Raw genomic sequence first — 113,543 nt, forward strand, 5'->3', positions numbered from 1 at the left:
GCCAGATCGGCTACGAGACCACCATCGGCGACGCCAGCCGCCCGTGGCTGCTGCTCGGTCTGCTGATGACGGCCGCGGGCGTGCTGACGGGTCTGGCGTATCGGCAGCGGATCCCCTGACGGGCCGGGCCGCCGAGCGGAGGGTTGGGGCGGCCCGAATTCGTCAGTCGCGCAGCCGTTTTCGCGAGATCTCCGCGTGGGCGACCCGGCGCAGGGTCGCCAGCAGCGCGTCGCCCAGCACGGTGCCGACGATCGCGCCCTCCACGACGGCCTCGGTGGGACGCAGCCGCGCGACCGCCGCGATATCGGCGGCCGCGACGCGGTCGGCGGCCTCGGCGTAGTGCGACAGCGCGTCGAGGACCCATTCGTGGCCGACCTCGCGGAAGGCGCACAGCACCACCACCAATGACTCGATGAGGTCGGAAGGCGGTGGGCGCCAACCCCGTTCGGCGCAGAGCGTCGCGATCGTCTCCTCGGCCCAGTCGCGATCGGCCGCGCTCACGGTCCCGCGCGGCATCGGCAGGCCGTGCTGGGCCAGGCCGAGGACGTCGTGGGTCGAGGTGCGCGGATCGTCGATCGCGGCGAGCACCTCCCGCGCGTCGGCCACCGACAGGCCGCCGATGTCCAGCAGCGCGCGCACGAGTTTGAGCCTGCGGACGTGGTCGGTGCCGTAGCGGGCCTGATTGGGGCTGGTCAGCTCGCCCGGCGGGAGCAGGCCCTCGCGCTGGTAGTACTTCACGGTCGCGACGGGAACCCCTGCCTCCCGGCTCAATTCGGCCATCCGCATCGATCGCTGCTCCTCACCTCTGGACCGTCGAATATGGATAGTGTAGCTTTCCATTATAGATAGTTCAGGTATCCATCCAGGAGTGATCATGTCGAAGGCCCTGCTCGTCACCGCCGCGGTGTATCTCGCGGCCATCGGTCTCGCCCTGCTGTTCGCGCCCGCGCGGTTCGGGGTCGGCGCCGTGCCCGAAGACGCCACGCCGCAACTGCTTTCGCTGTTGCGGCTGCTGGGCGGGCCCATGCTCGGCATCGCGGTGTTGAACTGGAGGTCCCGCGACGTCGCCGCGCCCGCGATTCGCGATACCGTGGTGCTGGCGAATTTCGTCGGATTCGGCTTGGTCGCGGGCAACGACGTCTGGGGTGTGCTCAGCGGCGAGGCCCGTGATCTGGCGAAGGTCTTCCTCGTCGTGCACCTGGCGTTCGCGATCTCGTTCGCGCTCACCTGGTTCCGCGCATTGCGCGGCGGGGCGCCCGCGCCCGCCCGGTCCTGACGACGCGCCTCGGCCCCTCGACACCGGCGACCGCCGCGAGTGCGACACTCGTGCCGGCCATGGCGTGGCGGGCGGGCCTCGGGTCGGTTACGGCCCGGTCGTAGCGGAACGAGCGAACGAAGGTAGGTTGTTGCCCATGTCGAACATCACATCCCGGTCGGTACTGGTCACCGGCGGTAATCGGGGCATCGGCCTCGCCGTCGCCCAGCGCCTGGCCGCCGACGGACACAAGGTCGCTGTCACGCATCGTGGCTCGGGCGTGCCCGATGGCCTGCTGGGTGTGAAATGCGATGTGACCGATACGGACTCGGTCGACGCGGCCTTCTCCGAGGTCGAGGAGAAGCAGGGTCCGGTGGAGGTGCTCGTGGCCAACGCGGGCATCACCGACAACACCCTGCTGATGCGCATGAGCGAGGACCAGTTCGGTCGCGTCATCGACGCCAACCTCACCGGCGCGTGGCGCTGCGCCAAGCGCGCCACCCGGAACATGCAGAAGGCCAAGTGGGGGCGGATGATCTTCCTCGGCTCGGTGGTGAGCCTGCTCGGCGTGCCCGGGCAGGTGAACTACGCGGCCTCCAAGGCCGGTCTGATCGGCGTCGCCCGCTCGATCACCCGCGAGATCGGTTCGCGCAACATCACCGCCAATGTCGTCGCGCCCGGCTTCATCGACACGGATATGACCCAGGAGATGGAGGACAAGTTCGTGGAGATGGCGATGCAGGCCATTCCGGCCAAGCGCATCGGCCGCCCCGACGAGGTCGCCGCCACCATCAGCTTCCTGGCCTCCGACGACGCCGGGTACATCTCCGGTGCGGTCATTCCCGTCGACGGTGGCATGGGCATGGGCCACTGAGCCCCCGATACCGCGCACACATCCGATTTCGCACCGACAGGAGAACTCACTTCTCATGAGCGGATTGCTCGCAGGCAAGACCGTCCTCATCACCGGCATCATCACCGATTCCTCGATCGCGTTCCACGCCGCCAAGGTCGCCCAGGAACAGGGCGGCAAGGTGATCATCACCGGAATTCCGGAGCGGCTGCGCCTGATCGACCGCATCGCCAAGCGACTGCCCGAGGAGATCCCCCCGGCCATCGGCCTCGATGTCACCAGCGAAGAGGACCTGGCCGCGCTGCCGGACAAGGTGCGCGAACACGCGCCGCAGGGCATCGATGGCGTGCTGCACTCGATCGCTTTCGCCCCCCGCACGCTGATGGGCCCCGACGCCAAGCCGTTCCTCGACGGCCCCGGCCCCGACGCGGCCAAGGCGTTCGAGATCTCGGCGTGGAGCTACGCCTCGCTCGCGCGCGCGGTGCTGCCCGTCATGAACGAGGGCGGGTCCATCGTCGGCATGGACTTCGATCCGCGCACGGCGATGCCCTACTACAACTGGATGGGCGTGGCCAAGGCCGCGCTCGAGTCGGTGAACCGGTACGTGGCCCGAGAGGTGGGCGAGGCCAAGCGGATTCGCTCCAACCTCATCGCCGCGGGTCCGATCAAGACCCTGGCCGCCAAGGCCATCGCGGGCACCGCCACCGACGACGCCAAGCAGCTGAACATGCTCAACACCTACTGGGACGGCGCGTCGCCGATCGGCTGGGACGTGGACGACCCGACCGTGGTGGCTCGTTCCATCGTGACGCTGCTCTCGGACTGGCTGCCCGGCACCACCGGATCGATCATCTACGTCGACGGCGGCGCGAGCCACAACACCTGGTTCCCCGCGGACGGTTTCGCCGCCAACTGAGACAGGAGGCCCCGGTGCCCGGGTCCGTCGATGCGCTTCTGCTGTTGTCGTTCGGTGGCCCGGAGCGCCCCGAGGACGTGATGCCGTTCCTGGAGAACGTCACTCGGGGCCGGGGTGTCCCGCCCGAACGGCTGGCCGCGGTCGCCGAGCACTACCTGCATTTCGGGGGAGTGTCGCCGATCAACGCCCTCAATCGCGCCATCATCGCGTCGGTGGAGGCCGAATTCGCCCGGCGCGGCATCGAATTGCCGGTGTACTTCGGCAACCGCAACTGGCATCCGATGGTCGAGGACACGGTTGGGGAGATGGTGGCGGCGGGAGTCGGTGCGGCCCTGGTGTTTCCGACGTCGGCGTGGGGCGGGTACTCCGGGTGCCGTCAGTACGACGAGGACATCTCCCGGGCGCGGGCCGCGGTGGGCGAGGGCGCGCCGACGCTGGTGAAGGTGCGGCAGTATTTCGATCATCCGCTGTTGATCTCGGCGTTCGCCGACGCGATTCGCGCTGCGCTGGAGGGGATTCCGGCTGATCGTCGCGACGGGGCGCGCCTGGTGTTCACCGCGCATTCGATTCCGGAGGCCGCTGACGAGGCCGCCGGTCCGCCTGCCGACGGTGGCCGCCTCTACAGCCGTCAGGTCGCGGACGCGGCCCGATTGTGCGCCGCTGCAACGGGTTTCGACGACTTCGATGTGGTGTGGCAGTCCCGCTCCGGGCCGCCCCAGGTTCCGTGGCTCGAACCGGACATCGTGGATCATCTGGAAACGTTGTCCGCCAAGGGCGTGGATGCGGTGGTGGTCTGCCCGGTCGGTTTCGTCTCCGACCATCTCGAGGTCATCTGGGATTTGGACAACGAGGCCGCCGAGAAGGCTCGGGAGCTGGGCATGTCCTTCGCCCGGGCGGCGACGCCGGGCTCCGATCCGCGCTTCGCGCAGTTGGTCGCCGAGTTGGTGGCCGAGCACCTCGACGGGGTCCCGCCCCGCCGCTTGGGCTCCGTCCCCGGCTACGGCTGCACCACCAACGGCGACCCGTGCGCGATCGGCTGCTGCGAGCCCGTCCGCCGCACCCGGTGACCGTTCTATCGGGTGCGAGCGGCCCAGCCTTGTAGGGTTCGCGGTGCTCCCTCCAACGTTCGCCAACATAGCAGTCCTCCAAACGTTCGGCACCACCCCCAAACGTTCGGCAACACAGCGGGACCCCCCAAACGTTCGGCAACACAGCGGAACCCCCCAAACGTTCGGCAACACAGCGGAACCCCCCAAACGTTCGGCAACACAGCGGAACCCCCCAAAGGTTCGGCAACACAGCCGCACCCTTTATTCGGATCCGCACCCTCTTCAGAGCCCTACAAGGGGTGCGGATCCGGACAAAGGGTGCGGCTGGGGTCGTGGGCCTGGGAAGTTGGTGCGCGAGGGGGTATGCCGGTTGCTGATGGGTCGGGTTGCACGGGAAGGCAGGGTTATGGGGCGGTTCTTCGTGGTCGGGTTTCTGGCGGTCGCGGTGGTGGCGGTCGGGGTGGTGGCCTCGATCGGGTCGTGGGCGTGGTGGATTCTCGTCGCGGTGGTGGCGGTGCTGCTGGGGGTCGGGGTGTACGACCTGGTGCAGACGCGGCATTCGGTGTTGCGGAACTATCCGATCCTCGGGCACATGCGATTTCTGCTGGAGAGCATCCGGCCGGAGTTGCAGCAGTACTTCATCGAGCGCAACTTCGACGGGCGGCCGTTCGATCGCGATGTGCGCACGATGGTCTACGAGCGGGCCAAGGGCATTCACGGCGAGCTGTCGTTCGGCACCGAGCGGGACATCGAATCGGTGGGCTACGAGTCGCTGGTGCACTCCACCGCGCCGGTCGACGAGCCCAGCGAGCCGCCGCGGGTGCTGATCGGCGGGCCGGACTGCAAGCGGCCGTATTCGATGTCGCTGCTGAACATCTCGTCGATGAGCTTCGGCGCGTTGTCGGGGAACGCGTTGCGGGCGTTGAATCGCGGCGCGGCGGCCGGGGGGTTCGCGCACGACACCGGCGAGGGCGGGCTCACGCCCTATCACCTCGACGGCGGGGCGGATGTGGTGTGGGAGATCGGGTCGGCGTATTTCGGGGCGCGGACGAAGGACGGGCGGTTCGATCCGGGCGAGTTCGCGGACAAGGTCGCGCACGATCACGTGAAGGCCGTCTCGATCAAGCTGAGTCAGGGCGCGAAACCCGGTCTGGGCGGGGTGCTTCCGGCGGCGAAGGTGAGTGAGGAGATCGCGCGGTATCGGGGCGTCCCCGCGCACGAGAAATGCGTGAGCCCCGCCGCGCACACCGAATTCCACACACCGCGTGAGCTGATCGGCTTCGTCGCCCGGCTGCGCGAGCTGTCCGACGGCAAACCCGTCGGCTTCAAACTGTGCGTCGGATCGCGCGTCGATGTCCTCGCCATCTGCAAGGCCATCCTCGCCGAGGGCACCGCCCCCGATTTCATCATCGTCGACGGCGCCGAGGGCGGAACCGCCGCCGCCCCATTGGAATACGAGGACCACGTCGGCCTCCCGCTCACCGACGGCCTCATGACCGTCCACAACGCCCTCGTCGGCACGGGCCTGCGCGACCGGATCCGCCTCGGCGCCAGCGGCAAGGTCGCCACCGGCACCGACATCGTCAAACGTCTCATCCAGGGCGCCGACTACACCAACGCCGCCCGCGCCATGATGATGGCCATCGGCTGCATCCAAGCCCAACGCTGCCACACCAACGAATGCCCCGTAGGCGTGGCCACCCAGGACCCCCGCCGCGCCCGAGCCCTCGACGTCGGCGACAAATCCCAACGCGTCCAGCGCTACCAGCAAGCCACCGTCCAACAAGCCATGCAACTCATGGCCTCCCTGGGCGCCCCCACCCCCGCCGACCTCACCCCCCACATGCTCCGCAAGAAAATCTCCCCCACCATCCAACGCTCCTACGCCGAACTCTACGAATGGCTGTCCCCGACCGAACTCCTCACCAACACACCCCCGTCCTGGCACACCGACTGGACAGCCGCCAACCCCGACAGCTTCCGCCCGAGATAACCCAAGGCCCCAATCCCCTTCCCCCATAATACGTCCCAGAGGCACCCAACCCCCAGGTACGCCAGCCCAGCCGCACCCAACCCCAGGTACGCCAGCCCAGCCGCACCCCTTATTCGGATTCGCACCCCTTCTAGAGCCCTGCAAAGGGTGCGAATCCGAATAAAGGGTGCGGCTGTGTTGCCGTACCTGGGGGACCGAAGCATTTCTGGGAGGGCCTATCCCCAAGTGCGGCAACCCGATTCGCACCCTTTATTCGAATCCGCACCCGTTCCAGAGCCCTGTAAGGGGTGCGGATCCGAATAAAGGGTGCGGCTGGGTCGCCATGCCTGGGGGACCGAAGCATTTCTGAGGTGGCCTACCCCCAAGTGCGGCAACCCGATTCGCACCCTTTATTCGAATCCGCACCCGTTCTAGAGCCCTGTAAGGGGTGCGGATCCGAATAAAGGGTGCGGCTGGGTTGCCGTGCCTGGGGTCAGGTGGCGGGGTGGAGGGATTCTTCCAAGGGGATGGCGCCCTCGACGGTGTGGGGGGTGCGGCGGCGGTTGGGGGAGCCTAGGGAGGTGGTGAGGTCGGTGTTGTCGTGTTCGGCGAGGAGGTCGGTGGCGTCCCAGACCAGGAGGGTTGCGCTTACCGTGTTTTCGGCGGCGGAGTGGGCCAGGTCGTAGTGGGCGCAGGCGGGGACGTGGTCGTAGGTGATCCAGAGGTCGTAGCCGGTCATGAAGAGGTCGAGGTCGAAATCGACCGAGAGGCCGAGGAGTTCGCTGCGGCCGTTGTCGTCGACGCCGGCGAAGGCTTCGTCGAGGGCGAGGAGGCGGGGGGCCTGGGGGTCGGCGGAGTCGAGCATGACGTGGGCGGCGGCGAAGAGGGGGAGGTGCAGGGAGACCGACTGTTCGCCGCCGGAGAGGGCGCTGTGGCGGGCGACGGTGAGGCGGTCCTCGGAGCCGTCGGCGGTGACGAGGGTGAACGAGAACACTCGCCAGGTGCGGTAATCCAGTGTGGTGGCGAGGATTTCGGGGTAGGAGCGTTCGGGGTGGGCGGCGCGGGCCGCGCGGATCTCGGCGGCGAAGTGGGCGCGGATGGTGGCGAGGTCGTCGGGGGTGAGGTCGGAGGCGTCGCGGTCGAGCAGTTTGCAGACCGCGCGCGCCGACTCGGAGAGGTTGTCGGCCAGCACCCAGTGCACGCCGATGGTGTTGCCCGAGGACATGCGGCGCTGCTTCATCTCCGCGCCCATGCGGGTGATGAGATCGCGGGCGTCGCCGGTGCGTTCGTGGATCTGCTGGGCGAGTCCGGTCAACAGCGCGTCCTCGAGGATGCGGCGTTCGGCGTCGGTGAGCAGCAACTCCTGATCGGAGCGGGCGCGCGCGATCCGGTCGGCGAAGTCGGCGAGCGCGGCCGTGCCCTGATCGTCGTGCACCTGCACCACCGTCAGGCCGTCCGCGGCGTCCCATTGCAGCCGGTAGTCCTGGCGGGCCGCGGCCAGGGCGGCGTCGAACTCCTGCAATGCCGCGGTCACCGCGCTGCGGGTCGACTTGCGGGCCGCCTCACCCGCCCGCACCGACGCCGTCGCCGCGGAAAGCCCCTCGAACAGCTCGTGCACCTCGTCGGGCAGCACCCGCGAATCCCCTTCGGGCCCACCGGTTTCGATGCGATACAGCAACTGCTCGGGCGTCGACCACGCCGCCTCGCTGCTCGGCCACCGGCAGTGCGCGGGCGCGCCCAGCAGACCGAGCAGATCCGGCCGCGCGTACGGCGCGAGACCGCGGACATCGGCCAGCAGTTCGGTGAGCGCGGTGCCGAGCGCGTCGTGCGCGGCGCGATAGGAACCCTCGGCGGTGCCCACGCCCTCGATGGCGTCGGCGGCGGCCTTGCGCGCCGACTTCTGTTCCGCCCGCGCGGCGTCGATGCGTTCGCGCGCCTGCTCGAGCTCGCGGTCGATATCGGCGGCGCTCGCGCCCAACGCCTCCCGCAGCGTCTCGAGCTTCCGCAGCTGCTCCTCGTATCCCGATCGGGCGGCCTCGGCCTCCTCGGCGAACGCCTCCGCCAGATCCCGCGCCTCGGCCAGCCGATCCTCGGCCTCCCGCGCCCGCTCCTGCTCGCGCACCTGGTCTCCGCGCAACCGCAGCAGCGCGGTCCCGGTGTTCTCGAAATGCCGGATCGCCGCCGCGAGCGCGTCGAGTTCACCCGGATCCCGCGGCGCCCGATGCGCCGCCGCCACCGCCCGCACCTTCTTGTCGGCGGCGGTGAACTCCGCCACCGCCTGATCGAGATCCCGCTCGGCCTGCGCCGCCGCCTCCGACCGCGACCGCAGCACACCCGCCGCCTCGGAGACCGCCCGCAGCGCCGTGGTGACCGCGCTCGTGCGCGGTAACCCCTTGGCGGCGGCGGAGATTTGCGCCAGCTCCGCGGTCGCCGCCCGCTCCTCGGCCCGCGCGACCACCTCCGCCGCCTCGGCCGCCTCGATGGCCGCCGCGATCTCGGCCAGCCGCGCCTCCCGCCGCCGAGCCCGAGCCGTCGCCCCGATGAATTCGGCGTGCGGCTTGCCGTGCCGTCCCAACCGCACGCCGTGGTGGAAGCGCCCGTCGAGGCAAATGCTCAGCTCCCCAACGGATTCCATGCCAGAAGCGCCGGTACGCGTCGCCGTAGTCCCGAAGGGGGCCTCGTCAGCCGCCAACTCGTCGGTCGCCGCCCCACCGACGTGCGCGCGGGAGCCAACGGCCTGAACCCTGTCCGCCGCAGGGACAGAAATGCTTTCGTTGCCCGCTCGGGAAGCGGTGGCGGTGGTTCCACTGTCCGTGGCGGTGGCAACCGTTGCAGCGGGCGTGCTGTCCGTGGCCGTAGCGGCGGTCGTGCCCGCGGGTTGGCCGGTCGTAGCCGTAGCGGCAAACGTGCCCGCGTCCTTGCTGGTGATAGCAGCGGTCGCGTCGGTAGTTTCGTTGGCAGTGGCTGCAACCGAGGTTCCGGTGGTGGCGTCGGCACTCGTGGTTTCGCGCGCCGCGGCGGCGACGGTGGTTCCAGTGGCTGTGGCGGCACCCTTGGCTTTCCTAGCGGTGGCCCTGGTGACCGCCGTGTTGTCGTCCTTCGGCTCCGCCGCCCCGGCGCCAACCCCGAGCGCACCCCGACCGTCGGCTACCGTGCCCGCCCCATTCAGCGAACCGCGCAGGGCGATCGATTCCAACACCCCCGCAACCGCTTCCACCCCGCACCCGTCCTCGACCACGAGCACATCGGCCAGCGTGCGCCCCGACGGCCGCTGATTCTCCGGCAACGGCACCAGGAACTGGTCCGACTCGTGCTCGGGGATCTCGTCGCACACCCACCCGTCGAGTAGGTCGGCGGCGTGCAGCGCGGCCTCGAGAGCGGCCGCCTCGTCGGGCGAGACGTGGTCGGCGAAGCGCACCAGCCGCCACAGCGGTGCGCCCGGACGGTCTACGCGGGAGTCGGTGCGGGCGGCGGAAGGTGGTGGGGCGTCGTCCTTTTCGGCGGCGATCTCGGCTTGTTCGGAGCGCAGCGACGCGATCCGGGTGACGGCCTGCTCGGCCGTGGTGCGGGCCTGTTGGCGTCGGGCGCGGATCTCCTCGGTGAGGGGTTCGGTGCGGTCGGCGAAGACCTCGGCGAGGGTGGGGGCGTCGTCGGAACCGGTGTCGGCGAGGGCCGAGTCGAGGGCCTCGAACAGGCCCTTGCGGACCGGACCGAGCACGTCGCGGTGCTCGTCCCACCAATTTCGCAGGGCGGCAGCGGAATTGGAGCGGGCCAGGGTGACGGCGGCCTCGGCCTCGGCGAGGGCCGCGGCGGCGGCGTCGCGTTGTTCGGTGGCGCGTTGCGCGGAGCGCTCGGCCCGGGTGCGATCCGCGGTGGCGGTCTCGACGAGCGTGAGGGCCTTGCGGACCGCGCGCACGTCGGCGTCGCGTTCCTCGGCGTGGCCGCGCACGGTCGTGGTGAGCTGTTCGGCGCGAGCCTGTTCCGGCAGTGCCGCCCAGGCGATTCCGGCCTCCTCGGCGGCGGCGCGCAGTTCGTCCTCGCCCCGCGCGAGCGCCCCGGTCGCGTTCTCGACCGTCGAGCGGGCCCGTTCGGCCTCGGCGGTGCGCTGCGCGACGGTCTGCTGCGCCTTGGTGGCCTTGTCGCGGTGCACTGCCGCCGAGGTCTCCAGGCGGCGCACGGCGTCGGCGAGGTCGTCGAGTTGCTGTTTGCCCTCGTAGGCACCGGAACGCTGTAAGGTCTCCCGATCGGCGAGCGCCTGCTCGTACGCGCGATCGGCCTCCTCGGCGCGCACCTCCGCGGCGGCGCGCTCGGTTTCGCGGCGCTCCCGCAATGCCGTCGCCGCGAACAGCGCGGTACTGGCATGGGTGACCGCGTCGAGCCGGGACCGCACCTGATCGACATCCGACTTCGCCTGCACCCCAAGATATTTGCGATACACCCCGACGAAAGCCCGCGTGGCGGAGTCGGCTTGGGCCAGCCCCTCCAGCGTGCGCCCGACCTCCTCCATATCGCTGAACGACCGCGCCGCGTCGAGGATCAGCTGTTCGTCGAGCGGCCGCAATCCGTCGGTCAGCGCCTGCGACAACCCGCGCGGGTCCAGATTCTTGGCCAGCTGCGGACGCCGCAGCGTCAGAATGAGATTGATCAACTGGTCGTAGCGCTGCAAGCCGAGCCCGAACATGCGCGCGTCGATCGCGGCGCGATAGTCCACCGGCCGATCGGTGATGGCGTCGGTGCCGATCTGCTCGGCCAGCTGTTTGCGCGTCAGTGGCCGGTCGTCGGGACCGATCAGCGAGAAGTCCACGCCGACCCGCCCGTCGGCGACGAAATACCAGCGCGTCACCTTGTCCGAGGACCGGGTGGCGCGCATCCCGATGCCGACCGTGACCACCTCCGGCTCGGCCCAGCTGCCGCGCGCGAACTCCATCCACACATACGAGTACGCCGATTCCTGCTTGCGGTACAGCAGATTCGACTTCATCGTCCGTTCCTCACCGGCGAACGGGTTGAGCCGTCGCGGTTCGATGCGGCCGTCGAACACGAACGGGAACAGCACCTCGAGGGCCTTGGTCTTCCCCGAGCCGTTGGGTCCGCGCAGCACCAGCCGCCCGTCGGCGAAGCAGAACTCCTGATCGCGGTAGTCCCACAGATTGATGATCCCGGCGCGGGTGGGGACGAAACGAACGCCACCGTGAATGAGGTCCATCGGTCATTCCCTTCCCAGATGCGTTGCCGAGGCGAACAATTCGGACTCCGCGCGGGTGCGGACGGTGACGATCGCGCCGCGATAGCGGGCCAGGGCGGGCAGGATCAGCAGACCGTCGGCCAGCACCTCGACCAGGCGCAGCCGCTCCAGCAGCGCCACCACCTCCTTGGTCAGCCCCGGCACGTCGGCCTGCCACTGCGCGGCGAAGGTGGAGCCGTAGCGGTGGGTCAGCGCCTGCACCGTCTCGTGGATCCACTCCCAGGCGAGGAACGGATGTTCGGGAATCTCGGTGTCGCCCAACGGTTCCGGGTCGTCCTCGGCGGGCTCCGCGGGTTCGGGCACCACCAGCGGCGCGAACACCGTCGCCCGCGGAATCGCCTGATCGAGCTGATCGATGAGCGTCGTCGCGGGCTCCGGCCGCGGTCGCCGCGCGACCGGCGCGTCGAGATCGAGCACCACATCGGCGATCTCGCCGACCAGCAGCAACGCCACCTGGGCGAGCGTGCCGGTACCGGGGAACCGCACATCGGACAACCGGCCCGACACATCGATGAGCGCGACGCCCTCGGCCCGGCGTTCGGCGCGCAGCCCGGTGAGCAGTTCGACCTCGCTCACCATCCGATCGGTGCCCAGCAGCGCGCGCTCGTCCGCGGTCAGCTCCTCGGCGTATACCACCGGCGACTCCACCAGCGCCCGCCGCACCCGCCGCGCCGCCGCCGCGCGTGGGGTGGAACCGCTTGCGCCGCCGTCGGTTTCGTCGGCGAACAGTCCCCGCACGCTGTCGAGATGCTGCACCGCCCGCGGCGGCCGGAACACCGCGAACACCACCGACCGGTCGATGTCGTAGAGCGCCTCCCCGGCCTCCGGATCCGCGGCCCACCCGCCCGCGTCGCCGTCGGCCAGCGTCAGCGCCCCGCGTGCGCCCAGCCAGGCGACCGCGTCGACGAACGCGTCCCGGTCGGCCGCCCGGTCGGTGGCGAGTTCGAGCCCGTCCACCCGCGTGGCGTAGGACGCGACCTGATCGGCCAACTCCGACAATGTGATCTGATCGCCCGCGCGGCCCAGCGCCGCCAGCGCGAGCGCCAGATACGCGTAGCGGCGGCGGTCGAAGACGCGCTCGGCGGGCGTGCGCGCCGGACGGCCGGCGTCGAGCCGGTCCACCACCGGGAACAGCCGTGCGGTGGTCTCGGTGACCTCCAGCCGGTAGCCGAACAACTCCGCCAGATCCTCGCGCAGCTCGGTGGCCCAGCGCCGGATCAGCGCCAGCGCGATGCGATCCGGAAACGTCCGGGTCACCAGGTGATTGGCGAGGATCACCCGGGCGGCCCGCTGATAGCTGTCGAGGGTGAGCGGGTCGATCGTGCGCGCGTGCATCACAACCGCCCGGCCGCCGCCCGGCCGCGCGGATTCTCGCGCACGGTCAGGCGCCGGTGGTCGAGATACAGCAGTCCGCGCGCGGTCCGCACCACGGTCGAGCGCGGATGCTCGGCGACGGTGAGGGTGACCCCGCTGTCGGAACCCGTTGTGCCCGAGACCCGTCCGCTGACCGGCACCCAGGCCGTGGAGGCGGCGTCGAGCAGCCGCAGCAGCACCTCGGTCTCGCGCTCGTCGAGCACCCGCTCGTACACGTCGGCCGAGGCCAGCGAGCGCGCCGCCTCGGCCCGGCGGCGCTGCGCGTCGAGCTGGGACGCGCGCAGCCGCCGCACCCCCGCGTCGTTGCGCTGGATGCGCGAGGGCGCGCCGGGGGAGGGCGGGCGACCGGTTTCGGCGAGGGTGCGGGCGATCTCCAACGGCGGTGCGTCCCACCAGGATCGGATCGGCGGGATGATATCGGCGTCGGGATGTTCCATCGCCAGATGCCGGGGGCGGCCCAGCCCGAACACCGCGTCGAACAGGGCGTGCGCGCTCTCGGTGGTCGGCGCGGCGGTGAACCATCCGGCCAGGTGCCGCAGCGCCGACTCCCGGCTCACCCCGCCCCGGCGGGTCTCGGTCACCCGGCGCAGCAGCGACAGCACCGCCGCGATCGCGCTCATCGTCGCCTCGCGCAGCCGCTCGGCCTCGGTCTGCGGACCGCCCTCGGCCGCACCGGCTTCCGCGGCGGTGGCCACGAACCAGCCGCGCAGCCCGTGCCAGCGCGCCCGCCAGTCGGCCTCCCGGTCCGCGCGCGAGAGCAGCACCCGTTCGTCGCACGCGCCCGCGCGGGCGATGAGGTCGTCGACGCCGGTGTCCTCCACCTCGGCGATGGCCGCGGCCAGCCGGGGCGCGAAACGCGCCAGATCCATGCTGAATTCGCGCATGTGCGCCAGCAGCGCGTCCTTGTGCGCGAGGAACGCCTCCGGCGTCGCCTCGGTGGTGCGCACCAGATCGCCCAGCGTCAGATAGAAATGGGCGGCGCGATCGGCCAATTCGGATAGGGCGGTATCGAGGCGGTTCAGCACGCGATAGACCCGTTCGGCGTCCCCGGCCCGGTTCGCCGCGGCGAGCGCGTGCAGATCCGAGAGCAGTTCGGGCAGCACCAGGCGCGACAGCGCCGCCTCGTCGAGCCGCGCGCCGAGCACCTCGGCGACCGACCGGTATGCCTGATAGCCCGCGCGGGAGAACTGATACACGAAGTGGCGGTTGCGGTATTCGGCCAGCGTCGCCGCGCGGGTGCCGTCGTAACTGCGTTCCAGCACACCCCACTGATGCAACTGCTCAAGCAGCGGACCGACCTCGGTGGCGGTCAACCGCGGCGCGTCGGGGAGCCGGGTGAGCGTGTCGGCGACGTCGCTGGCGTGCAGCAGCACCACGTAGGCCGCGCGCGCGTGATCGAATGCCCGCAGCACCCACAGGTATTCGCCGCGCTTCTCGGCGGTCGCGAAGGAGAACAGCCGCAGTCGCTCCTCGACCGCCGCCGCGAATGTCACGCGGCCGTAGTCGAGGGGCAGCAATCCTTCAGCTGACTCGGTCACCGGCACGAGGGTAGCCCATCAGGCGGCGTCGGCCGCGACGGCCGCGCGTTCGACGGTGAGCAGGCTCTCCTCGCTGTGCTCGGCGTGGTAGGCGCGCCCGCCGCCGTTGATCCCGAACAGCCGTTTCGACCAGAGCAGCCACAGCACGGCCGCGATGTTGATCAGCAGCGCGCCCAGGCGCACCACCGTGATCCGCTCGGTCAGCTCGTAGATCTCCAGCGGCAGGAACAAACCCGTCGCGACCACCGCGAAGTACTCGCCCCAGCGCCGCACCAGCCACAGGCCCACGGCCTCCACGAGTTCGATTGCGGCATAGGCGAGCAAACCGATGGCGATCCAGGTGAGTGTGGTCGGCGACAGCGTCCAACCCTCCTGGATGAAGTGCACGATCTTGGAATTGTCCGGGTTCCAGCCGATCTGGTCGGCCAGCGGCTGGATCAGCGGCAGCTCCTTCTCGAACGCGGACTTCAGCTCCGCCTGCGAGTTGCGCACCTTGAACACGCCCGCCGCGAGCGCGATGAACACCAGCCCGCGCAGCACCCGCTCGACGGCCAGCAGCCGCATGATGAACCGGTCGCGCAGCAGCCGCCCGCGCGGCACCTCGGGCGCCTCGTCGGCCGGGCCACGGTAGCGCGGCTCGCCGATCACGAAGTCGCCGCAGCGCAGGCACCGCCACGCCGGACCGGCGGGCGTCGAAACATGCAGGCGCGCGGCCAGTTCCGGCTCGTCGGGGGCGTAGGTCTCGTGTCCTCGCCACGAGCACGTCCGCAGGCTGAAGTCCATTGGCGGAGCCTAGCAACGGGGTGTGACAGATGGCGGGGACGCGCGGCTACCCGGTGGTCAGCGAGCGCAACTGCTCGAGGTAGTCGCGGGTGCGCGGGTCGCCCGGGAAGCGTTCGATCATCTCGCGCGCGGCCTCGCCCGCGATCCACAGCAGCGACGGCAGCGAGCGGCGCTTGCCCGCGAAGGCGCGCATCCCCTCGTCCACGGCCAGCTCCAGATCGCGGTCGCGCACCGCCACCACGGCCAGGGTCAGCTGCGCCTCCGACACCCGCATCGGGCGGCGGATGATGCCGTCCGGTCCGGTCGAGGTCCGGATGACCTGGCGCGCATAGCTTTCCGCGAGCCGATCGTCGCCCACGACCCGGCAGCAGTCCATGGCGTAGAAGTCGAATTTGCCCGGGTCGACGACGAAATGATTGTCCAGATTGGCCGGATGGTCCAGGCCGTCGAGGATCGCGCGGCCGCGCCGCAGCGCGTTCTCCATCTCGTCGCGGTCGCCGATGCGGGCCCACGCCTTGGCCTGCTGCGCGGCCAGTTGCACGCCGACGCCGTGGTCGCCGGTCAGGCTCAGACCCGACTCGGCGGCCCCGATCGCGCCGCGATAGTTGCCCTGGGTCAGGGCGAACCAGGCCGCCATTTCCGCTCCCCAGCCCTGGATTTCGGCGTGTTCGGCCTCGTGGCCCAGCGATACCGCCGCCCGGCGGGTGGCCTCCGCGGTGGTGCGCCAGCCGAGGTCGTAATCCACGCAACCGACCAGCAATGCGACCCAACCGGCCAGTACGAGAACCTCGCGATGCTGCGCGAGGGTGAGCCGGCCGTCCAGCAGCGAGGTGATCCGGCGCAGCCACGCGGTGCCCTCGGCGTGCAGTTCCATCGGGTCGGCACAAGGGTATTCGCAGCACATCCGCTCGGCGGTGATCCGGATGGCGTCCAGCGTCGCCGACGACACGTCCGACATCCGCAGGCGCCCGATGAATTCCAGGGTGTCCATGCCGGTGGAGGAAATCAGCTCGTCGTCGCGGTTGGGGCGGGCCTTGGGGAAGAACGCCGCGGTCACCGTGTCGAAGGCGGCGGCGATGATGGGCGCGTAGAAGTCGTCCGGGCGCGACTCGCCGGACTCCCAACGGCGCCAGTTCCGTAGCAGCGTGGAATCGGTGGGTAGGTTGTGAGAGGACTTGGCGCGCATGGCTCGGACGGCGTCTGCCTGCGACCACCCCCGAGCATCTCGCTCCGAACGCATCCGAACAGCCCAGACGGGTCGATCGTCACCAGCGGTCACCTCTGTAGTATCCCACCAGTTAACGCAAGATGGCCCGGATAGGGCACACAGTTGTCCCCGCATTGACATCTGCAATTGCATTTGTGCGTACCGCATGCTGAACAGAGCACGAGAACAGCGAATTCAATCCACGTCCCTACGGAGGTCCGGGTGGAAGCGTTGATCTATGGATACGTGCGTGACGACTTGGCCGATGGGCACACCGAGGAGCTCGAGGACGCCATGTGCAGCCTCGCCGCGTCCGCAGGACTCTGCTTCGCCGCGACCTTCCACGAATCGCCCGCCGGGGACGGTACGGCGTTCGCGGAACTGACCGCCGAGCTGCGCCGTGCCGACGCGCATCACGTCGTGGTGCCGTCGCTGGATCACCTTGCGGGCCAGACGATTCCACGCGACCTGCTGATCGCGAAGCTGGCGCACGACGCCGCGGCGCGGGTCTGGACGATCGAGGACTGCTCGGAAGTGCGGACCGCATCGTAGCTTTCGGGGTCCGTTCGGCGGAATTCGCTGGGCCGCAGGGCCTTCGCCCGCGATGAAACGGCCCGTATGTCGGAAATGCCGGAGTCGCAACGACTTCCGCCGCTCTCACCGACCGGTCGGTCTGCGGTCGGCCCGAGCGAGCCCGGGCCGACCGCCCTCGGTCAGAGCCCGAAGCCGCCCGGCCGGCCGCGGCGGCGCAGATACTTCTCGAACTCCGCCGCGATGGCGTCGCCGTCGATCTTGGCCATCGCCTCGTTGAGATCGACCGCCGCGTCCCCGCGCTCCTCGAGCGAGCGCACGTACTCGGTGACCTCCTCGTCGCCCGCGGTCATCTCGTCGACCGCCGCCTCCCAGTCCTCGGCCTGGGCGGGCAGCTCCCCGAGCGGGACCTCGATGTCGAGCACGTCCTCGACCCGGTGCAGCAGCGCGATGGTCGCCTTCGGATTCGGCGGCTGGGACACGTAGTGCGGGACGGCCGCCCAGAACGAGATGGCGGGCACGCCCGCGCGCACGCACGCGTCCTGGAGGACGCCGGTGATGCCGGTCGGGCCCTCGTAGCGGGTCTGTTCCAGATTGAAGGCCTCGGCCGCCTCCTTGCTGTAGGCGGTGCCGGTGACCGGAACAGGCCGGGTGTGCGGCGTGTCGGCGAGCAACGCGCCGAGGATGACGACCGTGGTGACGCCGAGCTGTTCGACGAGTTCGAGGATGTCGGTGCAGAAGCTGCGCCAGCGCATGTTCGGCTCGATGCCGTGCAAAAGGACCACATCGCGCTCGCTGCCCGGGGGCGAGCACACCGACAGGGTGGTCGACGGCCACTGGATCTCGCGGGTGACGCCGTCCACCTGGCGCACCGTCGGCCTGTTCACCTGGTAGTCGTAGTAGTCCTCGGAGTCGAGTTCGGCTAGGGGTTCGGCGTCCCAGATCAGTTCCAGATGTTCCACGGCGCCGCTGGCCGCGTCGGCCGCGTCGTTCCAGCCCTCGAAGGCGGCGACGAGGACCGGATCGCGCAGCGTCGGCAGTTCCGGATCGGGTGTTGCGCTGGGGTTCACTCGCACAGCCTACGGGTTCGGGGCCTTGCTGTTCACCGCATAACCTTCCGAACCTGCGTGTCGCCGGCGGCCGAGCGGTCGGCGGACTGTCGGCGACTCCCTTTACTCTTGAGTACATGTCTGTGACCCCTCGCGCCGAGTTCGATACCACGCTGCTCGACACGCTGGCCCGCTGTGTCGTGATCGGTGACGGCGCGATGGGCACCATGTTGCAGGCGGCGGAGCTGTCCCTCGACGACTTCCGCGGGCTCGAGGGCTGTAACGAGATCCTCAACGAGACCCGCCCCGACGTGCTGCGACACATCCATCGCGCCTACTTCGAGGCCGGGGCCGACGCGGTCGAGACCAACACCTTCGGCTGCAACCTGCCCAACCTCGCCGACTACGACATCGCCGACCGCATCCGCGACCTCTCCGAGCGCGGCACCCGCCTGGCCCGCGAGGTGGCCGACGAGATGGGCCCGACCGCGTACGGCACCCCGCGCTACGTGCTCGGCTCGATGGGCCCCGGCACCAAGCTGCCGACGCTGGGCCACGCGCCCTTCCACGCCCTGCGCGACGCCTACACCGAGTCCGCGCTCGGCATGCTCGACGGCGGCGCCGACGCCATCCTCATCGAGACCTGCCAGGACCTGTTGCAGGTCAAGGCCGCGGTCATCGGCTCGCGCCGGGCCATGGCACGGGCGGGTCGCCGCATCCCGATCATCACCCACGTCACCGTCGAGACCACCGGCACCATGCTGGTCGGCAGCGAGATCGGCGCGGCGCTCACCGCGATCGAACCGCTCGGCGTCGATATGATCGGACTCAACTGCGCCACCGGCCCGGATGAGATGAGCGAACATCTGCGGCATCTGTCCAAGCACGCGCGAATCCCGGTGTCGGTCATGCCCAACGCGGGCCTGCCCGTGCTGGGCGCCAACGGCGCGGAGTACCCGCTCACCCCGGAGGAGTTGGCCGGCGCGCTGCGCGGATTCGTCACCGAATTCGGCCTGGCCCTGGTCGGCGGCTGCTGCGGCACCACCCCCGAACACATCCGGCAGGTGGCCGAGGCCGTCGCCGAGGTGACCCCCGCGGTCCGCGCGCCCGAACACGAGCCGAGCGTGTCGAGCATGTACACCGCCGTGCCGTTCGAGCAGGACGCCTCGGTGCTGATGATCGGCGAGCGCACGAATGCCAACGGCTCCAAGGCCTTCCGCGAGGCCATGCTCGCGGGGGACTGGCAGAAGTGCCTCGACATCGCCAAGGACCAGACCCGCGACGGCGCGCACATGCTCGATCTGTGCGTCGACTACGTCGGCCGCGACGGCACCGCCGACATGAGCGAACTGGCCTCGCGGCTGGCGACGGCCTCGACGCTGCCGATCATGTTGGACTCCACCGAGACTCCCGTGCTGCGGGCGGGCCTGGAACATCTGGGCGGCCGCTGCGCGGTCAACTCGGTGAACTACGAGGACGGCGCGGGCCCGGACTCGCGCTTCCAGCAGACCATGAAGCTGGTCGCCGAGCACGGCGCGGCGGTGGTCGCGCTGACCATCGACGAGGAGGGCCAGGCCCGCACGGCCGCCAAGAAGGTCGAGATCGCCGAGCGGCTGATCGACGACATCACCGGCAACTGGGGCCTCGCCGAATCCGACATCATCATCGACACGCTGACCTTCACCCTCGGCACCGGCCAGGAGGAGTCGCGCCGCGACGGCATCGAGACCATCGAGGCCATCCGCGAACTCAAGCGACGGCATCCCGACGTGCAGACCACCCTCGGCCTGTCGAACATCTCCTTCGGCCTGAACCCGGCCGCCCGACAGGTGCTGAACTCGGTGTTCATGCACGAATGTGTCCAGGCCGGGCTGGATTCGGCGATCGTGCACGCGTCGAAGATCCTGCCGATCTCGCGGATTCCGGAGGAGCAGCGCGAGACCGCGCTCGATCTGGTCTACGACCGCCGCCGCGAGGGTTACGACCCGTTGCAGAAGCTGATGGCCCTGTTCGAGGGCGTGTCGACGTCGTCGTCCAAGGCGTCGCGCGCCGAGGAGCTCGCGGCGCTGCCGCTGTTCGAGCGCCTCGAGCGGCGCATCGTCGACGGGGAGAAGGCCGGGATGGAGGCCGACCTCGACGAGGCCATGGAAACGGTGCCGCCGCTGCGGATCATCAACGAGACGCTGCTGTCGGGCATGAAGACCGTGGGCGAGCTGTTCGGCTCGGGGCAGATGCAGCTGCCGTTCGTGTTGCAGTCGGCCGAGGTGATGAAGGCCGCGGTGGCGTACCTGGAACCGCATATGGAGGCCACCGACGATTCCGGCAAGGGCCGCATCGTGCTGGCCACGGTCAAGGGCGATGTGCACGACATCGGCAAGAACCTGGTCGACATCATCCTGTCCAACAACGGCTACGAGGTCGTGAATCTCGGTATCAAACAACCCATTTCGGCCATCCTCGACGCCGCCTCGGACAAGAAGGCCGATGTCATCGGCATGTCCGGCCTGCTGGTCAAGTCCACGGTGGTGATGAAGGAGAACCTCGAGGAGATGAACTCCCGCGGGGTGGCCGAGCAGTTCCCGGTGCTGCTGGGCGGCGCGGCGCTGACCCGCTCCTACGTCGAGAACGATCTCACCGACGTGTACGAGGGCGATGTGCACTACGCCCGCGACGCCTTCGAGGGCCTGCGGCTCATGGACGACATCATGACCCGCAAGCGCGGCGGCGGGCCCGATCCGGATTCGCCCGAGGCCGTGGCCGAGCGCGAGAAGGCCGCCGAGCGCAAGGCCCGGCACGAGCGGTCCCAGCGGATCGCGGCCGAACGGCGCGCCAACGAGGTGCCGGTGGAGGTGCCCGCGCGCTCGGACGTCGCCGCGGATCTACCGGTCGCGGTGCCGCCGTTCTGGGGCACGCGGGTGATCAAAGGTCTTGGCGTGCACGAGTATTCGGGCCTGCTCGACGAGCGGGCGCTGTTCCTCGGGCAGTGGGGGCTGCGCGGTCAGCGCGGCGGCGACGGCCCCACCTACGAGGAGCTGGTGGAGACCGAGGGACGCCCGCGGCTGCGGTACTGGCTGGATCGGCTCACCGCCGAGGGCGTGTTGCAGCACGCGGCGATCGTGTACGGGTACTTCCCGGCGGTGTCCGAGGGCGACGACGTGGTCGTGCTGACCGAGCCGAATCCCGATGCGCCGCAACGGTATCGGTTCACCTTCCCGCGACAGCAGCGGGACCGGTTCCTGTGCATCGCCGATTTCGTGCGGTCGCGCGAGCTGGCGGCCGAGCGCGGGCAGGTGGATGTGCTGCCGTTCCAACTGGTCACCATGGGCCAGCCGATCGCCGATTTCGCCAACGAGCTGTTCGCGGCGAACAACTATCGCGACTATCTGGAGGTGCACGGGATCGGCGTGCAGCTCACCGAGGCGCTGGCCGAGTACTGGCACCGGCGCATCCGCGAGGAGTTGGTGCTCGAGGGGCACGCGGTCGCCGAGGAGGATCCCGCCGACGTCCAGGAGTATTTCAAGCTCGGATACCGGGGCGCCCGTTACTCTTTCGGCTACGGCGCCTGCCCCGAGCTGGAGGATCGCGCCAAGCTCGTGTCGTTGTTGGAGTCCGAGCGCATCGGTGTGACACTGTCGGAGGAGTTGCAACTGCATCCGGAGCAGTCGACGGATGCGTTCGTCCTGCTGCATCCGGAAGCGAAATACTTCAACGCGTAGGATTTTCGAGTTTCCGGGCTTCGCGCGGAGTGGGTAGACGACTCGGCGTGTGAGCGCAGGAGGGGTACAACATCATGACGTCAGACCGGCTGATCGCGGGACGATATCGACTCGGCGACCCCATCGGCACCGGTGCGATGGGCGTCGTGTGGCGCGCCAGCGACGTCCGCCTGCGGCGGACCGTGGCGGTCAAGCAGCTCCTGCTCGCGCCGGGCCTGACCCGCTCGCAGGCGGTCGAGGCGAAGATGCGCGCGATGCGGGAGGGCCGGATCGCCGCGCGGCTGCATCACCCGAACGCGGTCACGGTCTTCGACGTCGCCGAGGAGGACGGCCAGCCCTGGCTGGTGATGGAGTTCGTCGACGCGCCGAGCCTGGCCACGCTCATGCGGGAGAAGGGTCCGCTCGATCCGCGCGAGGTCGCGCGGATCGGGGCGAAGGTCGCCGCCGCGCTGGCCGCCGCGCACGAGGCGGGGATCGTACATCGCGACGTCAAACCCGCCAATATCCTGGTCGCCGACAACGGGACGGCGAAGATCACCGACTTCGGCATCTCGCGCGCGGTCGGCGATGTGACGGTCACCTCCACCGGATTCCTCGCCGGGACTCCCGCCTACCTCTCGCCGGAGATCGCCCGGGGCGAGAATCCGGAACCCTCCTCGGACGTGTTCGCGCTCGGCTCGACGCTGTACGCGGCGGTCGAGGGGCAACCGCCGTTCGGGGAGGGGGACAACCCCTTGGCCGTGCTGCATTCGGTCGCCCGCGCCGAGGTGACCCAGCCCACGCGCGCCGGGGTGCTGGGTCCGGTGCTGATGGCGCTGCTGGCGGCCGAGCCCGGCGACCGCCCGAGCATGCGCGAGGCGCAGGAGGCGCTCGAGGCCGTCGCCGAGGGCCGCACCCCCGATCTCGCCCCCACCGCGACCAAGGTGCTTCCCGCGCCCGGCGCACCGGTCGATCCCGCGGCCGCCACCACGGTGCTCGCGACCGGCGCGGCCGCCACCGGCGACGCGAACGCCCAGACCATGCACCTGGCCACCGGACCGGCCAGTGGCGGTACCAGACCCGCTGTGCCGCAACCGAATTCGACCGATTCCACGCGTCGCCGCCTGCTCCTCGTCGGCGCCGCCGCGGCCGCGGTCGTCCTGGTCCTGGTGATCGGCATCGCCGCCCTCGCCCTGCGCGGCGGCAACAACGACACCCGGAACGCGGCCGTCCCCCCGGCCGCCGCCCCCACCAACACCGAGACACCCACCCCCGCGGCACCCACCACCGCTGCCCCCACGACGTCGGCGGCCCCCTCGCCCTCCCCGTCCCCGACCCCCAGCCCCACCCCGAGCCAGACCACCACCCCACCGCCCACGACCACCGTCGCCCCGCCGCCGCCCGCCGCCAACCCGGTGGCCTTCGTCTCCGGTTACTACGGCATGCTCCCCGGCAATATCAGCGGCGCCTGGTCCTCCCTGTCCCCGTCCTATCAGTCCCGTACCGGCGGCTACGACTCCTATGTCCGCTTCTGGAGTCAATTCCGCGCCGTCTCCGCCTCCAATGTCACCCAATCCGGCGACACCGTGACCGCCACCATCACCTACACCTACAAGAACGGCGGCTCCGAATCCGAACGCCGCTGGTTCCGGGTGGGCAACGACAACGGCCGCACCGTCATCCTCGACTCCCAGACCGGCTGACCCCGCCCGGGATGAGAGGGTGGGAGTCGTGGAGACGTACGAGGTGACGGGGTTGGCGGGCGTGCTGTGGGATATGGACGGCACGTTGCTGGACTCGGAGAAGCTCTGGGATGTGGCGATGCGGGAGCTCTCGGTGGAGCTGGGCGGGGAGATGACCGATGCGACCCGGCGGGCGTTGATCGGGGCGGCGGCGCCCGAGGCGTTGCGAATCACGTTCGCGGGGTTGGGGATCGAGCCCACCGCGGAGCAGGTGGTGGCGGCGGGGGAGTGGATGCAGGGGCGGATCGTGGAGCTCATGGCCGGGGAGATTCCGTGGCGGCCGGGGGCGCGGGAGGCGTTGGGCATGGTGCGGGCCGCGGGGCTCGCCACGGGGCTGGTGACCAATACGACGCGGGCGGTGACGGAGTTGTGTCTCGACACGCTCGGGCGGGAGCACTTCGATGTGACCGTGTGCGGGGACGAGGTGCCCCGCGGTAAGCCCGCACCCGATCCGTACGCGCGCGCGGCCGAGTTGCTGGGGGTGGCGACCGGCGCGTGCCTGGCGGTGGAGGATTCGCCGACCGGATCGCGGGCGGCGGCCGCGGCGGGCTGCGCGGTGCTGGTGGTGCCGTGTGAGGTCGCGGTGCCCGAGCGGCCGGGGATGATCTTCCGGGACTCGCTCATCGGGCTGACGATCGAGGAGTTGCGCGCGGCGCACGCGGCCGCACTGCGGTGATTCTCGGCCATCTTCGCCGGAATGCCGAGATTCGAGCCTGATTTGCGGCAGTATTGCTGACGACCGCTCGCCACGTCGTCGGAAGGGTCGGCACCCATGACCGCTTTCAAAACCTTCCCCGGAGTCAGCACGGAATGGGCGCTCGGGGACTATCAACGATTCGCCAAGGCGGCGCTGCGGGATTTGGGACCGCAGCTGGTCGCCGCGTGCGAAATCGGGCCGGGCGCCCAGGTATTGGATGTCGCGACCGGAACGGGTAACGCCGCGATCGCCGCGGCCACGCGCGGCGCGGAGGTGGTCGCCGCGGACGTGAGCAGCGACGCCTTCCTCGACGGCAAGGTCGAGGCCGCCGCGCGCGGCGTGGCCGTCGAATGGGTCGAGGCCGACACCCAGGACCTCCCCTTCCCCGACTCCTCCTTCGACGTCGTCACCTCCTCCTCGGGCGCCGTCTTCGCGCCCCGTCATCAGGACGTGGCCGACGAACTCATCCGCGTCGTCCGCCCCGGCGGCACCCTCGGCCTGATCACCTGGACCCGCCGCTCCTGGATCTGCGAGATCCTCGCCACCCTCGCCTCCTACGTCCCGCCGCCGCCCGACTCGCTCCCGGTTCGCCTGTGGGCCAACGAGGATCACGTGCTGTGGCTGTTCGGCGACCGCATCTCCACCTTCGAGACCACCACCCACCGCCTGCGGCTCACCGCGCCCACGCCCACCCACTTCATCGAATTCTTCGAAACCTCCTTCGCCCCCATCCAATCCACCTTCGCCGCCCTGCTCGACCATCCCCAGCGCGCCGCGGCCCTGCACATCGACCTGCTCGACCTCGCCGAACGCCTCAACCTCGCGCCCGCGGGCGAACCGGCGGAATACTTGTTCGAGTACGTCGTCATGAAGGCCACCACCGTGGCCTGAACCAGCCTGTGCGCGCGGCGAATTCGACGCGCCGGGAGGCAACGCCGAGACAACCGGCCGGTCGGGATCATTCGGCCGCGGCGGTGCGGCAGCCGTAGTAATCTCGCCGAGCAGGGCCGTCGGGCCCCGAGCTCGAGGGGATCATGCGGATGGAGTCGTCGTGCGCCACGGAGGCCGGACCCGTGGGTTCGGTCCGGGCCGTGGAACTGTTCCACCGGGCCGCCGCCGAGGTGCCCGCCTATCGACAGTTCCTCGCCGACAACGGGATTCGCGCCGAGGAGATCCGCACGGCGGCGGACTTCGCCGCGGTCCCCGCCGTCACCAAGGCCAATTACCTGCGCCGCTACCCGCTCCCGGAGCAACTGTGGCGCGGTGACATCACCCGGGCGGGCACCTGGTCGACGAGTTCGGGCTCCACCGGCGAGCCGACGTACTGGCCGCGCGATCGGGTATCGCTGGCCGACAGCGTGACCATGTACGACCGCATCTTCCGCGCCTGCTTCGAAACCGACCGTCGCAGTACGCTTCTGGTGATCGGCTTCGCGCTCGGCAACTGGATCGGCGGCACCTACACCTACCGCGCGGCGCTCGAGCTGCGCGACCGCGGGCATCGCGTCTCGGTCGTCGCGCCCGGCATCGACATCGACACGATCCTGCGTGACATCACCGATCTCGGGCCGCACTACGACCAGGTGGTTCTCGCCGGGTATCCGCCGTTCGTCAAGGACGTGCTCGATCAGGCCGGGCCGCGCGTCCGCGGCCGGGAACTGCGCCTGCTGCTCGCCGGGGAGAACATCACCGAACAATGGCGCGCCCACATCCTCGACCGCATCGGCCGGCCCGGCGAACCGTGGCGCGTCTGCCTCATGTACGGCACCGCCGACGCGGGCGTCATGGGCTACGAGACGCCGCTGACCATCGCGATCCGCCGTCTCGCACACCAGGATTCGCGCCTCGCCGAGGAGCTGTTCGGCGGCGGGGCCGCGCTGCCGACCTTCGTCGAATACGACCCGCGCCTGCGCTACACCGAGGTCGACGCCGCCGGCCGCTTCCTGTTCACCGTGGACAGCACCCTGCCCCTGATCCGCTACCGCATCAACGACGAGGGCACGATCCTGACCCCGTCGCGGCTGGCGGAGACGCTGCGCCGCCACGGTCATCGCCTGCCCGCCGACGAGGTTCGACCGGACACCGGATTCCTGGCCCTGCGCCGCCGCGCCGACGTCGCCGCCAGCTTCTACGCGGTCAAGCTCTACCCGGAGAGCGTCCGCGCCGCCCTGGAGGACCCCGTCATCCGCACTCTGGTGAGCGGAAAGTTCGTGCTGAGCACCGAGATCGGCGACACCTTCACCCAAACCCTGTGCCTGCGTGTCGAGATGCGTCCCGGGGTCGAACCGCCGCCGGGCTTCGCGGACCTGATCGCCCATCGCGTCACCGCGACCCTCGACCGGACCAACGGCGAATACCGCAAGTTACGCGCCACTCTCGGCCCCGCCGCCGAGGTCGCCGTCGCGGTGGACCCCTTCGGCGGCGACCGATTCCGATACGACATCAAACACACCTACGTGGAAAGCGGCGGCTGATGGAGATCCTCGACCCGGTCGTCGACGCGGACCGGATCGCGGCACTGCTCGACCCGGACTCCGGTTACCGGCTCGTCGACGTGTGCGACACCGCGCGCGAGGAACTCGCCGCCATCGACCCGGCGGCCGCGCCCGGCGCGATCCGGTACGCGGTATACGACTGGCGCGCAACGATTGTGCGGCTGCCGGACGCGGAGACCTTCTGGCGGCTGCGTACCGCGCGCAACCGCTACCTCATCGACGAACCGGAGCAACGCCGCTGGTCGTCGGCCCTGATCGGCATCGCGGGCCTGAGCGTCGGCGCGTCGGCGCTGTCGGTGTGCGCGCTGACCGGCGCCCGGCGCTTCCGGCTGGCCGAGCACGACACCCTCGGCCTCACCAACCTCAACCGGCTCTCGGCCTCGATCTGCGATATCGGCGTCGCCAAACTGACTCTGGCGCAACGTCGCCTGTTCGAACTCGACCCCTACAGCTCGGTCACCGCGTTCCCGAACGGCTACCGCGCCGAGACCGCCGCGTCGTTCCTCGGCGCCGACGGCGAACCGCTGGCGGTGCTGATCGAGGAGATGGACGATCTCGCCGCCAAGGTCGACATCCGCCGCCGTGCCCGGACCGCGGGCATCCCGGTGGTGATGGCGACCGACAACGGCGACAACGCGATCCTGGACATCGAACGCTTCGACCTCGACCCCGACTACCCGCCCTTCCACGGCCGGGCGGGCGACCTCACCGAGATCACTCCCGAGACACTGCGGGATCCCCGCGGCCGGGCCGCCCTCGCCGGGCGCATCGTCGGCACCGAGATCACCCCGCGCACCCGCTTCTCGCTCACCGAGGTCGGCCGGTCGCTGCCCTCGTGGCCCCAATTGGGCACGGCCGCAACGGTCGCCGGGGCGGCGGCGGCCTACGCCGCGCGGCTCGTCGCGACCGGGCACCCGCTGCCGTCGGGCCGGTACCGCGTCGACCTGGACCGTGCCCTGCTCGGCGCGGCCGCGAGCGAGGCCGACCGCTGGAACGAGTTGAGCGAGGCCGACTTCGTGGCCGCGATGTCCGATTGTGCGCGCGAATAGATCCGACCGGCCTGACTACCGGTGAGTTTGTGAGCTGCCCAACTATCCGCGCAAACACGCCGTGCGCGGGGTGGGGGGAGGTCACAATGATCGGCATGGTGTCTGGAAGCGGGGGTCGGGTAGACACGTGCGTCTCGGAAGGGGATGGGACAGAGGACAACTCGCGGGCGCTCCTTCGAATAGTCGATACCGGTCGGTATCCCCTGATCGACGAGCGGGGCGACGGCCGCCGGGCGGTGGTCGAGCGGGCGCGCGCGGAGCTGGCGGCGGACGGCTGCACGGTGCTGCCGGGCTTCATCCGCCCCGAACTGCTCGAGACCCTGCGGGCCGAGGGCGCGGAACTGGCGCCGCGGGCGTACTACACCGTGGAACGGGTCAACGCCTACAACATCCCCCTCGACACCGAACTGCCGCCGGACCACCCGGCGCGCATCGTGCTCGAACGCGGAAACGCCTTCGTGGCACGGGATCTCATTCCGCGTACGGCGCTGATCCAGGTGCTCTACACCAGTCCGGTGTTCCAGCGCTTCGTCGCCGACTGCTTCGGCCTGGCCGAATTGCACGAGTTCGCCGACCCGTTGGCGGGTCTGTGCCTCAATGTCGTCGCGCCCGGGAATTCGCATCCCTGGCATTTCGACACCAACGCCTTCACCGTCTCCATGCTGACCCAGGAGCCCGAGGGCGGGGGAATCTTCGAGTACTGCCCCAACATTCGCACCCCGGAGGCGGAGAACCTCGCCGACGTCCGGGCCGTGCTGGACGGATCGGGGGAGCGGTTCACGCGCCGGCTGCGGCTGCGGCCCGGCGACCTGCAACTGTTCCAGGGGCGGTTCTCCCTGCATCGGGTCTCGCCGGTCAGCGGCGAAACCCAGCGCCACACAGCCATCTTCGCCTACAGCGAGCGGCCCGGAATCATCGGGACCGTGGAACGTACCCGGCAACTGTTCGGACGGGTGCTTTCGGATCATGTTGCCGCCGCCGAGAATTCGGTGCGCGGTGATCAGCTACTCGACTGATTAAGGATGCGCCCGTGCCGGTTTCGTTGCACAGTACTGGAAAAGCCTCGTTCGACGACATCTACGACCGTCCCGACCCCGCCGCCTACTACCGCCGCATGGCCGAATTGGACTATGTCATCCCGGAATTGGCGAAGCCGCACTTCCAGCGACTCATCGACGAACGCGACGCCACCACGGTGCTCGATCTGGGCTGCTCCTACGGCGTGAACGCGGCCCTCCTGCGCTTCGACACCACCGTCGCCGACCTCGCCGAGCACTACCGGACCGGCGACACCGACGCCCGCATCGCCCGCGACCGCGACCGGCTCGCGGCCGGGGACCGGCGACCGGACGTGCGGTTCGTCGGCGTGGACGCCTCCGCCCCGGCGCTGGACTACGCCGTCGCCGCGGGCCTGCTGCACGACGCCGTGCACGCCGACCTCGAGACGGACGATCCGACCGAATCGCAACGGCGCGTGCTCGCCTCGGCCGATCTCATCGTGTCCACCGGCTGCATCGGCTACATCACCGACCGCACCCTGCTGCGGGTGGTACGGGCGCACGGCAGCCGGTTGCCGTGGATGGCACACTTCGTCTTGCGCATGTTCGACTTCGAGCCGATCGCGCGGCGGCTGGCCGAATTGGGCTATCGCGTCGAGCGGCGCCCGGGCACCTTCCGCCAGCGGCGCTTCGCCTCCGAGGGCGAGCAGGCGCGCGTGCTGAACACGTTGTCCGACAAGGGAATCGACCCCACGGGACTCGAGGCGGACGGCTGGCTGCACGCTGAGTTGTTCGTCTGTATGCCCACCGACACCCACCCCGAGGATCGCCCGTGACCGACCGTACCTTCGCCTTCGACGATCAGTTGCCCCGCGTGCCGCTGCCCACCCTGGAGGACAGCTGCGCCCGCTTCCTGCGGTGGTGCGCGCCGCTGCTGACCGAGGACGAGTACGCCGAAACCGAGGCCGCGCTCGCCGATCTGCGACGGCCCGACGGCCCGGGCCGCAAATTGCACGCGGACCTGGCCCGGTTCGACGCCGAGCCCGGCGTCGCCAGCTGGCTCGACGAGTTCTGGCCCGCGCGATATCTGGGCCGCCGCGACCGAATCGCGTTGAACGCCAACTTCTTCTTCCTGTTCGGCGACGACACGCCGCTGGCGCAATCGACCTCCGCCGACCAGGCCGAGCGCGCGGCCGCCCTCACCGCGGCGGCGGTGAACTACAAGCTGCTGCTCGACCAGGAGGCCGTGCCCCCGGTGGCGCAGCGCGGGCAGCATCTGTCGATGGCGCAGAACAAGTTCCTGTTCTCCGAGACGCGCATTCCGGGCGATCCGCAGGACACCGTCCGGGTGCCCTACAGCCCGGAGTGGCCGGGGCCCTCGCAGGCGCGCCACATCCTGGTTTTCTTCCAGGGCAACATGTTCCGGATGGACGTGATCGGGCCCACCGGCGTGCCGCACGCGCCGAGCGATATCGCCGACGGGCTGCGCGAGGTTCTCAAGGCGGGCGCGCGCCGCGCCCCGGTCGACACCTCGCCCGGTCATCTGACCACGCTGGCGCGGGCGCACTGGGCGGGGGTGCGGGCCGAACTGCTGGCCGATCCGACCAACGCGGCGGCGCTCGAGATCATCGAAACCGCCCTGTTCTGTGTGTGTCTGGAGGATCTCGCGCCGCGCGACGAACTGCACGCGTGCGATCAACTGCTGCACGGCGACAGCGGTAACCGGTGGTTCGACAAGGCGGTGTCGTTCGTCGTGTTCGCCGACGGGCAGGCCGGGATCAATGTCGAGCACTGCGGGCTCGACGGCACCACCATCCTGTCGTTCGTGGACACGCTGCTCGCGACGCCGGTGACCGAGCACGCCGAGCGCTCGGGCGCGCAGCCGCAGGGCCTGCCCGCGGTGGAACCGGTCGAGTTCGCGCTCGACGAGCGGCTGCGCGGTGAGATCGCCTCGGCGGCAGCCGATTTCGCGCGGTTCGCGGCCGACAACGCCACCACGATCGTGTCGTTCGAGGACTTCGGCACGAATCGGGCCAAGACACTGGGCATTTCGCCGGACGCCTTCGCGCAGCTGTCGTACCAGCTGGCGCATCGGCGCAGCAAGGGACTCACCGGCGCCACCTACGAGTCCATCGCCACCCGGCAGTACCGCAACGGCCGCACCGAGGCCATGCGCGTGGTGACCCCGCAGATCGTGGAGTTCGTCGAGGCCATGACCGACCCGGACGCCGACACCGCGACCCGGCTGGCCACGGCCCGCGCGGCCGCCGACGCGCACGTCGCCCGTGCCAAGGAGTGCCAGCGCGGCGAGGCGCCCGAACAGCATCTGTGGGAACTGCAACTGATCCAGCGTCGCCGCGGCGAGCAACTCGGAGCCACCGAGCCCATGCCGTTCTACGACAGCCCCGGCTGGCTCATCACCCGCGACGACTACCTGAGCACCAGCTCCGCGCCCTCGGTCAACGTGCGGTACTTCGGGTTCGGCTGCACGAGCCGCAAGTGCATCGGCGTGGCCTACGTGCTGCTGCCGGATCGCTGGAACATCTATCTGGCCACGCCGACCGAGGTCGCCGATCAGATGCACGAGTTCGCGAAGCAGCTGCGCATCGCCGTCGCCGAACTCGAACAGCTGCTGTCGAGCGCCGGATAAATCGGATGCCGCGCCGGGTGGACCGGCGGTAGCGTCGCGGATATGACCGCAGCGCGGACACCGCAGTTCACCTGGCGGCGGCTGGCCCCCGGCGACTTCGGGTTGCTCGCCGGGTGGCTCGCCCAGCCGCACGTTCGGCGCTGGTGGAATCACGAGTTCACCCCCGAGGCGATCGAGCGGGACTTCGGCCCGGTCACCCGGAACGAGGAACCCGCGGAGGATCTGGTGGTCTACGCCGACGGCACGCCCGTCGGCCTGGTCCAGCGCTGCCGGTGGTGGGACTACCCCGAATATCTGGACGACCTGGTCGAACTGGTCGACATCCCGGACGAGGCGCTCACCATCGACTATCTGATCGGCGAGGTCGGACTCATCGGGCACGGACTCGGCACGGCCATGATCCGGGCGATCCTCGGGGGCACCTGGATGGAGTATCCGCGCGCCGACTGCGTCATCGTGCCCGTCGCCGCCGCCAACGTGGCCTCCTGGCGGGTGCTGGAGAAGGTCGGTATGCGTCGCGTCGCGCGCGGGCACATGCGGCCGGACAATCCCGTCGACGACGGCGACCACGTCGTGTATCGGATCGATCGGCCCACGCGCGGGGAGTGAGCGGCCCGATACTCGGTTGCGGGAGATACGCCCACATCTGAAACAATGGGTCCCCGTGAAGACTTTCGAAACCCTGTTCGCCGAGCTGCAGGACCGCGCGGTCAATCGCCCGGCGGGATCCGGCACGGTGGCGGCGCTGGATGCCGGGGTGCACGCGCAGGGGAAGAAGGTGCTCGAGGAGGCCGGTGAGGTGTGGCTGGCCGCCGAACACGAGAGCGACGACAGCCTCGCCGAGGAGATCTCCCAGCTGCTGTATTGGGTGCAGGTGCTGATGGTGGGCCGCGGGCTGCGGCTCGAGGACGTGTACCGACATCTGTGAGGGGCACGGCCCCCAGTCGACACTCCCACCCTCTCCGGAAGGACATCCCCATGCTTCGCGTCGCCGTGCCCAACAAGGGCGCCCTGTCGGAATCGGCCGTCGAGATCCTCACCGAGGCCGGATACCGCAAGCGCACCGACTCCCGCGATCTGTCCGTGCTCGACAACGCCAATCAGGTCGAGTTCTTCTTCCTGCGCCCGAAAGACATTGCCATCTATGTGGGTTCGGGCGAGCTGGATCTGGGTATCACCGGACGTGACCTGGCGCTGGACTCGGGTGCGCCGGTGCAGGAGCGGCTGAGCCTCGGGTTCGGCCGCTCCACCTTTCGCTACGCCGCCCCCGCCGGGCGCGAGTGGAAGGTCGAGGACCTCTACGACAAGCGCATCGCGACCTCCTACCCGAATCTCGTTCTGCGCGACCTGAATTCGCGCGGGATCGAGGCCGAGGTGATCCGCCTCGACGGCGCGGTGGAGATCTCCATCCAGCTCGGCGTGGCCGACGCCATCGCCGATGTGGTCGGCTCGGGCCGAACCCTGCGGCAGCACAACCTGATCGCGTTCGGCGAGACGCTGTGCGATTCGGAGGCGGTGCTGATCGAGGCGGCCGGGGCCGATCGCCGCGACCGCGCCCGCAATCAGCTCGTCGCCCGGATCCAGGGGGTGGTGTTCGCGCAGCAGTACCTGATGCTCGACTACGACTGCCCCAAGGGTCTGCTCGACGCGGCCGTCGAGATCACCCCCGGCCTGGAGTCGCCGACCGTCTCGCCGCTGGCCGATCCCGGCTGGGTGGCCGTGCGCGCCCTGGTGCCGCGCAAGCAGGGCAACGACGTGATGGACCGACTCGCCGAACTCGGGGCCAAGGCCATCCTGGCCACCGACATCCGCTCCTGCCGCGCGTTCTGACCTCATCGGTCCGGTCCCGATTCGGGCCGGTCCGGGTACGGGGGCGGGGTGGGCGCTGATTCGGGTCGGCTCGGGTACGGGGGCGGGGTAGGTCCGGATTCGGGTCGGCTCGGGTGCGTGGGCGGGGTGGGTCCGGATTCGGGTCGGCTCGGGTGCGTGGGCGGGGTGGGTCCGGATTCGGGCCAGCCCGGGTGCGTGGGCGGGGTGGGTCCGGATTCGGGCCAGCCCGGGTAGGGCGGCGGGGTGCCGCCCTGCGCGGGGCACAGCGCGCGGTAGTCGCAGAACTCGCAGGCGCGGCTCGGGTTGGCCGGGAAGTCCCCGGTGCGCCCGGCCGTGCTGATCGCCGTCCACAGCGCCGAGAGGATGCGCTCGAAGCCCAGCAGGCCCGACTCGTCGGGTAGGTAGGTGAGGATCTGGCCGTCGGCGAGGTAGAGCAGCCGCAGCTGGGCGGGGACCACGCCCCGGGTGCGCAGCATGATCAGCGCGTAGAACTTGAGCTGGAACAGCGCCCGGCCCTCGAAGCCGATCGCGGGGGCGCGCCCGGTCTTGTAGTCGACGACCCGCAGCTGCCCGGTGGGCGCGACATCGATGCGGTCGACGTAGCCGCGCAGCGGGGAGCCGTCGGCGAGTTCGACCTCGATCAGCGATTCGCAGGACTGCGGCTCGAAGGCCGTCGGATCCTCGAGCCGGTAGTAGCCGCGCACCAGGCGGCGCACCTCGTCGAGGAAGCCCTCGGGACCGTCGGGGACCAGCGCGCCGACCTCCGGGCGTTCGGCCAGCAAACGTTCCCACGCAGGGGTGACCAGCGTGTCCGCGCGGTCGGGGACCCGTTCGCCGCTCGGTAGCCCGTAGAGCGATTCGAGCACCGAGTGCACCAGCGTGCCGCGCACCGCGTACCGGCCGGGCGGCTCCGGAATCCGATCTATCGCGCGCAGCCGGTATTTCAGCGGACATTGTTTGAAATCGATTGCGCGCGAGGGCGACAGCGCGAGCCCGCGCGGGGCCGCGCCGGATGCGGCGGTGGGGGTTGCCGGGGTCGGCGTCGCGGGCGCTGTCATGAGTGGCAGGCTATCCGGGGGCACCGACAAATTCGGCACACCCGCATCAGCCTGGAAAAAGACGCAGCAGAACGGAGATCCATGACGGCCAGACGGACCGGTCCATTCACCACCGGTGACCGGGTGCAGCTGACCGACGCCAAGGGCCGCCAGCACACGGTCGTGCTGGAGGCGGGCAAGGAGTTCCACACCCACAAGGGACCGATTCGCCACGACGACCTGATCGGCGCCGACGAGGGCTGCGTCGTCCAATCCGCCAACGGCACACCGTATCTCGCGCTGCGCCCGCTGCTGATCGACTACGTGCTGTCCATGCCGCGCGGGGCCGCGGTCATCTATCCGAAGGACGCCGCGCAGATCGTGCACGAGGGCGATGTGTTCCCCGGCGCGCGGGTGCTCGAGGCCGGGGCCGGATCGGGCGCGCTGACGTGTTCGCTGCTGCGCGCGGTCGGGCCGACGGGCACGGTGGTCTCCTACGAGATCCGCGACGACCACGCCGAGCACGCGATCCGCAATGTCGAGCGATTCTTCGGCGAACGCCCCGCCAACTGGTCGCTGACCGTCGGCGACGTCGCCGAATACGCCGGTGACCAGGTCGACCGCGCGGTGCTGGACATGCTCAAACCGTGGGACGCGCTGCCCGCGGTGGCCAAGGCGCTGATTCCCGGCGGTGTGCTGATCGTCTACGTCGCCACGGTCACCCAGCTGTCGGAGGTGGTCGAGGCGTTGCGCCAACAGCAGTGCTGGACCGAGCCCCGCGCCTGGGAGTCGCTGATCCGGCCCTGGCACGTCGTGGGTTTGGCGGTGCGCCCCGAACACCGGATGCAGGGACACACCGCGTTCCTGGTCAGCGCCCGCCGCCTCGCCGACGGCGTGGTCCCGCCGAAACCGCAACGGCGGCCCTCCAAAGGGTGAGGGTGTCGAAATCGCGACGGCGGCCGTCCAAAGGGTGAGGGTGTCGAAACCGCAACGGCGACCGTCCAAGGGGTGATACGGCGAACGCACCCCGATCCGAATCCGCCCGAAGCGGACGAGTTTGCGCGGAAGGGGTGCGTTCGCGTGTCGGCACTTGCGCGGCGGCGCGCGGTGCGATGTGCTGGAAAAGTGCAGCGACTCAGGGATTTACGCCTGGCAGGGCGCCTTGCCCATGGCCAGGATCTGACACGCGCTGGCATCGGAGAGCTGCCAGCCCGACCCGGCGCGCTGCCAGGTCATCGGCATCGCCGGGGCGGCGCCGTGCGGCGAGGCGATGACCACCTGCGCGGTGGCGGTGTCGCCGTCGACCTTCACGTCGGACACGGTGAACCCGATCGTGCCGTAGTTGGCCAGGCCCTGGGTCATGGTGTCGATGTTGGTCGCCCGCTTCTGCCCGTCGACGATCAACTTCTCCTTCTCGGCGGTCGGCTTGGCCGGATCGACGAAACCCGCCAGGGTCGCCTGCAACGACTCCGGTGTGGGGGCGGCCGCGGGCTGCGCGCCGGCGCCCGTCGCGGAGCTGGTGACGCTGGTCACAGCGCTGCTGGGCGTGCTGCTGGCTGGAGCGTCGTCGGACGAGTCCGACCCGCACGCCACCAGGCCCGTAACGGCGAGGGCCCCGAACGCGGTAGCCACGGAAACACGAACAGTCCGTGCGACGTTGCCACTACAACGGGTTCGGCCGGTGGGAAGGAGCATCGGCTACACACCTTTCGGTTCGGTCCGGCGAAATTCGCTCGTCGGAAACGGGTTAGGGCAGGCTAACATGGTTGTCCGGCCGCAGGCCGCCACCGAGATGTGATCACGACGAAACCATGTCGGAAAGCGAGAACGGTTCGCGCCCGGTAGCGTTGATAGACCGGGACTGGGAGGAGCAGCATCATGAGCCCCATCGAGAATTCGGATTCGGCGGCCTGGAGGGAACTCGAGGCAGTACGCGCCGAGGCGGCTGCACTCCGAAGGCAACTCGCCGACTCGCCGGATCGGTCAAGGGAATTGGAAGCGCGGATCGATTCGCTGACGATTCGCAACACCAAACTCATGGACACCCTGAAGGAAGCCCGCCAGCAACTGGTCGCCCTGCGTGAAGAGGTCGACCGGCTGGGTCAGCCGCCGAGCGGCTACGGCATCCTCATCGGCGTCTACGACGATCAGACGGTCGACGTGTTCACCTCCGGCCGCAAGATGCGCCTGACGTGCTCGCCGAACATCGACACCAGCACGCTGCACTACGGGCAGACGCTGCGCCTCAACGAGGCGCTCACGGTCGTCGAGGTGGGCACCTACGACCAGACCGGTGAGATCGGCACGCTGCGCGAGGTTCTCGACGACGGCCGCCGCGCCCTCGTGGTCGGGCACGCCGACGAGGAGCGCGTGGTGTGGCTGTCGGGCCCGCTGAGCCGCCTGGTCGACGTGGACGACGTCGACGATCCCGATCAGCCGATCCGCCGGTTGCGCCCCGGCGACTCGCTGCTGGTCGACACCAAGGCCGGCTTCGCCTTCGAGCGCATCCCCAAGGCCGAGGTCGAGGACCTGGTCCTCGAGGAGGTGCCCGACGTCGGCTACGAGGACATCGGCGGCCTGTCCCGGCAGATCGAGCAGATCCGCGACGCGGTCGAACTGCCCTTCCTGCACAAGGACCTGTTCCACGAGTACGCGCTGCGCCCGCCGAAGGGCGTGCTGCTCTACGGCCCGCCCGGCTGCGGTAAGACGCTCATCGCCAAGGCGGTCGCCAACTCGCTGGCCAAGAAGATCGCCGAGGCCCGCGGCGAGGACGCCAAGGAGGCCAAGTCCTTCTTCCTCAACATCAAGGGCCCCGAGCTGCTGAACAAGTTCGTCGGCGAGACCGAGCGGCACATCCGCATCATCTTCCAGCGGGCGCGCGAGAAGGCGTCCGAGGGCACGCCGGTGATCGTGTTCTTCGACGAGATGGACTCGATCTTCCGCACCCGCGGTTCGGGCGTCTCCTCCGATGTGGAGACCACGGTCGTGCCGCAGCTGCTCAGCGAGATCGACGGCGTCGAGGGCCTCGAGAACGTCATCGTGATCGGCGCGTCCAACCGCGAGGACATGATCGACCCGGCCATCCTGCGGCCCGGCCGCCTGGACGTGAAGATCAAGATCGAGCGGCCCGACGCCGAGGCGGCGCAGGACATCTTCTCGAAGTACCTCACCGAGACGCTGCCGCTGCACGCCGACGATCTGGCCGAGTTCGGCGGCGACCGCGCCAAGTGCACCAAGGCGATGATCGAGCGGGTCGTCGAGCGCATGTACGCCGAGAGCGAGGACAACCGCTTCCTGGAGGTCACCTACGCCAACGGGGACAAGGAGGTCCTGTACTTCAAGGACTTCAACTCCGGCGCCATGATCCAGAACATCGTGGACCGCGCCAAGAAGTACGCGATCAAGTCGGTGCTCGAGACCGGCAACCCCGGCCTGCGCATCCAGCATCTGTTCGATTCGATCGTGGACGAGTTCTCCGAGAACGAGGACCTGCCCAACACCACGAATCCCGATGACTGGGCCCGCATCTCGGGCAAGAAGGGCGAGCGGATCGTCTACATCCGCACCCTCGTCACCGGCAAGAACGCCTCCGCCAGCCGCGCGATCGACACCGAGTCGAACACCGGCCAGTACCTGTAGACACGCGAGTCCGCGAGGCCGCGCTCCCGTTGGGGGCGCGGCCTTTTCGTGTGCGAGCTGGCCAATCATGGCCGCGTGATCTAAAATTTGGCCATGCGGCCAGAAAATGAGCCGGGTGGTCGACGGCGCTCGTTCATCGAGGAGGCGCGGCGGCGGCAGATCATCGCGGCGGCGGTGGAGGTGATCTCCGAGGTCGGGTATGCGAGTGCGTCGTTGGCTCGGATCGCGAAGCGGGCGGGGATCTCCAAGGGGGTGATCTCGTATCACTTCGACGGCAAGGACGAGCTGATGGCCGAACTGGTTGTGCAGCTCTATGTTTCGGGGGCGGAGTTCATGGCGCCGTTGGTCGAGGCGGCCGAGGGGTGGCGGGCCAAGTTCCTGACCTATCTCGAGTCGAATCTCCAGTTCATCGATGCCAACCGGACGTATGTCGCGGCGCTGACCGAGGTCGTGCTGAATCTGCGCAAGCCCGACGGCACGCCGCGGTTCACCTCGGTCGACGGGGAGGAACCGGTCATCGCCCCGCTCATCGAGCTACTGCGCGAGGGCCAGGCCGACGGCACGTTCGGCGACTTCGATCCGGTGGTGATGGCCAAGATCGTGCGCGACACCATCGACGGCGCGGCCGGTCGCGCGATCCGGGAACCGGACTGGGATGTGGGCCGATACACCGACGAGGTGTGCCGGTTGTTCGATCTCGCTACGCGAAAGGGGAGTGCGCGATGAGTACGACGGTGGAGACGGTGACGGGGGAAGGGAGAGTCGCCGAACAGCGGCCGCCGTTCGCGACGGCCGGGGTGGCGGCGGTGGTGGTCGTCGCGGCGGCGGGCCTACTCGCCTCGATCGGCCGGTACGGATTCTTCGGCGACGAGCTGTATTTCGTCGCCGCGGGCCGCCGCCTGACCGTGAGCTACGCCGATCAGGGCCCGCTGCTGCCCACCCTCGCCCGGCTGATGGATCTGCTCGCCCCGAATTCGCTGGTGGCGCAACGGCTTCCGGCGGTGCTGGTGACGCTGGCCGCCATCGCGCTCAGCGCCGCCATCGCGCGGGAACTGGGCGGCTCGCGGACCGCGCAGGTGCTGACGGCCGTCGGCTACGCGGTCTCGCCGTTCCTGCTGCCGCAGGGAACCCAGTTGTCCACCAACGCCATCGACACCGCGCTGTGGGTGCTGATCGGCTGGCTGCTCGTGCGCTGGGTCCGCACCCGCCGCGACGATCTGCTGCTGTGGGCGGGCGTGGTCACGGCGGTGGACATGCAGGTGAAGTGGCTGGTCCCATTCCTGTGGCTCGCCATCGCCCTCGGCGTGCTGCTGTTCGGCCCCCGGGAGCTGCTCCGCCGGCCCGCGCTGTGGTGGGGCGCGGCGATCGTGGCGATCACCATGCTGCCCAGTCTGTTCTGGCAGGCCCGGCACGGCTGGCCGCAGCTGGGCATGGGCGCGCAGGTCGCCGCCGAACAGGAGATGATCGGGGGTCGGCTCACCTTCGTCCCGCTCGCGCTGCTCGTCGCGGGTGGCCTCGGCCTGGCGCTGGTGGTCTGCGGATTTCTCGGCGTGTTCCGGCTGGAGTCGTTGCGGCCCTACCGTTTTCTGGCCGTCGTGCCGGTGGTGCTGCTGGTGGTGTTCGCCGCGACCGACGCCCGCCCGTACTACCTGGTGGGCGCCTATCCGATGGTCATGGCCGCGGGCGCGGTGTGGTGGACGCGGCGTCCCGCGCGCTGGCGGACGATCGTCGCGGGCGTGGTCGCGCTCGCCTCGGCGGCGACCGTGGTGGTGAGCCTGCCGTTGAAGCCGGACAGCGCGATCGAACCGGCCGCCGACGAGGAACAGGCCGCCCTGGCGATGAGCGTCTACGCGAAATTCGGCTGGCCCGAGCTGGCCGCGGCCACCGCCACGGCCTACCGCTCGCTGCCCGAGCCCGAGCGCGCCCACGCCGTCGTGATCGCCGACTCCTATTGGCAGGCAAGCGCTCTGGACTTCTACCGCACCGGCAACGCGTTGCCCGAGGTGTTCAGCCCCAACCGCGGCTTCGGCTATTTCGGCACGCCGCCCGATTCCGCGACCACCGTGGTCTGGGTCGGCGGCGACGGCGCCGAACCCCGGCGGCAGTGCGCGGCGGTGAGCCCGCTCGGCCGCGCCGACGCCCGGCTCGGCTTCCCTGGGATCACCCGCGACGTCACCATCTGGCGCTGCGCCGATCCGGTCCAACCGTGGTCGCGCGCCTGGCCGAACATGTTGCGGCTGGGTTGAATTCGGGGCTCACTCGGTCGTGGTCACCGACTGCAACACGATGGCCGAGGCCGGAGCCCCGTCCGGGGAACCGTCCTGCGTGCCGCCCGCGGCGATGTTCTGCAACACGTCCATCCCGGTGGTGATGTGGCCGAACGGGGTGTACTTCGGCGGCAGCGGGGAGTTGGAGTACACCAGGAAGAACTGGCTGCCGTTGGTGTTCGCGCCGGAGTTGGCCATGGCGACGGTGCCCGCGGGATACGTTGCGCCGTCGAGGTTCTCGTCGGTGAAGTGGTAGCCGGGGTCGCCGGTGCCGGTCGCGGTGGGGTCGCCGCACTGGAGCACGAAGATGCTCGAGGTGGTGAGCCGGTGGCAGCGGGTGTTGTCGAAGTACCGCTGATCGGAGAGGAACTTGAACGAGTTGACCGTGCGCGGGGCGCGGGCCGCGTCCAGGGCGATCGCGATCGTGCCGCAATTGGTCTGGAGATTCGCGGTGTAGGCGGCGTTCGGATCGATGGCCATGCCGGGCTCGGCGGGCCACTTCTGGTTCGTGGGCTGGGCGTCGGCCGCGGTCATGCAGCCGGGGGCGGCGGTGTGCGCGGCGCTGGGCAGGGCGGCCGCGCGGCCCGTCACCAGGATCGTGATCGCGAGCCCGGCGGCCAGCAGGCCCAGGCGGCGAATGGTCTTGCCGCGACCGCGCTTTCGGCGGGCGGGCGGGTTCGGGTCGGTCTGCGGAACGCTCTGCACCGGGGGGAGCCTCCTTGATCCGGTCACACGGGATGTCGTGGCGCATCATTCCATGCCGAACGGTGTGTCCGGGAGCGGAGTCGGCGAATCGATACGGAAAAGCCGGGCGCGGGCGTTGTGAGGTCCTACAGTGTGGCCCAGCAGTTGCTCGTTGACGACAAATATCCGGCGAGAACGGAGCGGAAATGAAACGCATCGCTGTGGGTGTGACGGGAGTGGGAATCGCGTTGGCCGCCGCGGCGGCACCGGCGTCGGCGACCCTCCCCGAGGGTGTGTATTGCGCGGGCACGCTGTGCGTGAACAGCACGAGCACCCCGCAGACGGTCACCGGCGTCGCCGTGTGCCCGACCGCGCAGCTGCCGGTGAGCTGGCTGGTCGAGCCGATGAGCGCCGCGTCGCTGGGGATGGTGTGCCCCACCGGCGTTGCGCCGCAAGCGGTTCAGTTCTGACGGCGTTCCGGTGAAGGGCGCCGCGGCCTCGGTCGCGGTGCCCTTTTCGATATCGAGCGCTGTTACTGTCGCCCGCATGAAGGTGCAGTTGCGGCACAACCCCTCCTCGACGGTCGCGCGGTGCTTCCTGTCCGGGGGCGAGCCGATGCGAGTGGAAACCGGTGCCATGCTGGCGCATTCGGCGGGGGTGACGCTGACGGCCAAGGCCGAGGGCGGTCTGCTCGCCGGATTGAAACGGTCGGTGCTGGCGGGAGAGTCGTTCTTCGTCTCCACGTTCACCGCGCCCCCGCAGGGCGGCTGGGTCGATGTGGCGCCCGCGCTGCCCGGCGACATGCTGTCGCTGGAGATCGCGCCGGATCGGCCGTTCTTCATCAGCCGCGGCAGCTGGATCGCCAATTCCCATGGCGTGCAGATCGAGACGAAGTGGGGCGGGCTGGCGAACCTGTTCGGCGGCGAGGGCGGTTTCGGCCTGCGCGCGCACGGGCAGGGCGAGGTGGTGCTCGGGGTGTTCGGCGCGATCGATGTCATCGACCTCGGACCCGGCGAACCGGTGACCATCGACAGCGGCCATGTGGTGGCCTACGACCTGGGCGTCGCCTTCAGCATCCGCCGCGCGGTCTCGGGCCGATCGCTGCAATCGCTGAAGTCGGGGGAGGGCCTGGTGTTCGACTTCACCGGCCCCGGCCGCGTGCTGTTGCAGACCCGCAACCCCGGCGCCTTCGCGGCCTGGGCGGGCGCGGTGACTTCTTCCGGATAAAAGGAGTCCGGGTGGCGGGGTCCCCGCGCCGAGGAGGACCATGAGCGTATGCGCGTGCGCGCGCACACCGAACAGCCCACCGGCCCCGCAGACCCGGTGGGCTGTTCGTTTCGGGGCCCCGGGTACGAGGGCCCGGGGGAGGTGCGGGTCGGCGGGTGCGAGGGCCCGGCGGAGGAGCCGGTCAGCGGGTGCGGGCGGCCGGGATGAGCTGCGGGATCAGCACGCGGGTGTCGGGGACGAAGGGCCAGGTCGGGTCGGCGAGGTGGTCGAGGAGTTCGGTGCCGGACCACCACCAGCCGTCGGCGATCTCCTCGGGCTGGTGGCGGATCGGTCCGTCGTAGGGCAGCGCGTAGGCGAACAGGTGGCAGCGCATCGGGCGTCCCGCCCACTCGCCGTCCCACGACACCCGCGCCGCGGGGGTGAGCGCGTCCGCTCGCGTCGTGATGCCCAGTTCCTCGCCCACCTCGCGCGCGGCCGCGGACCGCGGCTCCTCGTCGGGGCCGAGCACCCCGCCCGCGAGGCAGTCGTGCATTCCGGCGAAGACCGCCTTGGTCTTGGTGCGGCGGTGCACGTAGATCCGGCCGGTGCGCGGGGAACGCACCAGCACGCCCGCGCTCGCGTGCCACAGTCCCTCGGCGTAGACGCGGGCGCGTTCGGCCCTCCCGGTCCGGTTCCCGGCGGCGTCGTAGACGGCGATCACCTCACCCATGCGCGGCCCTGTCGTGCGCCTCGGCGTAGACAGCGCGCAGCTGCGCCTCCGCGTCGCCGAGGTAGTCGGCCAGCAGCGCCGCCGCGGTCGCGCCCTCCCCGCGCGCCAGCGCGTCGAACACCTCGTGGTTGCGGTGCAGATACGGCCGATGGAAGACCTCCGGATCGGCGACCACATGGAAGATCAGCCGCAGCTCGTTCCACACCCCCGACATCAGCGAATCCAGCAGGCGGCTGCCGTTGAGCGCGGTCACCGCGCGATGGAAGTCGACGTCCGCGGTGCCCACGCCGGTCCAATCCGCCTGCGCCGCACAGCGTTCCGCGCGCTCGAGCGCCGTCCGCACCCGGGTGAGATCGGCGTCGGCGGGGTCGCGCAGCGCCGCGCACTCCACGATGCGACGGCAGCGATAGACCTCGGCGATGTCCTCCACGGTCGGAACCCGCACGAACACACCGCGATTCAACTCGTGGGCGACCAGCCGCTCCTCGATCAGCGTGCGAAACGCCTCGCGCAACGTATTGCGCGATACCGTCAGCGCCTCGCAGATATCCCGCTCCGACAGCCGCGTGCCCGGCCGGAAGGTACCGTCCAGGATGCCGTCGCGGACGATGTCGGCGACCTGCGCGCTGCGGCTCGCGCGGTCGAGCTTGCCGCGATGCGCGGCCAGCTGGGCGTAGGTGTCGACGGCGGGATTCGCCACGGTCCTCCTCGGGAGCCGATTCGCGTGCGGTGCGGACGAATTCGAGACTACTCGTCGAAGATCACCACCTGCGAACGATCCCATCGAAGTATTGCCGGATTGTTCAACAATTCTTACCATGAGACGTGGAACACACCGCGCTCGGCGCTCGCCCGGAGGGGGCATCGTGACCTATTCCTTCATCTCCGCACCCGGCGGTCCGCGTCCGGCGGACCGCACCACCCGCCCGTTCGACTGGTTCCGCACCCTGGGCGCCACCGGACGCCGGGCCTTCTTCGGCGCCTTCGGCGGATACGGCATGGACTCCTACGATTTCCAGGTGCTGCCGCTGGCCCTCGGGGCGATCGGCTCCTATTTCGCGATCGGCACCGGTCGTTCGGGGCTGCTCACCACCGTGACGTTGGTGGTGTCGGCGCTGGGCGGGGCGATCGCGGGCGCGCTGGCCGACCGCATCGGGCGGGTCCGCACCTTGCAGGTGACCATCGCGATGTACGCGGTGTTCACCGTATTGTGCGGGCTCGCATGGAATTTCGAGAGCCTGCTGGCGTTCCGGGCGTTACAGGGACTCGGCTTCGGCGGCGAGTGGGCGGCCGGGGCGATCCTGGTCGCGGAGTACGCGCGGCTGGAGTACCGCGGCCGGGCCGTGGCGTATGTGCAGAGCGCGTGGGCGGTCGGCTGGGCGCTGGCCGTCGGGGTGTACACGCTGGTGTTCCAGCTGTTCGACGAGCGGGTGGCCTGGCGGGTGCTGTTCTTCACCGGGGCGCTGCCCGCGCTGCTGATCGTGTGGGTGCGGCGCAGCGTCACCGACGCGCCCGCGGCCACCGAACGGCGGGCGAGCGCGGCCGAACGCGGGCGCTTCGACGCGATCTTCCGGCGAGATCTGTTGCGCACCACCGTCTTCGCGGCCCTGCTGGCGACCGGGGTGCAGGGCGGGTACTACACGCTGGCCACCTGGTTGCCGACCTACGTGCAGAAGACGCGGCACCTGACCGTGGTGGGCACCGGCGGCTATCTGATCTTCGTGGTCAGCGGCGCGTTCCTCGGTTACGTCTGCGGCGGTATCCTGACCGACAGGCTGGGCCGCAAGCGCAATATCCAACTGTTCGCCGTACTGTCGGTGGTGTTCATGGTCTCCTACACCCGGATTCCGCAGGGCGCCGACACACTGGTGCTGGTGCTCGGATTCCCGCTGGGCTTCGCCACCTCCGCGATCTTCTCCGGCTTCGGGTCGTACCTGTCGGAGCTGTTCCCGACCGCGGTGCGCGGCACCGGGCAGGGCTTCACCTACAACTTCGGCCGGGGCGTCGGGGCGGTGTTCCCCACGGCGGTGGGCTACCTGGCGGGCACCTCGCTCGGGCTCACGGGTGCGATGCTGTTCGGTGCGGTCGGCTACGCGCTGGCGGTGCTGGCGCTGCTCGGCCTGCCGGAGACGCGCGGGCGAGAACTGGTGTGAGCGTGGGCATGTCACGAATCGAGGGAGAGTGATGATCGATCTGAACAGCGATCTCGGTGAGGGTTTCGGCGCCTGGACGATGGGCGACGACGAGGCCCTGCTCGACATCGTCACCAGCGCCAACATCGCCTGCGGCTTCCACGCCGGGGACCCGTCGATCATGCGCCGCACCTGCGAGCTGGCGGTGGCGCGCGGGGTGCGGATCGGGGCGCACATCTCCTACCGCGACCTGGCCGGTTTCGGCCGCCGCGCGATGGCGGTGGCGCCGCACGAGCTGACCGACGAGACGCTGTATCAGATCGGCGCCCTCGACGCCTTCGCCCGGGCCGCGGGCGACCGGGTGCGATACGTGAAACCCCATGGGGCGCTGTATCATTCGGCATCGTCCGATCCGGCCGTGGCCGAGGCGGTCATCGCGGCCGTCGCGGGCTACGGGGAGCTGAGCGTGCTCGGGTTGCCCGGTTCGCGATTGCAGGCCGCCGCCGAGGCCGCGGGCGTGCCGTTCCACGCCGAGGGTTTCGCCGACCGCGCCTACACTCCCGCCGCGACCCTCGTCTCCCGATCCGAACCGGGCAGCGTGCTCGACCCGGAAGCCGCACTGGCCCAAGCGGTTTCGATCGCGGTCGACGGCGCGACCCGGGACGTCGACGGCGCGTCGGTGCGCGTGCCCGCCCGGAGCCTGTGCGTGCACGGCGATTCGCCCGGCGCGGTCGCCATGGCCCGCTCCATTCGAGAGGCGTTGACCGCCAAAGGAGTTCGATTGGCGGCCTTCGCGTGAGGACGGCATGACCGCCCCCCGCATCCTGCCCGCCGGGGACCGGGCGCTGCTGCTGGAACTCCCGGAGCGGCTGGCCCCCGCCGCGCTCACCGATCGGCTGCGCGCGGACGCCCTCCCCGGCATCGCCGACCTGCTCCCCGCCGCGCGGACCGTCCTGGTGACCCTCACCCCCGACGCCGTCTACGCCAAGGTGACCGACCGGCTCGAACACGTCCTCGCCGAATTCGCCGAGCGGGACGCGGCTTCCGCCGATCCCGGTGCCGCGCCCCTCGAGATTCCCGTGCGCTACGACGGTGACGACCTCGCCGAAACCGCCGCACTCCTGGGCATCTCGGTGGACGAACTGATCACCCGGCACACCGACCACCTCTGGCAGTGCGCCTTCATCGGTTTCGCACCCGGCTTCGGTTACCTCACATCTCCCGACGCCGATCTCACCGTCCCGCGCCGCGACCGCTCTCGCACCAAGGTGCCCGCCGGATCGGTCGCCCTGGCGGGCGGTTACAGCGCGGTCTACCCCCGCAGCTCCCCGGGTGGCTGGCGCATCATCGGCCGGACGGACACCGTGCTGTGGGACCTCGACCGTCCTGAACCGGCCACCTTGCGGCCCGGTGCGTCGGTGCGGTTCGTGCGGGTCGAGGGAGGATCCGCGTGAGTGAATGGCGTTGTGCGACAAGGTATTATCTTCCGGATCCGCGGCGCGGCGCGTTTCGTGCGTTTCGGGGAGGGTGCGCATTTGAGACCGAGTGGCCTCCTGCGGTAGGGACGTGTCGTGCGGGGCGTTGTCGACAAGGTCTGGGCCGCAGTGCGTTTCGAGCGGAGAGGGCGGTGGGCGCGGAGCGTCCTGATCCGTTCGTGCTGGTTCGGTGCGGTTCGGGCGGGCCGGGGACGGGAGGCGTTCATGGGTGAGGCGATGGTGCGGGTGCTCGCGCCCGGGATGTTCAGTACCGTGCAGGATCTCGGGCGGGCCGGGTGGTTTCACGCGGGTGTCGGGGTGTCCGGGGCGGTCGATCGGGGCGCGTTGGGGCTGGCGAATCGGCTGGTGGGCAATGCCGAATCGGCGGCGGGGATCGAATGCGTGCTCGGCCGGTTGCGGCTCGAGGCGACCCGGTCCGCGGTGGTGGCGGTGACGGGGGCGCCCGCGCCGATCACCGTGGACGGACGCGTGGAGGGGCTGGCGTCGGTGCTGTTCCTCGAGGCGGGGCAGCGGCTCGAATTGGGCGTCGCCGCAACGGGTTTGCGTTGTTATGTCGCCGTGCGCGGCGGGATCGACGTCCCGCCCGTCCTGGGCTCCCGCAGCCGCGACACCCTCGCCGGTCTCGGCCCCGAGCCGCTGCGCGCGGGCGACGAACTCCCCATCGGACCCGCCCCCCGCACCTGGCCCACCCTCGAACTCGCCCCCCTCGCCGCGCTGACCGACGACCCGCTCCCCGTCCGCGTCCGCCTCGGCCCCCGCGCCGACTGGTTCCACAATCCCACCGACCTGTTCACCGGCCACTGGCGCGTCGCCACCGACTCCGACCGCATCGGCCTCCGCCTCGACCGCCCCGACGACGCACCCCCCTTGCGCCGCAGCGTATCCGGCGAACTCCCCACCGAGGGCATGCCCCTCGGCGCCATCCAGATCCCCCCATCCGGCCAACCGGTCGTCTTCCTCGCCGACCATCCCATCACCGGCGGCTACCCGGTCGTCGGCACCGTCGTCGACGCCGACATCGACGCCCTCGGCCAGGCCCGACCCGGCCGCGTGATCCGTTTCCGGCCTTGGCTTCCGTAGCCGGGTCATGTGCTCGGTGACGGGACGTTCTCGATGCCGATGTTGACGCCCTCGGCCAAGGCTGGTCCGTTTTCGGCCTTGGCTTCCGTAGCCGGGTCATGTGCTCGGTGACAGGACGTTCTCGACGCCGATGCCGATGCCCTCGGCCGAGCCGGGCCGCGTGATCCGTTTTCGGCCTTCGCTTCCCTAGCTGGGGCATGTGCTCGGTGACGGGACGTTCTCGATGCCGATATCGACGCCCCCGGCCCGGCCGCGTGATCCGTTTCCGGCCTTCGCTTCCCTAGCCGGGCCATGTGCTCAGCGTCAAAACGTTCTCGATGCCGACACCGGTGCCCTCGGCTCGGGCGCGTGATTCGTTTCATGTGCTCGGTCACAGGGCGTTCTCGATGCCGCGTCGGTGGTTCGGTACGAGCGCCGCGGGGCGTTCGGGGCCGTGGGGGAGGGGTGGCGGCGTAGCCTGTGGGGCGCAAGGGACTTCCGAGAGAGGATGCTCATGCCGTTGCCGCGGGCGCTGGCCAGGTTCAACCGTCGGGTCACCAATCGAGTCGCGGGGCCGCTCGTGCGTCGGTCGTCCGCCTTCGGGATCGTCGTGCACAAGGGACGCAGATCCGGGCGGGTCTATCGCACCCCGGTGACGATCTTCGCCCACGACGACCGGTATCGCATCGCCCTCACCTACGGGCGCGATGCGGATTGGCTACGGAACATCCTCGCGGCGGGCGACTTCGAACTCGAGACCGCGGGGCGGGCGCTGCCGCTGACCGATCCCACGGTGCGGCACGATCCGGCCGCGAGTTGGGCGCCGCTGCCCGTACGTCCGGCGCTGCGCGCGATCGGCGCGGAATATTACGTCGAGGCGCGTCCGGCCTGACCGTCGCGGCCCGCGCTCGGCATCCGTTGTGAGATGGTACAAACGGACAGGCCCGAGGTCCTCGACGAATTGAGAGGTTGTGCTCGTGATTCGACGCGTGACAGGTTTTCGCTCCACCACCGCCCTGGCGCTCGCCGTGGCGGCCGTGCTGGCCATCGGCGGTTTCATCCCCGCACGGGCGCAGGCGGTGCCGCCGGTCGGCGGTGAATTCCTCTGGGGCGTGGCGTCGTCCGGGTTCCAGAGCGAGGGCAGCGCGCCCGACAGCAACTGGAGCCGATACGCGAACTCGGGCCGGGTACCGGATCGGTACGGGGATTCCGTCGATTTCTACCACCGCTACCGCGACGACATCCGGCTCGCCGCCGACCTGGGCTCCAAGGTGTACCGGGTCAGCGTCGAATGGGCGCGGGTGCAACCGAATCCGGGGACGTGGGACGAGGGCGCGTTCGCCTTCTACGACGACGTGATCGGCGCGATCCGCGCGGCCGGGATGCGCCCGATGATCACCCTGGACCACTGGGTGTTCCCCGGCTGGGAGGTCGATCGCGGCGGCTGGGCCAATCCGGGCATGGTCGACGACTGGCTGGCCAACGCCCGCCGCGTGGTCGACCGCTACGCCGGGGCCGATCCGCTGTGGGTCACCTTCAACGAACCGACCCTGGGCCCACCGGTTTTCGTGGCGCAGGGCAATCTCTCCCCGGTGCTGATCGGCGTCGCGCTCGATCGGCAGGTCGCCGCGCACCGGGCGATCTACGACTACATCCATTCCCGGCAGCCGGGCGCGATGGTCACCAGCAACGTGTCCTACACCCCCGGCTACGAATCGGTGACCGCGGTGCCGTTCGAGAATCGCATCGCCGACAAACTCGACTACGTCGGCATCGACTACTACTACGGCAGCCTGCCCTCCCCGGTCGACACATTGTTGTTCGGCACCCCGTGGGCGGCTCCCTTGCAGCCCGAGGGCATCTACTACGCGTTGCGCCACTACGCCCGCGAGTTCCCGGGGCGCCCGCTCTACATCGTCGAGAACGGTATGCCGACCCAGGACAACAAGCCCCGCGACGACGGCTGGACCCGCGCCGACAATCTCCGCGACACCGTCTACTGGCTCCAGCGCGCGAAGGCCGACGGCATGAACGTCATGGGCTACAACTACTGGAGCCTCACCGACAACTACGAATGGGGTTCGTACTCACCGCGTTTCGGCCTCTACTCCGTGGACGTCAAAACCGATCCGAACCTCGACCGCCGCCCCACCGACGCGGTGCCCGCCTACCACGACATCATCGCGAACGGCGGTGTCCCGGCGGACTATCGGCCCACCCGCCCGCCGGTGCCGTGCTCGATCGTCGATCCGCCGTTCAGCTGTGTGGATCCGGTGCGGTGAGGGTACGGTCGGCCGCCGGGGCTCGGTGCGGTGAGGATACGGTCAGGCCCGGGGCTCGGTGCGGTGAGGATACGGTCAGGCCCGGGGCTCGGTACGGTGAGGGTAGGGTCAGACCCCGGGCCTCGGTGCGCTCAGTGAACGGGCCGGGCCGAACCAGCGGGTGAGCGCCTCGGGCAGGCCCGCCGTGCTGGAATCGTCTGTGGCCCAAGCGATATAGCCGTCGGGGCGGATGAGCAGGGCCGCCGCGGGTGCCTCCGCGGCGGTGCGGGTGTCCACCCGATCGGACCACCCGATGATCTCGTCGGCGAGGTGCGGGTCGCGGGTCAGCAGGAGCGGGCGGCCCGAACGCAGCAGAGTGGCGATGCGGTCGGGCCCGTCGGGGGTGGTGACGGTGAAGTCGGGGACGAGCAGACCGGCGAGCGGATGATCGCAGCCGGTGTCGTAGCGGACGTCCGCGCCGCTCATCAGGTGCGCCAGGTGGTCGACGACGGCGGGGATGCGAAGGAGTTCGCCGAACAGCTGTCGTAGGCCGCCGACCTCGGGATTCGGTGCCATGAGGGCACTTTGGGCCGTCGAACTCAACATGACGCGTTCGGCGAGCGGGCGGCGTTCGCTGTCGTAGGTGTCGAGAATCTCGTCCGAGACGTCACCGCGCACGCGGGCGGCGAGTTTCCAGGCGAGGTTCATGACATCCTGCATGCCCAGGTTCAGCCCCGGGCCGCCCATGGCCGAATGGACGTGCGCGGCGTCGCCGACCAGGAATACCCGGCCGTCGCGATACCGTTCGGCGGTGCGGGTGTTCTGGCCGACCGAACGCCGTCGCTGATGCGGTCCGGGCCAGGACGGTTCGGCCAGCGGGACGTCGACGCCGACGACGCGGCGCAGGCTCTCGCTCATCTCGTCGAGGGTCAGCGGCGCGTCCTCGTCGAGCGGGCCCTGCCCGTCCTCCACGGTGCCGACCATGGTGCGGCCGGGCTGGAGTTCGGCGATGATGACCATGCCGCGCTCGGTCCAATTGTGGCCCCACGCCAACGGGCCGTATCCCGGTAGGAGATAACCGCTTTCGGTGCGCACCAGTCCGGGTACCTCCGCGTGTGCGACGCGGCTCACCCGGTCGGGAGCGGTGAAGCCGGGGAAGTCGATGCCGGATCGCTTGCGTACCAGGCTTTTTCCGCCGTCCGCGCCGACCAGGTAGCGGGCGGTGAACCGTTGCTGGCCGTACGGGCCACTCACCGTGGCGGTGACTTCCTCGGCGTCCTGGGCGAATTCGGTGAGGGTGTGCTGCCAGCGGATATCGGCCCCGAGCTTTCGGGCGTGCTCGGCGAGCAGGGCGGTGAGTTCGGGCTGCGGGATCGGCCAGGCGTACATGGGATTGTCGGCCAGGTTGCCGAAATCCATAGGGAGGCCGCTGAAGATGTAGAACGGAAGGGGTTGCGGCACACCGGGATACAGGCCACGCAGATCGAGCAGGCGGGGGACTTGGCCGACGATGCCGTTGGCCTTGGGCTGCGTGCCCGGACCCGGGCCGGTCTCGAGGACGATCGGCCGCACCCCGGCCAGCGCGAGTTCGGCGGCGAGCAGCAGGCCGTTGGGTCCGGCTCCGGAAATGAGGGCGTCGGTTCGTGTTTCGGACATGACGAGGTGAACCCCCTGTCGTTTCGGTGTTCTGTGGTGCTCGGTTATTCGTGGGGATCGGGGTCGGGTGATTCGATGGTGACCAGCGAAAAGGCTTGGCGCAGTAGGTCGGTGATCAGGACCGGCGGCTCGGCGTTCACATAGGTTTCGACGGTGGACTGGAACACCGCGACCACTACGCTCGCCACCAGATGTGGATACAGATCCCGCCCCCGCTCGGTGCCGCTGCGTTCGGCGACGGCGGCGATCAGTTCCTCCTCCAGGCCGAGGGTCATCGCCGCGCGCGCCTCGGGGATGTCGAAGAGCTTGCGGATCTCCGCCAATTGCGCGGGCGTCGGCGGCCCGTACCCGGTGGCCTCGATCTCGGCCTCCAAGGGCGCGAGGGCCGCCGCGGTCACCGCCTCCCACATCGGCTCATCGGCCGGCCGCTCCCGCAGCAGCGCCACGGCCCGCCGCATCCGATCAACCTGCCGATACGCCAACGCTTCCCACTTGTTGGAGAAGTAATTGTTGAACGTCCGCACGGAAACCCCGGCCCGCGCCGCGATGTCCTCCCGCACCAGGTTCTCCACCCCGCGCTCGAACGCCAACCCCAACGCCGCATCACTCAGCGCCCGCCGAGTATCCAGCTTCTTCCGCTCCCGCAACCCGAGCACTCCATCATCCCGCACCCCACCACTCTCCCAGTAAATTGCCCACCAGGCAACCTTTCCCGCCGGGCAAAAATCTATCCGCACCCCTTGTTCGAATCCGCACCCCTTGTAAAGCCCTGCAACAGGTGCGGATTCGAATAGAGGGTGCGGCTGGGTTGCCGCGGGTTAGGGGGTGAAGGTGGAGGTTTCCAGGCGGCGGGCTATGCGGGCGGCGGAGAGGGTCATGGCGTCGGTGGGGCGGTGGGGGTCGAGGCCGGTTAGTTCGTGGACTCGGGCCAGGCGGTAGGTGACGGTGTTGCGGTGGATGTTGAGGAGGCGGGCGGTGGCGAGTTGGTTGAAGCCGGTGTCGACGAAGACGGCCAGGGTTTCGGCGAGTAGGGGTTGATTGTCGAGGGGGGCCAGGACGGTGGCGAGGCCGGGGCGGGCGGGGCCGCTGACGGCGACGGTGTACTCGAACTGGAGATCGGTTCGGCGGCAGAGGGATTCGGGGCGTTCGAGGCAGCGGCCGAGTTCGGCGAGGACGCGGGCCTCGGCGAAGACGGTGGGGATCTCGGCGCGGGCGGGGGCCGCGCCGACGCCGACCCAGAAGGGGGCGGGGGAGTCGGGGGCGCGGGTGGGCAGGCGCGCGGACAGGGCCGCGGTGGTGGCGGAGCCGTCGTCGCCGGGTTGTAAGGGGACCAGGGCGGTCCAGCCGCCGCTGTCCAGGCGTAGGAACACGCCGGGAATGGCCTCGATGCAGTGCCGCAGTTCGCTGGCGTCCAGGCCGTGCCGTTCGCGGCTGCCCGCGGCGAGGCGGAACACCGCGACCAGGAACGCGTCCGGAACGCTGATCGCGGGTTCGTCGGCCCACTCCACCGGATCGCGCCCGGTGAGCAGGGCCTCGGCGATGCCGCGACGCCGCTCGAGCAGTTCCCAACGCGGGTCGTGGGCGCGCCGCACACACGCCGAGGCGATCCGCTCGACGATATGAGTCACGTAGCGCAGCAAGGGAAGTGCCGCGTCCGCGAGCACCTCGCGTTCCCCGGGATCGGCGGCCGCCCGTAACCGGCCGTAGACGAATTCCGCACCGGCCCGGTACCGGCCCAGTACCTCGTCGAGCGGTTCCCCGTCGCGCACCCGGTCGAGGGCGAGCTCCACCAGCTCCCGGGTCTCCTCGGGCGGTGGCATGCGCCCGTGCCGGGCGTATTCGAAGAACAACTCGACGTTCAGCTTGCTGCCGCGTTCGACCCCCGAGGCGACCAGGGAGCGCGGCAAGGTGCGGTAGGGCTGCATCGACTCGGAGAACTCACGGATGAGTACCCCCGCGCGGTGGTACAGGGATTCGATGACCGCCTCGCGGTTCAGCGTATCCACGGCGTCCTCCGTCCGGGCTGTGTGGCGTAAAGCGATTCGATCGTATCGGCATACGCCGCGGCGATGGGTTTGCGCCGGAGTTTGCCGGTCGCCGTGAGACACTCGCCGCCGGGCGCCCAGACCTCCGGCAGCACCGCGAACGCCCGCACCTGCTCCACCCTCGACAGCCGGGCGTTGGCGGCCGCCACGCCCTCCTCGATAGCGCTGCGCACCAAGGGATTCGAGGCCAGCGCGGCGATATCGCGGGCGGGCAGATCGTGGCGTTCGGCGAAGGCGGCCGCCAGATCGGGGTCCAGGCAGATGAGCGCCGTGTTGTAGGGGCGTCCCTCCCCGATGACCGCGACCGTCCCGGCAAGGGGGGTGTGCTCGAGGACGATGTTCTCGATATTGGTGGGGGACATGTTCTTCCCCGCCGCGTTGATGATGAGTTCCTTCTTGCGGTCGACGATCCGTAGGAAGCCCTCCTCGTCGAGTTCGCCGATATCGCCGGTGTGCAGCCAGCCCTCGGAATCGATTGCGGCCGCGGTCTTCTCGGGATCACCGCGATACCCCCGCATGACCATCGGCCCGCGCACCAGGACCTCGCCGTCGGCGGCGATCCGCACCTCGGCGCCGGGCAGCGGCGTGCCGACGGTTCCGATCTTGATTCGGTCCGGGCGGGTGACCGTCGCGCCCGCGGTGCATTCGGTCATCCCGTAGCCCTCGCACAGCGGTATCCCCAGGCCCAGGAGGAATTCGTGGGTGTCGCGCGGGATGGGCGCGGACCCGGTGACCGCCACCCGGACCTGGTCCAGGCCGAGACGCGCGCGGATGGTCGAGAGCACCAACCGGTCCGCCACCGCGTGCCGCGCCCGGTCGATCGGCCCCGGGCGGCGCCCGTCGGAGAGCGCCCGTGCCCGCGCCCGGCCGGTCGCCAGCGCCCAGCGAATCAGCCTGCGGCGCCGCGGGTTCGGCTCGGCCGCGAGCCGTTCCTCGAGCGCGGCGCGGACCTTCACCCAGATCCGAGGCACCCCCAGGAACACCGTCGGACGCACCTCCACCAGCGCCTCGGCCACCTGGGTGAACTCGGGGACCGTGGTAATCTGCCCGCCTTCCAGGAGTCCGAGGTAGTGGGCGAACCACCGGTTGGCGGCGTGCGCGTCGGGCAGATAGGACACCACCCGATCCTCGGGACCGCCGCCGCCGAATTCGTCGATGATGCGGGCGTTCTCGATGAAATTGGTGTGGGTCAGCTCCACACCCTTCGGCGGCCCGGTGGTGCCCGACGTGTAGACGATCGTCAGCACGTCGTCGGGATCGACCGCGCGCCAAGCGGATTCGAAATCGAAGCCGGGCGCGTCGGCGGCCTCGATCTCGGCCAGCGGCACGGTGCCCGCGGGCGCGTCGTCGACACACACCACGCGCTCGACCCGATGCCCCCGCGCGGCCGCCTCGTCCACCGCGGCGAGAACCTGTGCGGCGAAACGGTTCTCGCAGATCACCACGCGTGGTCGGGCATTGCCGAACTGGTAGGCCAGCAGCTCCACCGGATTGGTGTTGTAGACCGAGAACGGTGTCGCGCCGACGTGCAGGACGGCGGTGTCGCAGAGATGGAACTCGGGCCGGTTGGTGAGCATGAGCGCGACGGTGTCGCCGCGTCGCACGCCGTGCGCGGCGAGCCCGATCGCGATGGCGCGCACCCGATTTCCGTACTCGCGCCAGGTGATGCGCACGGAGTCGTCGCGGGTGCGCAGCGCGACGAGATCGGGACGACGGGCGACCGTGCGCTGGAATGCCTCGCACATGGTGCGCGGCCGGGCCGCCGCCGTCGAAGAACTCACAACCTACCCCTGCGTGGCCGGGCCGAGTGCCCGCGGCGACCTCGGCGTCCCCTCCAGCAGACCCTGTCACGACCGTGATCACCAGATGCAATCGTGCGAACCGCACCGCTGCGAATTGTGCACACTGCCCAAACGGCCGGCGCGACGGCCCGGCCCGAGCCGCGGTTGCCGCGGTCGCGCAGTGTAGCTTGCGGACATGACGTCGGAGCAGATGGAGATCTGGCACAACCCGCGCTGTTCCAAGAGCCGCGCGGCCAAGGCGGCCCTCGACGAGGCGGGCATCGCCTACACCGAGCGCCGCTACCTGGACAATCCGCCCAGTGTCGCGGAACTGCGCGCGATCCTCGAACGGCTCGGGCTCGAACCCTGGGACATCACCCGCACCGCGGAGGACGAGGCGAAGGAACTGGGCGTGGCCGACTGGCCGCGCACCCCCGCCGAGCGGGACCGGTGGATCGAGGCGCTCGCCGCGCATCCCAAGCTGATCCAGCGCCCGATCGTGGCCACCGCCGCGGGCCGCGCCGTGCTCGCGCGCGACGAGCAGACGTTGCGCTCGGTGTTACCTCCCGCGTAATCGACTCCGCCCGCCGCGGCGAACATGCTTGTGCCATGAGCGAATACGAGAACATTGCCCAGCGGTACATCGACTCCTGGAACGAGCACGACGCCGACAAGCGCACGGCGCTGATCGCGGAGGTCTTCACCCCGGAGGCCACCTACACCGACCCGCTGGCCCAGGTCGCGGGGACGGCGGCCATCGATCGAGTGATCGCGGGCGCGCAGGAACAGTTCGCGGGCCTGGAGTTCCGGCTCGGACCGGTCGACGGGCACAACGACATCGCCCGCTTCACCTGGTTCCTCGGCGCGCCCGACGCCGAACCCCTGGTGATCGGGTTCGACGTGGTCACCCTGGCGGACGGCCGGATCGAGCGGGTCCTCGGCTTCCTGGACAAGGTGCCCGCCTGACCCCCGGCCGCCATCGGGACGGCGGGGCGGGATTCGCCCACGGGATGCCGGAATCCGGTGTCCCGGAGGGCGTCCGTACCCGAGCCGTACGCCCTCCGCCGTCCCGGCAGCGGCCGGGAATCCGCCTCAGTGGCCGTGCGCCGCCATGGGGAAGGGCGGTTCGCCCACCCCGACGATCCGCAGCTGTCCCCATGGATCGCGTTCCTGCAACCGCCCTTCGGTCGGGGTGCCGCCCGGCACCGTCAGAAACACCTGGGCGCGACCGGGATCCGGCAGGTCGCCGTTCCCGTCCACCCGTCCGTACCAGTGATACCGGCCGTCGATGGGATCGGCGTGGCCGTTGAGGGTGACGGTCACCGGGATCTCTCCCCCCGGCACGTCGAGCAGTGCGGGGCCCGAATACTCGTGCGGCGCTTCACGATCCGCGGGGACCGTCAGATCGAAATGGTGTGGACGCGCCTGTCGCGGTGGACGATGCCTGCCCCCGCGCACCAGCCGCGCGTACTCGTGCTGGCAGGCCGCGCGGGCCTCGATGCGAGTACTCGCGGTGTGCCGCAGCATCTCCGCGCACGCGCGCACCGCCTCGGCCCGTTCCGTGATCGGCGGCCGGAAATCGCTTGCTCCCGGCGGTTCCGTGAAGAACAGATTCGGAAACCCGTGGAGGGCGATACCGAGGAAAGCCATTGCACCCGAATCCCTTTCGAGCATTCTTCCGCCGACCCCTATGACGCTGACCTCCGGCGACGGTGTAAGGATCAGCAGCCTCGTCCGAAGCACCCCGCCCTCGGCCATGTGCACCATCCAGCGATCGGCATCCGCGTCGAACTCCGCCGAGATCACCCGCTCGGCAGCGGTGTGGACGCTCTCACTGGCGAGCTGGGATCGAGCGCGGGGATCGCCTTCCGCTGGGGATGTCGGTCCCGCGACGGTGTGGACGTCCCCACTCGACATCCGAGATCGCCTGCGGGAGAGGCGTTCCGTTAGCGTCTCGATTACTCGGGACCGCCCGTGCGGGCCTGGTTCCGCGTCGGTGCCCAAAGTGGTGACGGTGAATCCTGCGCGCCTCAGCTCGGCGCGGATCCGAAGGGCGTCGGGATTCGTTGTGGTGACGAGGATTTCGCAGTCGGTCATGCCAGCAGCCCCCGGCGACGCCAGAGCCACTTTCCGGCCGGGCCGATGAGACCCTGCTTGTCCAGGAACGCGCCCAGGTTCTCCGCCCCCGTGGCGAGGGCGCGGCGGGCATGCGGATTGGCGCGTGCGGCGCGTTTGGCGGCGTGGCCATCCAGACCGGCGCGGTCGTACATGTGTCGGTTGGTCATCAAATGCACGAACAGCGGGGCGGCGACCGCGACACACAGGCGGGTGTAAGCCAATTCGGCCCTCGACATGGTGGGCACCCGGCGGGCGAGGGCGTCGCGGGCGAAGCCGATGTGGCGGGCCTCCTCGGTGACGTGGATGCGCATGGCGCGCGAGACCAGGGGCTGCAACTCGGGATCGTCGAGGGTCTTGCGTTGCAAGGCGTCGAAGATCTCCTCGCCCACCAGCGCGCCCACCCACACCATGGAGCCGCGCAGCAGCAGTTGCAGCGACGAGATGACCAGGCGCCCAACGGGTTCGGGCCAGTACGGCCGGGCCTCGATGCGGTCGATGAGCTTGCCGAACATCATCATGTGGCGGCACTCGTCGCCCATCTCGGTGAGCGTGTAGTGCGAACGGCGGCTGGTCGGATCGCCGTTCATCAACTCCCGCAACAACAATCGGTTCAGCAGGTTCTCGAACCAGATGCCCACCGACAGCACGTTCGCCAGCTCCTGGCGCGACAGCTCGCGTCGTTGCTCGGGTGTCATCGACTCCCACAGCTCGGTGCCGTAGAGCGAAACGATCTCGGCGGGCAGGAACAGTTTGCCGGGATCCAGCGGCGCGTCCCAGTCCATGTCCACGATCGGGTCGTAGGACTTCTTCACCGATCCGTTCAGTAGCCGCTGCGCGAAGGATTCCTCGGCGAGCAGTGCGGCGTCGTTGCCCATGACGGCTCTCCTGATGCTCAAGTATGCGATACAAGCTGTAACAGTCAGATTAGTGAGACATGGTGTAACGGTCAATACCGGGCCGGGTATCGTTGCGAGGTGACCAAATCCAGCGACGATCCCGGCTCGCGGCTCGACGGCCGGAGCACGCGCTGGCACGGGCACAAGCAGCAGCGCCGCGCCGAGGTGATCGACGCCGCCGTGGCGGTGATCGAGGAGAACGGCGTCGAGGTGTCGGTGCAGCAGATCGCCGACCGCCTGCGGCTGCCGCGCCCGGTGGTGTACCGGCATTTCGACGGCCGCCCGGATCTGGACGAGCAGATCCGCCGGCGGATCCTGGATTCGCTGCTGTCGGAGCTGATGCCGACCCTGCGCGCGGACGGCACGCTCAAGGACGCGGTCCGCGGCGCGGTCGGCACCTACGTCGGCTGGGTCGATCGGCATCCGAACCTGCACCGCTTCCTCGCCGGGGCCGCGCCGGGCGGGGACGCGCTCGCCGGGGCGCGCGACCGGATCGGCGGACGACTGGCCGACCTGTTCGCGAAGTCGTTGGCGCGCTTCGGCATCGATCCCAACCGGGCCCGTCCCATGGCCTTCGGCATCATCGGCTTCGTGGACGGGGTGGTGAACAGCTGGCGCTCCGACCCCGCGACCGCCCTGTCCTCCGACCAGGTCGAGGGCATCCTGTCCTCGTCCGTACTGGCCCTGTTCGAGGGCAACGCCCGCAGCCTCGGCGTGCCCTTGCAGCGCGACACACTGGTGGCGGACCTGCTGGCACACTCGGAAGCCGCTCGCCCGCAAGAGGTTTCGGGAACCGCCGGGACGTTGTGAGGCCGCTGGGATCGCCTCGCACGAGCGGCCTCGGCCGGATCAGCCCCTCCGCCGCGGAGTGTCATAGGGTCGGCTGCTGACTATCGTGCGCCCGTCATCGCTGAACTCGAGCAGTACTCGCCAGAGTTGGCGGACCCGGTGGTCGGTCCACAGGCCCTGGACCGGTTCGATGCGGTAGAAGACCTGCTGCCCCTGGTCGGGCGGGGCGACGTGGTCGTAGAGCGAGGTGTCGGCGAGCCACGGGAATTGCTCGAAGCTGAGCCCGACGGCCCGCTGGATCTCGTCGGCGTCGGTGACCAGGATCGCGCGGCCCTGGATCTGGAGGGCGCGGATCTCGTGGCGCCCGGCGTAACCGTCGGTGGGCAGGTGACTCACCACATAGCCGACATTCGAATTGTGCTGCATCTGAGCGTGTTTGCGATTGTGCCGGAAGGTGTGGATGTAGGCGATGAGGCCATCGGCGGCGAGGTGCATGGCGGAGGCGGACGGCCGACCGGAGGCGTCGACGGTGGCCAGCGCGGCGAGTTCCTCGGTGCGGAGCAATTCGGCGACCGCGTCCTGGATCTCGTCGAGACTGGGTTCGGGGTTGCGCATGTGCTGGCCTCCCTGCGTTATGAGAAGTTCAGGCCGAGATCCGCGAGTACCGCCAGGGCGGCGGCCCGGGCGCCCCCGGTGACGCCCTGGCCGGGATGGGTGGACGGCCCGATGAGATAGAACCCTTCGGCGGGCAGGCGGTAGCCCATGTTCGGCAGGGGCCGGAAACCCATGAACTGGAAGAGTTGGCAGCCGAAGTGGCCGGGATCGCCGTCCACCCACGCCTCGTTGTAGCGGGCCATGTCGACCGGACTGTGGACCACCCGTGACCGCACCTGCGCCGCACCGATATTCGTGGTGAGGCCGCAGAAGGTGGCGAAGACCCGGTCGAAGATCTCCTCCTTGCGGGTGTCCCAGTCGCCCTCGGCGAGTTCCATGGGCGCGTAGCCGAGAAGGTAGAGGGTGTGATGGGGCTCGGGCGCACGGGTCGGATCCCATCGGGTGGCGGTCGCCACCGAGGGGATGGTGTGCACGGGCTCGCCGTACTTCAGCTGATCGAAGGTGCGCAGCAGTTCGGGCAGCGGCAGCGTGACCTCCTGGAAGCCCGCCTCGGTGACCTCCGGTCCGGCGCGGAACTCCGGGGCGTCGCTGAGCACGAGATGCCCGGCCACCAACCGGAACCCGGCCGGTTTGATCCGATCGACCCGGCGTTCCCAGTCCGGGCCGAAACGGTGGTCGACCATCGCGGGCAACTGCTTGATGTTGAGGTCGGCCAATACCGCGCGGCGGGCGGTGAATTCGGTGCCGTCGGCGCAGCGCACCCCGGTGACCCGGTCGCCGTCGAAGCGGAATCGCTCGACCTTCGCGCCGGTTCGGATCGTACCCCCGCGTTCGGCGAGCGCCGCCGCCAACGCGTCGGTCAGCGCCTGCGACCCGCCGACGGCGAAGCCGAGGCCGTACCGGTGGATGAACGGCACCATCAGCAGCAGGAACGCGCCGGTGCCGCCCTCATCGGGTGCGATCAGCAGCTCCGAGACCCAACGCACCAGGGTGGCTTTGACTTTGGGGTGTTCGAACCACTCGTGACACACGTCCAGATAGCTCATCATCAGGATCCGCATGGTCTCCCGGCCGATCTCGCTCTGTTCCAGCTGCGCGAACATCGCGCCCAGCGGTGCGGCCGGGGTGAACAGCGTCGGGAGCAGCGAGTCCAACAGTGGGCTGGCGAACTCGTGGAAGCGCAGATAGTTCTCGGCATCGGCGGGCGAGATCCGGGCGATGGCCTCCGCGGTCTTGTGCACGTCGTGGTAGAAGGCGATGAAGTCCCCGTCCGGGAAGACCACCGACATGCTGGGGTCGGGATGGACGTAACGCAGCCCGTGGCGGGCGAGCAGGCCGAGTTCGTCGTCGCGGATCATCGGATTGCCGTGGATGAAGATGTGTGCGGTGGCGTGCAGGTCGTGGTGATGGCCGGGGAGGGTCACCGTCGCGCTGACCACGCCTCCACCGATCTCCCGCTTCGCCTCCAGGACAACCACATCCAGTCCCGCGGCGGCGAGGTACGCCGCGGCGGTGAGGCCGTTGTGCCCGGCTCCCACCACGATCACGTCGTGCTCAGGCATGGTGTCCTCCGAGTCCGTAGCCGCCGTCGATATCCCAGATCGAACCCGTGACGAAACCGCCGCCGCCGGAGTCCAGGAGGGTGAGCACCGGCGCGGCCACCTCGTCCGCGGTGGCGATGCGCTTGATCAGGTTGGTCGCCACGACACCGGCCTCGAGCCCCGGGATCGCGGCCGCCCCGGCGCGGAACCCGGGGGTCTCGGTGATGCCCGCGCAGACGCCGTTGACGCGAATGTTCATGTGCGCCAGCTCCGTTGCCCAGGTGGGTACCAGGTAGTGCAGCGCCGCCTTGGTGGCGCCGTAGATGCCGGTACCCGGACCCGGCTTGCGGCCGATCGATGAGGAGATCACCACGATCGCGGGGGCGGGCGCCTTCGCCAGCACCGGCGCCGACGCGGCGACTGTGGCGATCGTGCCCCGCAAATTGACGTCGATGATCCGGTCCACCTCGGCCATGGGCTGGGTGAGAATCGTTCCGGGAATGAGGATTCCGGCGTTGCAGACGACGAGGTCCAGGCCGTCGCGGGTGTGCAGCGCGTGGTCGACCGCGCGCCGCGCGGTGTCCGGATCGGAGATGTCGCCGCTGATCCAACCCGTCGCGGGGCCCAGCCGCTCGGCGGCCTCGGCCAGCGGTCGCTCCCGGCGCGCGGTCAGCACCACGCGCGCACCCTCGGACACCAGCGCGGCGGCGATCGCATAGCCGATGCCCTCGCTCGACCCGGTGACCAGGGCGGTCTTATCCTCGAATCGCATTGTGGTTCCTTTCGAGTCGGCGCCAGCGCACGACTCGGCCGTTGTCGGGGAAGGTTCGGATGGTCAGGAGATCGAGATCGGCGGACAGGTCGGCGCGGCGGATCTGATCCGCGCCCACCCAATCCGGACGGGAGCAGACCACGATCAGGTGATGCAGGACGCCGTCGTCGATTCGCCAGCGGCCCGCGTAGCCCAGATACACCGCGGCACCCATCATCGCGACCGCGAGATGTCCGTCGGCGGTGTAGAGCAGGAACCCGTCCGGGTCCTCGCCGAGCGGGCCGGGCACCGGTCGGCCGTCGGCGCCGGTGTCCCGGAACGAGTCCAGCCGCCAGCTGCCCACCAGGTCGTCGGGGCAGGGCATGGCTAGCGCCAGCCGCGGGGATCACGGAACATGTTGTGCGCGTGCGTGTTCGGAAGCCGACGCGGGGATCGCCGCGCCGCGCTGTCGCCGTCGGCGAGCAGCACCAGCGTGAGGACCGCGACCAGTTCCTCGGTCAGGTCGGCGCCGGGATCGAAAACCATTGCGGGACCGGGCATCGGAGACTCCTCTGCTATTGGGGTGGATTGCCGTGTTTGCGGGCGGGAAGGTCGGCGTGCTTGGCGCGCAGCATGGTCAGGGCCCGGATCAGCACCAGCCGGGTGTCGGCGGGATCGATGACGTCGTCGATCAGCCCGCGTTCGGCGGCGTAGTAGGGGTGCATCAGTTCGCGCGCGTAGTGGGCGACGAGTTCGGCGCGTTCGGCGGCCGGATCGGTCGCCGCGGCGATCTGTCTGCGGAACACCACGTTCGCGGCGCCCTCCGCGCCCATGACCGCGATCTCGTTGGTCGGCCAGGCCAAGGCCAGATCCGCGCCGACGCTGCGCGAGTCCAGCACGATGTACGCGCCGCCGTAGGCCTTGCGCAGCACGATAGAGACGCGCGGCACGGTGGCGTTGCAATAGGCGTACAGCAGTTTGGCGCCGTGCCGGATGATGCCGCCGTGCTCCTGTCCGACCCCGGGCAGGAAACCGGGCACGTCCAGCAGCGTGACCAGCGGGATGTTCATCGCGTCGCACATCTGGACGAAGCGTGCGGCCTTCTCGCTGGCGCTGATGTCGAGGGTTCCGGCGAGGCGGGTCGGCTGGTTGGCCACGAATCCGACGGTGTGCCCGGCCAGTCGGGCGAACGCGACGACCACATTGCCCGCCCAGTGTTCTTGGATCTCCAGGAGTTCTCCGTCGTCGACGATCTCGGCGATGACCTCCCGCATGTCGTACGGCACGGTCCCGACCTCGGGAACGAGATGGGTCAGCGCGGGGCAGCGGCGATCGGGGGGATCGGCCGTCGCGACCACCGGCGGCAGTTCCCGGTTGTGCTGCGGCAGAAACGACAGCAGATAGCGCACATCGGCCAGGCAGGCCGTCTCGTCGTCGTGCACGAAGTGCGCGACCCCGGACCGCTCGGCGTGAATATCGGCCCCGCCCAATTCCTCTCGGGTCACCGACTCGCCGGTGACCGCGGCGACCACGTCGGGCCCGGTGATGAACATCTGCGCCGTGCCGCGCACCATGAGCACGAAATCGGTCAGCGCGGGAGCGTAGGCCGCGCCACCCGCGCACGGTCCGAGCATGACGCTGATCTGCGGAATCACCCCGGACGCGGCGGTATTGCGCCGGAAGATGCCCCGTACCCGGCCAGTGCGGTCACCCCCTCCTGGATTCGGGCTCCCGCTCCGTCGTTGAGCGACACCAGGGGCGCACCGGCTGTCAGCGCCAGATCCATGACCTTGTGGATCTTTTCGGCGTGGGCCTCGCCGAGCGCGCCGCCGAAGATGCGGAAGTCGTGGGCGTAGACGAAGACCGTCCGCCCGTCGACGGTGCCCCATCCGGCCACGACACCATCGGTGTACGGCCTGCTGTGCTCCAGGCCGAATCCCGTCGCGCGGTGTCGGCGCAGCGGTTCGATCTCGGTGAACGACTCGGCGTCGAGCAGCAGCTCGATGCGCTCGCGCGCGGTGAGTTTCCCCTTGGCGTGCTGGCGTTCGGTGGCCGCGGGGTCCGGACCGGTGTGGGCCTGTTCCTTGCGCAACCGCAGTTCGGCGATTCGGTCGAGGTCGTCGGTCGGATCAAGGCGTGGGAGCGTCGATTCCTCGGTCACGGAGGTGTCCTTTCTCGCCTCGGGCGGCTGTGCGGTCGAGCAGGCAGGTTTCGAAGAACGCCAGCGCCCCGATGTGGTAGGCGCGCGCGGCCCAGCCGAGGCTGATGTTGTGCCCCGCGTGTGCCACCCGGGTCACGCACACCCGGGGCGCGGATCCGAACAGGGCGCGCAGTTCGTCGAGCGCGGCGGAATCGGTGCACCACCACCGTTCCTGCTCGGCGAAGCTGAGCCGCACCGGAATCCGGATCCGGGCCGCCGCATCCGCGAGCGTCTCGGGCCACAACGTTCCCTCGATCAGTTCGCGCAGCGGCGGCGCGTCCGCGCCCGACCGGCGGAACGTGCCCGGCGGGTAGAGTTGAAGATCACCCCAATTCCGTTTCCAGAGCGCGGTATTCGCGGCCGACCCCGCATACCGGTGCCCGCACCCGGACACCTCCACGCCACCCCATCCCGGCGAGTCGGCCGCCAGGACCAGCGCCAGCTTGCCGCCGAAGGAGTGGCCGAGCAGAAAGATCCCGGCGCCGATCTCGTTGTGCGCGGCGAAATCGGCGAGGGCGGCGCGGACGGTCTCCGCCTGGTCGATCAGCGACTGCCCCTGCGGCAGCGTGGCGGCGGACGCGCCGTAGCCGGGACGATCGAGCGCCAGCACCGCGTAACCCATCCGGGTGGCCGTGCTGAGCAGCGAGACATCCGGGTGTGCGCGCCCGTGGAAATACGCCGCGGACATGCCCGCCCCGTGCAGGGCGACGACGGTGGCGCGCGGCGGGTGCGACGCGGGCGAACCGAGCAGTGCGGACAGCCGGATACCGTTTCCCTCCAAGGCAATTCGGTGCACCACCCCGGACGGCGTGGCCGCGCGCTCGGGGGCGACGGTCATGATCGGGCCTCGGCGTGCTGTTTGGCGTGTTGCAGTGTCGCCGTGCTGTTGGTGCTCAGGGCCCGCCGCACGTACTCCTTCGCGCTCGCGATGTCCGCGTCCGGTCCGAGCGTGGCCGCGATATTGGCCGTGTTCAGCGCCACGCTGTGCTGGGAGGACACCAGCACCGTGTCGTCCGCCCCCGGTCGCACCGTCCAGCGCCCGGTGTGCAGGGTCATGAGCGCGGGCATGGTGATCTGCTTGTAGGCGATCTTGTGGTGCGGGAACGTGATGCGATACGACATGGTGCGGTGCCGGGAGCCGTCCACCGCCACGGTGTCCATCGCCAGTGACTGCGTGCCGGGCTCCGGCTCGCTCAGCTCCACGGCCGCGACGTGCGGCAGCCGCTGCGGCCACAGGTGGGCGTCGTTGAGGAAGTCGAAGATCTCCGGCGCGGTGCCGCGCACCTCGACGGTGTCCTCGAACGAGAATCGCGAATCCGCCTCGGCGACACCGCTTTCGATCGTGGTCTTCAACGCGGCGAGCTCGGTGCGGGAATTGCGGTCCACCACCTCGTCGATCCAGCTCAGGCGGTCGGCGTCGACCGCCCGGTAGTCGTGCAGCAGCCGGACGTGACAGCGGTCTCCGGGACGTTCCGCCACGATCCAGGCGCCCCCCATCGCGGCGATCGGCGGGCTGCTGACCTCCTGACGGAATTCGATGCGCAACCGGTCCGGATCCAGCACCCGCCGCGAGATCCAGTGTTTGACACCGTCACCGGCGGTGGCCCAGATCCGGATCCGCTGCTCGCGCCCGTCGGCGTCCAGCTCGTCGGCGTAGATGGTCGGGGGGAACAACTGCGGCCAGTTCTCCACCTCGGCGAGCATGTGGTAGACCGTGGCAGCGGGCGCGGCGATGTCGATGGTGTGCTCGACTGCTGTGGATTCGACCATGGCACATGTCCTTTCAGAAGTTTCCGAGTCCGCCGCAGACATTCATTGCCTGGGCGGTGACGGATGCGGCGATGTCGGAGGCCAGGTAGCCGACCAGGCCGGCCACCTCCTCGGGAGTGCAGTACCGTCCGAGCGGGATCTTGGCGGTGAACTTCGCCAGGACGGCCTCTTCGGTGGTCTGCTGGAGCGCGGCGTAATTGCGCCGAACCTGCTGTGCCATGGGCGTTTCCACATAGCCGGGACAGACGGCGTTCACCGTGATCCCGGTCGGTGCGAGCTCGTTGCCCAGGGCCTTCGTGAAGCCGACGACACCGTGTTTGGACGCCGAGTAGGGCGCCCCGAGCACCACGCCCTGCTTGCCCGCGGTCGAGGCGATATTGATGATCCGGCCCCGGCCACGGTCGCGCATGCCACCGGTGTTGAGTACCTCCCTGGTCATCCGGAAGACGCTGTTGAGGTTGGTGTCGATGACGTTGTCCCAAACCTCGTCACCGAGATCCGCTGTGACGCCGCCACCGCTGATGCCCGCGTTGTTGACGAGCACCTCGACCGGGCCGTACCGCTCGACGGCGGCGGCGACGAACTCGCGTACCGATTCGCCGACCCGGACGTCGACCGCGCTGCCGTCCACCTCCAACCCGGTCTCGCGCAGCTGTTTCACGGTGGCGGTCACGTTCTCGGCGGTCCGGGCCCCGAGGTACACCCGGTGCCCGTCGGCCGCCAGCGATTGGGCGACGGCCAGGCCGATGCCGCTCGTCGCACCCGTGACGAGCGCATGGGATTTCGACATGGTGACTCCTGTCACGAGGTGCGGGCGGGGAGCAGGGCGTTGACCGCGGCGAGGAAGGCGCGCGGGGTGGTGGCGTCGACGACGGTCGAATCGGCCAGCGTCACACCGAATTCCCGCTCGACGCGGCTCGCCGTCTCGAGCATGGCCAGCGAGTCGTAACCGAGGTCGTCGAAGGCGGTGTCGAGTATCCGCTCCGAGAGGTCGGCGTCGTCGGGGGCGCCGGAACCCTCGCGCAGGATCCGGGTCAGGTCGTCGAGGGTGAATGTCATGGTTGTTCCCTTCATTCGGCGGCGGTGAGGACCAGGGCGGAGTTGAATCCGCCGTAGCCGCGGGCCAGGACGAGCGCAGCGCGCACCGTCGCGCGCCGCGCCGTGCCGATCACCAGGTCCAGCGGTGAGTCGGCGGTGGGTTCGACATTGATGGTCGGCGGGATCACGCCGTCCGCCATGGTGAGCAGCGCGGTGGCCACATCGAGGGGGCCCGCACCCGAATACAGCCGTCCGGTCATGGTTTTCGGCGCGGTCACGGGAACCGCCCGGTGCCCGAACACCGCGTTGATCGCGGCGGCCTCGATCTCGTCCTGCTCCGGAACGCCCGCGGCGTCGGCGAACACCACATCGATATCGCTCGCCGTGAGTCCGGCGTCGGCCAGCGCGAATTCGATCGCCGCGCGCAGCGCGGGCTCCCGGCCCGCTCCCGGCGCGGGATCGAAAGTGGCGGCGTAGCCCGCGATTTCGCCGTAGCAGCGGGCGCCGCGATCGCGGGCGGTGGCCGCCGACTCCAAAATCAGGATCGCGCCGCCCTCGCCGGGCACATGGCCCGCGGCCCGCGGATCGAACGGGAGATAGGCGCGGTCGGGATCGGTGCCCGAGTGCACGCAACCGCTGGTCCACAACGCCGCCCAGCCCCACGGGCAGAGCGAGGCGTCCATCGCCCCCGACACCATCAGCGGCGTGCCCTGGCGAATCTGCCTGCGGGCGTGGGCGATCGCGTCCAGACCGCCGGCCTGATCGCTGACCACCACGCCGCTGGGGCCCTTCATGCCGTTGCGGATCGCGATCTGCCCGCTGTTGACCGCGTAGAACCAGGCGAAGGACTGGTAGGCACTGACATATCGGCTGCCGCGACTCCACAGGCTGCACAGCTCGCCCTGGGCGAATTCGAATCCGCCCGAGGTGGCGGCGGTGAGCACGCCCATCTCGAATTCGTCGAACGTCGCGGCATCGATGTTCGCGTCGGTGAGCGCCCAGTCCGCCGCCACCAGCGCGAACCGCGTGACCTGATCGGTCTGCGGCAGCAACCGATCGGGAAGGTGCGCGGCCGCGTCGAAATCGGGAATCTCGGCGGCGAGGGTGGCGGGATAACCGGACGGATCGAAGCGGGTGAGACGGCCGATGCCGCCGCGCCCGGCCCGCGTCGCCTCCCAATGGGCCCGGGTGCCGAGGCCCGTGGGGGCGGTGACGCCGATGCCGGTGACCACCGTGGCGGTATCGGCGCTCATGCCGCCGCTCCGTCCATCGCGGTGAGGACCATGGCGCTCTGGAAGCCGCCGAATCCGCTGCCGACCGTGAGCACGGTGTCGGTGCGATGCTCACGCGCGGTGAGCGGCACGTAGTCCAGATCGCACTCGGGGTCGGGGGTGTGCAGGTTCGCCGTGGGCGGAACGACATTGGATCCGATCGCCAGGACCGAGGCGGCGATCTCGATGGATCCGATCGCGCCCAGCGAATGGCCCACCATCGATTTGATCGAGCTCACGGGAGTCGCGTAGGCGTGCGCGCCCAGGCTGCGTTTGAACGCCGCGGTCTCGTGCCGGTCGTTCTGCTTGGTGCCCGAGCCGTGCGCGTTGATGTAGTCGACGGCCTCGCCGGGTAATCCGGCCGCTCGCAACGCGATTCGGATCGCCTCGGCCATTTCGATTCCATCCGAACGCAATCCGGTCATGTGGTAGGCGTTGCAGCGGGTGGCGTAACCGGCTATCTCGGCGTAGATGTGCGCGCCGCGCCGCCGCGCCGCGGCGAGCTCCTCGAGCACGAACATGGCCGCGCCCTCGCCCAGGACGAACCCGTTCCGGGTGGCGTCGAACGGACGCGAGGCGCACTCGGGCGCGTCGTGGCGTGGTGTGGTCGCCTTGATGGCGTCGAAGCAGGCCATGGTGATCGGTGAGATCGGCGCGTCCGACGCGCCGGTCACCATGACGTCCGCCGAGCCGTCGGCGATGAGCTGCGCGGCATAGCCGACCGAGTCCAGACCAGAGGTGCAGCCGGAGGACACCACCGTCACCGGCCCCTGCGCGCCCGTCGCCCGCGCCACCTCGGCGGCGAAGGAGCTGGGGATCAGGTGGTGATAGAGGTGCTGATCGGCGTACTTCTGATCGACCAGATGCAGCCGTCCGCCGTTGCTGATGACGCGGTAGTCCTGCTCCAGGCGCATGGTGGCGCCGACCGCGCTGCCCAGGGCGACCCCGATTCGGTAGGGGTTCAGGGAGTCGAACTCCAGGCCGCTGTCGGCGACCGCCTCGCGCGCACCCACCACCGCGAATTGCCCGGCGCGGTCCAATCTTTCGACCTCGTGTGGCGTGAGCCCGCGCTGGTCGGGATCGAAGTCGACCTCGGCCGCGACCCGGGAGCGGAACTGGTCCGGATCGAAGAAACTGATCCGTCGCGTGGCGGTGCGTCCGGCGGTGAGCAGCTCCCAGAACTGTTTGGTGCCGACGCCGCCGGGCGCGATCACCTCCATTCCGGTGATGACGACGCGCCTGCTGTTCATACTGTCTCCCAGTGGTAGAAGCGGTGCGCGACCGCGTCGGCGGGCTCGCGCCACGTGGTCGGGTCGTATTTCTCGATCAGCGGGTCGAGGTCGGCGCAGATCTGGAGGAAGCGCGGGTCGGCCTGTTTCCACGCCGTGGCGATCACCTCGCCGCCGTCCGGGGTGTCGAAATCCTGGAGGTGGAAGTAGACGTCCCCGGCGGCGAACAACTGCCTGCGCCGGGTGCCCATGTGGTGCGGCACCTCGGTGGTGTCGAAGTCGCCGAACAGCGCCGCGACCGCGTCGCGGCGGTCCGCGGCGAGCCGGTTCACGACGAGCGTGCTGTACATGGCGGGATGCACCGGTCCGGGCAGCCAGTGGTAGTAGCGGGTCGCGGGTGGCCGGAACGGCGCCGGGGCGTCGTCGAGGGCGGTCACCTCCGGGATCGGCCCCGGTCCGGTGTACCCGGGTGGCAGGGGTTCGTCGCTGTCGACGATGTGGACGAGCAGATCGGTGTGGTAGTGGAACAGTTGTCGCCGAACGACTTTCGAGTCCGCGGGATCTCCGGCGGCGTCGAATTCGGCGAACCCGGCGGCGACGCGATCCCGCGCCGCGGCGTTCATCCGGGCGACCGTGACAGTGGTGTGCATGCTGTCGTTTCCTTTGTTCGGTCCTGGATTTCGGAGCGGTCAGTCCCGAATTCGGCACAGGACGGCGCCGCTGCCGATGCTCCGGCCGATCTCGGTGATCAGGCCGACCACCGTGCCCGCCCGGTGCGCGGTGATCGGTTGTTCCATCTTCATGGCCTCGATGACGGCGATCAGCTGCCCGGAGGTGACCGTTTCGCCCTCGGCCGCAGCGACTTTCACGAGGGTTCCGGACATCGGCGCGGTGAGGGTGTCCGTGGTGGGCCGTTCGGCGGAGCGCGTCCGGACGCGGCGGGGCGCGGGTCCGGTCGCTCGGGCGGGCAGTGTCACCTCGACGCGTTTGCCCCGCACCTCGACCACGACCGTCTCGCGCGGGGCCCGGTCCGCCGGCGTCGCGTCGGCCTGCGCGCCGGGCGCGATGGTGTTGCGGAACTCGGTCTCGATCCAGCGGGTGTGCACCCGGAACGGTTCGTCGGTGAAGTCCGGATCGGTGACCACCGCCCGATGGAACGGCAGCACCGTCGTGATGCCCTCGATCTCGAACTCGCTCAACGCGCGTGCCGCCCGTTGCAGCGCCTGTGCGCGATCCGCCCCGGTGACAACGAGTTTGGCCAGCAACGAGTCCCACTGCGCACCGATGGTGGAGCCGGTCTCGATCCCGGAGTCGACGCGCACGCCCGGCCCGCTCGGGGGCCGATAGCGGTGGACGGTACCCGGTCCGGGCAGGAAATCGCGGTCCGCGTCCTCGGAGTTGATCCGGAACTCTAGGGCGTGCCCGCGCGGCGCCGGATCCGGGTACTCGAGCAGGCCGCCCGCGGCGATGCGCAGTTGCTCCCGCACCAGATCGATACCGGTGACCTCCTCGCTGACGGGATGCTCCACCTGAAGGCGGGTATTGACCTCGAGGAAGGAAAGCGTGCCGTCCGCCCCGATCAGGAATTCGCAGGTGCCCGCGCCGCGGTAGCCCGCCGCGCGGAGGATCGCCTTCGACGCGTCGACCAGCGACCGATGCTGTGTCCCGGTGAGAAACGGCGCGGGAGCCTCCTCGACCAGCTTCTGGTGCCGCCGTTGCAGGGAGCAGTCCCGGGTCGAGACCACCACCACGGTCCCGGCGGCATCGGCGAGGCATTGGGTCTCCACGTGCCGGGGTTTGTCGAGGTAGCGTTCGACGAAGCATTCGCCGCGCCCGAACGCCGCCCGCGCCTCGCGCACCGCGGAGTCGAGGCATTCCGGAATCTCCGCGAGCGTGCGAGCCACCCTGAGACCGCGACCGCCGCCGCCGAACGCGGCCTTCACGGCCACCGGCAGCCCGTGCCGCTCGGCGAACCGCACCGCCTCGTCGGCGTCGGCGACCGGGCCGGGGGTCCCGGCGACGATCGGCGCGCCCACCGCGGCGGCGATGCGCCGGGCCGTCACCTTGTCGCCGAGATCACGGATGACCTCGGGGGGCGGACCGATCCAGATCAGTCCCGCGTCGCGCACCGCCGCCGCGAAATCGGCGTTCTCGGAGAGGAATCCGTAACCGGGATGCACCGCGTCGGCGCGGGCGGCGCGCGCCGCGGCGATCAGGGCCTCGATATTCAGGTAGCTGGCGGCGGCGGTGTCGCCGCCCAGCGCGTAGGCCTCGTCGGCCGCGCGGACGTGCACGGCGTCGCGATCGGGGTCCGCGTACACCGCGACGGAGGCGATGCCGGCGTCCCGGCACGCCCGCGCGATCCGCACCGCGATCTCACCTCGGTTGGCGATCAACACTTTTCGCACCGCTCCTCCTGAAAGTCCTTGCCGCTGCGGCCCATCCTGCGGAACCGAGGCCACCGGGCGGTGAACGGGACCTCCGGGCATCTTCAGGAGTTGTCTTCCTCGTAGCCAACGGATTTCAAGATTCTTCCGGTTCGCTCGAGATTCCGTTCCGATCACCTGCTCGTCATCGCGGCGGGGCGGGAGTCCCGCCCACGATGTCGCCCAGGGCCGCGACGCCGGGCCCGAGTGGTATATACATGGCTTGCCATGTATTCTTGGGGTCGCCCCCATTTCAACGACGATGGAGGTGAACGTGGAGCAAGCCGAGACGCGGCTGGACCGGGAAGGTTCGCTCGGGTATCTGGTGAACCATCTCGCGCGCCTCATGGAACAGGCACTGCGCCAACGCATTTCCGGATACGGTGTGGTGCCGGGGCAGTTCGCGCAGCTACTGGCACTGTACGAGCAGGAGGGCGTCACGCAGAACGAACTCTGCGAGAAGGTTCGAATCGACCAGTCGACAATGGCCCACACGCTCAAGCGGATGGAGCGTGACGGGCTCATCCGGCGCACCGCCGACCCCCGGGACGGCAGACGGGCGCTGATCTACCTCACCGACGCTGCCCGGAGTTTGCGCGCCCCGCTCTCAGAGGCGGCCCGCGAGGTGAACGAGCTTGCGGCCGGGGGGTTCTCGAACGAGCAGGGAACCGACTTCATCCGCCTGATTCGACAGGCGATCGGCAATCTGGAGGCCGATCGGGACACGTGACAACCGAAGAGGGGTAAGCCATGCTCTCTCGTATTCATCCCATTGCGGGCACGGTCGGACTCATCACCATCCTTGCCTTCTGGACCTCGACCGTCGTCGCCGAGATCGGCGGATCGAGGCACGTCATCACCGTCGTGAAGCAGACGATTCCATGGTGTCTGCCCATCCTCGTGCTCGCGCTCGTGGCCACCGGGTCGAGTGGCCTGCGGCTGGCCGCGGGTTCGACCTTCCCGATCGTCCTCGCCAAAAAGCGCAGAATGCCGTTCATCGCCGGGAACGGCCTGCTGATCCTGATTCCGTCGGCGATCACCCTGTCCATTCTGGCCGGACACGACGACTTCGGGACCGCGTTCTATTGTGTACAGACGCTGGAGTTGGTCGCCGGTGCCGTCAATATCGCGCTGATGTCACTCAATATTCGTGACGGGCTGCGATTGTCGGGGCGTTTCGGTGTGGGCCGGGAACGCCCGACAGCGACGAATCCAAGCGTTGCCGTAAGCAGCGAAGAACCACGGAGACAAGTATGAGTGAGATTTCTGAGAATCGGTTGCGGGACGAGATCGAGGCTCTGCGCGCGGAGGTTCGTGAATTGCGGGACCATCGCGATATCGCCGCCCTTTTCGACAAGTTCTTCTTCTTCGAGGATCGCAAGACGATGGATGACGCCTGGGCGCACTCCATCTTCACCGACGATGTTCTGCTCGAACTGCCGCCCGAGAACTATCACGGCATCGAGGGACTTGCCGCACATATCACCGACGTGGTCGGATTGTTCGGTCCGACGCATCACACCACAACCGACTGTCATGCGGATATCGATGGCGATCTCGCCAGCGCGCGCGTGAATCTCACCGCGACGCACGAACATGTCGCCTCCGGCGAGCCGCCGCTGATCGTCTGGGGATATATCGAGGCCCGGGCCCGGCGCACGGCCGCCGGTTGGCGCCTGAATCGGATGAATCTCACCAAGGTGCTCCGGACCGGCGACGCGCCGCCCGGCTACACCTTCGACGAGAATTTGAACGTTCTCGCGGTGAACGATTGAACCATGTGCTGCCCACCCCTCACGGTGCGATCGTGGCGGGTGGGATCAGCTTGAACCCGATGCCTCGTACGGCGACGATCCAGTCGCTCGAGCCCAGCTTCATCCGCAGGCTGCTCACGTGGGTGTCCAGGGTGTGCCGCGACCACGATCCGTCCCACACCTCGCGCAGAATCTGATGGCGCGGCACCACGATTCCCGGTCGCCGCGCGAGCATCCCGAGCAGATCGAATTCCTTCCGCGTCAGCGCGATGCGTCTGCCCTGGACGACCACCTCGCGCGTCGCGTTGTCGATTTGGAGCGATCCGCACCGGACCGCGGGCGGTTTGTCGCACGGTTCCGGTCGGGCCCGCCGCATGACGGAGTCGATTCTCGCGATGAGTTCCCGGATGCCGAACGGCCGCGCGAGATAGTCGTCGGCACCCGAGCGAAGACCGAGCACGCAATCCAGTTCGGAGTCCCGGTCGGTGACCAGGATGATGGGCATCGTATCCCGCGCGCGGATCGAACGGCAGACTTCGAAACCGTCGAAATCGGGAAGATCCGGGTCGAGCAACAGGATATCGGCACGGTCGAACAGCTTCATGGCCATTATTCCGGTATCTACCGCCGCAATCTTGTGGCCATATCTCGGTAGCTCCGACGCGAGATTACCACTGTCCTCGGAGGCGGCCGCAATGAGAATACGCCAGGATCTGTCGACGACCGCGGGATGCGGTTCGGGAAAATTGATGTCGAGTTCCGTGTCCAGCTTCCGAATATCGCTGCGCTCCATGACCGGATATCCCTCACCCTCCCGAGAGACCGGACTACAGTGGGCGGCCTGATAGTCAACTTTCCCACAAGTGTAGGTGCTACATTGCATTGAATCAACAACCGGCGGCAGCTTTTCCTCATCCGTTCTGTATGGAATAGTATCGAAAGTAAATAAAAGGGAAGCACTGGGTTTCGAACTATGACCCCGCGCACCGACACTTCCCGACCCGACGCCTCGACTCGTCCGTACGCGAAGTTCTACTTCGTGTCGCAATGGGTGTTCGGAACATCTCACTTTTCAGCCGCGTCTCGACCACCTTGGCGAACGTTGTGTCTCGCTCCGGTCGCGGGATCGTGTTCGTTTCGTTGCTACCGGCCCCGCGGCGGCGGTGGGAGAATGAGCGGGCAGGTCGGTGGGGACCTGGATCGGGTGGATGGCATGAGCGAGCGGTGGCTTGCGGGGGTGTGCGTCGCGGTGGGCGTTCTGCTCGCCGCCGCGACGACGGCGGTGGGTTCGGCCGAGCCGCCGGGCACGAATCCCGGCGAACCACTGCGCGTGGAACCACTGCCCGCGAGCGGGCGCGGCTACGTGATCACCTATGCCACACCGGCATTGGACGGCCGGGCCACGACCGCGACGGGACTGCTGTACCTCCCGGAGGGCACCCCGCCCGCCGGGGGCTGGCCGATCATCGCCTGGGATCACGGGACGAGCGGGCTGTCGGCGCGCTGCGGGCCGCGCTCGCCGACCGGCGGCCCGGCCGATACGCCCGCGCTGCTGCGGCTCAACCGCGCGGGTTTCGCGGCGGTCGCGCCGGACTATCTCGGTCTGAGCCCGGAGTCGCCGGGCGTGCACCCGTATCTGAACGGCCGCACCGAGGCGACCGCGACGATCGATCTCGTGCGCGCGGCCCGGAACGCGTTCGGGGAGTTGTCGTCTCGCTGGGCGGTGCTCGGGGTGTCCCAGGGCGGCCACGCGGCCTTGAGCACCGGACATCTCGCCTCCGAGTACGCGCCCGAACTGGATTTCCGGGCCACCGCGGCGCTGTCCCCGCCGTCCAACGTCGACAAGCTGCTCCCGATCGCGCGACCCGGCCTGCCCTCGCCGGAGATCTCGAACGGGCTGACCGGGACCGTCACCGCCCTGTTCGCCGCGATCGGGGCGAATCAGCCGGGGTTCGACATCCAGCCCTACCTCAGCGCCGAGGGGCGGCGGCTGGTGAGCGACATCGTCTCGTACTGTGTGCTGGATTGGCCTGCGGCCGTGGGGAATCGGAGCGTGTCCGATCTGCTGGCGCGTCCCCTCGACGATCCGGCCGCCGTCGCCGTGTTCGCCTCCTACCTGGGCGTGGCGACGAGCGGATACCGGCAGCCGCTGTTCATCGGGCAGGGCACGGCCGACGCGACGGTGCCGCTGCCCATGACCCTCGCCCTGACGGCCGAATTGTCCGCCGCCGGAACGCCGTTCGAATTCGCCGTGTTCGACGCCGACCACCACACCATCGAGGGCGCGGGCTTCGACGCGGGACTGGCCTTCCTGACGCGATACCTGTGAGACTCAGCCGTAGACCCGGGCCGGGGCGGGAACGGTCCGCAGCTCGAGCACGTCGAGGGTCGGGGTCATATTCGTCTCCGGCCGCGCCGAATCGGGAACGGCCTTGCCGCGCACCGACACCCACGTATCGTCGGGTGGGCTGTCGAAATCGCCGCCCAGATGCACGGACATCGTCTGGGCGTCGGCCACGCAGCACGTGATGACGACACGGGCCAGATCCACGCCCGTCTCCGTGTGCACGATGAAACCGACCACGGTGATCTCCCGCCGGTCGAGTTCGCCGCTGGAGTCGTAGGCGGCGCGGTCGAGCAGATCCGCCATCCGCACGGTCGGCGCGGGACCGGACGGCAGCGGCGGGAAGGCGAATTTGTCCCCCGAGTCGACGGCGGCCTGGGCGGTGGTGCCCGACCGCACCGACGTCGCGCCCAGCGCGGGCGGGACGATGACCAGCAACGCCGCGATCGGGGCCAGCAGCAGCCACTGCGCGCGGCCGGGATGCTCGGAATCGGTTGCGGCCCAGCCCTTCCGGATGTCGCGGACGATGGCGACGGCGGCCAGCGCGAGCAACACCACCCCGCTGAGGATCAGATACGGTTGCAGTCCGGGTTTCACATACCGCAGGTAGGTGCCGTCCAGCGCGATATCGAGCACCGCGCCGCCCAACAGCAGCAGCACGAGATTCTGGGCCGCCCGGTTCATCGCACACCGCCGAGGAAGATCAGCCCCGCGACCGTCCCGCACACGATCGCCACCCCGAATGTCAACGGCGCGAACCGGATCGCGAACCGGCGGCCGAAGGCGCCGGTCTGCATGGCGAACAGCTTCACATCCACGGCCGGACCCACCACGAGGAACACCAGTCGCGGCAGCAACGGCAACCCCGACATGCTCGCCGCCACGAACGCGTCCGCCTCCGAGCACAGGGCCAGCACCACCGCCAACAGGGCCAGCACCACGATCGACACCAGCGGCTGCCCGGACAGCTCCCGGTACCAGGTCGGCGGGACCAGGACGTGCAGCGCGGCCGCCGCCGCGGCCCCGATCACGAGAAACGCCGCCGATTGCAGGAAGTCGTGCCGGGCGGCCTCGGTGAACACCGTCCAGCGCGAGCGGCCGGGTGCCCAGTGCTCGTGGCCGTGCGGGCGCGGGGTGAACCACTTTGGCCGCCCGAACCGCGCCCACAGCCAGCCCACGAGCAATGCCGTGGCCATCGATCCCGCGAACCGCCCGGCGACCATGCCCGGCTCGCCGGGAAACGCGACCGCGGTGGCCACCAGCACCACCGGATTCACCGCGGGCGCCGACAACAGGAAGGCGAACGCCGCCGCGCTCGGCGCGCCCTGATCCATCAGCCGCCGCGACACCGGCACCACGCCGCACTCGCATCCGGGCAGCGCCATCCCCGCCACCCCGGCGACCCCGATCGCGGCGGTCTCGTTGCGCGGCAACAGCTTTCGCAGCAGTTCCGGCGACGCCCACGCGGCGATGGTCCCGCTGACCAGCACGCCCAGCACCAGGAACGGCACCGCCTGCACGAACACTCCGGTGAACACCGTCGCGGCCGTCTGCAAACGCGCCGACGAACCGACCCAGCCCGCCAGCGGTCCGGACCAGATCAGTCCCGCCGCCAATAGCCCGACCAGAACGTAGGTGGAGAACAGTCGCGGAAGCCGGGGCGGCGCGGGCGGATTCGCGCTCGCGGGCGGCTCGGTGAGCGGCGGGCCGCTGACGTGCGGGATCGACATGGCACTACCCCCGGTGGACGAGTGTCGGACGGACCATGCGGGGCGCGACGGTGGGCCGCGAGTCCCGCCATATGATCGCACATCGGCGGGCGGGCCAGGAGTTCCGTCGGCGGGGCGGCGGGTCCGGCTCAGCGCGCGACCGACGAGGGCGCCGGAGCGTCGCGCCCCTCGCGGGCGAGCAGTCGATAACCCTTGTGCCACAACCATTCCACCGGTCCCCGCGCGAAACGGCGCAGCCATGCGTGCGCGAACACCATCATGAGCGCGCACACGAGCAGATGGATCCCGACCGTGAACGGGACCCGCTCGTTCGGCGACACGCGCGCGGCGAGCCCGAGACCCCAGCCGTAGCACAGCGCCGAGGTGACCAGGTTCTGGAGGATGTAGCAGCTCAACGCCACCCGGCCCACCTCGGCGAGGCGGCGGCCCGCCCATCCGGTCCGCGGCCGCCGCGCGTAGGTCTCGGCGATCAGCGCGAGCAGACCGAGCGCCACGATCGGCGCGGTGCCGTAGCGGGTGAGCAGCACCAGATCGCCGTCCCACAGGCCCAGCGCCAGATCCAGCGGGGCCGCCACGGCCAGGCCGAGGATCAGCAGTCGCCGCCGCAGGCGCGCGCCGCGCGGCTCGAACAATCCGGCCCGAAACAGCCGCGCCCCCACCAGGAACAGCGCGATCGACATCGGGAAGATGAAGACCGGTTCCAGCCGGAACAGACCCGCGTTCGCCAGCCGGAACACGGCGAGATCCCAGAACGAACCGTCCGCGTACGGGTTCGGATCCAACGGTCGGCGCGGGGCCGGATCGCCTTGCGGCGCAAGGGTGATCGCGAGGGTGACGAGGGTGAGCACGGCCACGTGCACGGCCGCCGCGCCGAGCAGCCAACGGCGCTGGGCGCGTTCGCTGGTCGCGAGCAGGACGGCGACCACCGCGCCGGTCACGGCGTACCCCATCAGCACGTCGAATTCGGCGACGAACACGAAATTCACCAGGCCGTCCAGGAACAGTAGCCCCGCCCGCCACGGATAACCTCCGGGCCAGGCGCGCCCCGCCCGCACCGCCGAGCCCCGCTGGATGGCCAGCCCGATGCCGAACATGATCGTCAGCAGGCCCAGGAACTTGCCCTGGGCGAGTTGTTGCAGCACGCGTTCGATCCACAACCATGCGCCCTCGGGCCGATCCGTGCCCTCGAGATAGCCGATGAACCCGGCCGGGTGGGTGAGGATCCACACGTTTGTGCCCAGCGTGCCGAGGATCGCGATGCCCCGCGCGACGTCGAGGGCGGGCAAGCGCGCGGCCGAACGCGGCGGGGCGGCAAGGGGATTCGGGTCGGTCGGGGTGGCGGAATCGTGCACCCACCCATTCTCATACACTCGTATAGGCGGGCGCATCCCCATTTCGAGTGACATCCCCTACGACCTGCGACCGACATCGCCGCCCGCGCACACGCCCACCCCGGGCGCGCCCGAGCGGGACGAACGTCGCATAGGCTCGAACACATGCAGCGCATCATCGGAATCGAGGTCGAGTACGGCATTTCCACGCCCTCCGAGCCCTCGGCCAACCCGATCCTCACCTCCACCCAGGCGGTGCTCGCCTACGCGGCGGCCGAGGGAGTGCCCCGTGCCAAGCGCACGCGATGGGACTACGAGGTGGAATCGCCGCTGCGCGACGCGCGAGGCTTCGATCTGGGCCGCCTCAACGGGCCCGCGCCCGTGATCGATGCCGACGAGGTCGGCGCGGCCAATATGATTCTCACCAACGGCGCCCGCCTCTACGTCGACCACGCCCACCCCGAGTACTCCGCACCTGAGGTCACCGACCCGCTGGACGCGGTCATCTGGGACAAGGCGGGGGAGCGCGTGATGGAGGCCGCGGCCCGCTACGCCTCCAGCGTGCCCGGCGCGCCGCGCATGCAGCTGTACAAGAACAACGTCGACGGCAAGGGCGCCTCCTACGGCACCCACGAGAACTATCTGATGAGCCGGGACACCCCGTTCAATCAGATCATCGTCGGGCTCACCCCGTTCTTCGTCTCCCGGCAGGTGGTGTGCGGTTCGGGGCGGGTCGGCATCGGCCAGTCCGGCGACCAGGCCGGCTTCCAGCTGTCGCAGCGCGCGGACTACATCGAGGTCGAGGTCGGGCTCGAGACCACGCTCAAGCGCGGCATCATCAACACCCGCGACGAACCGCACGCCGACGCCGACAAGTACCGCCGTCTGCACGTCATCGTCGGCGACGCGAATCTGTCGGAGTGGTCGACCTATCTGAAGGTCGGCTCGACCGCGCTGGTGCTCGACCTCATCGAGGCCGGGGAGGACCTGTCGGATCTGCAACTGGCCCGGCCGGTCACCGCCATCCACCAGATCAGCCACGATCCCACCCTGCGCGCCACGGTCGCGCTGGTCGACGGGCGCGAACTCACCGGCCTGGCGTTGCAGCGGCTGTACCTGGACCGGGTGGAGAAGTTCCACAGCCGCCAGGGCACCGACGACGCCCGGGTCACCGATGTCATGGAGAAGTGGGCGCACGTGCTCGACCTGCTCGAGCGCGATCCGATGGAATGCGCCCACCTGCTGGACTGGCCCGCCAAACTGCGCCTGCTCGAGGGCATGCGCAATCGCGAGGGGCTGGGCTGGGCCGCGCCGAAACTGCACCTGGTCGACCTCCAGTACTCCGACGTGCGCCTGGACAAGGGCCTGTACAACCGGCTCGTCGCGCGCGGGTCGATGCAGCGGCTGGTCAGCGAGCAGGAGGTGCTCGACGCGATGACCAACCCGCCCACCGACACCCGGGCCTACTTCCGCGGCGAGTGCCTGCGCCGGTTCGGCGCCGACATCGCCGCGGCCAGTTGGGATTCGGTGATCTTCGATCTCGGCGGCGATTCGCTGGTGCGCATCCCCACCCTCGAACCCCGCCGGGGCACGAAAACCCACGTCGGCAAGCTGCTCGACGGGGTGGACACGGCCGCGCAGCTGGTCGAGCAACTGACCACCTGAGCGGGCTGCCACGCGGTTGCGGCGGGGGTTCATTGCGGTGTAATCCGGCCCGTTGTCGTCGCCGCTGGGTAGTGTTGACGTACGAGCATCGGATCTTCTCCGATGCTCGCCGATATCAGTACAGAGGAGGTCGGCTGCTATGGCACAAGAGCAGACCAAGCGCGCCGGTGGTGGCGACGAGGACGACGACGCCGCCGGCGTCGATGCCGCGGGTCAGGAGCGTCGCGAGAAACTGGCGGAGGAAACCGACGACCTACTCGACGAGATCGATGATGTGCTCGAGGAGAACGCGGAGGACTTCGTGCGCGCGTACGTTCAGAAAGGCGGCCAGTGACATCAGGTGACCCCTTGCGGCTCCACGTGGGGTACGCCCTGTCCTCCTTCTCCGAATACCTGCGGGAACACGCCCCGGATCTGTTGTCCGGCAACGGATTCGGGCGTGTCGCCGATGTCCCGCGGGGTTCGTCGTCGCAGGACATCGCCCCGCACGGCACCACCATCGTCGCGGTGAGCTACCGCGGCGGCGTGCTGATCGCGGGCGACCGGCGTGCCACCCAGGGCAACCTGCTGGCCAGCCGCGACATGGAGAAGGTCTACATCACCGACACGTTCTCCGCGGCCGGCATCGCCGGTACCGCGGGCGTGGCGGTGGAGATGATCCGGCTGTTCGCCGTGGAGTTGGAGCATTACGAGAAGATCGAGGGCGTGTCGCTGACCTTCGACGGCAAGGCCAACAAGCTGTCGAAGATGGTGCGCGACAACCTGCCCGCCGCGTTGCAGGGCCTGGCCGTGGTGCCGATCCTGGTCGGTTACGACTTCGAGGCCACCGATCAGGACCGGGCCGGGCGCATCGTGTCCTACGACGTGGTCGGCGGGCGCAGCGAGGAGCGGTTCGGCTACACCGCGGTCGGCTCGGGTTCGATGTTCGCCAAGACGTCGTTGAAGAAGACCTACCAGCACGGTATCGATGAGGACCGCGCCCTGCGCATCGCCGTCGAGGCGCTGCTGGACGCCTCCGACGACGACACCGCGACCGGTGGGCCGGATCTGCTGCGCAACATCTTCCCGACCGCGGTCGTGATCAATGCCGAAGGGGCCGAAGAGGTTTCCGACGGCCGACTCGCCGAGATCGCGCGGACGATCGTCGACGAGCGCACGGCGGAGGAGAGGAGTGCCAAGGCATGACACTGCCGTACTACGCGTCGGCCGAGCAGATCATGCGCGACAAGACCGAACTTGCGCGCAAGGGCATCGCGAGGGGCCGCAGTGTCGTGGTGTTGGTGTACGACAAGGGTGTGCTGTTCGTGGCCGAGAACCCCTCGGCGACGCTGCACAAGGTGAGTGAACTGTACGACCGGGTGGGGTTCGCCGCGGTCGGCAAGTACAACGAGTTCGAGAACCTGCGCCGGGGCGGCATTCTCCAGGCCGACCTGCGCGGGTACCAGTACGACCGGCGCGATGTGACCGGCCGGGCGCTGGCGAACATGTACGCCTCGACGCTGGGCACGATCTTCACCGATCAGCTCAAGCCGTTCGAGGTCGAGATCTGCATCGCCGAGGTGGCCTATCCCGAGCAGAACCCGAATTCGGTGCTGTTCCGGATCAACTTCGACGGGTCGATCGTCGACGAGCGCGAGTACGTGGTGATGGGCGGCAACACCGAACCCATCGTCACCGCGCTCAAGGGGTCCTACCGTCCGGGACTGGACCTGCAGGCCGCGATCGATGTGGCCGTGGCGGCCCTGCAGAAGGGCGCCCCGGAGGGCGCGGACAAGGACAAGCGCACCCTCGGCGTGCAGTCGCTCGAGGTGGCGACCCTCGAGCAAGCCCGGCCGCGCCGGGCCTTCCGCCGGATCAACGGACCCGCTCTCGAGGCGCTGCTGCCGAGCGGCGACTCCGCGGACACGGAGACCCCGTCGGCGGGAGATCCGTCCAACCCGTAGCGGATCCCGTCTACTCCGATTCCCCGCGTCCCGGTCGTCCCGGGCGCGGGGAATCGGCGTATTTCCGCTGTCCCCGCCCGGTCAGCGGGATGCTTCGCGGCGGAATCGTTGCGAAGACGTATGCATCGGCTTGCTCGCACAGCCACTTTCGGGCATGACATGGCTGTAATGTCGATAGGGTGCAGCGACGAATCATGGGGATCGAGACCGAATTCGGGGTGACGTGCACGTTCCACGGTCACCGTCGGTTGAGCCCTGACGAGGTGGCCCGGTATCTGTTCCGCCGGGTGGTTTCCTGGGGCCGTAGCTCGAACGTATTCCTCCGCAACGGCGCCCGGCTCTACCTCGACGTCGGTTCCCACCCGGAGTACGCCACGGCCGAATGCGACAGCCTGGTCCAGCTGGTCACCCACGATCGCGCGGGTGAGCGGGTGCTCGAGGAGCTGTTGATCGACGCCGAGCAGCGCCTGGCCGAGGAGGGCATCGGCGGGGACATCTACCTGTTCAAGAACAACACCGACTCCGCGGGCAACTCCTACGGCTGCCACGAGAACTTCCTCGTCGTGCGCGCGGGCGAGTTCTCCCGGATCTCCGATGTGCTGCTGCCGTTCCTGGTGACGCGCCAGCTCATCTGCGGCGCGGGCAAGGTGCTGCAAACCCCCAAGGCCGCGACCTTCTGCCTGTCGCAGCGGGCCGAGCACATCTGGGAGGGCGTGTCGTCCGCGACCACCCGCTCCCGGCCGATCATCAACACCCGCGACGAGCCGCACGCCGACGCCGAGAAGTACCGCCGCCTGCATGTGATCGTCGGCGACTCGAACATGTCCGAGACCACCACCATGCTCAAGGTCGGCACGGCCGCGCTGGTGCTCGAGATGATCGAGGCCGGGGTGTCGTTCCGAGACTTCGCCCTGGACAACCCGATTCGGGCCATCCGCGAGGTGAGCCACGACCTCACCGGCCGTCGCCCGGTGCGGCTCGCCGGTGGCCGTCAGGCCAGCGCCCTGGACATCCAGCGCGAGTACTACGCCCGCGCGGTCGAGCATCTGCGCAACCGCGAGCGCGACCCGCAGGTCGACGCCGTCGTGGACCTGTGGGGCCGCACCCTCGACGCGGTCGAGGCCCAGGACTTCGCGAAGGTCGACACCGAGATCGACTGGGTCATCAAGCGCAAGCTGTTCCAGCGCTACCAGGACCGCTACGGCATGGACCTGTCCGATCCCAAGATCGCCCAGCTCGACCTGGCCTACCACGACATCAAGCGCGGCCGCGGCGTCTTCGACCTGCTGCAACGCAAGGGCCTGGCCAAGCGCGTCACCGAGGACGAATCGGTCGACGCGGCCGTCACCACCCCACCCCAGACCACCCGCGCCAAACTCCGCGGCGACTTCATCACCGCCGCCCAGGAGGCCGGGCGCGACTTCACCGTCGACTGGGTGCATCTGAAGCTCAACGACCAGGCCCAGCGCACGGTGTTGTGCAAGGATCCGTTCCGATCGGTGGACGAGCGGGTGGATCGGCTGATCGCCTCGATGTAGCCCGGGAGCGACGCTAGTAGCGCTAAAATGGCGCTGTGGCAACCATTCAGGTACGGAACATTCGGGACGAGGACGCTGAACTGCTGCGCGAAGCGGCCGCAGAGGAGGGTATGTCGCTGCAGGCTTACATGCAGCGGGAGGTGAGCAGGATCGCTCGACGACGTGCGAAAATCGCGGCAATGGAGGCATACCGCGAGCATTTGAAGCGCGATCCGGGGACGGGAGCGACTGCGGAGTCGATTCTGGAGGCCCTGCGGGAGATTCGGGGTGAGTGATGAATTGGTGGTCGACGCGTCGGCATTGGTCATAGCACTGATCGTCGAGAGCGAGGTCGGGATCCGAGCCGCCGAGAGAATCTCTCAATCAACTTGTCACGCACCGCATCTCATCGATGCCGAGGTGGGCAGTGTACTGCGGAAGAAGGAGCGACAAGGAGCGATCAAGACAGATCGTGGTGTAGCGGCGCTGCGCATGGCGACGCTGTTGGTGGATCAGCGGTATGTACACCACGGCCCGCTGGCCGCCGACGCATGGGAGCTCCGCCACACGATCAGTTTCTACGATGCTCTGTACGCCGCACTGGCCGCACGACTGGAGGTGCCCTTGCTGACTGCGGACGCGCGACTTGCGAAGGCACCCGGCCTGCCGTGCAGAGTGGAACTTCTCAACTGACGCGGCTTCCATCGAAACCCCGGACCACCGCGCATCGATCCCCGCCTGCGCATTACTCTCTATCGGGTGGCGATATCCAAGGTCGAACGGCTGATGAATCTGGTCATCGCGCTGTTGTCGACCCGGCAGTTCCTGACCGCGGAGCGGATTCGGGACAGCGTCGCCGGTTACGAGGATTCGGTGAGCGACGAGGCGTTCAGCCGGATGTTCGAGCGGGACAAGAACGAACTGCGCGATCTGGGGATCCCGCTCGAGACCGGACCGGTGGGGCGGTACTCGGGCCAGGAGGGCTATCGCATCAACCGCGATGCCTACGAACTACCCGACATCGATCTGACCAGCGAGGAGGCCGCCGCGGTCGCGGTGGCGGTGCAGCTGTGGGAGTCGCCGGAGTTGGCGACCGCGGCCGAGGGCGCGCTGCTGAAGCTGCGCGCCGCGGGCGTGCACGTCGAACCCGACGCGGCCCTGGCGTCGGTGCCCGCCGTGCCCGCCCGCACCCGGGGCTCGGAGGCGGCGCTGGGCAAACTCCTGGCGGCCATCGATGCGGGCCGGGCCGTCCGGTTCGAGCACCGGGTCTCGCACAGCGCGCCCTATCTCATGCGCGATGTCGAACCCTGGGGTGTGGTCACCCATCACGGCCGCTGGTACCTCGTCGGGCACGACCGCGACCGCGACGCCGTGCGGACCTTCCGGCTCTCGCGTATCGGTGAGGATGTCACCGCGTACGGCCCGGAGAACGCGGTCCGCAAACCCGACGGGGTGGACCTGCGCAAGATCGTCGGCGAGGTCACCGGCGCCGCGCCCGTCACCGGCTCGGCCACGGTCTGGGTCGCCGACGGCCGCGGGCAGGAGATCCGCCGCCTCGGCGCGATCGTCGAGGAGCGCGTGGTGGGCGGGCGATCCGGCGCGATCGTCGAGGTGCCGGTGCGCTCGCGGGACTGGTTGGCGCGCTTGATCACCGGACTCGGCCCCGACGCCCTCGTGCTCGCCCCGGCCGAACTGCGCGCCGACGTCATCGACCGGCTGCGGTCGGTGCTCGAGCGCACGGAGGTCGGCGCGTGAGCACCCGCCTGGCAACCCGGCTGTCCCGGCTGCTGAACATGGTTCCCTACCTGCTCGCCCACCCGGGCATCAGCGCGGCCGAGGCCGCCGCCGATCTGGGCGTGACCACCAAACAGCTGATGAACGACCTCAACCAGCTGTGGATGTGCGGCCTGCCCGGCTACGGCCCCGGCGATCTGATCGACCTGTCGTTCTCCGAGGAGAGCATCGAGGTCACCTTCTCCGCGGGCATGGACCGGCCGCTGCGGCTCACCTCCACCGAGGCCACCGCCCTGCTGGTGGCGTTGCGCTCGATCGCCGCCCTGCCCGGCATGGTCGATCCGACCGCCGCCCAGTCGGCCACCGCCAAGATCGAGGCCGCCATCGCGGGCGACAAGGGACCGGACGGAACCGGCGCGAGCACCCCGCTCGTCGAGGCGCCCGCCGTCACCACGGTCCGCTCGGCCCTGGCACACACCCGCGCGCTGCGGCTGGTGTACTACTCGTCCAGTCGCGACGTGGTCTCCGAACGAGTGGTCGATCCGATCCGAATCGTGTTGGTGGACAACAACTCCTACCTCCAGGCGTGGTGCCGCCAGGCCGAGGGCGTGCGGCTGTTCCGGTTCGACCGCATCGAGGAGGCCACCGAACTCGACGAGCCCGCCCGGCCGCCCAGCCACGCCACCGACGAGACCGCAGGCCTGGACCTGTTCTCCGACGATCCCGCGGTTCCCTTGGCGCGCTTGCGGATTCGCTCCGACTACGCGTGGGTACTGGACCAGTACCCGATGCACCGGGTGGCCGTGCACGCCGACGGCAGCGTCGAGGCCACCATGCGGTTCGCCACCCTGGACTGGATGGCTCGGCTGCTGCTCGGATTCGGTTCGGGCGTCACGGTTCTCGGCCCCGCCGAACTGGTGACCGCCGTGCGCGAACGGTCCGGCGCCGCCTTGGCCGCCTACGACGACGCCGGGTACGCCGAGACCGTGATCGAGGAGGTCGGTCCCGCTTGACCTTTCGCGTGACGGTGCTCGGCGCCGGGAGCGTCGGGCTGTTCGTGGGCGGCAAGCTGGCGGCCGCGGGCGCCGACGTCACCTTCGTGGGTCGGCCGCGCGTGCTCGACGCGCTCGCCGACACCGGCCTGCGTCTCACCGATCTCGACGGCGGCGACGATCGGGTGGCGCCCGGCGCCTTCCACACCGCTACCGAACCCAATAGCGCCGCCATCGCCGATCTGGTGCTCATCACCGTGAAGTCCGCGCAGACCGCCGAGGCCGCGCGGCAACTGGCCGAGGTGATCCGGCCCGACACCGCGGTGGTGAGCCTGCAGAACGGGATCGGCCACGACAGCACGATCCGCGAGATCCTCCCGTCCTGTGTGGTGCTCGCGGGCATGGTCATGTTCAACGTGATCCAGCACGAGGGCGGCCATGTCCACCGCGGCACCGAGGGCGGCCTCGCCGTCGCCGACGATCCCGCGCTGCGCCGCTTCGCCCCGTTGTTCGGCCGGGCCGGGCTCGCCCTGGACCGGCACGCCGACCTGCGGCCGGTGCAGTGGGCCAAACTGCTGCTGAATCTGAACAACGCCGTCAACGCCCTGTCCGGCCGTGCCCTGCGCGAGGAGCTGTCCCAGCGCGACTACCGCCGCTGCCTGGCCCTGACCCAAGCCGAGGCGCTGACCGTCATGCAGCGCGCCCGCATCCGTCCCGCGCGGCTCACCCCGCTGCCGCCGGAGCTGATGACCCGCCTGCTCACCGTGCCCGATCCGCTGTTCCGCCGGGTCTCGGGCCGGGTGCTGGCGATCGATCCGATGGCCCGCTCGTCCATGGCCGACGATCTGGCGCTGGGCCGTAAGACCGAAATCGCTTGGCTCTGTGGCGAAATCGTGAACCTGGGCCGGATGGTCGGCGTCCCCACCCCGGTCAACGCGCGCCTGGTCGCGTTGATCACCGCCGCCGAGAACGGCGACCCCCGCAGGTGGTCCGGTCCGGAACTGCTGGCAGAGTTGCGTTCGGCGAAGGGCTGACGAGGGCGTTCGCCGAGACCAGGTCCGGTAGCATCGGAAATACCACAGTCTTTGGAGGTAATCCATGGGTTCATTCGGCCCGACGCACTGGCTCATCATTGCGTTGCTGTTCCTGCTGCTGTTCGGCGCCAAGCGGCTGCCGGACGCGGCCCGGGGCCTCGGGCGGTCGCTGCGCATCTTCAAGAGCGAGATGAACGAGATGCACAACGACGGCTCCCAGAGCGGTACTCCGGCGGCACAGACTCCCGCGCCCGCGCAGCAGGAGCTGCCCCCGGCGCAGCCCAATGCCGCGGCCCCGCAGGCCAAGCCGGAAACGCACAAGGCGTAGCAGGTCCGCGTTACCCCCGGGATGAGAATTCTCGTCCCGGGTCGAATCATGTCCGGACGCTCAGGCGATCAGCGAGGCAGTCACTTCCATGCGCATTCCGTTCGACCCCCGGCGCAGCCGGCGCAGGACGAATCCCGACGGCACCATGTCGTTGGTCGAGCATCTGCAGGAACTGCGGTCCCGGCTGCTGAAGTCGCTGCTGGCGGTCGCGCTCACCACCGCGTTCGGCTTCTTCTGGTACGCGCACTCGTTCCTGGGCATCGAGAGCCTGGGTGAGATTCTGCGCGGACCGTACTGTTCGCTGCCGCCGGCGCATCGGGCTCAGCTCACCACCGACGGCGCCTGCCGCCTGCTGGCGACCGCGCCGTTCGAGCAGTTCATGCTGCGGTTCAAGGTCGGCCTGACCGCGGGCGTGGTGCTCGCCTGCCCGGTGTGGCTGTATCAGCTGTGGGCGTTCATCACCCCGGGGCTGTACGCGAAGGAGCGCAAGTACGCGATCAGCTTCGTGACCGCGGGCGCGGCGCTGTTCGTCACCGGCGCGGTGCTGGCCTACTGGGTGGTCGCGCACGCGTTGAGCTTCCTCATGGGCATCGGCAGCAATGTCCAGATCACCGCGCTAAGCGGTACGCAGTACTTCGGCTTCATCATCCAGCTGCTGATCATCTTCGGTGTGAGTTTCGAGACCCCGCTGCTCGTGGTGGGGCTCAACATGATCGGCGTGCTGAGCTACGCCAAGCTCAAGAAGTGGCGGCGCGGCATGGTCTTCGGCCTGTTCGTCTTCGCGGCCGTCGTCACCCCGCAGGATCCGTTCTCCATGCTCGCGTTGGCGGCCGCGCTGACCGTGCTGTTCGAGATCGCGGTGCAGATCGCGCGGCTCAACGACCGCCGACGCGCCCGGCGCGGCGACGACTGGGGTGCGCTGAGCGACGACGAGGCGTCCCCGCTCGACGATTCGGCCGCGGCCGCCCCCGTCGGCGCGCCCGAACCGGTGCGCCCGGCCGAGTCGATCACCACCACGCCGGACAAAACTCCGCGCCCGGTGTCGGACTACTCCGATACTCTCTGACGAGTGGCACATCGGTCGCTTTCCGGCGAACTCGCGGCATTCGCCGCGGAACTGAGTTTTTCCCTCGATCCGTTCCAGCGGCAGGCGTGTGAGTCGCTGCAGGGCGGGCACAGCGTGCTGGTCTGCGCGCCGACCGGAGCGGGCAAGACCGTCGTCGGCGAATTCGCGGTGCATCTGGCGCGCGCGGCCGGGGGCAAATGCTTCTACACCACGCCCATCAAGGCGCTGTCCAATCAGAAGTACGCCGACCTGGTCGAACGCTACGGCCGCGGCGCGGTGGGCCTGCTCACCGGCGATCAGTCGCTCAATCCCGACGCCTCCGTCGTGGTCATGACCACCGAGGTGTTGCGCAATATGCTCTACGCGAGTTCGGATGCGCTGCAAGGGCTTTCGTACGTCGTCATGGACGAGGTGCACTATCTGGCCGACCGGTTCCGGGGCGCGGTGTGGGAGGAGGTCATCCTGCACCTGCCGCCCGAGGTGCGGCTGGTGAGCCTGTCGGCGACGGTCAGCAACGCCGAGGAGTTCGGCGCGTGGATGGAGACCGTGCGCGGCGACACCGCGGTCATCGTGGACGAGACCCGCCCGGTCCCGCTGTGGCAGCACGTCCTGGTCGGGCGGCGGCTGTTCGACCTGTTCGACACCCGTTCCAGCGACCAGAAGGTCCTCGTCGACGAGGACCTGGTGCGCTACATCAAGCAGCGCGAGGCCGCCGACCGCATGCACGACTGGGGCGGCCCGCGCGGTCGCGGCGGCCCGCGGCGCGATCCGCGGTCGCTGCCGCGCCCGGAGATGCTGGCCCTGCTCGACAAGGAGGGTCTGCTCCCGGCCATCACGTTCATCTTCAGCCGGGCCGGGTGCGACGGCGCGCTCGCGCAGTGCGTGCGCTCGCGGCTGGATCTGAGCCGGCCCGAGGACTTCGACCTGGTCGAGGAGATCATCACCAAACACACCGGCGATCTGCCGCGCACCGACCTCGAGGTGCTCGGCTACTGGGAGTGGCGCGAGGGGCTGCACCGCGGCCTGGCCGCCCACCACGCCGGGATGCTGCCCGCCTTCCGGCACGCGGTGGAGGAGTTGTTCGTGCGCGGTCTGGTGCGGGCCGTATTCGCCACGGAGACACTGGCATTGGGCATCAACATGCCCGCCCGCACGGTGGTGCTGGAACGGCTGGTCAAGTTCAACGGCGAGTCGCACGCCGAACTCACCCCCGGTGAGTACACCCAGCTGACCGGGCGCGCGGGGCGGCGCGGCATCGATATCGAGGGACACGCGGTCGTGGTGTGGACCCCCGACGTCGACACCAGCGCGGTGGCCGGGCTTGCCTCCACCCGAACCTATCCGCTGCGCAGCTCGTTCCGGCCCGGCTACAACATGTCCATCAACCTCATCGATCGGATGGGCGCCGAGGAGTCGCGGGCCCTGCTCGAACGCTCCTTCGCCCAGTTCCAGGCCGACCGGTCGGTTGTGGGCCTGGTCCGGGGCATCGAACGCAACGAGGGCGCGCTGCGCAAACTCCGCTCGCAGATCGGCGACGACGGTTTCCTCGAGTACCTGTCGCTGCGCGAGCGCATCAAGACCCGCGAACGCGAACTGGAACGCCAGGGCCGGGCCGATCGGCGCGGCGCGGCGGTGGCCTCGCTGACCGCGCTGCGGCGCGGCGACGTGGTGGCCATCCCGAGCGGGCGAAGGCAGGGGCTCGCGGTCATCCTCGAACCCGACGCGACCCCCGGCGATCCGCGCCCGCTGGTGCTCACCGAGGACAAGTGGGCCGGACGCGTCTCGGTGGCCGACTTTCCCACGCCCGCACAGGCTTTGGGCCACATGCGCCTGCCCCGGCATGTCGACCACCGCACCGCGCGCACCCGCCGCGATCTGGCCTCGGCGCTGCGCAGCACCGGGATCAGCGCCCCCGGCCGCCAGCGTCGCGGTGCGCGCAGCCGGGCCGCCGACGACCGCGAACTACAGAACCTGCGCCGCGCCATGCGCTCGCATCCCGCCCACACCCGGCCCGATCGCGAACAGCTGGCCCGCATCGGCGAACGCTACAACCGGTTGCAGCGCGAGACCGAGTCCATGCGCCAGCAGGTCGCGGCCACCACGAACTCGCTCGCCCGCACCTTCGACCGCATCGTCGGCCTGCTCGCCGAGCGCGGGTACGTCGACGACGGCGAGGTGACCGCCGACGGCCGCCGCCTCGCCCGCATCTACACCGAGGCCGATCTCGTTGTGGCCGAATGCCTTCGGCAGGGCCTGTGGCGCGGGCTGGGCCCGGCCGAACTGGCCGCGGTGGTCTCGGTGCTGGTCTACGAGTCACGGCAGGAGACCGGCGGCTACCTCGGCCCCTCGGGCCCGACCGCCCCGATCCGCCGCGCGGTGGGCGCGACCGTCGACGTGTGGGGTCGGCTGCGCACCGACGAGGCCCGGCACAAGCTGCCGCCCACCCGCGAACCCGATCTCGGCTTCGTGACCGGCGTGCACAAGTGGGCGCGCGGCGACAGCCTCGCCGAATCCCTGCTCGCCAGCGGCGATCAGGGCAGTCCGCTGTCCGCGGGCGATTTCGTGCGCTGGTGCCGTCAGGTCGTCGACCTGCTCGATCAGATCCACGAAACCGCCGACGACACCGAGGTGGCCGCCACCGCGGCCAAGGCCGTGCGCGCGATCCGGCGCGGGGTGGTGGCCGTCGACGCCGCCTGATGTCTCGAACGCCGCCAATGCGAACACAGTGCAAGCGACTGTGATTGGATGATTCTCGTGTACCGACCGCGGTGAGGGACCGGTGACCCTACCCGGGGGGCGAGAGTGTGTACGACGAGCGCGAGTGGAGGCAGGCAATGAGCGGCCCGTACGGACCGAACGAGACCCCTGGTCCAGGGGAGGGACGCAACAACGATCCGACTCAGCAGTGGGGCGGTCAGCAGCCGTCCCCCGGATCGGCCGCCCCCACCCAGCACTGGGGACAGCAGCCGCCACAGCAACAGCAGTGGGGGCAGCCGCAGGGTTGGCAGCCCGTCCCGCCCCAGCAGCAACAGCAGTGGGGTCAGAGCCAGCCGTCGTGGCCGCAGCAGCCGCCGCCGCAGTCGGCATGGGAGCCCACCCAGCAGCAGTGGGGTCAGCAGCCGCAACAGCCGCAGCAGCAGCAATGGGGCCAGCCGCAACAGCAGTGGGGTCAACAGCAGCAGCCGTGGGATCAGCAGCAGCTGCAACCGGCCAAGAAGTCGCGCAAGGGGCTGTTCATCGGCCTGGGCGCGCTGGTGGTCGTGATCGTGGTGGCGATCGTGCTCGCCGTGGTCTTCCTCAGCAGCAGCAAGCTCGACAACAAGGCCGTGCAGGACGGGGTCCAGAAGGTCCTCAAGGACTCCTACGGCATCGACGACGTGCAGGACGTCAACTGCCCCTCGGGTCAGAAGGTCGAGGTCGGCAAGACCTTCGACTGCACCCTCAAGGTCGGCGGCGAGGCCAAGAAGGTCACCGTCAAGATCACCAAGGACGACGGCACCTACGAGGTCGGCCGCCCGAGCTGATCGCGCTCGCATCCGGGCGTCGTGCCGCCGCACCCACGGCACGACGCCGAAACGCTCAGCGCGCGTTGGTTTCCAGCGCGGTGATCAGCCGCTTGATCGGGCTCTCCGCGTTGTACGCGGTGGCCAGGGTCTGGAGCCGTTCGGGATCCGCCGGTGCGGTGGGCAGCCGGTCGGGCCCGGACAGGTCGACCTCCGCGTCGCACACCACGCGCACGACGGGCGCGGCCGCCGTCAGATAATCCTCGGCCGCAACGATTTTCGCGCGCACGCCGCGGGCGAGGTCGGATTCGGGATCGCGCACCGCGGCCAGCAGCGCGTCCAGGCTGCCGTATCGGGAGATGAGCGAGGCCGCCGACTTCTCGCCGATGCCCGCGACGCCGGGCAGCCCGTCGGAGGCGTCGCCGCGCAGGGTCGCCATATCCGCGTAGGCGGGGCCCGCGTTCCGTTGCGGCACACCGTATTTCGCGGCCACCTCCGCCGGGCCGTACAGTTCCGCCTTCGCCAGGCCGCGACCCGCGTAGAACACCCGCACCGGGGGCGCGGGCTCGTCGCGCACGAGCTGGAGCAGATCCCGGTCCCCGCTCACCACGATCACCGGGTCGGTGCGCTCCCGGGTGGCGAGGGTGCCGATCACGTCGTCGGCCTCGAGCCCCGCGGCGCCCGCGGTCGCGATCCCGGCCGCGGCGAGCACCTCGAGGATCATGTCCACCTGCGGGGTCAGGGTGTCGGGCACGACCTCCGCGCCGGGTTCGGCGTCGGCGGAGTCGTCGAGGCGGTGCGCCTTGTAGGACGGCACCAGCTCCACCCGGTACCGCGGCCGCCAATCCAGATCCAGGCACACCACCAGTCGGCCGGGCGCGTGCCGGGTGATGAGCGCCGCCACCATATCGGTGAAGCCGCGGACCGCGTTGACCGGCCGCCCGTCGGGGGCGGTGATCTTCTCCGGGATGGCGTGGAAGGCCCGGAACCACAGACTGGCCCCGTCGAGCAGCAGCAACGGGGCGGCGGCAGGGGTGTTCATGGGAGCAGACGCTACCCGGAATCGGGACGAGCGGTCCGGCGCGGGCTAGTAACGTCGGGGCCATGAGTGCGCACACGGAGTCACGGTTCGGGGCCGAGGTCTACGGCAAACGGTTGGAGCGCGCGGCGGAGCTCACCCGCGCCGCGCACCTGGACGCGCTCCTGATCACGCCCGGCCCCGACCTGCGCTACCTCATCGGCTCCCGCGCCCAGTCCTTCGAGCGGCTCACCTGCCTGGTGATCCCGGCGAGCGGCGAGACCCCCTCGGTGGTGATCCCGAAGATGGAACTGGCCTCGCTGGCGGGTTCGGCCGCGGGCGAACTCGGCCTGGGGATCCTGGACTGGACCGACGGCGTGGACCCGTACCGCGTGGTGAAGTCCGCCCTCAACGCCGGGGCGCGGGTCGCCGTCGACGACGCCATGCCCGCCCTGCACCTGCTGCCGATCGCCGACACGCTCACCGCGCTGCCGGTCTCGGCCACCGGCGTGCTGCGGCAGGTGCGAATGCGCAAGGACGACAGCGAGATCGACGCGTTGCGCCGCGCGGGCGCGGCCATCGACCGAGTGCACGCCCGCATGGGGGAGTGGCTGCGCCCGGGCCGCACCGAGGCCGAGGTGGCCGCCGACATCGCCGCCGCCATCGTCGAGGAGGGCCACACCGAGGCCGCCTTCGTCATCGTGGGCAGCGGCCCCAACGGCGCCGACCCGCACCACGAGGTGTCGCAGCGCCGCGTCGACACCGGTGACGTCGTGGTGGTCGACATCGGCGGCCCGGTCGATCCCGGCTACTACTCCGACTCCACCCGCACCTACGTCCTCGGCGACCCCGACCCCGAGATCGCCGACCGTGTCGCCCAACTCGAACGCGCCCAGGCCGCCGCCGTGGCCGCCGTACGTCCCGGCGTGACCGCCGAAGCGGTCGACGCCGCGGCTCGGAACCCGTTGTCCGAGGCCGGTTTCGGTGACCACTTCATCCATCGGACCGGCCACGGCATCGGCCTGTCGGTCCACGAGGAGCCCTACATCGTCGCGGGCAACGACATCGTCCTCGAACCCGGCATGGCCTTCAGCGTCGAACCGGGCATCTACTTCCGCGGCGAATGGGGCGCCCGCATCGAGGACATCGTCGTGGTCACCGAGGACGGCTGCGAGTCGATGAACCACCGCCCGCACGGCCTCACCGTGCTCTAGGCCCGGTCAGCGCAGCGTGCTGCCGATCAACGTTCGCGTCACCCGGATCGCGATCACGACCCGGCGCGGATTCTCCCGCGGCACCCGGTAGCGCAGCGCGTAGCGGTTCTCGCCCTCGGCCACGGATTCGCGATCGGTCAGCACCTCGGCCGGACCCTCGAGGGTGAGCCAGCGCGGCCCGTCGACCTGGCTCACCGCCGCATACCCGCGTTCGCGGGCATTGCGGGCCTTGACCGAATCGCCCATGGTGATGATCCGCGCGATGCCCGCCTCGACGTCCCAGGTGAAACCCACCGCGACCACGTGCGGCGTGCCGTCGGCCCGCAGCGTGGTGAGGGTGGCGAGATGCCGTTCGGTGACGAACTCGAGTGCGGGCGCGGGCAGTTCGATCCGGGAGCCGGTGTTCGTCATTCTCCAGACGGTAGCAATCGGCCGCGCGAGGCCCAATGGCAGACTGTCGCCCATGGGTGTGCGAGGACGCGAGATCGACGCGGGGACGATCGTGCTGTTCGGCGGCCGCAGCGAGATGGGTCTCGAGGTCGCGCGGCGGCTGGCGCCGGGCCGGGTCGTGATCCTGGCCGCGCGCCGCAGCCACGATCTCGACGCCGAACAGGCGAGCGTCGAACAGGCGGGCGCGACCGCCGTGCACCGCGTCGAATTCGACGCCGACGACCTGGCGAGCCATCAGCCGCTGCTGGACAAGCTCGTCGCCGAACACGGCCGCATCGGCGTCGCGGTGCTGGCCTTCGGCGTGCTCGGCGATCAGGTTCGCGCCGAACAGGATCCGGCCGCGGCCGTGGCGATCCTGCGGACCGACTTCGTCGCCCAGGTCGGCGTGCTCACCGTCCTCGCGAATCTGATGCGCGCCCAGGGCGACGGGCAGATCGTGGTGTTCAGCTCGGTCGCGGGCGCGCGAGTGCGCCGCGCCAACTACGTCTACGGATCGGCCAAGGCCGGACTGGACGGCTTCGCCTGCGGGCTCTCGGATGCCTTGCACGGCAGCGGAGTTCACCTGCTGCTGGTGCGTCCCGGTTTCGTCATCGGCCGCATGACCGAGGGCATGGATCCCGCGCCGTTCTCCAGCACGCCCGATCAGGTCGCCGACGCCGTGGTGGCCGGGCTGCGTCGCCGCGCCGAGCGGATCTGGGTGCCCGGCATCCTGCGCTGGGTCTTCGTCGTCGCCCGCGCGGTGCCGCAATCGGTGTGGCGGCGGATGCCGCGATGACGCGGCCCCTGACCGTCGTCGGCATCGGGGCCGACGGCTGGGCGGGACTCCCCGGGCCGAGCCGCCGCGCCGTGACCGAGGCCGAGGTCCTGATGGGCTCGCGGCGGCAACTCGAGTCGATCCCCGCCGACGCGACCCGCGCCGACCGCGTCGCCTGGCCGTCCCCGCTGCTGCCCGCCCTGCCGGATCTGCTTGCCGCGCATCGTGATTCGCGGGTCTGCGTGCTGGCCAGCGGCGATCCCATGTTCTACGGCATCGGCGCGACCCTGGCACGGCTGGTCGGACCCGAGGCGCTGCGGGTGCTGCCGCAACCGTCGTCGGCGTCGCTGGCGTGCGCGCGACTCGGCTGGGGCCTGGCCGACACCCCCGTGGTGAGCGTGGTGGGCCGCCCGCTGGCGACCGTCCTTCCCGAACTCGGCGACCGGCGGCGGCTGCTGGTCCTCAGTGCGGACGCCGGGACTCCCGCGTTGCTCGCGGACCTGCTGGCGCGCAACGGCTTCGGCGGATCGACGCTGACGGTGCTGGAACAACTCGGCGGCCCCCGGGAACGAATGGTCTCGGGTACGGCCCGCGACTGGTCCGAACCGCCCGGCGACCCCCTGAACCTCGTCGCGCTCGACTGCGTCGCCGACCCGAATGCCGCACGCCTGACCCGCCTTCCGGGCCTGCCCGACAGCGCGTACGGCGGCGACGGGCAGCTCACCAAGGCCGAGGTGCGCGCGCTGTCGCTGTCCGCCCTGGCCCCCGCTCCCGGCGAACTGCTGTGGGACGTCGGCGGCGGCTCGGGCACCATCGCCATCGAGTGGTGTCGCACCCATCCGTCCTGCCGCGCAATCACATTCGAGCGTTCCGCGCCCCGCCGGGACCAGATCGCCGCCAACGCGGCGGCCCTCGGAGTCCCGGGCATCGAGATCCGCGGCGAGGTGCTCGCGGAGCTCCGCGCCGACCTACCCCTACCCGACGCGATATTCCTCGGCGGCGGCCTCACCCAGCCCGGCCTGTTCGAAACCTGTTGGGCGCGGCTGCGTCCCGGCGGCCGACTGGTCGCCAATGCGGTGACCGCCGAGTCGGAGACCCTGGTCGTGGGCTGGGCAGCGGAGTACGGAGGAGCGTTGCGCCGCATCCAGATCCATCGCGCCGAACCGCTCGGCGGCTTCACCGCGTGGCGTCCGCAGCTGCCGGTGTGCCAGTGGGTCGTGGAGAAAAGTGCCCGAAGCGCTTCCGAGGGGTAGGGTTTCTGCCCGTAATCCGATTGTTATCTGCCTCCGGAGTTCATATGAGAGTCACCACCTTCGCCGCGACCGCGCTCATCGCCGCCGCGGCCACCGGTATCGCCGCCGGCACCGCCTCCGCCGAGCCCGTCCCCGCGGCGCCCGCCCAGGTGCAGAGCGAGGCCGCGCCGTCGGTGCAGGGCACCGATCACGGCGTCGGATACGCCGCCACCCTGGTCGACGCGGGCAAGTCCGTGGTCACCACCGTCACCGGCGGTAAGTTCAGCCTCGACAGCGACGGGAAGTCGGTCACTCTGGCCGACAACGCGGGCCAGGTCGTCACCCGCTTTCCGCTGACCGTGCAGCCCAGCGGCGACAAGGTGAACATCGCGGCCGCCGTCACCGCCGACGGCACCCAGCTCACGCTGACCCCGCAGGCGCACACCGTGACCGCCAAGGACATCTCCTCGCAGGAGTGGTTCTTCTCCGAGTTGCAGCGCGCCTCGCTGGGCGCGGCCGTCGGCGCCGTCATCGGCGGTCTGATCGGCCTGATCCTCGGCGTGTTCCCGGTGATCCCGGGCGCGGCGCTCGGCGCGGTGATCGGCCTGCTGGTCGCGGGCGGCCAGCCGCTGATCGACTCGGCCTTCGCCTACTTCGGCGGCCAGCCCTGAGAATCCTGATCCTCGGCGGCACCCGCGAGGCGCGGGAGCTGGCCGGGGACGCCACCGGCGAGCACGGACTCGAGATCGTGTCCTCGCTCGCCGGTCGCGTGCGCGCACCGGTGTTGCCGTCGGGGGAGGTCCGCGTCGGCGGTTTCGGTGGCGTCGCGGGCCTGCGGAACTGGCTGTCCGACAACGGCGTCGAGGCCGTGGTCGACGCCACCCATCCGTTCGCCGCCACCATCTCCGCGCACGCGGCCGAGGCCACGGCGGCGCTCGGCGTGCCGCTGCTGTACCTGCGGCGGCCCGGCTATGCCGAACAACCCGGCGACCGCTGGATCCGGGTCCCCGACCTCGCCGTCGCCGCGGAAACCGTTGCGACACTGGGGGAGCGGGTGTTCCTCACCATCGGCCGCCAGGGCGTCGCCGCCTTCGCCCACCTGGCCGAGCAGTGGTTCCTCATCCGGGCCATCGATCCGCCCACCGGCGCACTGCCCCCGCAGCACGAAATCATGCTGGCGCGTGGGCCGTTCGACCCGGACGCCGAACGCTCGTTGCTCGCCGCCCGCCGCATCGATGTCGTGGTCACCAAGGACAGCGGCGGCGCGGACACCTCCGCCAAACTCGACGCCGCCCGCGAGCGCGGGATTCCCGTGTTGATGATCGACCGCCCGCCCCTGCCCGACGGCGCGACCGTCGTGCCCACGGTCGCGGCGGCCATGGAATGGCTACGCGCTCAGGCCCGTTCGGGCACCGACCGGCCGAGCAATGTCGGCAACCGGTCGAACCACTCCAGCACCGCGCGCTCGTAACGAATCCCGAAGTCGAGAGTGGCTCGCTCGTACCGCGATTCGGGTTCGGGATCCTCGGCCAGATACCGCATGAGCCGCTGCTGATGGATCTCGCGGTTCGACGCGATGATCCGCTCCAGCCGCGCGGGCTCGACGAACCGCCCGAACGACAATGTCAGCAGCAACGGCACCCGAATCGTCTCCGCCCCCGGATCGCGGGCGATCCACTCCGCGAACTCCTCCCGGCCCGGTTCGGTGATGTGATACGGGGTCCGGTCCCGGGCGCCCGTCTCGCCCTTGGTCACCAGACCCGCCCGATCCATCGTGGCCAGTTCCCGATACACCTGGCTCTGCGTGATGGTCCAGAAGTCGCCGATCCGCTCCTGGGCCAGATTCACCAGATCCCAGCCCGACATCGGGCCCTCGTGCAGGAACCCGAGCAGCGATGCCGCCGTCGAGTTCAGCCCCCGCTTGGATCCACCGTCGGTCACGGCCGCCCCTTCCAACGTCGACACTCCACAGTGGGATGTTACAGGTAGTTGGGTCTTCAACTATGAAGGGGTCCCGCCGCGTTGTCGAACCGGGGCGGAAACCCCCTACGTGGGTTGATAGCGCCGCGCTGTGAACACCCGCGTGCCGCCGGGCGTGTCGAAGCGGCTGGTGGTGGACGCGCCGACGATGACGAGCGTGCGCATGTCGACGTCGGCCGGATCGAGTTCGGCCAGCGTCACCACCCGCACCGATTCGGTCGGCCCGCCCACATCGCGCCCCAGCACCACCGGCGTATCGGGTTTGCGATGCTCGAGCAGCAGGTCCCGCATGGCCGCCACCTGCCAGGTGCGCTGCGAGGAGGCCGGGTTGTAGACGGCGATGGCCATATCGGCCGCCGCCACGGCCGCCAGTCGGCGCGCCACCGTCTCCCACGGCTTGAGCCGATCCGACAGCGAGATCATGGCGAAGTCGTGGCCCAGCGGCGCGCCCACCCGGGAGGCCACCGCCGCGGCGGCCGTCACCCCCGGCAGCACCCGCACGGGCACCTCGCGCCACCGCGGATCCGCCGACTCCTCGACCACCGCCGCCGCCATGGCGAACACCCCCGGATCCCCGGAGGACACCACCGCGACCCGGGCCCCGCGCCGCGCGAGGTCCAATGCCATTGCGGCCCGTTCGGATTCGACCCGGTTGTCGCTCGCGTGCCGCCGCTGCCCGTCCCGGATCGGCACCCGGTCGATGTAGGTGGTGTATCCGACGAGGTCCGTCGCCTCGGCCAGGGCTCGCGTCACCTCGGGGGTGGTCCAGTCCGTCGCGCCCGGTCCGAGTCCGACGATCACGACCTCGCCCACGGTGGGCGGCGTGTCCGTGGGGGTTTCGGGCCGGACGGGTGCCGCAGTCCGGTTGACGTCCGCGTCGGTCGCGCGCTCCGTCGCGGTGTCGAGCCCGGCCGGGACGACGTCCGATCGGTGGACGGTCGCGTCGGACTCGGCGGCCGTACTCGCGTGGGGTCCGCGCTGACGGCCCTTCGCGTCGTCGGTTTCTCGTGACAGGTGGATCGGTGTCGTCGGGCGAGGCCCGGGAACCAGGGCGATGGCGAAGTACGGGACCTCGGCGTCGTCGACGTCGCCCGCGCGCAGCACGCGCTGACGGCCGGTGCTGGCGCGCTCGACGTAATACGCGTCGTCGAGCCGACCCGCCGCCGAGAGCGCTTGGCGCACAGCCGGATACGTGCGCCCGAGTTTCATGATCGCGGCGGCCTCGGTGCCGGCGAGGCGGCGGGCGAGTTCGTCGGGGGCCATGGTGCCGGGCAGCACGGTCAGCACCTGATCGCCCTCGACCAGCGGCGTGCCCAGCGCGGCGGAGGCGGCGCTGACCGAGGTGATGCCGGGGATGATCTCGGCCTCGAAACGGTCCGCGAGCCGCCGGTGCATGTGCATATAGGAGCTGTAGAACAGCGGATCGCCCGCGGCCAGCAGCGCCACCGAGCGCCCGGCAGTGAGATGGGCCGCCAGCCGCGCCGCCGACTCCTCGTAGAACTCCTCGATCGCGCCCTGATATCCGCCGGGATGATCGGTGGTCTCGGTGGTCACCGGATAGATCAGATGTTCCTCGAGCTGCCCCGGCCGCATATAGGGCGCGGCGATGCCGCGGGAGATGCTGCGCCCGTGCCGCGCGCTGTGGAAGGCGATCACGTCGGCCGCGCCGATGACGCGGGCCGCCTTCACCGTCACCAGTTCCGGATCACCCGGGCCCAGGCCGATTCCCCAGAGTTTGCCGCTCATTCCTGTTCGCTCGCAATCGCGTTCAGTGCGGCGGCGGTGATGGCGCTGCCGCCGCGCCGCCCGCGCACCGTCAAGAACTCGACCCCGCCGTACGCCGCGAGGGCCTGTTTGGATTCCGCCGCGCCGATGAAGCCGACCGGAATGCCCAGCACCGCCGCGGGTTTCGGCGCACCGGCGTCGAGCATGTCGAGCAGATGGAACAGCGCCGTCGGCGCGTTGCCGATCGCGACGACCGCGCCCGCCAGCCGATCCCGCCAGAGTTCCAGCGCCGCGGCCGATCTGGTGGTGTCCATTCGCCGCGCCAGCTCGGGCACCCGCGGATCGGCGAGCAGGCACAGCACCTCGTTGTCGGCGGGCAGGCGGCGGCGCGTGACCCCCGACGCGACCATGGTGGCGTCGCACAGGATCGGCGCGCCCGACCGCAGTGCCGCGCGCGCCCGCGCGACCACCTCGTCGCTGAACTCGACATCGCCCGCGAGGTCGACCTGCCCGCAGGCGTGGATCATGCGCACCACCACCTGCGCCACCTCGGCGGGGAACCGGGCCAGATCGGCCTCGGCCCGGATGGTCGCGAACGACCGCCGGTAGATCTCGGCCCCGTCGGTGAGGTAGCCGGTGCGCACGTCGGACATGGCGTCCACCCTAGAAGCGCCCCGCGGCCGGGCTCGAATCAGGTGCGGGGGCGCTCCAGAATCCGGGACATCACGATATTGCTGCGGGTGCGCCCGACGCTGGTGTTCTTGCGGATCCGCTCCACCGTCGACTCGATCTCGGCCATATCGGTGGCCATCACATGCACCAGGGCGTCGGCCTCGCCCGCGATCGTCCACACCCCGACGACCTGCGGAATCGGTTCGAGACTGCGGCGCAGTTCGGCGGGGGAGATGTTGTCGCGGTAGTAGACCTCCACGTAGGCCTCGGTGCGCCAGCCCAGGGCGGCCGGATTGACCAGCGCGGTGAAGCCGGTGATCTGCCCGCCCGCGACCATCTTGTCGACGCGGCGCTTGACCGCCGGCGCGGACAGTCCGACCGCCGCGCCGATCTCCTGGAACGAGGCGCGGGCGTGCCGCAGGAGATGGGCGAGTATCCGCCGATCGAGGTCGTCCACGGGCCGCTCCCAATCTGTTTCGATGCGGCGCAATGATTCTTCGCCGAGAAGGGTGATCACGCAACGATTCGGTGTTCCTGACGCAACGCTACGCCACATACCGTCGTCTCAATCTGTTGCGCGCCGAACCGAGGGAGCCTCGTTGACCGTCGTGACCACGCTGCCCGCCCCCGCACCGGCCGGCCTCCGCCGGTTCACGCCCCGCCGTTTCCTCATGTGCCGACCCGACCACTTCGACGTCCGGTACGCGATCAATCCGTGGATGGACGTGAGCGCGCCCGTCGACCGGGCCCGCGCGCTCGCCCAGTGGGAGACCCTGCGCCGAACCTTCGAAAGCCACGGCCACACCGTGCACGTCGTCGACGGCGAACCGGATCAGCCGGATATGGTCTTCGCCGCCAACGGCGGCCTGGTCATCGGCGACCGCGCCCTGTCGGCCCGCTTCGCCACCCCCGAACGCCGCGCCGAGGGCCCCGCCTACCACCACCGCCTGTCCCGCCTCGGCCTCACCGAGGTCGCCGCGGCGGCCGAGATCAACGAGGGTGAAGGCGATTTCGCCGTGGTGGGCCGACTCATCCTGGCGGGCACCGGTTTTCGCAGCTCACCCGCCGCCCATCGCGAGGTCGAACGCTTCTTCGGCCTCCCCGTCCTCACCCTCGATCTGGTGGACCCCCGCCTCTACCATCTCGACACGGCCCTCATGCCCCTCGGCGACACCATCGCCTACTACCCGCCCGCCTTCAGCCCCGCCAGCGCCGCCTTGCTGGCCCACCTCTTCCCCGACGCGATCATCGCCACCGACGCCGACGCGGAGGTCCTGGGCCTGAACGGCGTCTGCGACGGCCACCACGTCTTCCTCACCGACCGCGCCCCACACCTTGCCGCTCGCCTCACCGAACGCGGCTTCCACCCGATCGGCGTCGACCTCTCCGAACTCCTCAAGGCCGGCGGCAGCGTGAAATGCTGCACGCTGGAACTGCATTCGCCGCCGAACCTCAACGCAACCGTTCCGCCACCGCACGCAGCCCGACTGCGAACACCTGCTCACTGACGAACCGGGCGAATTCCGCGGGATCCGCGCCCTCGACGGTGAAGTCGGCCCACCACTGCGCGAAGGTCGCCCCCGTGTCGGTGACCGGCGTCAGCAGCACGCCCGCCACGTACTCGCGCAGCGGCATGGACGATTCGATGATCGAGTACTCGTATTCGTGATTCGACGGCTCGAACTTCAGCAGCCGCTCCCGGACGAACCCGTCCGCCAGCGTGAGATATCGGACCGCGCCGACCTCGCGTGGACCGGGACCGTCCTCGATGCGGCTCGCCACGATGGCCGGATGGAATGCGGCCAGCCCGTCGAAGTCGTCGAAGAATGCCCACACGCGATCTATCGGCGCGTCGAGCACGGAACTGGCGAACGCGGTGTGTGTCATGCGTCAACGGTATCGAAGATCCCGGGACGCCAAAGGCGTTGTCGCCGAACGCGATCAGATTTCCTCGTCCACCCGGTAACCCGTCGGGGTGGCGACGATATCGAGGACCTCGCCCCGGGGTCGGCCGCAGCGGCGTTCACACCCGGACCAGTGCTGGCGGCTCGCCACCCGCCCGGACTCGATGGCGGCCGCGGCGTCGGAGCGGACATCGGTGTGCGATTTCGCGCAGCCGGGCCGCCCGGCGCACGCGGTGACCAGCAGCCAGGGTGACTCGGCGTCGAAGATCAGTCCCATCGGGGCGAGGACGCGCACGACCTGCTCGGCCGCCCACTCGTCCAGATCGGGCAGCACCAGACCGCGCCACGGTGTGATGATCACCGGACGCTCCACGGCCGCGAGGAATTCGGCGGTGTGGGCGGGTAGCCGGCCCAGGCGCACCCCCGCGCCGAGTGCGATCCGGTCGTCGTCCTGGGTGAACCAGCCGATCGGATTGTCTTGGCGCACGGCGATTTCCAGCGGTTCCGCCACCGCTTCCAGGCCGAGCGCCGCGAGGATCCGATCCGCGGCGTGCGGGATCTCGTGCAGCCGCCAGCGGTCGTCGCGGAGTTCTTGGAAGGTGTGCGCCGCCGCGATCAGCGTTGGTATCGCCTGCCCGTACCGAAGCCGTACCCCGCTGTCGCGTCCACCCAGCAGCAGCGCGAACTCGTCGGCGTCGGTGGCGTGCACCCCGATGTCGCCGCCGAGGCCGCTGACATCCCCGCGCCCGTCGTCGAGGGTGAACAACACCCGCCCCGGCAGCCCGGCCAACGCGGGCGCTTCGAGAATCGCCTCGTCGAGGCGGGGCACCAGATCCCGCACATCGGCCCATCCGCCCACCCGCCCCGACAGCGGGGAGGCCACGATATTGCGGACCCGCTCGTGGGTCGGGCTGGGCAACAGATCCGCGGTCGCCAGCCGCGCGGCGAGCGCCTCCGCGTCGTGAATCCGCCGCAACTGCGCATTGCCGCGCGAGGTCAGTTCCAGCGCGCCGTCACCCAGTTCGCTCGCGGCCGCCGCCAGCACCCGCAACTGATCCGGGCGCAGGATGCCGCCCGGTAGCCGGATGCGGGCCAACGGACCGTCGGCGGCCTGATGCAGGCGCAGGACGCCGGGGCAGGAGTCGGGTTCGGAGCGGTTCATGGCCACCCCAGACTACGGACACCCACCGACACCAACACGGCCCGGCAACCGACGGCTGGCCCGCTCGACGTCCTACACGTCGAAACGCCGATCCCGCCCCGCCCACGGCGGATCCGGAACATAGCTGTCCGACAACAGATGTGGCGTCTCGTGATGATCGACCCGATCCCGCCGCGCGGTCGACTCGAACACCAGCAGCCCCGTCACCGCCACCCCGGCGCACACCCCCGCGGCCGCCACCGCCAACCCTCTGTTGTTCCCCGCGGCAGCCGCCAGCGCCATGGCCAGCAATGCAACGGCAACCATCATGCACACAATTCCCGACCAGGCAGCGAATCGATTCCGCCTGGCCCACCCAGGTGAGTTCGGCATACCCACAGCGTACGCTCCGACCGGTCGGTCGAAAACACCCGAAACATCCCAAATCCCACCCACCCAGCCGCACCCTTTATTCGGATCCGCACCCCCTCCAGGCCCTGCAAGGGGTGCGGATTCGAATAAGGGGTGCGGCTGTGAAGAAGTCGTTGCGCGGGGTTCGCGCGGCATGCATCGTTGTCGGTGCGGGCAGCGGCCGGAAGCCGTGGCCCACCCGGGGGCGATGTAGCATCCGGGGGCTCGTCGACTACGAGGAAACCGGTGCAATTCCGGTGCGGTCGCGCCACTGTGACAGCCAGACCCTCTCGGCGAGCGCGAATCCGTGCTGGGCGCGTCACCCGAGGAAGGCCGAACCGTGATCCTGCTGCTGTCCACCTCCGACACCGACCTGTTGTCCGCCCGCGCCAGCGGCGCCGCCTATCGGCTCGCCAACCCCGCGCGGTTGCTCCTCGACGACCTGCCCGCCCTGCTCGACGGCGTGGACCTGGTGATCGTGCGCATCCTCGGCGGCCGCCGCGCCTGGGAGGAGGGCCTGGACGCGGTGCGCGCCAGCGGTATTCCGCTGGTGGCCCTCGGCGGCGAGATGGCCCCCGACGCCGAGCTGATGGAGGCGTCGACCGTGCCCGGCGGCGTCGCCGCCGACGCCCACAACTACCTCGCCGCGGGCGGTCCGGACAATCTGCGCCAACTGCACAACTTCCTCTCCGATACCGTCCTGCTCACCGGCCACGGCTTCGAACCGCCCGTCCACCTGCCCAACTGGGGCGAATTGCCGCGCGCCGCACGCGAATTCGACGATTCCGCGCCCACGGTCGCCGTGCTCTACTACCGGGCCCAGCACCTGGCGGGCAACACCGCCTACATCGACGCCCTGTGCGCGGCCATCGAGGACGCCGGGGCCCGCCCGCTGCCGCTGTACTGCGCCTCGCTGCGCACCGCGGAACCGGAACTGATCGAGACCCTGCGCGCCGCGGACGCGCTCGTCGTGACCGTGCTCGCCGCGGGCGGCAGCAAACCGGCCACCGCCGCGGCGGGAGGCGACGACGCCGCCTGGGACATCGGCGAACTCGCGGACCTCGACGTGCCCATCCTCCAGGCGCTGTGCCTGACCAGCGGTCGCGCCCAGTGGGCGGACAACGACGACGGCCTCACCCCGCTCGACGTGGCGACCCAGGTGGCCGTGCCCGAATTCGACGGCCGCATCATCACGGTCCCGTTCTCGTTCAAGGAGTTCGACGCCGACGGCCTGTCCACCTACGTCCCCGATCCGGAACGCGCGGCGCGCGTGGCGGGCATCGCGGTGCGGCACGCCCGCCTGCGCCACATTCCCGTCGAACGGCGGCGCATCGCCCTGGTCTGGTCGGCCTATCCCACCAAACACGCCCGCATCGGCAACGCCGTCGGCCTGGACACCCCGGCCAGCGCGATCCGCCTGCTCACCGAAATGCGCACGGCCGGTTACGATCTCGGCGCCCCCGGCGAGATTCCGGGCCTCGAGGAGCGCGACGGCGACGCGCTGATCCACGCCATCATCGCCGCGGGCGGACAGGACCCGGACTGGCTCACCGCCGAACAGCTCGAGGGCAACCCGATCCGCATCGGCGCCCGCCGCTACGCCGCCTGGTTCGACACTCTGCCCGAGGAACTGCGGGCGGCCGTGGTCGAGGCGTGGGGTCCGCCGCCGGGCGAACTCTACGTCGACCACTCCGCCGACCCGGCGGGCGAAATCGTCATCGCCGCACTGCGTTTCGGCAATGTCGTGCTCATGGTGCAGCCGCCCCGCGGCTTCGGGGAGAACCCGGTCGCGATCTACCACGATCCCGATCTGCCGCCGAGCCACCACTACCTGGCCGCCTACCGCTGGCTCGCCGATCCGGACGGGTTCGGCGCGGACGCCCTGGTGCATCTGGGCAAGCACGGCAATCTGGAATGGCTGCCGGGTAAGACGCTGGGCATGTCGGCGGCCTGCGCCACCGACGCCGCGCTGGGTGATCTGCCGCTGATCTACCCGTTCCTGGTCAACGATCCGGGCGAGGGCACCCAGGCCAAGCGCCGCGCCCACGCCACCCTGGTCGACCACCTCATCCCACCGATGGCCCGCGCCGAGAGCTACGGCGACATCGCCCGGCTCGAGCAGCTGCTCGACGAACACGCCAACATCTCCGCGCTCGACCCGGCCAAACTGCCCGCGATCCGCCAGCAGATCTGGACACTGATGCGCGCCGCGAAGATGGACCATGATCTGGGCCTGACCGAGCGCCCCGACGAGGACTCCTTCGACGACATGCTGCTACACGTCGACGGCTGGCTGTGCGAGATCAAGGACGTGCAGATCCGCGACGGCCTGCACGTCCTCGGCCAGGCCCCGGTCGGCGAGGGCGAGCTGGACCTGGTCCTGGCGATGCTGCGCGCACGACAGCTCTGGGGCGGCGAGATCGCCGTGCCCGGCCTACGAGAGGCATTGGGACTCAACGAATCCGGCACCGAGTCCCGCGACCGCGTCGACACCGTCGAGGCACACGCCCGCACCCTGCTGTCCGCGTTGCAGGCCACCGACTGGTCACCCGACGCAGTCGACGAGATCCTCACCCGCCTCGTCACCGCCCCCGGCACCCCCGACCTCGATCGCGTCCCCGCCCCCAGCACCCCTAACCCCAGCGCCTCCGACCCCAGCGCCCCCGCCCGCGTCCCCGTCCCGGCGGACCGGCTCGACGCGCTGCGCGCGGTGCTGCGCTTCGCCGCTCTCGAGGTCGTGCCGCGGCTGCGGCAGACGGGGGTGGAGATCGACCGGATCCTGCACGCCCTCGACGGCGGTTTCGTTCCGGCCGGGCCGAGCGGTTCGCCGCTGCGCGGCCTGATCAATGTGCTGCCGACCGGGCGCAACTTCTACTCCGTCGACCCCAAGGCCGTGCCCTCGCGGCTGGCATGGGAGACCGGGCGGGCCATGGCCGACTCACTGCTGCAACGGTATCTGGCCGACCACGGCGAGTACCCGCGCTCGGTGGGTCTGTCGGTGTGGGGCACCTCGGCCATGCGGACCTCGGGAGACGATATCGCCGAGGTGCTCGCGCTGCTGGGCGTGCGACCGGTGTGGGACGAGGCCAGCCGCCGGGTGACCAGCATCGAGGCCGTCGACCTCGCCGAACTCGACCGGCCCCGCATCGACGTCACCGTCCGCATCTCCGGCTTCTTCCGCGACGCGTTCCCGCATGTGGTGACGCTGCTCGACGACGCGGTGCGCCTGGTCGCCGAACTCGACGAGCCCGCCGAGGCGAATTACGTTCGCGCCCATGCCCGTGCCGACCTCGCCGAGCACGGTGACGCTCGGCGCGCCACCACTCGTATCTTCGGCTCCAAGCCCGGCACCTACGGGGCGGGCCTGCTGCAACTGATCGACTCCAAGAGCTGGCGCACCGATGACGACCTCGCGCAGGTGTACACCGCGTGGGGCGGCTACGCCTACGGCCGCGACCTCGACGGCGCCCCGGCGGCCGACGATATGCGCAGTGCCTACCGCCGTATCGCGGTGGCCGCCAAGAACACCGACACCCGCGAACACGACATCGCCGATTCCGATGACTACTTCCAGTACCACGGCGGCATGGTCGCGACCGTGCGCGCGCTCACGGGTAAGGATCCGGAGGCGTACATCGGCGACAGCACCCGCCCCGACGCCGTGCGCACCCGCACCCTGTCGGAGGAGACCACCCGCGTGTTCCGGGCCCGGGTGGTCAACCCGCGCTGGCTCGAGGCGATGCGCCGCCACGGGTACAAGGGCGCGTTCGAGATGGCCGCGACCGTCGACTACCTGTTCGGCTACGACGCCACCACCAATGTGGTCGCCGACTGGATGTACGAAAAGCTCTCGGAGAGTTACGTTTTCGACGAGGTGAACCGCAAGTTCATGGAGCAGTCGAATCCGTGGGCGCTGCACGGCATCGCCGAACGACTGCTCGAGGCCGCCCAGCGCGGGCTGTGGGAGCACCCGGAGGCCGAGACCCTGCGGCGGCTCCAGCAGGTGTATCTGGAGACCGAGGGCGAGCTGGAGTAGGCCGGAAAAAATATTCGAGAATTCGTGCGCGCGGATGTCGAGAACGTGTCGGCGGCTCCGTCCCAGGGGTACGAGCAGCCGATGACGGCGGCTCGACCACCTCGACACCAGGAGCGATACCCATGGAACAGCACGAGATCACCGAGATCCTGAACCGGCCGATCAGCCGGGAGTTGCTGGCCCGCGACCTGACCCGGCTGGCCTACGTCGCCACCGACGGCACGCCGCGCAGCATCCCGATCGCGTTCACCTGGAACGGTTCGCGGATCGTCCTGTGCACCACGAAATACGCGCCGAAACTGCCCGCGCTGCGCCGCAATCCGATGGTCGCCCTCACCATCGACACCGAGGTCCACCCGCCGAAGATCCTGCTGCTGCGCGGGCGCGCCGAACTGGACGTGGTCGACGGCATCCCGGAGGAGTACCTCCAGATGAACGGCACCTACGAGATGACCCCCGAACAGCGCGTCGCCTGGGAGGCCGAGATCCGCTCGCTCTACGACGGCATGGTCCGGATCGTCATCACCCCGACCTGGGCGAAACTCATCGACTTCGAGACCACCCTGCCCAGCGCCGTCGAGGAACTGGTCCGGCAGCGAGCCGAACGGCAGGACGCCTGAAACCCGCACGGACAGCACGACCCACAGACCGACGAGGAGAAGAACGATGGCGAAGTACTTGCTGCTCAAGCACTATCGAGGCGCCCCGGCCCCGGTCCACGACGTGCCGATGGACCAGTGGACCCCCGAGGAGGTGGCGGCGCACATGCAGTACATGGCGGATTTCGCCACCCGCCTCGAGGCGACCGGCGAATTCGTCGAAAGTCAGGCGCTCTCCCAGGAGGGCACCTTCGTCCGCTCGGACGGCGAGGGCCGACCGCCGGTCACCGACGGGCCGTTCGCCGAGACGAAGGATCTGATCGCGGGCTGGATGGTCATCGACGTCGACAGCTACGAGCGTGCTCTCGAATTGGCCGCCGAACTGTCCGCGGCCCCCGGGGCGGGCGGGAAACCGATCGGGGAGTGGCTCGAACTGCGGCCGTTCTTCGAGGCGATGCCCACGGTGACGGAGTGAACGAGGCGCTGCTGCGGGAGCTCGTGCCCGCGGTGATCGGCGTCCTCGTCCGGCGCGGAGCGGACTTCGCCTCGGCCGAGGACGCCGTCCAGGAAGCGCTGATCCGCGCCCTGGCCACCTGGCCCGACGATCCGCCGCGCGATCCCAAGGGCTGGCTCGTCGCGGCCGCGTGGCACAAGTTCGTCGACGCCACCCGATCCGAGAACGCCCGGCGCGGAAGGGAACTCGCGACCGAGGCGGAGCCGCCGCCCGGACCGGTGCCCGGCGGCGACGACTCGCTGTGGCTCTACTTCCTCTGCGCGCACCCCTCGCTGTCACCGAGTTCGGCGGTCGCGCTGACGCTACGCGCGGTCGGCGGTCTGACCACCCGCCAGATCGCGGCCGCCTACCTCGTGCCCGAAGCGACCATGGCCCAACGCATCAGCCGAGCCAAACGCCGCCTCGCGGGCCTGCCGCTCGACCGCCCCGGCGACCTGCCGACGGTGCTGCGCGTGCTCTACCTCGTCTTCAACGAGGGTTACAGCGGCGACGTCGACCTGGCCGCCGAGGCGATCCGCCTCACCCGCCAACTGGCCGCGGCCACCGACGATCCCGAGGTCGCGGGCCTGCTCGCCCTCATGCTGCTCCACCACGCCCGCCGCACCTCCCGGCTCGCCCCCAGCGGCCGCCTGATCCCGCTGGCCGAACAGGACCGAACCCGTTGGGACACAGCGCTAATCGCGGAAGGCGTGACGATCCTGCAAGCCGCCCTGGCCCGCGACCGCCTCGGCGAATACCAGGCCCAGGCCACCATCGCCGCCCTCCACGCCGACGCCCCGAGCGCCGCCGAGACGGACTGGGTGCAGATCGTCGAATGGTACGACGAACTCCTGCGCCTCACCGACAGCCCGGTGGTCCGCCTCAATCGCGCGGTCGCGGTAGGGGAGGCCGACGGGGCGCAAGCGGGCCTGGCCGAATTGAGCAAGGTCGCCCCCGACATCCCGCGCTACACCGCCGTCCACGCCTACCTCCTCGAACGCGCGGGCGACCTCCCCCGCGCCGCCGACTTGTACGTCCAGGCCGCCGAGGCGGCGACCAACGCGCCGGAACGAGTCCACCTAACCCGCGAGGCGGCGCGGGTACGACAACTCCTGCGGTGACCGACCGCGCGAGTTCCCCACTCCCGCAGGGTATCCGGGCGATCGTCCGGACCGGTCGGGAACCGGTCCTACCGTATCCCGCCCGAACGTGGCGGCGGAGCTCTCGGTAAGACGACACGCCCTGATTCGCCGAGGCACGAACGTCGCCCCTGACTCCGCTGCCCCCCGAAGCGCGGGCTGCGACGGTCTCGCAAGCCGGAGGAGGATGAAGACGGAAGTCGCTCGGGCACAGGCCGATCGGCCCACCCGGCATCAGGCGCATCCTCTCTCTCCACGGCAGGTGAATGACATGACAATGGTGAAATACGCCGCCGCGGCGGCGTTATCGACAGCCGCACTGGCCGTCGCGGCCGCCACGGCACACGGCGAAGCGGGAGTATCGGCGGTCCCCGTGCTCAGCGGCGCCGATCACGGCGTCGGCTACACCGCCGCCATGGCGCGGGATCGGTCGAGCGCCACGGTGACTCTCGACTCCGGCAGCTTCGTCGCGACCGCGGCCGGGCTGTCGGTGCGGGCGCCCGACGGCTCGATCATCGCCACGGTGCCGACCGCCGTGCACACGGTCACCGGTCAGGACGTCCTGGTGACCCCGGAGGTCGACGCCGCCGCGACGACCCTGACGCTGCGCCCGGTCGGCGCGGCCGTGCCGGAAGTCGCCGCGCCGCAGTTCATCGCGGACACCCAGACCATCGTCGGCGGTGTCCTGCTCGGCTGCGCGATCGGCGCCCTGATCGGATTGGTCTTCGCGATCGTCGGCATCATTCCCGGCTGTGTGATCGGCGGTATCATCGGCGGCGTCGTGGCCGCGAACCAGCCCTAACCCGCTCCGGACGCGAATTCGGCTGCGCGCCGGAACCTTTCGGCGACGCGGCGCAGGTGCTCGGCCAGCTCCGGCGAGTCGAGCACCTCGAAATCGGTGTCGAGCAGGCCGAGATAATGCGTCAGCGCGGCCGCGGAGTCCGAGCCCACCTCGGCGATACACCGGTCCGGTCCGTCGGCTTGGACTGCGATGGCGGCGGGGAGTCTGTCGCGAATCGCCGTGGCGGAGGCGTGCACTCGCACCCGGGCTCGGAAACGCCATGTCGCGGTGTCGATGCCGCGTTCCAGATACCGGGCGACATCACCCTCGGGGGAGGGCCGCGGGGTGAACCGCGGTCCGGTCGGCGTGCGCGGGGTGAGCCGATCCGCCCGGAACGTCCGCCAATCGTCGCGTTCGACATCCCAGGCCACCAGATACCAACGGCCGGAACGATGGACGAGCCGGTCTGGTTCGACGACCCGCGCCGACGCGTGCCCGGAATGATCCCGATAGTCGAAACGCAACCGCTCCCGCGCGCGGATCGCGGCGGCGACCTCCGTGAGCACCCCGGCGTCCACCGTCGGCCCGACGCGGGGGATGTGCACGATCGCCGCCAGCACCGTGTCCATCCGATGACGCAGCCGCGGCGGCATGAGGTGCAGCAATTTCGTCAAGGCCCGCAGCGAGGTCTCCTCGACGCCGGTGACCGCCCCGCCTGCGGCCGTCCGCAACGCCACCGCGACCGCTATCGCCTCCTCGTCATCGAGCAGGAGCGGCGGCAGTGCCGAACCCGCACCCAGTCGATACCCGCCCGCCACACCGGGCGTAGCCGTCACCGGATAACCCAGGGCGCGTAGCCGTTCCACATCGGTGCGGACAGTGCGGGTCGACACGCCCAGTCGCCGAGCCAGCTCGGGCCCAGGCCAGTCGGGGCGGGCCTGCAACAGCGACAGCAGCCGGAGCAGCCGCGCGGAGGTTTCCAACATCCCCCGAGATTGGCACGAATCGCGGAAGAAAGTCTTCCGCGATCCTTCCTAGCGTGGGAATCATGACGAACTCCTCCGACATCCGACCCTTCCGCATCGAGATCCCGACGTCCGAGATCGACGATCTGCGCGAGCGACTCGCACGCACCCGCTGGCCGGACCCGGTACCCGGCACCGAATCCGATTGGGCGCGAGGCATTCCCGTGCACGCGGTCCGCGAGCTGGCCGAGTACTGGGCGAGCGGTTTCGACTGGCGCGCGAGGGAGGCCGAACTGAACGTCTTCCCGCAGTTCACGACCGATATCGACGGCCAGACCATCCACTTCCTGCACGTCCGCTCACCCGAACCCGACGCGCTGCCCTTGCTGATCACACACGGCTACCCGAGTTCGTTCGTCGAATTCGTGGACCTGATCGGCCCGCTGAGCGATCCGCGCGCCCATGGCGGAAACCCTTCGGACGCTTTCCATCTCGTGATCCCGTCCCTACCGGGCTTCGGCTT

The 113,543-nt window shown here is 69.9% G+C and carries 108 protein-coding genes, 2 pseudogenes and 1 riboswitch (2 of these 111 running past the window's edge); of the genes and pseudogenes, 64 read left to right on the plus strand and 46 right to left on the minus strand.

Going from position 1 to position 113,543, the window contains the following annotated elements:
* Positions 1-119, plus strand: the 3' portion of a protein-coding gene (locus ACFYTQ_RS04345) for a VWA domain-containing protein (RefSeq protein WP_387357148.1). 883 nt of this gene lie to the left of the window's left edge; only the last 119 of its 1,002 coding nucleotides appear in the window; its start codon lies beyond the left edge, outside the window; it ends in the stop codon at positions 117-119.
* A 43-nt stretch (positions 120-162) separates the two neighbouring features.
* Here the strand turns inward: ACFYTQ_RS04345 and ACFYTQ_RS04350 are convergent, their stop codons facing one another.
* Entirely contained in the window at positions 163-786 is a 624-nt protein-coding gene (locus ACFYTQ_RS04350; protein WP_387357151.1) for a MerR family transcriptional regulator, read from the minus strand.
* Between the two features lie 88 nt (positions 787-874).
* Between ACFYTQ_RS04350 and ACFYTQ_RS04355 the strand changes: the two genes are divergently transcribed.
* The 5 genes from ACFYTQ_RS04355 (at position 875) to ACFYTQ_RS04375 (ending at position 6,066) form a co-directional block, all read left to right on the plus strand.
* Positions 875-1,276 (plus strand): hypothetical protein, encoded by a 402-nt coding sequence (locus ACFYTQ_RS04355; protein WP_387357153.1) that lies wholly within the window; start codon positions 875-877, stop codon positions 1,274-1,276.
* A gap of 136 nt (positions 1,277-1,412) precedes the next feature.
* On the plus strand, positions 1,413-2,129 hold the full coding sequence (fabG1, locus tag ACFYTQ_RS04360; RefSeq protein WP_387357154.1) for a 3-oxoacyl-ACP reductase FabG1: 717 nt from the start codon (positions 1,413-1,415) through the stop codon (positions 2,127-2,129).
* A 55-nt stretch (positions 2,130-2,184) separates the two neighbouring features.
* Positions 2,185-3,024: an NADH-dependent enoyl-ACP reductase InhA gene (gene inhA / locus ACFYTQ_RS04365; protein WP_387357156.1), complete on the plus strand. Its 840-nt coding sequence runs from the start codon at positions 2,185-2,187 to the stop codon at positions 3,022-3,024.
* Positions 3,025-3,038: 14 nt separating this feature from the next.
* Positions 3,039-4,091 carry a ferrochelatase gene (locus ACFYTQ_RS04370; protein WP_387357158.1) on the plus strand — a complete coding sequence of 351 codons (1,053 nt, stop codon included), beginning with the start codon at positions 3,039-3,041 and terminating at the stop codon, positions 4,089-4,091.
* 388 nt (positions 4,092-4,479) lie between these two features.
* Positions 4,480-6,066, plus strand: a complete 1,587-nt coding sequence (locus tag ACFYTQ_RS04375) for an FMN-binding glutamate synthase family protein (protein ID WP_387357160.1) — start codon at positions 4,480-4,482, stop codon at positions 6,064-6,066.
* Between the two features lie 472 nt (positions 6,067-6,538).
* Here the strand turns inward: ACFYTQ_RS04375 and ACFYTQ_RS04380 are convergent, their stop codons facing one another.
* From ACFYTQ_RS04380 to ACFYTQ_RS04400, 5 genes are all read right to left on the minus strand, one after another.
* Positions 6,539-11,251 carry an SbcC/MukB-like Walker B domain-containing protein gene (locus ACFYTQ_RS04380; protein ID WP_387357162.1) on the minus strand — a complete coding sequence of 1,571 codons (4,713 nt, stop codon included), beginning with the start codon at positions 11,249-11,251 and terminating at the stop codon, positions 6,539-6,541.
* A 3-nt stretch (positions 11,252-11,254) separates the two neighbouring features.
* Positions 11,255-12,625, minus strand: a complete 1,371-nt coding sequence (locus tag ACFYTQ_RS04385; RefSeq protein ID WP_387357163.1) for a TIGR02678 family protein — start codon at positions 12,623-12,625, stop codon at positions 11,255-11,257.
* The gene (locus ACFYTQ_RS04390) at positions 12,625-14,127 is read right to left on the minus strand and encodes a TIGR02677 family protein (RefSeq protein WP_387357922.1); all 1,503 of its coding nucleotides are present in this window, start codon (positions 14,125-14,127) and stop codon (positions 12,625-12,627) included. The genes ACFYTQ_RS04385 and ACFYTQ_RS04390 overlap by 1 nt, the downstream gene beginning before the upstream one ends.
* Before the next feature lie 93 nt (positions 14,128-14,220).
* Positions 14,221-14,985 carry a DUF2127 domain-containing protein gene (locus ACFYTQ_RS04395; protein WP_387357164.1) on the minus strand — a complete coding sequence of 255 codons (765 nt, stop codon included), beginning with the start codon at positions 14,983-14,985 and terminating at the stop codon, positions 14,221-14,223.
* Positions 14,986-15,031: 46 nt separating this feature from the next.
* Positions 15,032-16,225 (minus strand): XRE family transcriptional regulator, encoded by a 1,194-nt coding sequence (locus ACFYTQ_RS04400; RefSeq protein ID WP_387357165.1) that lies wholly within the window; start codon positions 16,223-16,225, stop codon positions 15,032-15,034.
* A gap of 213 nt (positions 16,226-16,438) precedes the next feature.
* Between ACFYTQ_RS04400 and ACFYTQ_RS04405 the strand changes: the two genes are divergently transcribed.
* Positions 16,439-16,744 (plus strand): hypothetical protein, encoded by a 306-nt coding sequence (locus ACFYTQ_RS04405; protein ID WP_387357166.1) that lies wholly within the window; start codon positions 16,439-16,441, stop codon positions 16,742-16,744.
* 161 nt (positions 16,745-16,905) lie between these two features.
* Here the strand turns inward: ACFYTQ_RS04405 and ACFYTQ_RS04410 are convergent, their stop codons facing one another.
* A complete protein-coding gene (locus ACFYTQ_RS04410; protein WP_387357168.1) occupies positions 16,906-17,793 on the minus strand; it encodes a PAC2 family protein in 888 nt (295 codons plus the stop codon).
* A 116-nt stretch (positions 17,794-17,909) separates the two neighbouring features.
* Here ACFYTQ_RS04410 and metH point away from each other — a divergent pair, with 116 nt between their 5' ends.
* The 12 genes from metH (at position 17,910) to hisG (ending at position 32,928) form a co-directional block, all read left to right on the plus strand.
* A complete protein-coding gene (metH, locus tag ACFYTQ_RS04415; RefSeq protein ID WP_387357170.1) occupies positions 17,910-21,488 on the plus strand; it encodes a methionine synthase in 3,579 nt (1,192 codons plus the stop codon).
* Between the two features lie 74 nt (positions 21,489-21,562).
* Positions 21,563-23,170, plus strand: a complete 1,608-nt coding sequence (locus ACFYTQ_RS04420) for a serine/threonine-protein kinase (RefSeq protein WP_387357172.1) — start codon at positions 21,563-21,565, stop codon at positions 23,168-23,170.
* Between the two features lie 28 nt (positions 23,171-23,198).
* Positions 23,199-23,885 (plus strand): HAD family hydrolase, encoded by a 687-nt coding sequence (locus ACFYTQ_RS04425; RefSeq protein ID WP_387357174.1) that lies wholly within the window; start codon positions 23,199-23,201, stop codon positions 23,883-23,885.
* A gap of 96 nt (positions 23,886-23,981) precedes the next feature.
* Positions 23,982-24,797, plus strand: coding sequence for a class I SAM-dependent methyltransferase (locus tag ACFYTQ_RS04430; RefSeq protein ID WP_387357176.1), 816 nt, complete (start codon positions 23,982-23,984; stop codon positions 24,795-24,797).
* Positions 24,798-24,946: 149 nt separating this feature from the next.
* The gene (locus tag ACFYTQ_RS04435) at positions 24,947-26,380 is read left to right on the plus strand and encodes a phenylacetate--CoA ligase family protein (RefSeq protein WP_387357178.1); all 1,434 of its coding nucleotides are present in this window, start codon (positions 24,947-24,949) and stop codon (positions 26,378-26,380) included.
* On the plus strand, positions 26,380-27,450 hold the full coding sequence (locus tag ACFYTQ_RS04440; RefSeq protein WP_387357180.1) for a ThiF family adenylyltransferase: 1,071 nt from the start codon (positions 26,380-26,382) through the stop codon (positions 27,448-27,450). The genes ACFYTQ_RS04435 and ACFYTQ_RS04440 overlap by 1 nt, the downstream gene beginning before the upstream one ends.
* 236 nt (positions 27,451-27,686) lie before the next feature.
* Positions 27,687-28,466, plus strand: coding sequence for an arpA protein (locus ACFYTQ_RS04445; protein WP_387357182.1), 780 nt, complete (start codon positions 27,687-27,689; stop codon positions 28,464-28,466).
* A gap of 14 nt (positions 28,467-28,480) precedes the next feature.
* Positions 28,481-29,284 (plus strand): class I SAM-dependent methyltransferase, encoded by an 804-nt coding sequence (locus ACFYTQ_RS04450; protein ID WP_387357184.1) that lies wholly within the window; start codon positions 28,481-28,483, stop codon positions 29,282-29,284.
* Positions 29,281-31,098: a choline/carnitine O-acyltransferase gene (locus tag ACFYTQ_RS04455; RefSeq protein ID WP_387357186.1), complete on the plus strand. Its 1,818-nt coding sequence runs from the start codon at positions 29,281-29,283 to the stop codon at positions 31,096-31,098. Before ACFYTQ_RS04450 ends, ACFYTQ_RS04455 begins: the two co-directional genes overlap by 4 nt.
* 42 nt (positions 31,099-31,140) lie before the next feature.
* Positions 31,141-31,707: a GNAT family N-acetyltransferase gene (locus ACFYTQ_RS04460; RefSeq protein ID WP_387357187.1), complete on the plus strand. Its 567-nt coding sequence runs from the start codon at positions 31,141-31,143 to the stop codon at positions 31,705-31,707.
* A 37-nt stretch (positions 31,708-31,744) separates the two neighbouring features.
* Positions 31,745-32,026: a phosphoribosyl-ATP diphosphatase gene (locus ACFYTQ_RS04465; RefSeq protein ID WP_387357923.1), complete on the plus strand. Its 282-nt coding sequence runs from the start codon at positions 31,745-31,747 to the stop codon at positions 32,024-32,026.
* 50 nt (positions 32,027-32,076) lie between these two features.
* Positions 32,077-32,928 (plus strand): ATP phosphoribosyltransferase, encoded by an 852-nt coding sequence (gene hisG, locus ACFYTQ_RS04470; RefSeq protein WP_387357189.1) that lies wholly within the window; start codon positions 32,077-32,079, stop codon positions 32,926-32,928.
* A gap of 176 nt (positions 32,929-33,104) precedes the next feature.
* Here the strand turns inward: hisG and ACFYTQ_RS04475 are convergent.
* Positions 33,105-33,986: pseudogene (locus tag ACFYTQ_RS04475) on the minus strand (RecB family exonuclease); the annotation flags it as partial.
* Positions 33,987-34,067: 81 nt separating this feature from the next.
* On the opposite strand from ACFYTQ_RS04475, the gene ACFYTQ_RS04480 reads away from it, so the two are divergent.
* Positions 34,068-34,901 carry a tRNA (adenine-N1)-methyltransferase gene (locus ACFYTQ_RS04480; RefSeq protein WP_387357191.1) on the plus strand — a complete coding sequence of 278 codons (834 nt, stop codon included), beginning with the start codon at positions 34,068-34,070 and terminating at the stop codon, positions 34,899-34,901.
* 207 nt (positions 34,902-35,108) lie between these two features.
* Here the strand turns inward: ACFYTQ_RS04480 and ACFYTQ_RS04485 are convergent, their stop codons facing one another.
* A complete protein-coding gene (locus ACFYTQ_RS04485) occupies positions 35,109-35,597 on the minus strand; it encodes a hypothetical protein (protein WP_387357193.1) in 489 nt (162 codons plus the stop codon).
* Positions 35,598-35,843: 246 nt separating this feature from the next.
* Here ACFYTQ_RS04485 and arc point away from each other — a divergent pair, with 246 nt between their 5' ends.
* The 3 genes from arc (at position 35,844) to ACFYTQ_RS04500 (ending at position 39,850) form a co-directional block, all read left to right on the plus strand.
* Positions 35,844-37,604: a proteasome ATPase gene (arc, locus tag ACFYTQ_RS04490; RefSeq protein WP_387357195.1), complete on the plus strand. Its 1,761-nt coding sequence runs from the start codon at positions 35,844-35,846 to the stop codon at positions 37,602-37,604.
* A gap of 93 nt (positions 37,605-37,697) precedes the next feature.
* Positions 37,698-38,330, plus strand: a complete 633-nt coding sequence (locus tag ACFYTQ_RS04495; RefSeq protein ID WP_387357197.1) for a TetR/AcrR family transcriptional regulator — start codon at positions 37,698-37,700, stop codon at positions 38,328-38,330.
* Positions 38,327-39,850, plus strand: coding sequence for an ArnT family glycosyltransferase (locus tag ACFYTQ_RS04500; protein WP_387357199.1), 1,524 nt, complete (start codon positions 38,327-38,329; stop codon positions 39,848-39,850). Before ACFYTQ_RS04495 ends, ACFYTQ_RS04500 begins: the two co-directional genes overlap by 4 nt.
* A gap of 9 nt (positions 39,851-39,859) precedes the next feature.
* Here the strand turns inward: ACFYTQ_RS04500 and ACFYTQ_RS04505 are convergent, their stop codons facing one another.
* On the minus strand, positions 39,860-40,576 hold the full coding sequence (locus ACFYTQ_RS04505; RefSeq protein WP_387357201.1) for a peptidylprolyl isomerase: 717 nt from the start codon (positions 40,574-40,576) through the stop codon (positions 39,860-39,862).
* 185 nt (positions 40,577-40,761) lie between these two features.
* On the opposite strand from ACFYTQ_RS04505, the gene ACFYTQ_RS04510 reads away from it, so the two are divergent.
* Both ACFYTQ_RS04510 and ACFYTQ_RS04515 read left to right on the plus strand, forming a co-directional pair.
* On the plus strand, positions 40,762-41,025 hold the full coding sequence (locus ACFYTQ_RS04510) for a hypothetical protein (protein WP_387357202.1): 264 nt from the start codon (positions 40,762-40,764) through the stop codon (positions 41,023-41,025).
* Positions 41,026-41,101: 76 nt separating this feature from the next.
* Positions 41,102-41,782 carry a TIGR00266 family protein gene (locus ACFYTQ_RS04515; RefSeq protein WP_387357204.1) on the plus strand — a complete coding sequence of 227 codons (681 nt, stop codon included), beginning with the start codon at positions 41,102-41,104 and terminating at the stop codon, positions 41,780-41,782.
* A gap of 181 nt (positions 41,783-41,963) precedes the next feature.
* Here the strand turns inward: ACFYTQ_RS04515 and ACFYTQ_RS04520 are convergent, their stop codons facing one another.
* Together ACFYTQ_RS04520 and ACFYTQ_RS04525 are read right to left on the minus strand one after the other, a co-directional pair.
* On the minus strand, positions 41,964-42,491 hold the full coding sequence (locus ACFYTQ_RS04520) for an NUDIX domain-containing protein (RefSeq protein ID WP_387357206.1): 528 nt from the start codon (positions 42,489-42,491) through the stop codon (positions 41,964-41,966).
* A complete protein-coding gene (locus ACFYTQ_RS04525) occupies positions 42,484-43,191 on the minus strand; it encodes a GntR family transcriptional regulator (RefSeq protein ID WP_387357208.1) in 708 nt (235 codons plus the stop codon). Before ACFYTQ_RS04525 ends, ACFYTQ_RS04520 begins: the two co-directional genes overlap by 8 nt.
* Before the next feature lie 166 nt (positions 43,192-43,357).
* Between ACFYTQ_RS04525 and ACFYTQ_RS04530 the strand changes: the two genes are divergently transcribed.
* The 6 genes from ACFYTQ_RS04530 (at position 43,358) to ACFYTQ_RS04555 (ending at position 49,460) form a co-directional block, all read left to right on the plus strand.
* Positions 43,358-44,644, plus strand: a complete 1,287-nt coding sequence (locus ACFYTQ_RS04530; RefSeq protein WP_387357210.1) for an MFS transporter — start codon at positions 43,358-43,360, stop codon at positions 44,642-44,644.
* Between the two features lie 28 nt (positions 44,645-44,672).
* Complete coding sequence (locus tag ACFYTQ_RS04535; protein WP_387357212.1) at positions 44,673-45,422, plus strand: LamB/YcsF family protein; 750 nt, start codon at positions 44,673-44,675, stop codon at positions 45,420-45,422.
* A gap of 7 nt (positions 45,423-45,429) precedes the next feature.
* A complete protein-coding gene (locus ACFYTQ_RS04540; RefSeq protein WP_387357214.1) occupies positions 45,430-46,077 on the plus strand; it encodes an allophanate hydrolase subunit 1 in 648 nt (215 codons plus the stop codon).
* Positions 46,078-46,323: 246 nt separating this feature from the next.
* Entirely contained in the window at positions 46,324-47,199 is an 876-nt protein-coding gene (locus ACFYTQ_RS04545) for a biotin-dependent carboxyltransferase family protein (protein ID WP_387357216.1), read from the plus strand.
* 493 nt (positions 47,200-47,692) lie between these two features.
* Positions 47,693-48,070 carry a nitroreductase family deazaflavin-dependent oxidoreductase gene (locus ACFYTQ_RS04550; protein ID WP_387357218.1) on the plus strand — a complete coding sequence of 126 codons (378 nt, stop codon included), beginning with the start codon at positions 47,693-47,695 and terminating at the stop codon, positions 48,068-48,070.
* 88 nt (positions 48,071-48,158) lie between these two features.
* Positions 48,159-49,460, plus strand: a complete 1,302-nt coding sequence (locus ACFYTQ_RS04555; RefSeq protein WP_387357925.1) for a glycoside hydrolase family 1 protein — start codon at positions 48,159-48,161, stop codon at positions 49,458-49,460.
* A 108-nt stretch (positions 49,461-49,568) separates the two neighbouring features.
* On the opposite strand, the gene ACFYTQ_RS04560 is transcribed toward ACFYTQ_RS04555, so the two are convergent.
* The 4 genes from ACFYTQ_RS04560 to ACFYTQ_RS04575 form a co-directional block, all read right to left on the minus strand.
* A complete protein-coding gene (locus ACFYTQ_RS04560) occupies positions 49,569-51,095 on the minus strand; it encodes an FAD-dependent monooxygenase (RefSeq protein WP_387357220.1) in 1,527 nt (508 codons plus the stop codon).
* Between the two features lie 44 nt (positions 51,096-51,139).
* A complete protein-coding gene (locus tag ACFYTQ_RS04565) occupies positions 51,140-51,751 on the minus strand; it encodes a TetR/AcrR family transcriptional regulator (RefSeq protein ID WP_387357927.1) in 612 nt (203 codons plus the stop codon).
* A gap of 162 nt (positions 51,752-51,913) precedes the next feature.
* Positions 51,914-53,101 carry a PucR family transcriptional regulator gene (locus ACFYTQ_RS04570; protein WP_387357222.1) on the minus strand — a complete coding sequence of 396 codons (1,188 nt, stop codon included), beginning with the start codon at positions 53,099-53,101 and terminating at the stop codon, positions 51,914-51,916.
* Positions 53,089-54,885, minus strand: coding sequence for an AMP-dependent synthetase/ligase (locus tag ACFYTQ_RS04575; RefSeq protein WP_387357930.1), 1,797 nt, complete (start codon positions 54,883-54,885; stop codon positions 53,089-53,091). Before ACFYTQ_RS04575 ends, ACFYTQ_RS04570 begins: the two co-directional genes overlap by 13 nt.
* Before the next feature lie 232 nt (positions 54,886-55,117).
* Here ACFYTQ_RS04575 and ACFYTQ_RS04580 point away from each other — a divergent pair, with 232 nt between their 5' ends.
* Together ACFYTQ_RS04580 and ACFYTQ_RS04585 are read left to right on the plus strand one after the other, a co-directional pair.
* Positions 55,118-55,495 carry an arsenate reductase family protein gene (locus ACFYTQ_RS04580; protein ID WP_387357224.1) on the plus strand — a complete coding sequence of 126 codons (378 nt, stop codon included), beginning with the start codon at positions 55,118-55,120 and terminating at the stop codon, positions 55,493-55,495.
* A 35-nt stretch (positions 55,496-55,530) separates the two neighbouring features.
* Complete coding sequence (locus ACFYTQ_RS04585; protein WP_387357226.1) at positions 55,531-55,887, plus strand: nuclear transport factor 2 family protein; 357 nt, start codon at positions 55,531-55,533, stop codon at positions 55,885-55,887.
* 126 nt (positions 55,888-56,013) lie between these two features.
* On the opposite strand, the gene ACFYTQ_RS04590 is transcribed toward ACFYTQ_RS04585, so the two are convergent.
* Positions 56,014-56,571 (minus strand): DUF4873 domain-containing protein, encoded by a 558-nt coding sequence (locus ACFYTQ_RS04590; protein ID WP_387357228.1) that lies wholly within the window; start codon positions 56,569-56,571, stop codon positions 56,014-56,016.
* A 443-nt stretch (positions 56,572-57,014) separates the two neighbouring features.
* On the minus strand, positions 57,015-57,935 hold the full coding sequence (locus tag ACFYTQ_RS04595; RefSeq protein WP_387357230.1) for a diiron oxygenase: 921 nt from the start codon (positions 57,933-57,935) through the stop codon (positions 57,015-57,017).
* Between the two features lie 78 nt (positions 57,936-58,013).
* Between ACFYTQ_RS04595 and ACFYTQ_RS04600 the strand changes: the two genes are divergently transcribed.
* The gene (locus ACFYTQ_RS04600; protein WP_387357232.1) at positions 58,014-58,745 is read left to right on the plus strand and encodes a TetR/AcrR family transcriptional regulator; all 732 of its coding nucleotides are present in this window, start codon (positions 58,014-58,016) and stop codon (positions 58,743-58,745) included.
* A gap of 39 nt (positions 58,746-58,784) precedes the next feature.
* Here the strand turns inward: ACFYTQ_RS04600 and ACFYTQ_RS04605 are convergent, their stop codons facing one another.
* The 14 genes and pseudogenes from ACFYTQ_RS04605 to ACFYTQ_RS04670 form a co-directional block, all read right to left on the minus strand.
* Positions 58,785-59,339: a pyridoxamine 5'-phosphate oxidase family protein gene (locus ACFYTQ_RS04605; protein ID WP_387357234.1), complete on the minus strand. Its 555-nt coding sequence runs from the start codon at positions 59,337-59,339 to the stop codon at positions 58,785-58,787.
* Positions 59,340-59,356: 17 nt separating this feature from the next.
* The gene (locus ACFYTQ_RS04610; protein ID WP_387357236.1) at positions 59,357-60,901 is read right to left on the minus strand and encodes a phytoene desaturase family protein; all 1,545 of its coding nucleotides are present in this window, start codon (positions 60,899-60,901) and stop codon (positions 59,357-59,359) included.
* Positions 60,894-61,652, minus strand: coding sequence for an SDR family NAD(P)-dependent oxidoreductase (locus ACFYTQ_RS04615; RefSeq protein ID WP_387357238.1), 759 nt, complete (start codon positions 61,650-61,652; stop codon positions 60,894-60,896). Before ACFYTQ_RS04615 ends, ACFYTQ_RS04610 begins: the two co-directional genes overlap by 8 nt.
* The gene (locus ACFYTQ_RS04620; protein ID WP_387357240.1) at positions 61,636-62,016 is read right to left on the minus strand and encodes a lipocalin-like domain-containing protein; all 381 of its coding nucleotides are present in this window, start codon (positions 62,014-62,016) and stop codon (positions 61,636-61,638) included. The genes ACFYTQ_RS04615 and ACFYTQ_RS04620 overlap by 17 nt, the downstream gene beginning before the upstream one ends.
* A gap of 2 nt (positions 62,017-62,018) precedes the next feature.
* Positions 62,019-62,192 (minus strand): hypothetical protein, encoded by a 174-nt coding sequence (locus tag ACFYTQ_RS04625; protein WP_387357242.1) that lies wholly within the window; start codon positions 62,190-62,192, stop codon positions 62,019-62,021.
* 14 nt (positions 62,193-62,206) lie between these two features.
* Positions 62,207-63,792 (minus strand): annotated as a pseudogene (locus tag ACFYTQ_RS04630) (acyl-CoA carboxylase subunit beta).
* Entirely contained in the window at positions 63,761-64,669 is a 909-nt protein-coding gene (locus ACFYTQ_RS04635; protein WP_387357244.1) for an alpha/beta hydrolase, read from the minus strand. Before ACFYTQ_RS04635 ends, ACFYTQ_RS04630 begins: the two are co-directional and overlap by 32 nt.
* Positions 64,666-65,601: an aromatase/cyclase gene (locus ACFYTQ_RS04640; RefSeq protein WP_387357246.1), complete on the minus strand. Its 936-nt coding sequence runs from the start codon at positions 65,599-65,601 to the stop codon at positions 64,666-64,668. The genes ACFYTQ_RS04635 and ACFYTQ_RS04640 overlap by 4 nt, the downstream gene beginning before the upstream one ends.
* 13 nt (positions 65,602-65,614) lie before the next feature.
* A complete protein-coding gene (fabG, locus tag ACFYTQ_RS04645) occupies positions 65,615-66,391 on the minus strand; it encodes a 3-oxoacyl-ACP reductase FabG (protein ID WP_387357248.1) in 777 nt (258 codons plus the stop codon).
* 11 nt (positions 66,392-66,402) lie between these two features.
* Complete coding sequence (locus ACFYTQ_RS04650) at positions 66,403-66,660, minus strand: acyl carrier protein (protein WP_387357250.1); 258 nt, start codon at positions 66,658-66,660, stop codon at positions 66,403-66,405.
* A gap of 11 nt (positions 66,661-66,671) precedes the next feature.
* Positions 66,672-67,892 (minus strand): ketosynthase chain-length factor, encoded by a 1,221-nt coding sequence (locus tag ACFYTQ_RS04655; RefSeq protein ID WP_387357252.1) that lies wholly within the window; start codon positions 67,890-67,892, stop codon positions 66,672-66,674.
* Complete coding sequence (locus ACFYTQ_RS04660) at positions 67,889-69,160, minus strand: beta-ketoacyl-[acyl-carrier-protein] synthase family protein (RefSeq protein ID WP_387357254.1); 1,272 nt, start codon at positions 69,158-69,160, stop codon at positions 67,889-67,891. Before ACFYTQ_RS04660 ends, ACFYTQ_RS04655 begins: the two co-directional genes overlap by 4 nt.
* A complete protein-coding gene (locus tag ACFYTQ_RS04665) occupies positions 69,157-69,789 on the minus strand; it encodes a TcmI family type II polyketide cyclase (RefSeq protein WP_387357256.1) in 633 nt (210 codons plus the stop codon). Before ACFYTQ_RS04665 ends, ACFYTQ_RS04660 begins: the two co-directional genes overlap by 4 nt.
* Positions 69,790-69,828: 39 nt before the next feature.
* Entirely contained in the window at positions 69,829-71,547 is a 1,719-nt protein-coding gene (locus ACFYTQ_RS04670; RefSeq protein ID WP_387357257.1) for an acetyl/propionyl/methylcrotonyl-CoA carboxylase subunit alpha, read from the minus strand.
* Positions 71,548-71,839: 292 nt separating this feature from the next.
* On the opposite strand from ACFYTQ_RS04670, the gene ACFYTQ_RS04675 reads away from it, so the two are divergent.
* The 3 genes from ACFYTQ_RS04675 to ACFYTQ_RS04685 are packed head-to-tail and all read left to right on the plus strand — an operon-like array spanning position 71,840 to position 73,340.
* The gene (locus tag ACFYTQ_RS04675; RefSeq protein ID WP_387357258.1) at positions 71,840-72,295 is read left to right on the plus strand and encodes a MarR family winged helix-turn-helix transcriptional regulator; all 456 of its coding nucleotides are present in this window, start codon (positions 71,840-71,842) and stop codon (positions 72,293-72,295) included.
* Between the two features lie 20 nt (positions 72,296-72,315).
* Complete coding sequence (locus tag ACFYTQ_RS04680) at positions 72,316-72,822, plus strand: hypothetical protein (RefSeq protein ID WP_387357260.1); 507 nt, start codon at positions 72,316-72,318, stop codon at positions 72,820-72,822.
* On the plus strand, positions 72,819-73,340 hold the full coding sequence (locus tag ACFYTQ_RS04685) for a nuclear transport factor 2 family protein (RefSeq protein WP_387357262.1): 522 nt from the start codon (positions 72,819-72,821) through the stop codon (positions 73,338-73,340). Before ACFYTQ_RS04680 ends, ACFYTQ_RS04685 begins: the two co-directional genes overlap by 4 nt.
* 19 nt (positions 73,341-73,359) lie before the next feature.
* Here the strand turns inward: ACFYTQ_RS04685 and ACFYTQ_RS04690 are convergent, their stop codons facing one another.
* The gene (locus tag ACFYTQ_RS04690; protein WP_387357264.1) at positions 73,360-74,112 is read right to left on the minus strand and encodes a response regulator transcription factor; all 753 of its coding nucleotides are present in this window, start codon (positions 74,110-74,112) and stop codon (positions 73,360-73,362) included.
* A gap of 378 nt (positions 74,113-74,490) precedes the next feature.
* Between ACFYTQ_RS04690 and ACFYTQ_RS04695 the strand changes: the two genes are divergently transcribed.
* Positions 74,491-75,648 (plus strand): alpha/beta hydrolase family protein, encoded by a 1,158-nt coding sequence (locus ACFYTQ_RS04695; protein ID WP_387357266.1) that lies wholly within the window; start codon positions 74,491-74,493, stop codon positions 75,646-75,648.
* 3 nt (positions 75,649-75,651) lie between these two features.
* On the opposite strand, the gene ACFYTQ_RS04700 is transcribed toward ACFYTQ_RS04695, so the two are convergent.
* The 3 genes from ACFYTQ_RS04700 to ACFYTQ_RS04710 form a co-directional block, all read right to left on the minus strand.
* Entirely contained in the window at positions 75,652-76,347 is a 696-nt protein-coding gene (locus tag ACFYTQ_RS04700) for a TIGR03943 family putative permease subunit (protein ID WP_387357268.1), read from the minus strand.
* Positions 76,344-77,393 (minus strand): permease, encoded by a 1,050-nt coding sequence (locus tag ACFYTQ_RS04705; protein ID WP_387357270.1) that lies wholly within the window; start codon positions 77,391-77,393, stop codon positions 76,344-76,346. Before ACFYTQ_RS04705 ends, ACFYTQ_RS04700 begins: the two co-directional genes overlap by 4 nt.
* Positions 77,394-77,521: 128 nt before the next feature.
* Entirely contained in the window at positions 77,522-78,745 is a 1,224-nt protein-coding gene (locus ACFYTQ_RS04710; RefSeq protein ID WP_387357272.1) for a DUF418 domain-containing protein, read from the minus strand.
* 144 nt (positions 78,746-78,889) lie between these two features.
* On the opposite strand from ACFYTQ_RS04710, the gene dop reads away from it, so the two are divergent.
* From dop to ACFYTQ_RS04780, 14 genes are all read left to right on the plus strand, one after another.
* The gene (dop, locus tag ACFYTQ_RS04715; RefSeq protein WP_387357274.1) at positions 78,890-80,389 is read left to right on the plus strand and encodes a depupylase/deamidase Dop; all 1,500 of its coding nucleotides are present in this window, start codon (positions 78,890-78,892) and stop codon (positions 80,387-80,389) included.
* A gap of 139 nt (positions 80,390-80,528) precedes the next feature.
* Positions 80,529-80,723: a ubiquitin-like protein Pup gene (locus ACFYTQ_RS04720; RefSeq protein WP_387357275.1), complete on the plus strand. Its 195-nt coding sequence runs from the start codon at positions 80,529-80,531 to the stop codon at positions 80,721-80,723.
* Positions 80,720-81,574 carry a proteasome subunit beta gene (gene prcB / locus ACFYTQ_RS04725; protein WP_387357277.1) on the plus strand — a complete coding sequence of 285 codons (855 nt, stop codon included), beginning with the start codon at positions 80,720-80,722 and terminating at the stop codon, positions 81,572-81,574. The genes ACFYTQ_RS04720 and prcB overlap by 4 nt, the downstream gene beginning before the upstream one ends.
* Positions 81,571-82,332 carry a proteasome subunit alpha gene (prcA, locus tag ACFYTQ_RS04730; protein ID WP_387357279.1) on the plus strand — a complete coding sequence of 254 codons (762 nt, stop codon included), beginning with the start codon at positions 81,571-81,573 and terminating at the stop codon, positions 82,330-82,332. Before prcB ends, prcA begins: the two co-directional genes overlap by 4 nt.
* A gap of 179 nt (positions 82,333-82,511) precedes the next feature.
* On the plus strand, positions 82,512-83,870 hold the full coding sequence (gene pafA, locus ACFYTQ_RS04735) for a Pup--protein ligase (protein ID WP_387357281.1): 1,359 nt from the start codon (positions 82,512-82,514) through the stop codon (positions 83,868-83,870).
* 35 nt (positions 83,871-83,905) lie between these two features.
* On the plus strand, positions 83,906-84,145 hold the full coding sequence (locus ACFYTQ_RS04740) for an antitoxin (protein ID WP_387357282.1): 240 nt from the start codon (positions 83,906-83,908) through the stop codon (positions 84,143-84,145).
* Positions 84,138-84,542: a type II toxin-antitoxin system VapC family toxin gene (locus ACFYTQ_RS04745; RefSeq protein WP_387357284.1), complete on the plus strand. Its 405-nt coding sequence runs from the start codon at positions 84,138-84,140 to the stop codon at positions 84,540-84,542. The genes ACFYTQ_RS04740 and ACFYTQ_RS04745 overlap by 8 nt, the downstream gene beginning before the upstream one ends.
* Positions 84,543-84,608: 66 nt before the next feature.
* Positions 84,609-85,604, plus strand: coding sequence for a helix-turn-helix transcriptional regulator (locus tag ACFYTQ_RS04750; protein ID WP_387357286.1), 996 nt, complete (start codon positions 84,609-84,611; stop codon positions 85,602-85,604).
* Positions 85,601-86,596 (plus strand): helix-turn-helix transcriptional regulator, encoded by a 996-nt coding sequence (locus tag ACFYTQ_RS04755; RefSeq protein WP_387357288.1) that lies wholly within the window; start codon positions 85,601-85,603, stop codon positions 86,594-86,596. The genes ACFYTQ_RS04750 and ACFYTQ_RS04755 overlap by 4 nt, the downstream gene beginning before the upstream one ends.
* A complete protein-coding gene (locus ACFYTQ_RS04760; protein ID WP_387357290.1) occupies positions 86,593-87,609 on the plus strand; it encodes a 2-dehydropantoate 2-reductase in 1,017 nt (338 codons plus the stop codon). Before ACFYTQ_RS04755 ends, ACFYTQ_RS04760 begins: the two co-directional genes overlap by 4 nt.
* Positions 87,610-87,673: 64 nt before the next feature.
* On the plus strand, positions 87,674-87,937 hold the full coding sequence (gene tatA, locus ACFYTQ_RS04765; RefSeq protein ID WP_387357292.1) for a Sec-independent protein translocase subunit TatA: 264 nt from the start codon (positions 87,674-87,676) through the stop codon (positions 87,935-87,937).
* 88 nt (positions 87,938-88,025) lie between these two features.
* Positions 88,026-89,003 (plus strand): twin-arginine translocase subunit TatC, encoded by a 978-nt coding sequence (tatC, locus tag ACFYTQ_RS04770; RefSeq protein WP_387357293.1) that lies wholly within the window; start codon positions 88,026-88,028, stop codon positions 89,001-89,003.
* Between the two features lie 3 nt (positions 89,004-89,006).
* Positions 89,007-91,700, plus strand: a complete 2,694-nt coding sequence (locus ACFYTQ_RS04775; protein ID WP_387357294.1) for a DEAD/DEAH box helicase — start codon at positions 89,007-89,009, stop codon at positions 91,698-91,700.
* A 137-nt stretch (positions 91,701-91,837) separates the two neighbouring features.
* Positions 91,838-92,527: a DUF4333 domain-containing protein gene (locus tag ACFYTQ_RS04780; RefSeq protein WP_387357295.1), complete on the plus strand. Its 690-nt coding sequence runs from the start codon at positions 91,838-91,840 to the stop codon at positions 92,525-92,527.
* Between the two features lie 55 nt (positions 92,528-92,582).
* On the opposite strand, the gene ACFYTQ_RS04785 is transcribed toward ACFYTQ_RS04780, so the two are convergent.
* Positions 92,583-93,548: a 5'-3' exonuclease H3TH domain-containing protein gene (locus ACFYTQ_RS04785; RefSeq protein WP_387357296.1), complete on the minus strand. Its 966-nt coding sequence runs from the start codon at positions 93,546-93,548 to the stop codon at positions 92,583-92,585.
* Positions 93,549-93,610: 62 nt separating this feature from the next.
* On the opposite strand from ACFYTQ_RS04785, the gene ACFYTQ_RS04790 reads away from it, so the two are divergent.
* On the plus strand, positions 93,611-94,738 hold the full coding sequence (locus tag ACFYTQ_RS04790) for a M24 family metallopeptidase (protein WP_387357297.1): 1,128 nt from the start codon (positions 93,611-93,613) through the stop codon (positions 94,736-94,738).
* Between the two features lie 6 nt (positions 94,739-94,744).
* On the opposite strand, the gene ACFYTQ_RS04795 is transcribed toward ACFYTQ_RS04790, so the two are convergent.
* Positions 94,745-95,149, minus strand: coding sequence for a PPOX class F420-dependent oxidoreductase (locus tag ACFYTQ_RS04795; RefSeq protein ID WP_387357298.1), 405 nt, complete (start codon positions 95,147-95,149; stop codon positions 94,745-94,747).
* 52 nt (positions 95,150-95,201) lie between these two features.
* On the opposite strand from ACFYTQ_RS04795, the gene ACFYTQ_RS04800 reads away from it, so the two are divergent.
* Genes ACFYTQ_RS04800 through ACFYTQ_RS04815 form a run of 4 tightly spaced genes read left to right on the plus strand, consistent with a single transcriptional unit; the run spans position 95,202 to position 98,645 of the window.
* Positions 95,202-95,963, plus strand: a complete 762-nt coding sequence (locus ACFYTQ_RS04800) for an SDR family NAD(P)-dependent oxidoreductase (RefSeq protein ID WP_387357299.1) — start codon at positions 95,202-95,204, stop codon at positions 95,961-95,963.
* Positions 95,960-97,195 (plus strand): precorrin-6y C5,15-methyltransferase (decarboxylating) subunit CbiE, encoded by a 1,236-nt coding sequence (gene cbiE, locus ACFYTQ_RS04805; protein WP_387357300.1) that lies wholly within the window; start codon positions 95,960-95,962, stop codon positions 97,193-97,195. Before ACFYTQ_RS04800 ends, cbiE begins: the two co-directional genes overlap by 4 nt.
* A 44-nt stretch (positions 97,196-97,239) precedes the next feature.
* Entirely contained in the window at positions 97,240-97,845 is a 606-nt protein-coding gene (locus tag ACFYTQ_RS04810) for a hypothetical protein (protein WP_387357301.1), read from the plus strand.
* Positions 97,842-98,645, plus strand: a complete 804-nt coding sequence (locus tag ACFYTQ_RS04815; RefSeq protein WP_387357932.1) for a cobalt-precorrin-6A reductase — start codon at positions 97,842-97,844, stop codon at positions 98,643-98,645. The genes ACFYTQ_RS04810 and ACFYTQ_RS04815 overlap by 4 nt, the downstream gene beginning before the upstream one ends.
* Here the strand turns inward: ACFYTQ_RS04815 and ACFYTQ_RS04820 are convergent.
* The 4 genes from ACFYTQ_RS04820 to ACFYTQ_RS04835 all read right to left on the minus strand — a co-directional run bounded on the left by ACFYTQ_RS04820 (position 98,570) and on the right by ACFYTQ_RS04835 (position 102,008).
* Positions 98,570-99,115, minus strand: coding sequence for a PadR family transcriptional regulator (locus ACFYTQ_RS04820; protein ID WP_387357302.1), 546 nt, complete (start codon positions 99,113-99,115; stop codon positions 98,570-98,572). The two genes, ACFYTQ_RS04815 and ACFYTQ_RS04820, sit on opposite strands and share 76 nt — an antisense overlap.
* A 105-nt stretch (positions 99,116-99,220) precedes the next feature.
* Positions 99,221-100,900 carry a precorrin-2 C(20)-methyltransferase gene (locus ACFYTQ_RS04825; RefSeq protein ID WP_387357303.1) on the minus strand — a complete coding sequence of 560 codons (1,680 nt, stop codon included), beginning with the start codon at positions 100,898-100,900 and terminating at the stop codon, positions 99,221-99,223.
* Positions 100,897-101,532, minus strand: coding sequence for a precorrin-8X methylmutase (locus ACFYTQ_RS04830; protein WP_387357304.1), 636 nt, complete (start codon positions 101,530-101,532; stop codon positions 100,897-100,899). Before ACFYTQ_RS04830 ends, ACFYTQ_RS04825 begins: the two co-directional genes overlap by 4 nt.
* Positions 101,533-101,570: 38 nt before the next feature.
* Complete coding sequence (locus ACFYTQ_RS04835) at positions 101,571-102,008, minus strand: Lrp/AsnC family transcriptional regulator (protein ID WP_387357305.1); 438 nt, start codon at positions 102,006-102,008, stop codon at positions 101,571-101,573.
* 151 nt (positions 102,009-102,159) lie between these two features.
* On the opposite strand from ACFYTQ_RS04835, the gene ddaH reads away from it, so the two are divergent.
* Entirely contained in the window at positions 102,160-103,059 is a 900-nt protein-coding gene (ddaH, locus tag ACFYTQ_RS04840; RefSeq protein ID WP_387357934.1) for a dimethylargininase, read from the plus strand.
* On the opposite strand, the gene ACFYTQ_RS04845 is transcribed toward ddaH, so the two are convergent.
* The 3 genes from ACFYTQ_RS04845 to ACFYTQ_RS04855 all read right to left on the minus strand — a co-directional run bounded on the left by ACFYTQ_RS04845 (position 103,004) and on the right by ACFYTQ_RS04855 (position 104,926).
* Positions 103,004-103,438 carry an SRPBCC family protein gene (locus ACFYTQ_RS04845; protein ID WP_387357306.1) on the minus strand — a complete coding sequence of 145 codons (435 nt, stop codon included), beginning with the start codon at positions 103,436-103,438 and terminating at the stop codon, positions 103,004-103,006. The two genes, ddaH and ACFYTQ_RS04845, sit on opposite strands and share 56 nt — an antisense overlap.
* A gap of 54 nt (positions 103,439-103,492) precedes the next feature.
* Positions 103,493-104,623 carry a precorrin-3B synthase gene (gene cobG / locus ACFYTQ_RS04850; RefSeq protein ID WP_387357307.1) on the minus strand — a complete coding sequence of 377 codons (1,131 nt, stop codon included), beginning with the start codon at positions 104,621-104,623 and terminating at the stop codon, positions 103,493-103,495.
* Positions 104,624-104,689: 66 nt separating this feature from the next.
* Entirely contained in the window at positions 104,690-104,926 is a 237-nt protein-coding gene (locus tag ACFYTQ_RS04855; protein WP_387357308.1) for a hypothetical protein, read from the minus strand.
* A gap of 265 nt (positions 104,927-105,191) precedes the next feature.
* Positions 105,192-105,316: riboswitch (cobalamin riboswitch) on the plus strand.
* Between the two features lie 31 nt (positions 105,317-105,347).
* On the opposite strand from ACFYTQ_RS04855, the gene cobN reads away from it, so the two are divergent.
* The 5 genes from cobN to ACFYTQ_RS04880 all read left to right on the plus strand — a co-directional run bounded on the left by cobN (position 105,348) and on the right by ACFYTQ_RS04880 (position 112,076).
* Entirely contained in the window at positions 105,348-109,043 is a 3,696-nt protein-coding gene (gene cobN, locus ACFYTQ_RS04860) for a cobaltochelatase subunit CobN (RefSeq protein WP_387357309.1), read from the plus strand.
* 122 nt (positions 109,044-109,165) lie between these two features.
* On the plus strand, positions 109,166-109,663 hold the full coding sequence (locus tag ACFYTQ_RS04865; protein ID WP_387357310.1) for a pyridoxamine 5'-phosphate oxidase family protein: 498 nt from the start codon (positions 109,166-109,168) through the stop codon (positions 109,661-109,663).
* A gap of 46 nt (positions 109,664-109,709) precedes the next feature.
* The gene (locus tag ACFYTQ_RS04870) at positions 109,710-110,117 is read left to right on the plus strand and encodes a YciI family protein (protein WP_387357311.1); all 408 of its coding nucleotides are present in this window, start codon (positions 109,710-109,712) and stop codon (positions 110,115-110,117) included.
* The gene (locus ACFYTQ_RS04875) at positions 110,114-111,256 is read left to right on the plus strand and encodes an RNA polymerase sigma factor (protein ID WP_387357312.1); all 1,143 of its coding nucleotides are present in this window, start codon (positions 110,114-110,116) and stop codon (positions 111,254-111,256) included. The genes ACFYTQ_RS04870 and ACFYTQ_RS04875 overlap by 4 nt, the downstream gene beginning before the upstream one ends.
* Before the next feature lie 289 nt (positions 111,257-111,545).
* A complete protein-coding gene (locus ACFYTQ_RS04880; RefSeq protein WP_387357313.1) occupies positions 111,546-112,076 on the plus strand; it encodes a hypothetical protein in 531 nt (176 codons plus the stop codon).
* Here ACFYTQ_RS04880 and ACFYTQ_RS04885 read toward each other — a convergent pair.
* Positions 112,073-113,041 (minus strand): helix-turn-helix transcriptional regulator, encoded by a 969-nt coding sequence (locus ACFYTQ_RS04885; protein WP_387357314.1) that lies wholly within the window; start codon positions 113,039-113,041, stop codon positions 112,073-112,075. The genes ACFYTQ_RS04880 and ACFYTQ_RS04885 overlap by 4 nt on opposite strands.
* A 62-nt stretch (positions 113,042-113,103) precedes the next feature.
* Here ACFYTQ_RS04885 and ACFYTQ_RS04890 point away from each other — a divergent pair, with 62 nt between their 5' ends.
* Positions 113,104-113,543, plus strand: partial view of an epoxide hydrolase family protein gene (locus ACFYTQ_RS04890; protein WP_387357315.1) — the 5' end (the start) only. 715 nt of this gene lie beyond the right edge of the window; 440 of the gene's 1,155 nt are visible here — the first part of the coding sequence; it begins with the start codon at positions 113,104-113,106; its stop codon lies off the right edge, out of view.

Origin of the sequence: Nocardia sp. NPDC004068, from assembly GCF_042874315.1 — a bacterium.
Classification (GTDB): Bacteria; Actinomycetota; Actinomycetes; order Mycobacteriales; family Mycobacteriaceae; genus Nocardia.

Bases quoted from the DNA above. Each gene is read 5' to 3' on its own strand.
- ACFYTQ_RS04635 (WP_387357244.1), bottom strand. From the start codon at position 64,669: ATGACCGTCGCCCCCGAGCGCGCGGCCACGCCGTCCGGGGTGGTGCAC.
- ACFYTQ_RS04785 (WP_387357296.1), bottom strand. From the start codon at position 93,548: ATGAACACCCCTGCCGCCGCCCCGTTGCTGCTGCTCGACGGGGCCAGT.
- ACFYTQ_RS04790 (WP_387357297.1), top strand. From the start codon at position 93,611: ATGAGTGCGCACACGGAGTCACGGTTCGGGGCCGAGGTCTACGGCAAA.
- ACFYTQ_RS04700 (WP_387357268.1), bottom strand. From the start codon at position 76,347: ATGAACCGGGCGGCCCAGAATCTCGTGCTGCTGCTGTTGGGCGGCGCG.
- ACFYTQ_RS04690 (WP_387357264.1), bottom strand. From the start codon at position 74,112: ATGGAGCGCAGCGATATTCGGAAGCTGGACACGGAACTCGACATCAAT.
- prcA (WP_387357279.1), top strand. From the start codon at position 81,571: ATGACACTGCCGTACTACGCGTCGGCCGAGCAGATCATGCGCGACAAG.
- ACFYTQ_RS04620 (WP_387357240.1), bottom strand. From the start codon at position 62,016: ATGCCCTGCCCCGACGACCTGGTGGGCAGCTGGCGGCTGGACTCGTTC.
- ACFYTQ_RS04350 (WP_387357151.1), bottom strand. From the start codon at position 786: ATGCGGATGGCCGAATTGAGCCGGGAGGCAGGGGTTCCCGTCGCGACC.
- ACFYTQ_RS04705 (WP_387357270.1), bottom strand. From the start codon at position 77,393: ATGTCGATCCCGCACGTCAGCGGCCCGCCGCTCACCGAGCCGCCCGCG.
- ACFYTQ_RS04575 (WP_387357930.1), bottom strand. From the start codon at position 54,885: ATGTGCGAGGCATTCCAGCGCACGGTCGCCCGTCGTCCCGATCTCGTC.
- ACFYTQ_RS04625 (WP_387357242.1), bottom strand. From the start codon at position 62,192: ATGCCCGGTCCCGCAATGGTTTTCGATCCCGGCGCCGACCTGACCGAG.
- ACFYTQ_RS04430 (WP_387357176.1), top strand. From the start codon at position 23,982: ATGACCGCTTTCAAAACCTTCCCCGGAGTCAGCACGGAATGGGCGCTC.
- ACFYTQ_RS04800 (WP_387357299.1), top strand. From the start codon at position 95,202: ATGGGTGTGCGAGGACGCGAGATCGACGCGGGGACGATCGTGCTGTTC.
- ACFYTQ_RS04660 (WP_387357254.1), bottom strand. From the start codon at position 69,160: ATGAACAGCAGGCGCGTCGTCATCACCGGAATGGAGGTGATCGCGCCC.
- ACFYTQ_RS04435 (WP_387357178.1), top strand. From the start codon at position 24,947: ATGGAGTCGTCGTGCGCCACGGAGGCCGGACCCGTGGGTTCGGTCCGG.
- fabG1 (WP_387357154.1), top strand. From the start codon at position 1,413: ATGTCGAACATCACATCCCGGTCGGTACTGGTCACCGGCGGTAATCGG.
- ACFYTQ_RS04510 (WP_387357202.1), top strand. From the start codon at position 40,762: ATGAAACGCATCGCTGTGGGTGTGACGGGAGTGGGAATCGCGTTGGCC.
- ACFYTQ_RS04695 (WP_387357266.1), top strand. From the start codon at position 74,491: ATGAGCGGGCAGGTCGGTGGGGACCTGGATCGGGTGGATGGCATGAGC.
- ACFYTQ_RS04825 (WP_387357303.1), bottom strand. From the start codon at position 100,900: ATGAGCGGCAAACTCTGGGGAATCGGCCTGGGCCCGGGTGATCCGGAA.
- ACFYTQ_RS04665 (WP_387357256.1), bottom strand. From the start codon at position 69,789: ATGCACACCACTGTCACGGTCGCCCGGATGAACGCCGCGGCGCGGGAT.
- ACFYTQ_RS04495 (WP_387357197.1), top strand. From the start codon at position 37,698: ATGCGGCCAGAAAATGAGCCGGGTGGTCGACGGCGCTCGTTCATCGAG.
- metH (WP_387357170.1), top strand. From the start codon at position 17,910: ATGTCTGTGACCCCTCGCGCCGAGTTCGATACCACGCTGCTCGACACG.
- ACFYTQ_RS04515 (WP_387357204.1), top strand. From the start codon at position 41,102: ATGAAGGTGCAGTTGCGGCACAACCCCTCCTCGACGGTCGCGCGGTGC.
- hisG (WP_387357189.1), top strand. From the start codon at position 32,077: ATGCTTCGCGTCGCCGTGCCCAACAAGGGCGCCCTGTCGGAATCGGCC.
- ACFYTQ_RS04885 (WP_387357314.1), bottom strand. From the start codon at position 113,041: ATGTTGGAAACCTCCGCGCGGCTGCTCCGGCTGCTGTCGCTGTTGCAG.
- ACFYTQ_RS04580 (WP_387357224.1), top strand. From the start codon at position 55,118: ATGACGTCGGAGCAGATGGAGATCTGGCACAACCCGCGCTGTTCCAAG.
- ACFYTQ_RS04375 (WP_387357160.1), top strand. From the start codon at position 4,480: ATGGGGCGGTTCTTCGTGGTCGGGTTTCTGGCGGTCGCGGTGGTGGCG.
- ACFYTQ_RS04680 (WP_387357260.1), top strand. From the start codon at position 72,316: ATGCTCTCTCGTATTCATCCCATTGCGGGCACGGTCGGACTCATCACC.
- ACFYTQ_RS04400 (WP_387357165.1), bottom strand. From the start codon at position 16,225: ATGCGTTCGGAGCGAGATGCTCGGGGGTGGTCGCAGGCAGACGCCGTC.
- ACFYTQ_RS04550 (WP_387357218.1), top strand. From the start codon at position 47,693: ATGCCGTTGCCGCGGGCGCTGGCCAGGTTCAACCGTCGGGTCACCAAT.
- dop (WP_387357274.1), top strand. From the start codon at position 78,890: ATGCAGCGCATCATCGGAATCGAGGTCGAGTACGGCATTTCCACGCCC.
- arc (WP_387357195.1), top strand. From the start codon at position 35,844: ATGAGCCCCATCGAGAATTCGGATTCGGCGGCCTGGAGGGAACTCGAG.
- ACFYTQ_RS04605 (WP_387357234.1), bottom strand. From the start codon at position 59,339: ATGCGCAACCCCGAACCCAGTCTCGACGAGATCCAGGACGCGGTCGCC.
- ACFYTQ_RS04560 (WP_387357220.1), bottom strand. From the start codon at position 51,095: ATGTCCGAAACACGAACCGACGCCCTCATTTCCGGAGCCGGACCCAAC.
- ACFYTQ_RS04655 (WP_387357252.1), bottom strand. From the start codon at position 67,892: ATGAGCGCCGATACCGCCACGGTGGTCACCGGCATCGGCGTCACCGCC.
- ACFYTQ_RS04810 (WP_387357301.1), top strand. From the start codon at position 97,240: ATGAGAGTCACCACCTTCGCCGCGACCGCGCTCATCGCCGCCGCGGCC.
- ACFYTQ_RS04610 (WP_387357236.1), bottom strand. From the start codon at position 60,901: ATGCCTGAGCACGACGTGATCGTGGTGGGAGCCGGGCACAACGGCCTC.
- ACFYTQ_RS04650 (WP_387357250.1), bottom strand. From the start codon at position 66,660: ATGACATTCACCCTCGACGACCTGACCCGGATCCTGCGCGAGGGTTCC.
- ACFYTQ_RS04685 (WP_387357262.1), top strand. From the start codon at position 72,819: ATGAGTGAGATTTCTGAGAATCGGTTGCGGGACGAGATCGAGGCTCTG.
- ACFYTQ_RS04385 (WP_387357163.1), bottom strand. From the start codon at position 12,625: ATGCACGCGCGCACGATCGACCCGCTCACCCTCGACAGCTATCAGCGG.
- ACFYTQ_RS04380 (WP_387357162.1), bottom strand. From the start codon at position 11,251: ATGGACCTCATTCACGGTGGCGTTCGTTTCGTCCCCACCCGCGCCGGG.
- fabG (WP_387357248.1), bottom strand. From the start codon at position 66,391: ATGTCGAAATCCCATGCGCTCGTCACGGGTGCGACGAGCGGCATCGGC.
- ACFYTQ_RS04865 (WP_387357310.1), top strand. From the start codon at position 109,166: ATGGAACAGCACGAGATCACCGAGATCCTGAACCGGCCGATCAGCCGG.
- ACFYTQ_RS04640 (WP_387357246.1), bottom strand. From the start codon at position 65,601: ATGGTCGAATCCACAGCAGTCGAGCACACCATCGACATCGCCGCGCCC.
- ACFYTQ_RS04540 (WP_387357214.1), top strand. From the start codon at position 45,430: ATGACCGCCCCCCGCATCCTGCCCGCCGGGGACCGGGCGCTGCTGCTG.
- inhA (WP_387357156.1), top strand. From the start codon at position 2,185: ATGAGCGGATTGCTCGCAGGCAAGACCGTCCTCATCACCGGCATCATC.
- ACFYTQ_RS04880 (WP_387357313.1), top strand. From the start codon at position 111,546: ATGACAATGGTGAAATACGCCGCCGCGGCGGCGTTATCGACAGCCGCA.
- cbiE (WP_387357300.1), top strand. From the start codon at position 95,960: ATGACGCGGCCCCTGACCGTCGTCGGCATCGGGGCCGACGGCTGGGCG.
- ACFYTQ_RS04780 (WP_387357295.1), top strand. From the start codon at position 91,838: ATGAGCGGCCCGTACGGACCGAACGAGACCCCTGGTCCAGGGGAGGGA.
- ACFYTQ_RS04845 (WP_387357306.1), bottom strand. From the start codon at position 103,438: ATGACACACACCGCGTTCGCCAGTTCCGTGCTCGACGCGCCGATAGAT.
- ACFYTQ_RS04500 (WP_387357199.1), top strand. From the start codon at position 38,327: ATGAGTACGACGGTGGAGACGGTGACGGGGGAAGGGAGAGTCGCCGAA.
- ACFYTQ_RS04355 (WP_387357153.1), top strand. From the start codon at position 875: ATGTCGAAGGCCCTGCTCGTCACCGCCGCGGTGTATCTCGCGGCCATC.
- ACFYTQ_RS04460 (WP_387357187.1), top strand. From the start codon at position 31,141: ATGACCGCAGCGCGGACACCGCAGTTCACCTGGCGGCGGCTGGCCCCC.
- tatA (WP_387357292.1), top strand. From the start codon at position 87,674: ATGGGTTCATTCGGCCCGACGCACTGGCTCATCATTGCGTTGCTGTTC.
- ACFYTQ_RS04395 (WP_387357164.1), bottom strand. From the start codon at position 14,985: ATGGACTTCAGCCTGCGGACGTGCTCGTGGCGAGGACACGAGACCTAC.
- ACFYTQ_RS04870 (WP_387357311.1), top strand. From the start codon at position 109,710: ATGGCGAAGTACTTGCTGCTCAAGCACTATCGAGGCGCCCCGGCCCCG.
- ACFYTQ_RS04420 (WP_387357172.1), top strand. From the start codon at position 21,563: ATGACGTCAGACCGGCTGATCGCGGGACGATATCGACTCGGCGACCCC.
- ACFYTQ_RS04590 (WP_387357228.1), bottom strand. From the start codon at position 56,571: ATGGCTTTCCTCGGTATCGCCCTCCACGGGTTTCCGAATCTGTTCTTC.
- tatC (WP_387357293.1), top strand. From the start codon at position 88,026: ATGCGCATTCCGTTCGACCCCCGGCGCAGCCGGCGCAGGACGAATCCC.
- ACFYTQ_RS04855 (WP_387357308.1), bottom strand. From the start codon at position 104,926: ATGATGGTTGCCGTTGCATTGCTGGCCATGGCGCTGGCGGCTGCCGCG.
- ACFYTQ_RS04585 (WP_387357226.1), top strand. From the start codon at position 55,531: ATGAGCGAATACGAGAACATTGCCCAGCGGTACATCGACTCCTGGAAC.
- ACFYTQ_RS04830 (WP_387357304.1), bottom strand. From the start codon at position 101,532: ATGTCCGACGTGCGCACCGGCTACCTCACCGACGGGGCCGAGATCTAC.
- ACFYTQ_RS04520 (WP_387357206.1), bottom strand. From the start codon at position 42,491: ATGGGTGAGGTGATCGCCGTCTACGACGCCGCCGGGAACCGGACCGGG.
- ACFYTQ_RS04795 (WP_387357298.1), bottom strand. From the start codon at position 95,149: ATGACGAACACCGGCTCCCGGATCGAACTGCCCGCGCCCGCACTCGAG.
- ACFYTQ_RS04480 (WP_387357191.1), top strand. From the start codon at position 34,068: ATGACGGCCAGACGGACCGGTCCATTCACCACCGGTGACCGGGTGCAG.
- ACFYTQ_RS04720 (WP_387357275.1), top strand. From the start codon at position 80,529: ATGGCACAAGAGCAGACCAAGCGCGCCGGTGGTGGCGACGAGGACGAC.
- ACFYTQ_RS04440 (WP_387357180.1), top strand. From the start codon at position 26,380: ATGGAGATCCTCGACCCGGTCGTCGACGCGGACCGGATCGCGGCACTG.
- ACFYTQ_RS04615 (WP_387357238.1), bottom strand. From the start codon at position 61,652: ATGCGATTCGAGGATAAGACCGCCCTGGTCACCGGGTCGAGCGAGGGC.
- ACFYTQ_RS04545 (WP_387357216.1), top strand. From the start codon at position 46,324: ATGGGTGAGGCGATGGTGCGGGTGCTCGCGCCCGGGATGTTCAGTACC.